The 114,575-nt window shown below is 60.4% G+C and carries 111 protein-coding genes and 1 tRNA gene (2 of these 112 only partly in view); 52 read left to right on the top strand and 60 right to left on the bottom strand.

Going from position 1 to position 114,575, the window contains the following annotated elements; translation table 11 throughout:
• The 5 genes from PUT78_RS02250 to queA all read right to left on the bottom strand — a co-directional run.
• Positions 1-275, bottom strand: partial view of a BaiN/RdsA family NAD(P)/FAD-dependent oxidoreductase gene (locus PUT78_RS02250; protein WP_274350427.1) — the beginning only. It extends 901 nt beyond the left edge of the window; only the first 275 of its 1,176 coding nucleotides appear in the window; it begins with the start codon at positions 273-275; its stop codon lies beyond the left edge, outside the window.
• 103 nt (positions 276-378) lie between these two features.
• On the bottom strand, positions 379-1,773 hold the full coding sequence (gene lpdA / locus PUT78_RS02245) for a dihydrolipoyl dehydrogenase (RefSeq protein ID WP_274350426.1): 1,395 nt from the start codon (positions 1,771-1,773) through the stop codon (positions 379-381).
• A 112-nt stretch (positions 1,774-1,885) separates the two neighbouring features.
• Positions 1,886-2,464 (bottom strand): DUF924 family protein, encoded by a 579-nt coding sequence (locus tag PUT78_RS02240; RefSeq protein WP_274350425.1) that lies wholly within the window; start codon positions 2,462-2,464, stop codon positions 1,886-1,888.
• A gap of 125 nt (positions 2,465-2,589) precedes the next feature.
• Complete coding sequence (locus PUT78_RS02235; protein WP_274350479.1) at positions 2,590-3,852, bottom strand: MFS transporter; 1,263 nt, start codon at positions 3,850-3,852, stop codon at positions 2,590-2,592.
• 115 nt (positions 3,853-3,967) lie between these two features.
• A complete protein-coding gene (queA, locus tag PUT78_RS02230) occupies positions 3,968-5,020 on the bottom strand; it encodes a tRNA preQ1(34) S-adenosylmethionine ribosyltransferase-isomerase QueA (protein ID WP_274350424.1) in 1,053 nt (350 codons plus the stop codon).
• A gap of 90 nt (positions 5,021-5,110) precedes the next feature.
• Here queA and bcp point away from each other — a divergent pair, with 90 nt between their 5' ends.
• The 4 genes from bcp to PUT78_RS02210 all read left to right on the top strand — a co-directional run bounded on the left by bcp (position 5,111) and on the right by PUT78_RS02210 (position 8,599).
• Positions 5,111-5,572 (top strand): thioredoxin-dependent thiol peroxidase, encoded by a 462-nt coding sequence (gene bcp, locus PUT78_RS02225; RefSeq protein ID WP_274350422.1) that lies wholly within the window; start codon positions 5,111-5,113, stop codon positions 5,570-5,572.
• On the top strand, positions 5,569-6,387 hold the full coding sequence (locus PUT78_RS02220; RefSeq protein WP_274350420.1) for a ferritin-like domain-containing protein: 819 nt from the start codon (positions 5,569-5,571) through the stop codon (positions 6,385-6,387). Before bcp ends, PUT78_RS02220 begins: the two co-directional genes overlap by 4 nt.
• A 294-nt stretch (positions 6,388-6,681) precedes the next feature.
• A complete protein-coding gene (locus tag PUT78_RS02215) occupies positions 6,682-8,022 on the top strand; it encodes a DUF5930 domain-containing protein (protein WP_274350418.1) in 1,341 nt (446 codons plus the stop codon).
• Positions 8,012-8,599 (top strand): bactofilin family protein, encoded by a 588-nt coding sequence (locus PUT78_RS02210; RefSeq protein ID WP_274350417.1) that lies wholly within the window; start codon positions 8,012-8,014, stop codon positions 8,597-8,599. Before PUT78_RS02215 ends, PUT78_RS02210 begins: the two co-directional genes overlap by 11 nt.
• A gap of 143 nt (positions 8,600-8,742) precedes the next feature.
• Here the strand turns inward: PUT78_RS02210 and PUT78_RS02205 are convergent.
• Positions 8,743-8,826, bottom strand: a tRNA-Leu gene (locus PUT78_RS02205).
• A 227-nt stretch (positions 8,827-9,053) separates the two neighbouring features.
• On the opposite strand from PUT78_RS02205, the gene PUT78_RS02200 reads away from it, so the two are divergent.
• Positions 9,054-10,490, top strand: coding sequence for a DEAD/DEAH box helicase (locus PUT78_RS02200; protein ID WP_274350416.1), 1,437 nt, complete (start codon positions 9,054-9,056; stop codon positions 10,488-10,490).
• A 75-nt stretch (positions 10,491-10,565) separates the two neighbouring features.
• On the opposite strand, the gene PUT78_RS02195 is transcribed toward PUT78_RS02200, so the two are convergent.
• From PUT78_RS02195 to PUT78_RS02175, 5 genes are all read right to left on the bottom strand, one after another.
• Positions 10,566-11,657 (bottom strand): ABC transporter ATP-binding protein, encoded by a 1,092-nt coding sequence (locus PUT78_RS02195; RefSeq protein WP_274350415.1) that lies wholly within the window; start codon positions 11,655-11,657, stop codon positions 10,566-10,568.
• Positions 11,658-11,678: 21 nt separating this feature from the next.
• Positions 11,679-13,331: an alpha-amylase family glycosyl hydrolase gene (locus PUT78_RS02190; protein ID WP_274350414.1), complete on the bottom strand. Its 1,653-nt coding sequence runs from the start codon at positions 13,329-13,331 to the stop codon at positions 11,679-11,681.
• 14 nt (positions 13,332-13,345) lie between these two features.
• A complete protein-coding gene (locus PUT78_RS02185; protein WP_274350413.1) occupies positions 13,346-14,497 on the bottom strand; it encodes a carbohydrate ABC transporter permease in 1,152 nt (383 codons plus the stop codon).
• 19 nt (positions 14,498-14,516) lie between these two features.
• Entirely contained in the window at positions 14,517-15,494 is a 978-nt protein-coding gene (locus tag PUT78_RS02180) for a carbohydrate ABC transporter permease (protein WP_274350412.1), read from the bottom strand.
• A gap of 133 nt (positions 15,495-15,627) precedes the next feature.
• A complete protein-coding gene (locus PUT78_RS02175) occupies positions 15,628-16,980 on the bottom strand; it encodes an ABC transporter substrate-binding protein (protein WP_274350411.1) in 1,353 nt (450 codons plus the stop codon).
• A 270-nt stretch (positions 16,981-17,250) separates the two neighbouring features.
• On the opposite strand from PUT78_RS02175, the gene PUT78_RS02170 reads away from it, so the two are divergent.
• Entirely contained in the window at positions 17,251-18,309 is a 1,059-nt protein-coding gene (locus tag PUT78_RS02170; protein WP_274350410.1) for a LacI family DNA-binding transcriptional regulator, read from the top strand.
• 200 nt (positions 18,310-18,509) lie between these two features.
• Complete coding sequence (locus tag PUT78_RS02165) at positions 18,510-19,478, top strand: glucokinase (RefSeq protein WP_274350409.1); 969 nt, start codon at positions 18,510-18,512, stop codon at positions 19,476-19,478.
• On the opposite strand, the gene PUT78_RS02160 is transcribed toward PUT78_RS02165, so the two are convergent.
• Entirely contained in the window at positions 19,475-20,080 is a 606-nt protein-coding gene (locus PUT78_RS02160) for a Pr6Pr family membrane protein (protein WP_274350407.1), read from the bottom strand. The two genes, PUT78_RS02165 and PUT78_RS02160, sit on opposite strands and share 4 nt — an antisense overlap.
• Positions 20,081-20,186: 106 nt before the next feature.
• Between PUT78_RS02160 and recO the strand changes: the two genes are divergently transcribed.
• Complete coding sequence (gene recO, locus PUT78_RS02155; RefSeq protein ID WP_274350478.1) at positions 20,187-20,900, top strand: DNA repair protein RecO; 714 nt, start codon at positions 20,187-20,189, stop codon at positions 20,898-20,900.
• Positions 20,901-21,140: 240 nt separating this feature from the next.
• On the opposite strand, the gene PUT78_RS02150 is transcribed toward recO, so the two are convergent.
• The 8 genes from PUT78_RS02150 to folK form a co-directional block, all read right to left on the bottom strand.
• Complete coding sequence (locus tag PUT78_RS02150) at positions 21,141-22,847, bottom strand: SulP family inorganic anion transporter (RefSeq protein ID WP_274350406.1); 1,707 nt, start codon at positions 22,845-22,847, stop codon at positions 21,141-21,143.
• A gap of 78 nt (positions 22,848-22,925) precedes the next feature.
• Positions 22,926-23,177: a helix-turn-helix domain-containing protein gene (locus tag PUT78_RS02145; RefSeq protein ID WP_274350404.1), complete on the bottom strand. Its 252-nt coding sequence runs from the start codon at positions 23,175-23,177 to the stop codon at positions 22,926-22,928.
• A 71-nt stretch (positions 23,178-23,248) separates the two neighbouring features.
• A complete protein-coding gene (gene acpS / locus PUT78_RS02140; protein WP_274350403.1) occupies positions 23,249-23,650 on the bottom strand; it encodes a holo-ACP synthase in 402 nt (133 codons plus the stop codon).
• 7 nt (positions 23,651-23,657) lie between these two features.
• Positions 23,658-24,413, bottom strand: a complete 756-nt coding sequence (locus PUT78_RS02135) for a pyridoxine 5'-phosphate synthase (protein ID WP_274350402.1) — start codon at positions 24,411-24,413, stop codon at positions 23,658-23,660.
• An 87-nt stretch (positions 24,414-24,500) separates the two neighbouring features.
• Positions 24,501-25,085: a DUF2062 domain-containing protein gene (locus PUT78_RS02130; protein WP_274350401.1), complete on the bottom strand. Its 585-nt coding sequence runs from the start codon at positions 25,083-25,085 to the stop codon at positions 24,501-24,503.
• Between the two features lie 85 nt (positions 25,086-25,170).
• Positions 25,171-27,288, bottom strand: coding sequence for a RelA/SpoT family protein (locus PUT78_RS02125; RefSeq protein WP_274350400.1), 2,118 nt, complete (start codon positions 27,286-27,288; stop codon positions 25,171-25,173).
• A gap of 74 nt (positions 27,289-27,362) precedes the next feature.
• Positions 27,363-27,722, bottom strand: coding sequence for a DNA-directed RNA polymerase subunit omega (rpoZ, locus tag PUT78_RS02120; protein WP_274350399.1), 360 nt, complete (start codon positions 27,720-27,722; stop codon positions 27,363-27,365).
• A 99-nt stretch (positions 27,723-27,821) separates the two neighbouring features.
• Positions 27,822-28,412: a 2-amino-4-hydroxy-6-hydroxymethyldihydropteridine diphosphokinase gene (gene folK / locus PUT78_RS02115; protein WP_274350398.1), complete on the bottom strand. Its 591-nt coding sequence runs from the start codon at positions 28,410-28,412 to the stop codon at positions 27,822-27,824.
• Positions 28,413-28,513: 101 nt separating this feature from the next.
• Between folK and PUT78_RS02110 the strand changes: the two genes are divergently transcribed.
• On the top strand, positions 28,514-29,086 hold the full coding sequence (locus tag PUT78_RS02110) for a LabA-like NYN domain-containing protein (RefSeq protein ID WP_274350397.1): 573 nt from the start codon (positions 28,514-28,516) through the stop codon (positions 29,084-29,086).
• 104 nt (positions 29,087-29,190) lie between these two features.
• On the opposite strand, the gene PUT78_RS02105 is transcribed toward PUT78_RS02110, so the two are convergent.
• From PUT78_RS02105 to PUT78_RS02080, 6 genes are read right to left on the bottom strand one after another with little or no spacing between them, the layout of a single operon-like run.
• Positions 29,191-29,460 carry an HPr family phosphocarrier protein gene (locus PUT78_RS02105; protein WP_274350395.1) on the bottom strand — a complete coding sequence of 90 codons (270 nt, stop codon included), beginning with the start codon at positions 29,458-29,460 and terminating at the stop codon, positions 29,191-29,193.
• 37 nt (positions 29,461-29,497) lie between these two features.
• Positions 29,498-29,896, bottom strand: a complete 399-nt coding sequence (locus tag PUT78_RS02100) for a PTS sugar transporter subunit IIA (RefSeq protein WP_274350394.1) — start codon at positions 29,894-29,896, stop codon at positions 29,498-29,500.
• Positions 29,897-29,905: 9 nt separating this feature from the next.
• Positions 29,906-30,838, bottom strand: a complete 933-nt coding sequence (rapZ, locus tag PUT78_RS02095) for an RNase adapter RapZ (RefSeq protein ID WP_274350393.1) — start codon at positions 30,836-30,838, stop codon at positions 29,906-29,908.
• A complete protein-coding gene (locus PUT78_RS02090) occupies positions 30,835-31,254 on the bottom strand; it encodes an HPr kinase/phosphorylase (protein WP_274350392.1) in 420 nt (139 codons plus the stop codon). The genes rapZ and PUT78_RS02090 overlap by 4 nt, the downstream gene beginning before the upstream one ends.
• Before the next feature lie 35 nt (positions 31,255-31,289).
• Complete coding sequence (locus PUT78_RS02085; protein WP_274350391.1) at positions 31,290-32,951, bottom strand: sensor histidine kinase; 1,662 nt, start codon at positions 32,949-32,951, stop codon at positions 31,290-31,292.
• A 41-nt stretch (positions 32,952-32,992) separates the two neighbouring features.
• A complete protein-coding gene (locus PUT78_RS02080) occupies positions 32,993-33,691 on the bottom strand; it encodes a response regulator transcription factor (protein ID WP_274350390.1) in 699 nt (232 codons plus the stop codon).
• A 347-nt stretch (positions 33,692-34,038) separates the two neighbouring features.
• Between PUT78_RS02080 and PUT78_RS02075 the strand changes: the two genes are divergently transcribed.
• Positions 34,039-35,637, top strand: coding sequence for a phosphoenolpyruvate carboxykinase (locus PUT78_RS02075; RefSeq protein WP_274350389.1), 1,599 nt, complete (start codon positions 34,039-34,041; stop codon positions 35,635-35,637).
• Positions 35,638-35,760: 123 nt separating this feature from the next.
• Here the strand turns inward: PUT78_RS02075 and PUT78_RS02070 are convergent, their stop codons facing one another.
• On the bottom strand, positions 35,761-36,990 hold the full coding sequence (locus tag PUT78_RS02070; protein ID WP_274350388.1) for a urate hydroxylase PuuD: 1,230 nt from the start codon (positions 36,988-36,990) through the stop codon (positions 35,761-35,763).
• A 106-nt stretch (positions 36,991-37,096) separates the two neighbouring features.
• Between PUT78_RS02070 and PUT78_RS02065 the strand changes: the two genes are divergently transcribed.
• Positions 37,097-38,020, top strand: coding sequence for a LysR family transcriptional regulator (locus tag PUT78_RS02065; protein ID WP_274350387.1), 924 nt, complete (start codon positions 37,097-37,099; stop codon positions 38,018-38,020).
• 40 nt (positions 38,021-38,060) lie between these two features.
• Here PUT78_RS02065 and folD read toward each other — a convergent pair whose 3' ends face one another.
• The 4 genes from folD to PUT78_RS02045 form a co-directional block, all read right to left on the bottom strand.
• Complete coding sequence (gene folD, locus PUT78_RS02060; protein WP_274350386.1) at positions 38,061-38,951, bottom strand: bifunctional methylenetetrahydrofolate dehydrogenase/methenyltetrahydrofolate cyclohydrolase FolD; 891 nt, start codon at positions 38,949-38,951, stop codon at positions 38,061-38,063.
• A 15-nt stretch (positions 38,952-38,966) separates the two neighbouring features.
• The gene (locus PUT78_RS02055; RefSeq protein ID WP_274350385.1) at positions 38,967-39,263 is read right to left on the bottom strand and encodes a chorismate mutase; all 297 of its coding nucleotides are present in this window, start codon (positions 39,261-39,263) and stop codon (positions 38,967-38,969) included.
• A 136-nt stretch (positions 39,264-39,399) separates the two neighbouring features.
• Positions 39,400-41,076 carry a formate--tetrahydrofolate ligase gene (locus PUT78_RS02050; protein WP_274350384.1) on the bottom strand — a complete coding sequence of 559 codons (1,677 nt, stop codon included), beginning with the start codon at positions 41,074-41,076 and terminating at the stop codon, positions 39,400-39,402.
• A gap of 208 nt (positions 41,077-41,284) precedes the next feature.
• Positions 41,285-42,307, bottom strand: a complete 1,023-nt coding sequence (locus tag PUT78_RS02045) for an aspartate-semialdehyde dehydrogenase (protein ID WP_274350383.1) — start codon at positions 42,305-42,307, stop codon at positions 41,285-41,287.
• Positions 42,308-42,599: 292 nt separating this feature from the next.
• On the opposite strand from PUT78_RS02045, the gene PUT78_RS02040 reads away from it, so the two are divergent.
• The 14 genes from PUT78_RS02040 to PUT78_RS01975 all read left to right on the top strand — a co-directional run bounded on the left by PUT78_RS02040 (position 42,600) and on the right by PUT78_RS01975 (position 55,075).
• Entirely contained in the window at positions 42,600-43,409 is an 810-nt protein-coding gene (locus tag PUT78_RS02040) for an urease accessory protein UreD (protein WP_420793440.1), read from the top strand.
• Positions 43,410-43,419: 10 nt separating this feature from the next.
• A complete protein-coding gene (locus PUT78_RS02035; RefSeq protein ID WP_274350381.1) occupies positions 43,420-43,737 on the top strand; it encodes an urease subunit gamma in 318 nt (105 codons plus the stop codon).
• Entirely contained in the window at positions 43,734-44,039 is a 306-nt protein-coding gene (locus tag PUT78_RS02030; RefSeq protein WP_274350379.1) for an urease subunit beta, read from the top strand. The genes PUT78_RS02035 and PUT78_RS02030 overlap by 4 nt, the downstream gene beginning before the upstream one ends.
• The gene (gene ureC, locus PUT78_RS02025; protein ID WP_274350377.1) at positions 44,040-45,758 is read left to right on the top strand and encodes an urease subunit alpha; all 1,719 of its coding nucleotides are present in this window, start codon (positions 44,040-44,042) and stop codon (positions 45,756-45,758) included.
• A gap of 155 nt (positions 45,759-45,913) precedes the next feature.
• Complete coding sequence (locus PUT78_RS02020) at positions 45,914-46,147, top strand: hypothetical protein (RefSeq protein WP_274350376.1); 234 nt, start codon at positions 45,914-45,916, stop codon at positions 46,145-46,147.
• The gene (locus PUT78_RS02015) at positions 46,144-46,653 is read left to right on the top strand and encodes an urease accessory protein UreE (protein WP_274350375.1); all 510 of its coding nucleotides are present in this window, start codon (positions 46,144-46,146) and stop codon (positions 46,651-46,653) included. The genes PUT78_RS02020 and PUT78_RS02015 overlap by 4 nt, the downstream gene beginning before the upstream one ends.
• Positions 46,654-46,659: 6 nt before the next feature.
• A complete protein-coding gene (locus tag PUT78_RS02010) occupies positions 46,660-47,295 on the top strand; it encodes an urease accessory protein UreF (protein ID WP_274350476.1) in 636 nt (211 codons plus the stop codon).
• Positions 47,292-47,954 carry an urease accessory protein UreG gene (gene ureG / locus PUT78_RS02005; protein WP_274350374.1) on the top strand — a complete coding sequence of 221 codons (663 nt, stop codon included), beginning with the start codon at positions 47,292-47,294 and terminating at the stop codon, positions 47,952-47,954. Before PUT78_RS02010 ends, ureG begins: the two co-directional genes overlap by 4 nt.
• Positions 47,955-48,456: 502 nt before the next feature.
• Entirely contained in the window at positions 48,457-49,740 is a 1,284-nt protein-coding gene (urtA, locus tag PUT78_RS02000) for an urea ABC transporter substrate-binding protein (RefSeq protein WP_274350372.1), read from the top strand.
• 89 nt (positions 49,741-49,829) lie between these two features.
• Positions 49,830-51,809 carry an urea ABC transporter permease subunit UrtB gene (gene urtB / locus PUT78_RS01995; RefSeq protein ID WP_274350371.1) on the top strand — a complete coding sequence of 660 codons (1,980 nt, stop codon included), beginning with the start codon at positions 49,830-49,832 and terminating at the stop codon, positions 51,807-51,809.
• A 4-nt stretch (positions 51,810-51,813) separates the two neighbouring features.
• The gene (gene urtC, locus PUT78_RS01990) at positions 51,814-53,016 is read left to right on the top strand and encodes an urea ABC transporter permease subunit UrtC (RefSeq protein WP_274350370.1); all 1,203 of its coding nucleotides are present in this window, start codon (positions 51,814-51,816) and stop codon (positions 53,014-53,016) included.
• Positions 53,013-53,753 carry an urea ABC transporter ATP-binding protein UrtD gene (gene urtD / locus PUT78_RS01985; RefSeq protein WP_274350368.1) on the top strand — a complete coding sequence of 247 codons (741 nt, stop codon included), beginning with the start codon at positions 53,013-53,015 and terminating at the stop codon, positions 53,751-53,753. Before urtC ends, urtD begins: the two co-directional genes overlap by 4 nt.
• Positions 53,754-53,756: 3 nt before the next feature.
• A complete protein-coding gene (gene urtE / locus PUT78_RS01980) occupies positions 53,757-54,452 on the top strand; it encodes an urea ABC transporter ATP-binding subunit UrtE (RefSeq protein WP_274350367.1) in 696 nt (231 codons plus the stop codon).
• 185 nt (positions 54,453-54,637) lie between these two features.
• Positions 54,638-55,075: a c-type cytochrome gene (locus tag PUT78_RS01975; protein ID WP_274350366.1), complete on the top strand. Its 438-nt coding sequence runs from the start codon at positions 54,638-54,640 to the stop codon at positions 55,073-55,075.
• A 359-nt stretch (positions 55,076-55,434) separates the two neighbouring features.
• Here PUT78_RS01975 and PUT78_RS01970 read toward each other — a convergent pair whose 3' ends face one another.
• From PUT78_RS01970 to PUT78_RS01960, 3 genes are read right to left on the bottom strand one after another with little or no spacing between them, the layout of a single operon-like run.
• Positions 55,435-56,706 (bottom strand): bifunctional folylpolyglutamate synthase/dihydrofolate synthase, encoded by a 1,272-nt coding sequence (locus PUT78_RS01970; RefSeq protein WP_274350365.1) that lies wholly within the window; start codon positions 56,704-56,706, stop codon positions 55,435-55,437.
• The gene (gene accD, locus PUT78_RS01965) at positions 56,703-57,638 is read right to left on the bottom strand and encodes an acetyl-CoA carboxylase, carboxyltransferase subunit beta (protein WP_274350364.1); all 936 of its coding nucleotides are present in this window, start codon (positions 57,636-57,638) and stop codon (positions 56,703-56,705) included. The genes PUT78_RS01970 and accD overlap by 4 nt, the downstream gene beginning before the upstream one ends.
• A gap of 56 nt (positions 57,639-57,694) precedes the next feature.
• Positions 57,695-58,585, bottom strand: coding sequence for a CPBP family intramembrane glutamic endopeptidase (locus PUT78_RS01960; protein WP_274350363.1), 891 nt, complete (start codon positions 58,583-58,585; stop codon positions 57,695-57,697).
• Positions 58,586-58,723: 138 nt separating this feature from the next.
• Between PUT78_RS01960 and cls the strand changes: the two genes are divergently transcribed.
• The 9 genes from cls to PUT78_RS01915 all read left to right on the top strand — a co-directional run bounded on the left by cls (position 58,724) and on the right by PUT78_RS01915 (position 70,996).
• Positions 58,724-60,160: a cardiolipin synthase gene (gene cls / locus PUT78_RS01955; protein ID WP_274350362.1), complete on the top strand. Its 1,437-nt coding sequence runs from the start codon at positions 58,724-58,726 to the stop codon at positions 60,158-60,160.
• Between the two features lie 133 nt (positions 60,161-60,293).
• Positions 60,294-61,094: a S49 family peptidase gene (locus PUT78_RS01950; RefSeq protein WP_274350361.1), complete on the top strand. Its 801-nt coding sequence runs from the start codon at positions 60,294-60,296 to the stop codon at positions 61,092-61,094.
• A gap of 4 nt (positions 61,095-61,098) precedes the next feature.
• A complete protein-coding gene (locus PUT78_RS01945) occupies positions 61,099-61,287 on the top strand; it encodes a hypothetical protein (RefSeq protein WP_274350360.1) in 189 nt (62 codons plus the stop codon).
• A 22-nt stretch (positions 61,288-61,309) separates the two neighbouring features.
• On the top strand, positions 61,310-62,251 hold the full coding sequence (locus tag PUT78_RS01940; protein ID WP_274350359.1) for a calcium/sodium antiporter: 942 nt from the start codon (positions 61,310-61,312) through the stop codon (positions 62,249-62,251).
• Positions 62,252-62,255: 4 nt separating this feature from the next.
• Entirely contained in the window at positions 62,256-63,038 is a 783-nt protein-coding gene (locus tag PUT78_RS01935; protein WP_274350358.1) for an SDR family oxidoreductase, read from the top strand.
• Positions 63,039-63,337: 299 nt separating this feature from the next.
• Positions 63,338-65,218: an excinuclease ABC subunit UvrC gene (gene uvrC / locus PUT78_RS01930; RefSeq protein WP_274350356.1), complete on the top strand. Its 1,881-nt coding sequence runs from the start codon at positions 63,338-63,340 to the stop codon at positions 65,216-65,218.
• Between the two features lie 5 nt (positions 65,219-65,223).
• Entirely contained in the window at positions 65,224-65,937 is a 714-nt protein-coding gene (locus tag PUT78_RS01925; RefSeq protein WP_274350354.1) for an NAD-dependent deacylase, read from the top strand.
• 395 nt (positions 65,938-66,332) lie between these two features.
• Entirely contained in the window at positions 66,333-67,553 is a 1,221-nt protein-coding gene (locus PUT78_RS01920) for a metallophosphoesterase family protein (RefSeq protein WP_274350352.1), read from the top strand.
• Positions 67,553-70,996 carry an AAA family ATPase gene (locus PUT78_RS01915; protein WP_274350351.1) on the top strand — a complete coding sequence of 1,148 codons (3,444 nt, stop codon included), beginning with the start codon at positions 67,553-67,555 and terminating at the stop codon, positions 70,994-70,996. The genes PUT78_RS01920 and PUT78_RS01915 overlap by 1 nt, the downstream gene beginning before the upstream one ends.
• A gap of 89 nt (positions 70,997-71,085) precedes the next feature.
• Here PUT78_RS01915 and PUT78_RS01910 read toward each other — a convergent pair whose 3' ends face one another.
• From PUT78_RS01910 to PUT78_RS01890, 5 genes are read right to left on the bottom strand one after another with little or no spacing between them, the layout of a single operon-like run.
• Entirely contained in the window at positions 71,086-72,126 is a 1,041-nt protein-coding gene (locus PUT78_RS01910) for a TonB family protein (RefSeq protein ID WP_274350350.1), read from the bottom strand.
• Complete coding sequence (locus PUT78_RS01905; RefSeq protein WP_274350349.1) at positions 72,123-72,509, bottom strand: ExbD/TolR family protein; 387 nt, start codon at positions 72,507-72,509, stop codon at positions 72,123-72,125. The genes PUT78_RS01910 and PUT78_RS01905 overlap by 4 nt, the downstream gene beginning before the upstream one ends.
• Complete coding sequence (locus PUT78_RS01900) at positions 72,506-72,895, bottom strand: ExbD/TolR family protein (protein ID WP_274350348.1); 390 nt, start codon at positions 72,893-72,895, stop codon at positions 72,506-72,508. Before PUT78_RS01900 ends, PUT78_RS01905 begins: the two co-directional genes overlap by 4 nt.
• Positions 72,888-73,607: a MotA/TolQ/ExbB proton channel family protein gene (locus tag PUT78_RS01895; RefSeq protein WP_274350347.1), complete on the bottom strand. Its 720-nt coding sequence runs from the start codon at positions 73,605-73,607 to the stop codon at positions 72,888-72,890. The genes PUT78_RS01900 and PUT78_RS01895 overlap by 8 nt, the downstream gene beginning before the upstream one ends.
• The gene (locus PUT78_RS01890; RefSeq protein ID WP_274350345.1) at positions 73,604-74,017 is read right to left on the bottom strand and encodes a hypothetical protein; all 414 of its coding nucleotides are present in this window, start codon (positions 74,015-74,017) and stop codon (positions 73,604-73,606) included. The genes PUT78_RS01895 and PUT78_RS01890 overlap by 4 nt, the downstream gene beginning before the upstream one ends.
• Before the next feature lie 200 nt (positions 74,018-74,217).
• Here PUT78_RS01890 and PUT78_RS01885 point away from each other — a divergent pair, with 200 nt between their 5' ends.
• The 6 genes from PUT78_RS01885 (at position 74,218) to PUT78_RS01860 (ending at position 80,767) form a co-directional block, all read left to right on the top strand.
• Positions 74,218-75,258 (top strand): hemin-degrading factor, encoded by a 1,041-nt coding sequence (locus PUT78_RS01885; protein ID WP_274350344.1) that lies wholly within the window; start codon positions 74,218-74,220, stop codon positions 75,256-75,258.
• Complete coding sequence (locus PUT78_RS01880; protein ID WP_274350343.1) at positions 75,255-76,097, top strand: heme/hemin ABC transporter substrate-binding protein; 843 nt, start codon at positions 75,255-75,257, stop codon at positions 76,095-76,097. Before PUT78_RS01885 ends, PUT78_RS01880 begins: the two co-directional genes overlap by 4 nt.
• Before the next feature lie 4 nt (positions 76,098-76,101).
• The gene (locus PUT78_RS01875; RefSeq protein WP_274350342.1) at positions 76,102-77,187 is read left to right on the top strand and encodes a FecCD family ABC transporter permease; all 1,086 of its coding nucleotides are present in this window, start codon (positions 76,102-76,104) and stop codon (positions 77,185-77,187) included.
• 5 nt (positions 77,188-77,192) lie between these two features.
• The gene (locus tag PUT78_RS01870; RefSeq protein ID WP_274350341.1) at positions 77,193-77,981 is read left to right on the top strand and encodes a heme ABC transporter ATP-binding protein; all 789 of its coding nucleotides are present in this window, start codon (positions 77,193-77,195) and stop codon (positions 77,979-77,981) included.
• An 88-nt stretch (positions 77,982-78,069) separates the two neighbouring features.
• Positions 78,070-80,157 (top strand): TonB-dependent receptor domain-containing protein, encoded by a 2,088-nt coding sequence (locus PUT78_RS01865; protein ID WP_274350340.1) that lies wholly within the window; start codon positions 78,070-78,072, stop codon positions 80,155-80,157.
• A 172-nt stretch (positions 80,158-80,329) separates the two neighbouring features.
• Entirely contained in the window at positions 80,330-80,767 is a 438-nt protein-coding gene (locus PUT78_RS01860; RefSeq protein ID WP_274350339.1) for an NUDIX hydrolase, read from the top strand.
• Positions 80,768-81,029: 262 nt separating this feature from the next.
• Here the strand turns inward: PUT78_RS01860 and tpiA are convergent, their stop codons facing one another.
• The 5 genes from tpiA to hslU form a co-directional block, all read right to left on the bottom strand.
• Positions 81,030-81,764, bottom strand: a complete 735-nt coding sequence (tpiA, locus tag PUT78_RS01855) for a triose-phosphate isomerase (RefSeq protein WP_274350337.1) — start codon at positions 81,762-81,764, stop codon at positions 81,030-81,032.
• A 55-nt stretch (positions 81,765-81,819) separates the two neighbouring features.
• Positions 81,820-82,209 (bottom strand): HesB/IscA family protein, encoded by a 390-nt coding sequence (locus tag PUT78_RS01850; RefSeq protein ID WP_274350336.1) that lies wholly within the window; start codon positions 82,207-82,209, stop codon positions 81,820-81,822.
• Positions 82,210-82,215: 6 nt separating this feature from the next.
• Positions 82,216-82,785: a sugar O-acetyltransferase gene (locus PUT78_RS01845; RefSeq protein ID WP_274350334.1), complete on the bottom strand. Its 570-nt coding sequence runs from the start codon at positions 82,783-82,785 to the stop codon at positions 82,216-82,218.
• Entirely contained in the window at positions 82,785-83,141 is a 357-nt protein-coding gene (locus PUT78_RS01840) for an SUF system Fe-S cluster assembly protein (protein WP_274350333.1), read from the bottom strand. Before PUT78_RS01840 ends, PUT78_RS01845 begins: the two co-directional genes overlap by 1 nt.
• A 94-nt stretch (positions 83,142-83,235) precedes the next feature.
• Entirely contained in the window at positions 83,236-84,540 is a 1,305-nt protein-coding gene (gene hslU, locus PUT78_RS01835; protein ID WP_274350331.1) for an ATP-dependent protease ATPase subunit HslU, read from the bottom strand.
• Between the two features lie 150 nt (positions 84,541-84,690).
• Here hslU and PUT78_RS01830 point away from each other — a divergent pair, with 150 nt between their 5' ends.
• Positions 84,691-84,972 carry a BrnA antitoxin family protein gene (locus tag PUT78_RS01830; protein WP_274350330.1) on the top strand — a complete coding sequence of 94 codons (282 nt, stop codon included), beginning with the start codon at positions 84,691-84,693 and terminating at the stop codon, positions 84,970-84,972.
• On the opposite strand, the gene hslV is transcribed toward PUT78_RS01830, so the two are convergent.
• The 7 genes from hslV to PUT78_RS01795 all read right to left on the bottom strand — a co-directional run bounded on the left by hslV (position 84,962) and on the right by PUT78_RS01795 (position 94,938).
• Positions 84,962-85,513: an ATP-dependent protease subunit HslV gene (gene hslV, locus PUT78_RS01825; protein WP_274350329.1), complete on the bottom strand. Its 552-nt coding sequence runs from the start codon at positions 85,511-85,513 to the stop codon at positions 84,962-84,964. The genes PUT78_RS01830 and hslV overlap by 11 nt on opposite strands.
• A gap of 89 nt (positions 85,514-85,602) precedes the next feature.
• Entirely contained in the window at positions 85,603-85,923 is a 321-nt protein-coding gene (trxA, locus tag PUT78_RS01820) for a thioredoxin (protein WP_274350328.1), read from the bottom strand.
• Positions 85,924-85,959: 36 nt separating this feature from the next.
• A complete protein-coding gene (gene addA / locus PUT78_RS01815; protein WP_274350327.1) occupies positions 85,960-89,322 on the bottom strand; it encodes a double-strand break repair helicase AddA in 3,363 nt (1,120 codons plus the stop codon).
• Positions 89,319-92,279 carry a PD-(D/E)XK nuclease family protein gene (locus tag PUT78_RS01810; protein WP_274350326.1) on the bottom strand — a complete coding sequence of 987 codons (2,961 nt, stop codon included), beginning with the start codon at positions 92,277-92,279 and terminating at the stop codon, positions 89,319-89,321. Before PUT78_RS01810 ends, addA begins: the two co-directional genes overlap by 4 nt.
• A complete protein-coding gene (gene tsaE / locus PUT78_RS01805) occupies positions 92,276-92,773 on the bottom strand; it encodes a tRNA (adenosine(37)-N6)-threonylcarbamoyltransferase complex ATPase subunit type 1 TsaE (protein WP_274350325.1) in 498 nt (165 codons plus the stop codon). Before tsaE ends, PUT78_RS01810 begins: the two co-directional genes overlap by 4 nt.
• 41 nt (positions 92,774-92,814) lie before the next feature.
• Positions 92,815-94,527, bottom strand: coding sequence for a PAS domain-containing protein (locus tag PUT78_RS01800; RefSeq protein ID WP_274350323.1), 1,713 nt, complete (start codon positions 94,525-94,527; stop codon positions 92,815-92,817).
• A gap of 87 nt (positions 94,528-94,614) precedes the next feature.
• Positions 94,615-94,938: a 2Fe-2S iron-sulfur cluster-binding protein gene (locus PUT78_RS01795; protein ID WP_274350322.1), complete on the bottom strand. Its 324-nt coding sequence runs from the start codon at positions 94,936-94,938 to the stop codon at positions 94,615-94,617.
• A 149-nt stretch (positions 94,939-95,087) separates the two neighbouring features.
• On the opposite strand from PUT78_RS01795, the gene PUT78_RS01790 reads away from it, so the two are divergent.
• Positions 95,088-95,558 carry a peptidoglycan-binding domain-containing protein gene (locus PUT78_RS01790; RefSeq protein WP_274350321.1) on the top strand — a complete coding sequence of 157 codons (471 nt, stop codon included), beginning with the start codon at positions 95,088-95,090 and terminating at the stop codon, positions 95,556-95,558.
• Between the two features lie 201 nt (positions 95,559-95,759).
• Here the strand turns inward: PUT78_RS01790 and PUT78_RS01785 are convergent, their stop codons facing one another.
• The 7 genes from PUT78_RS01785 to PUT78_RS01755 form a co-directional block, all read right to left on the bottom strand.
• Complete coding sequence (locus PUT78_RS01785; RefSeq protein WP_420793436.1) at positions 95,760-97,241, bottom strand: Do family serine endopeptidase; 1,482 nt, start codon at positions 97,239-97,241, stop codon at positions 95,760-95,762.
• A gap of 174 nt (positions 97,242-97,415) precedes the next feature.
• Positions 97,416-97,616 carry a DUF2065 domain-containing protein gene (locus PUT78_RS01780; protein WP_274350320.1) on the bottom strand — a complete coding sequence of 67 codons (201 nt, stop codon included), beginning with the start codon at positions 97,614-97,616 and terminating at the stop codon, positions 97,416-97,418.
• Positions 97,617-97,628: 12 nt separating this feature from the next.
• The gene (hflC, locus tag PUT78_RS01775; protein WP_274350319.1) at positions 97,629-98,633 is read right to left on the bottom strand and encodes a protease modulator HflC; all 1,005 of its coding nucleotides are present in this window, start codon (positions 98,631-98,633) and stop codon (positions 97,629-97,631) included.
• The gene (gene hflK, locus PUT78_RS01770) at positions 98,633-99,757 is read right to left on the bottom strand and encodes an FtsH protease activity modulator HflK (protein WP_274350318.1); all 1,125 of its coding nucleotides are present in this window, start codon (positions 99,755-99,757) and stop codon (positions 98,633-98,635) included. Before hflK ends, hflC begins: the two co-directional genes overlap by 1 nt.
• Before the next feature lie 146 nt (positions 99,758-99,903).
• Entirely contained in the window at positions 99,904-101,289 is a 1,386-nt protein-coding gene (gene gorA / locus PUT78_RS01765) for a glutathione-disulfide reductase (protein ID WP_274350316.1), read from the bottom strand.
• Positions 101,290-101,298: 9 nt separating this feature from the next.
• On the bottom strand, positions 101,299-102,087 hold the full coding sequence (rpiA, locus tag PUT78_RS01760) for a ribose-5-phosphate isomerase RpiA (RefSeq protein ID WP_274350315.1): 789 nt from the start codon (positions 102,085-102,087) through the stop codon (positions 101,299-101,301).
• A gap of 79 nt (positions 102,088-102,166) precedes the next feature.
• On the bottom strand, positions 102,167-102,562 hold the full coding sequence (locus PUT78_RS01755) for a c-type cytochrome (protein WP_274350313.1): 396 nt from the start codon (positions 102,560-102,562) through the stop codon (positions 102,167-102,169).
• Between the two features lie 169 nt (positions 102,563-102,731).
• On the opposite strand from PUT78_RS01755, the gene PUT78_RS01750 reads away from it, so the two are divergent.
• The 10 genes from PUT78_RS01750 (at position 102,732) to PUT78_RS01705 (ending at position 113,007) form a co-directional block, all read left to right on the top strand.
• Positions 102,732-104,102 carry an L-serine ammonia-lyase gene (locus tag PUT78_RS01750; RefSeq protein WP_274350312.1) on the top strand — a complete coding sequence of 457 codons (1,371 nt, stop codon included), beginning with the start codon at positions 102,732-102,734 and terminating at the stop codon, positions 104,100-104,102.
• A 111-nt stretch (positions 104,103-104,213) separates the two neighbouring features.
• Positions 104,214-105,191: a hypothetical protein gene (locus PUT78_RS01745; protein WP_274350311.1), complete on the top strand. Its 978-nt coding sequence runs from the start codon at positions 104,214-104,216 to the stop codon at positions 105,189-105,191.
• A gap of 87 nt (positions 105,192-105,278) precedes the next feature.
• Positions 105,279-106,220, top strand: a complete 942-nt coding sequence (gene hslO, locus PUT78_RS01740; RefSeq protein WP_274350309.1) for an Hsp33 family molecular chaperone HslO — start codon at positions 105,279-105,281, stop codon at positions 106,218-106,220.
• Positions 106,210-106,821, top strand: a complete 612-nt coding sequence (locus PUT78_RS01735) for a CoA pyrophosphatase (RefSeq protein WP_274350308.1) — start codon at positions 106,210-106,212, stop codon at positions 106,819-106,821. The genes hslO and PUT78_RS01735 overlap by 11 nt, the downstream gene beginning before the upstream one ends.
• A complete protein-coding gene (locus tag PUT78_RS01730) occupies positions 106,809-107,954 on the top strand; it encodes a CCA tRNA nucleotidyltransferase (RefSeq protein WP_274350307.1) in 1,146 nt (381 codons plus the stop codon). Before PUT78_RS01735 ends, PUT78_RS01730 begins: the two co-directional genes overlap by 13 nt.
• Positions 107,955-108,039: 85 nt before the next feature.
• Entirely contained in the window at positions 108,040-109,890 is a 1,851-nt protein-coding gene (locus PUT78_RS01725) for an ABC transporter ATP-binding protein (RefSeq protein ID WP_420793439.1), read from the top strand.
• A gap of 5 nt (positions 109,891-109,895) precedes the next feature.
• On the top strand, positions 109,896-110,309 hold the full coding sequence (locus tag PUT78_RS01720) for a VOC family protein (protein ID WP_274350472.1): 414 nt from the start codon (positions 109,896-109,898) through the stop codon (positions 110,307-110,309).
• Complete coding sequence (locus tag PUT78_RS01715) at positions 110,303-111,514, top strand: class I SAM-dependent RNA methyltransferase (protein WP_274350471.1); 1,212 nt, start codon at positions 110,303-110,305, stop codon at positions 111,512-111,514. The genes PUT78_RS01720 and PUT78_RS01715 overlap by 7 nt, the downstream gene beginning before the upstream one ends.
• Positions 111,515-111,551: 37 nt before the next feature.
• A complete protein-coding gene (locus tag PUT78_RS01710; RefSeq protein ID WP_274350470.1) occupies positions 111,552-112,331 on the top strand; it encodes an ion transporter in 780 nt (259 codons plus the stop codon).
• A gap of 94 nt (positions 112,332-112,425) precedes the next feature.
• Positions 112,426-113,007: a L,D-transpeptidase family protein gene (locus PUT78_RS01705; RefSeq protein ID WP_337994652.1), complete on the top strand. Its 582-nt coding sequence runs from the start codon at positions 112,426-112,428 to the stop codon at positions 113,005-113,007.
• A 395-nt stretch (positions 113,008-113,402) separates the two neighbouring features.
• On the opposite strand, the gene PUT78_RS01700 is transcribed toward PUT78_RS01705, so the two are convergent.
• The gene (locus PUT78_RS01700; protein ID WP_274350306.1) at positions 113,403-114,206 is read right to left on the bottom strand and encodes an ABC transporter permease subunit; all 804 of its coding nucleotides are present in this window, start codon (positions 114,204-114,206) and stop codon (positions 113,403-113,405) included.
• On the bottom strand, positions 114,203-114,575 hold the 3' portion of the coding sequence (locus PUT78_RS01695; protein ID WP_274350469.1) for an ABC transporter permease subunit. The gene runs 518 nt beyond the window's last position; only the last 373 of its 891 coding nucleotides appear in the window; its start codon lies beyond the right edge, outside the window — the gene reads right to left on this strand; it ends in the stop codon at positions 114,203-114,205. The genes PUT78_RS01700 and PUT78_RS01695 overlap by 4 nt, the downstream gene beginning before the upstream one ends.

The raw sequence follows: 114,575 nt of genomic DNA, 5'->3' as shown, positions 1-114,575 counted from the left end.
GCGATCCCTGCGCGCCGCACCCGCTCAATGAAATCCTGCTGAGTGTAGCGGCGCAATGCCGACAAGGCAAAGCGCTGGTTCTGCGACAGGAATTTCTCTGGTCCGATATGCAGATTGGTGAAATTGCACCGCCCGCCACCCGAAATGCGAATCTTCTCACCCGGGGCGCGGGCATGGTCGATCAGAGCAACCTTCCTTCCGCGCCGTCCTGCCTCGATCGCGCAGAACATTCCCGCAGCCCCTGCCCCCAGGATGATGACGTCAAAACGCTGCATCCTTCCCCTTCATCGTGTCATAAATACTCAGAAAACAGGAACGCCCTGCCGCAGGCAGGGCGTGACATGCAGACTTGCGGCGCAGCCGCACATTTTAGCAAGATCAGAAATGCAGTGCACGACCATAGGCGTCAAGCACGGATTCATGCATCATCTCGCTTAGGGTCGGATGCGGGAAGACCGTGTTCATCAGGTCTTCTTCGGTGGTTTCCAGCGCGCGCCCGACCACATAGCCCTGTATCAGTTCGGTCACTTCCGCACCGATCATATGCGCGCCCAGCAACTCGCCGGTTTTTGCGTCGAATATGGTCTTGATCATGCCCTCGGATTCGCCCAGCGCAATCGCCTTGCCATTGCCGATGAACGGGAAACGCCCGACCTTGATCGCATAGCCTTGTTCTTTTGCCTTGGCTTCGGTCAACCCGACAGAGGCCACTTGCGGATGGCAATAGGTGCAGCCGGCAATGCTGCTTGGGTCAACTGCATGCGGGTGTTTGCCCGCGATCAGTTCAGCGACCATGACGCCTTCATGACTGGCCTTGTGCGCCAGCCAAGGGCCATTGGTCGCATCGCCAATGACAAACAGGCCCTCAACCCCGGTGCGGCAATATTCATCTGTTACAACGAAAGACCGGTCAATCTTCGCACCAAGTTTTTCCAGCCCCAGCCCTTCGGTATTGGCAACAATTCCCACTGCGGAAATAACTGTGTCGAAATCCTGCGTCTCGGTCTTGCCGCCACGTTCGATATGGGCCGTGACCTTGCCTTTGGCGCGGTCCAGTTTCTTGACCATGGCTTTGGCCATGATGGTCATGCCCTGCTTTTCGAACTGCTTTTGTGCGAAGGCGCTGATTTCGGCATCCTCGACCGGAAGAATGCGGTCCATCACTTCAACCACAGTCACATCCGCCCCGAGTGTGTTGAAGAAGCTGGCAAATTCGATCCCGATCGCCCCCGACCCGATAACCAGAAGTTTCTTCGGCATGCGTTTGGGCTGCAATGCGTGCTTGTAGGTCCATACCAGATCACCATCTGCTTCCAGACCGGGCAGTTCGCGCGCCCGCGCGCCCGTGGCCAGAATGATGTTGGGCGCGCTGAGGTCTTCGGTGCCTTTGTCCGTCTTGACGCTGACCTTGCCTTTCGCGGGCAGGGTCGCATCGCCCATGATGACAGTGATCTTGTTCTTCTTCATCAGATGACCGATGCCACCGGACAATTGCCCTGCCACCTTGCGCGAGCGTTTGACCACGGCGTCAAGGTCAAACCCGATCTTCTCGGCGGTCAGTCCGAATTCCGCGGCGCGGTGCATCAGGTGAAATACTTCGGCAGAACGCAGCAATGCCTTGGTCGGGATACAGCCCCAGTTCAGGCAGATACCACCCAGATGCGCGCGTTCGACGATCGCCACGGATTTGCCAAGCTGCGCTGCGCGAATAGCCGCGACATAGCCCCCCGGCCCCGCCCCGATTACGACAACATCAAACGATCTGGCGGCCATATGAGTCCCTCCTCCTGCGCGCACATCCGGAATTAGTTTGGTGTTAAACTATTTCCTGTCTTGTCGCAACGCGCAAGGTGAAATCCCGCCATGCGCCCTAGTCATGGCTAGATCAGGCCGCTTCCTTCAACCCATTCAGGGCATCCATATATCCGCCACGTTTCAGAAAGGCGCGTTCCTGTGCCGTGCTCGCCCGCCCCAGCGCGTCATTGCGATAGGGAAAGCGGCCAAATTCGCGGATCACCGCCCGGTGCGCGCGCGCATGCAGCAAGTTATCCGCCCCGGATTCCGGCATACGCAACAGGAACATGCGCACACAACGGTCCTGATCCATCTGGCTTTCGGAATGCATCAGCGGCAGATAGAAGAACTGGCGCGCGGGTTCAGCGATCTGACAATCGAAACCAAGATGGCAGGCACGCGCCGCCACGCGCCGCGCCAGTTCATCTGTCGCGAAAGCACGGGCATCATTGCGGAACATGTTGCGCGGAAACTGGTCGGTGACGATCAGGAAAGCAAGCGCGCCACGCGGGCAGGACGCCCAGTTCATCAAACGCCCGTTCCGCGCCTTTTCCCAAAGCGGCAGATACCGGTCGCGGATCTGCGAATCCAGGGCGTCGCTTTGCGCGTACCATCGTTCCGGACCGACTTCTTCCAACCAGAACGAAATGACATCATCAACGCTGGACATGGTTTTGATTTCCTTATGTTGCCTGCATCAGAATCGTGCCAGCCCCCCGGCTGTCAGGCAAGTCATTTACCCGTTATGCATAAATATTCAGCAGTATCTTGCTGTTTTACAACAGGTTCACCCCGTCAGGGCGCATCGCCCTGCTCCGGGTTTCCGGCGTTTTCAGTCATTTCGGTATAGACAGCTTCGACAGTGGCGGCGGATACGACAGGCGACACCGGCGCAAACGGGCCTGTCTGATCCACCGGCATCGCCGGGCGCTGCGTCATGCGCCACATGGCATAGATGGCCAGTGCCAGTGTCAGCAGGATGATAAACAGGAAAAAGCCCGGCGGTCCGATCACCCCCATCAACCAGCCGATGCACAGCGGACCAAGGATCGCGCCCACACCATTGACGAACAAAAGCCCCCCGGATGCGGCGGCCATCTGGTCAGTGTCCAGATAGTCATTCGTATAGGCCACCAACAACGAATAAAGCGGGTTGGAGATCCCCCCGATAATCAGCGCGACACCCACCAGCCAGATGAAGCTCAGGTCAAATATGACAGCCATCGCACCGCCCAAGGTGCCGACAAGCGCGACATAGACGACCAGTTTGCGCCGGTCCATCCGGTCCGACAGCCACCCCAGCGGGAACTGGAACACCAGCCCACCGAAATAGATGGCCCCCGTGAAGATGGAAATTTCCAGAACACTCAGCCCCGCCTGTGTGCCCCATACGGCGGTCATGCCGAACATTGCGGCAAATACCCCCCCCATCAGGAAAATGCCCACCACACCCAGCGGGGACACATCATAAAGCTGGCGAATGCTCATGGATTTTGTGGTGCCGAAGGTGGGCGCGGGGCTGACCGACAGCAAAATAGGCGCAAAGGCCAGCGATACCAGCACCGAGGGAATCACAAACAGCAAAAACCCGGCAGGATCGGCGAAGTTGATCAGCGCCTGCGCACTGATAATCCCCACCATCTGCACGATCATGTAAAGTGACAGCGTCTGCCCACGATTTTCATTTGTGGATGCGTTGTTCAGCCAGCTTTCGGCGGTGACATAGACACCCGAAAAACAAAACCCGATCAGCACACGCAGCAGCGCCCAGACAATCCAGTCCGGAATTGCGGCATACAGCACCAGCACCGCGGAAATCAGTGATCCCAACGCGGCAAACACCCGCACATGGCCAACCCGGCGGATAAGTTCAGGTGCCGCGCGCGACCCGAACAGGAACCCAAGGAAATAGGCGGACATGACAATCGACATCTGAAAGGTTGAAAAACCTTCAATTGCACCGCGAATCCCCAACAGCGTACCCTGCACCCCATTGCCGACCATCAGCAACAGCATGCCCAGCAAAAGCGCCCAGGATGCAGTAAATACATGCAACATCGTCATACCTGCCTGTTCATGTCCTGACGACAGCCTACAGGCTGCCCGCCACCAACGAAACCTCTGGTTCAGAGTGTAGCGGAAATATAGTCATAGCGCCTCCGTTGGTGCGCTTTCAGTCGGGTAACAGCAAGGACGAATCGCCATAAGAAAAGAAGCGGTAGCGCGCCGCAATTGCATGGGCATAGATTGCGCGGATGCGCGCCTGCCCCATAAGTGCTGAAACCAGCATCATCAGCGTCGATTTCGGCAAGTGAAAGTTCGTCATCAGCCCGTCAGCAATTCGGAAGTGGAAACCGGGGGTGATGAAGATGTCGGTCTTGCCACTCCATGGGGCAATCCGGCCCGGCGCAGTGGCTGCAGTTTCCAGCAACCGCAATGCAGTCGTGCCGACGGGAATGACCCGCCCGCCTGCGGCCTTGGTGTCCATGATCGCTTTTACAGCAGGCGCGGTAATCCGGCCCCATTCGGCATGCATCTTGTGGTCGCGGATGTCATCTGCCTTGACCGGCAGGAACGTGCCCGCCCCCACATGCAGAGTCACTTCGGCAAATTGCACCCCATGGGCGCGCAAGGCATCCATCAACCCCACATCAAAATGCAATGACGCGGTTGGCGCGGCCACCGCCCCCTTGTCGCGCGCAAAGACAGTCTGGTAGTCATCGCGGTCCTGCGCGTCAGCGGCGCGGCGTCCGGCGATATAGGGCGGCAGGGGCATCTGCCCGGCCACATCCAGCGCCAGATCGAAATCATCACCTTCCAGATTGAACCGCAACACGACATCCTCAGCGGTCTTTGCGACCACATGCGCGTTCAGGGTGTCGGTGAAAACAATCGCATCGCCCGGGGCCAGTTTGCGCAATGGCTTGGCCAACGCTCGCCAGCTGCCATCAGGGTGGGGTTCGGTCAATGTGACTTCCACCTTCGCGCTGACCGGCCCTTGTGCGCTGTTGCGCGGGCGCTGCCCTGTCAGGCGCGCTGGAATGACCCGCGTGGTGTTGATGACCAGCAAATCACCGGCCCGCAGAATGGCGGGCAAGTCCTGCACATGACGGTCCGAAAACCTGTCCCCTTCGGCCAGCAACATGCGTGCGGCAGGGCGCGGGCGCACCGGGCGCGTGGCAATCAGGTCTTCGGGCAGGTCAAAATCGAAATCGGACAGTTTCATGGACGCACCGCTATTGGTCTGGCTGGCCCCTTTAACTTGCCTCAAAGACCGCTACAACAACACATGCACATCCATGGAAAGGAAACCCATATGCCAGAGCAAGGCGACACCGCCCCCGATTTCACGCTGCCCCGCGATGGTGGCGACAAACTGACACTATCGGCACTGAAACCCGCCAAGGTGGTGCTGTACTTCTATCCGCGCGACGACACGCCCGGTTGCACCACCGAAGCGCTGGAATTCACCGCCCTTGCCGCCGAATTCGCAACTGCTGGCGCGCAGGTTGTGGGTGTGTCCAAGGATACTGTCGCCAAACATGACAAGTTCATCACGAAACATGATCTTGGGGTCGCGCTGGTATCAGATGCGGACAGCGATGTCTGCGAGCGCTATGGCGTCTGGGTTGAAAAAAACATGTATGGCAAAATCTCTATGGGGATTGAACGCGCGACATTCCTTATTGACGGTGACGGGCGCATTGCGCAGCTCTGGCGCAAGGTGAAAGCCAAGGGCCATGCCGAAGAGGTGCTGAAGGCTGTGCGCGACCTATGACGATGTCACTGCGACAGATGGCGGTGGATGTCCTGAGCACCGCAGACGGGCGCGAAAAATGCGCCCGGTCCCGCCGCCATGCAGCCGACTGGTTTGCCGCGCGCAAGGCAGGCACGCCGATTCCCCTTGGCCACGCCACACCACCCCTTGCCCCAGCACGGCCGGACCGGCCAGAACTGCTGGACCCGCGCGATGTGCCGCGCCGCCGCCCCGGTAGCGCACAGGGCCGGATTGCTATTCTGCATGCCATTGCACATATCGAACTGAACGCAGTTGACCTGCATTGGGATCTTATTGCGCGGTTTCCCGAAATCGATATGCCGCTGGGGTTCTATGACGACTGGGTCAAGGCCGCGGACGAGGAATCCAAGCATTTCGGGCTGGTCTGCGATTGTCTGGAAACGCTGGGCAGCCATTATGGTGCCCTGCCTGCACATACCGGAATGTGGCGCGCCGCCGAAGACACGGCCAGCGACATTCTGGGCCGTCTGGCTGTCGTACCGATGGTGCTGGAAGCGCGCGGGCTGGATGTGACGCCCGGCATGATCGAGATATTCACCCGCGCTGGTATGGATGATGCAGTCGCAGCGCTGAATGTGATCTATGCCGAAGAAGTCGGGCACGTGGCCTATGGGTCGAAATGGTTTAATTTCCTGTGCGGTCGCGAAGGCAAGGATCCGCAGCCAGTGTTTCTGGAACTTGTGCGCCGCTACTTTCACGGCCCGCTCCGCCCCCCATTCAACGAAGAAAAACGCGCGCAGGCCGGCATTCCACCAGATTTCTACTGGCCATTGACGGCACCAGACCTAGGTTGAGGGTTGCATATCTTCAGCCACCGCCAGCCCGATACAACCAGGGATTGAACCAATCAACCCAGAGGTGCATTATTGCCGCAAAAGTGGCTTATCCGGGCATCTGAACCCGCCAAATCGGCGAGTTTTCGCTGATTTACATGTTCACCAGTGATGTGGCGCTGCAACAGTCCGGAAAAATCTTGCGGCGCTGACGAAGCTTGCGTAATCACGCGGGGGGCTGTGAATGTGTGTTCGTGTGGTTTCTGCAAGGTTTTGTGACATGCCCGGTTCAGGTGATGAAATGGGAACTCTGCTTTGAAACAACTGCTTGCGCAACTGAATCACCGGCTGGAGCGCCATCTTCCCGAACAACGGCTTTTCCTTCGATCAGATACGACAACGCGCTTTGTACGCCTGCGCCCCATAACGCAGGCTGTGGCGCTGGCATCTGTCGGTAGTTTCTTCGCATGGGGCGTCATTGCAACATCCATCCTGCTGATGGACGCAATCGGGTCCGGAAACCTACGTGACCATGCCGTACGTGATCAGGCAAATTACGAACAGCGTCTGAACGAACTGGCTGCCGAACGCGACCAGCGCGCAGTGGAAACCGAAGCCGCCCAAGCCCGCTTTGCCGAAGCGATGACCCGCATTTCCGACATGCAGCTACAGCTTCTTGCATCCGAAGAACGGCGGCTGGAACTGGAAACCGGCATTGACAATATTCAGCACACCATTCGCCGCGTGGTGCGCGAACGTGATGAAGCCCGCACGCGCCTGGCCGAGGTCACCAACACATTGCAGGCCGAAACCGGCACCACCCAGACCACTGCGGACCGGTCGCGCGAAATGGAAGACATGCTGGACTATCTGCTGGTCGCCATGGACCGGATGGCAGGATCAACGCAGGAACTGGCGCTGGATGCGGAACAATCTGTCAATCAGGCGCGGCATCTGGCACTGGAAAACGAGTTGCTGCGCGACCGCAATCACATGATCTTTTCACAGTTGGAAGAAGCACTGGAAGTGGTTGTCGAACCGCTGGAGCGCGTGTTCCGCGCCGCCGGTGTCACGCCGGACCAGATTCGGCGTCTGGTACGTCAGGGAGCCAATTCGCAGACGGCCTCGCTGCGTCCGATTTCCGTCTCAACCTCCGGGGTTATGTCGCAGGATCAGGACATCTCGCGCGCGAATGCGCTGCTGCAGCGTCTGGCCGATATTCACGCTTACCGCCTGGGCATCAACCGTTTGCCTGTGGCGCGCCCGGTTTCGGCCAGTGTGCGCGAAACCTCCGGCTTTGGCATGCGTCGCCATCCGTTGACGGGACGCAGCACCATGCATAACGGGCTGGACTGGGCCGGATCGCGTGGCACGGCCATTCATGCCACCGCCGACGGCGTGGTCAAATCTGCGGGACGTCAGGGCGGGTATGGCAATCTGGTCATCATCCAGCATGAGTTCGGGATCGAAACTTATTACGCTCATTTGAACTCCATGGACGTGCGCGCGGGACAAAGGGTATCGCGCGGGCAGCGGATTGGTGGTATGGGCACCACTGGCGCGTCAACCGGTGTGCATCTGCACTATGAAGTGCGAATCAACGGTCGACCAGTAAACCCGAAAACCTACATAAGGGCTGGACAGCATGTTTTCTAAAAGCCGCATCAATGAAACCGGAAACAAACCCTCGAACGAGGCGACACCGGCGACCCCTCCTGCGGAAACCCCATCCTTTCTGCGTCAGAACAATGCAGACACAGCCTCGACACAGGTAACGAAATCGAAGCCTGCTGCGTCGGTTCTTGCAGCTGACCTTACGGTGACGGGTAACCTTAAAACCACGGGCGATGTTCTTATCGAAGGGAATGTCGATGGCGACATTCGTGCGCATCTGCTGACCGTTGGCGAAACCGCCACGATCCGCGGCGAAATCGTTGCCGATGACATTGTCATCAATGGTCGCGTGATCGGCCGGGTGCGTGGGCTGAAAGTGCGTCTGACATCGGCTGCGCAAGTCGAAGGCGACATCATCCACAAGACAATCGCAATCGAATCCGGCGCGCATTTCGAAGGTTCGGTGCAGCGTCAGGACGACCCGCTTCAGACCAATCGCGGCGCAGCAGCCGCACCGGCAGCTGCGACCCCGGCACCCCAGCCTGCCCCTGCCCCTGCGGCCATGTCCGAAGCCGTGAAGAAAGCGACCGAGCAGAAGAAAAACGCCGGCAATTCCTGAACCCGGTCAGTAAGTTGACACAGGGCCACGATTGACAGCGCGTCAATCGTGGCCTTGTTTGTTCGGGTAAAGCGCAGAATCCGGCCAATGGCGTTGTCCACCACCGGCGACATGTATCCTATAACTCCTGAAAGTAAGATAGCTGGTGCGGGTGGGGAGACTCGAACTCCCACGCCTTGCGGCGGAGGATTTTGAATCCTCTGCGTCTACCATTCCGCCACACCCGCGTGCCAGCATTGGGTGAATAGCGCGCCTTTCAGCAGCCTGCAACTGCGAAGATGCATCCCCCGCAAGTTATTTCGCGGCCTGTCCGGCCCTACCGGCGCTTCAGATTGACTCGGGGTCGCAATTGAACTAAGGAAACCGTGTTGCTACGGCAATTGATCCGATCGCGGGACGCGAAATGCATGCGTCCCATAACTGTTCCGGCCCGACGCCGAAACCATGGAAACGCATGACTACATTTTCTGAACTGAAGCTGGACCCCAAGGTCCTTAAAGCTATTGCTGAAGCGGGCTACACGGCCCCAACGCCCATTCAGGCGCAAGCCATTCCCTACGCGCTTGAAGGGCGCGACATTCTGGGCATCGCCCAGACGGGCACTGGCAAGACCGCGTCTTTCACGCTGCCATTGATCACGCGCCTTGGACGTGGCCGCGCACGCGCGCGCATGCCACGTTCACTGGTGCTGGCACCCACGCGGGAACTGGCCGCCCAGGTGGCCGAAAATTTTGATACCTATGCCAAGCATACCCGCCTGACCAAGGCATTGCTGATCGGTGGTGTCGCATTCGGTGAACAGGACAAACTGATCGACCGCGGCGTTGATGTCCTGATCGCGACACCGGGGCGGTTGCTGGACCATTTTGAACGCGGAAAACTGCTGCTGACCGGTGTTGAGGTCATGGTTGTGGATGAAGCCGACCGCATGCTGGATATGGGCTTCATCCCTGATATTGAACGCATTTTCGGCCTGACGCCGTTCACGCGGCAGACATTCTTCTATTCCGCTACGATGGCCCCGGAAATTGAACGTATCACCAACACGTTCCTGTCAAACCCTGCGCGTATCGAAATTGCGCGGCAAGCCACGGCATCGGAAACGATTACACAGGAACTGATCCAGATACAGGCCGCACGGCGCGACACCGCCGCGAAGCTGAAACGCGAAACCCTGCGCAGCCTGATCAATAACGAAGGCGACAAGCTGGAAAATGCAATCATCTTCTGCAATCGCAAGGTTGACGTCGATATCGTGTCAAAATCGCTGATCAGACATAAATTCGACGCGGCACCCATTCATGGCGACCTTGACCAATCCGTGCGCACACGCACACTGGAACGCTTTCGTGCAGGTGAATTGCGGCTTCTGATCGCTTCCGATGTGGCGGCGCGGGGCCTTGACGTGCCTTCGGTCAGCCATGTCTTCAACTTTGATCTGCCGTCACATCCCGAAGATTATGTACATCGGATCGGCCGCACCGGGCGTGCCGGACGTTCTGGCAAGGCGATCTCGATCATGGTGCCGTCTGATCAGAAATACCTTGATGCCATCGAAGCCCTGCTGCAGAAAACCTTGCCAAGGGCCGAAGCGCCAGAAGTTCAACCTGCCCCCACGCGGGTGCGGCACAAGGACCGGTCGGCCAAGACCGAAGCTGCGGAAGAAACAACCGCCGTCGCGCGCGCCCCTGCTGATGACGCTGCCCCGCAGCAACAGCCAGTTGCCGCGACGCCTGCACCGCGTCAGGAAACATCCCGCCGCGGCCAGCCACGCAACCCGGCCGGTCGTGACCACGCCCCACGTGAACGCAGATCGAACCGTGACGGCGCGATTGTCGGCATGGGCGATCATGTGCCCGACTTTCTGATGCGGGAATTTCGCAGCGCCTGAATGTTGGTACATGGAACCAATACATGAAAAAGCCGCGCTGATATCAGCGCGGCTTTTTCAGTGATGCTGTCATACTTAACGATATAGAAGCGACACTTTGTCATGGAACAGGTGCAGCTTTGCAGGATCGGCCTTCAGCTTCACGGTTTTCCCGCGCAAGTCCTTATGCGTTCCAGCAAGTTTGGCCAGCACGGGCGCGGCGCCCGGCGCATCTGGTTTGAAGTACAACACCGTCAGTTCACCCAATGCCTCGACCAGATCCACCTCTCCCTGATACAGGAAATCATCGCCATCCGTAGCGATCAGGTCTTCTGGGCGCACACCCAGATTGACGGACAGGCCCTTGTCGGCGTCGGTCGTGGGAATATCCGCGCGGGCACTGCCCCCACCCGCCAGCTTGACGCTGGTTTGCGCACCGGTTCCAACCACCTCGCCGGGCAACAGGTTCATCGCGGGTGATCCGATGAACTGCGCCACGAATTCGCCGTTGGGCCGCTCATACAGTTCCAGTGGCGAGCCGACCTGCGCAATCCCGCCACCTGCCAGCACCACAATACGGGATGCAAGGGTCATGGCCTCGACCTGATCATGGGTGACGTAAATCATTGTGGAATCGGGCATTGATTCCTTGAGTTTCGCAATCTCGATCCGGGTCGCTACGCGCAGGGCGGCGTCAAGGTTCGATAGTGGTTCATCGAAAAGATAGACTTTCGGGTCACGCACAATCGAACGACCGATGGCCACGCGCTGCCGCTGCCCCCCCGACAATGCCTTGGGCAGGCGGTCCAGATACGGGCCAAGTTGCAGGATATCTGCCGCGCGGTTCACCGCTGCATCAATTTCAGCTTTGCTTTTCTTGGCGATCTTCAACGCGAAGGCCATGTTGTCACGCACCGTCATATGCGGATAAAGCGCATAGGACTGAAACACCATGGCAATACCACGCTGCGCGGGCGGAATGTCGTTGACGACCATGTCGTCAATTTCCAGTGTGCCACCGGTTATCTTTTCAAGTCCGGCGATCATACGCAGCAACGTGGATTTACCGCAGCCCGACGGGCCGACAAAGACGACCAGCTCTCCTTTCCTGATGTCCAGATTTACATCGGACAGAACCTTGACTTCGCCATAGGCCTTTTCGACATCCGTCAGTTTCAGATCTGCCATCGTGTCCTCCCATTCATTACTTTATCGTTTTACGACAAGACAGGGCTGCCACGGCCCCAAATGTACCAACCCGTCTTCACCGGGGCCGGAACTGTTCAGTTCTTGTCCGACAGGCACCCAATGGCCATCCGGCAGGTATAATGTTGCCGGGTCATGGCTCAGGTTGAACGCGCAGAACATCACCTCGCCCGCCTCTTCGCGGATGAAGGACAGCGTATCCCCGGACACATGCAGGTCGCGCAGACTGCCATGGGTCAGTGCGCGATGCGCACGCCGGAACGCAATCACGCGGCGGTAGTGATGCAGCAATGCGTCAGGAGCGCGTTCCTGCATATCTACGGCCAGGCCCACATGTTCGCGCGCGACCGGCAACCATGGCAGCGCGGTGGAAAAGCCGCCATTCACCACAGCGCCTGTCCACACCATCGGTGTGCGGCATCCGTCACGACCCTTGAATTCGGGCCAGAACTGAATGCCATAAGGGTCTTGCAGGTCTTCGAAACACAATTCCGCTTCCGGCAGGCCCAGTTCCTCGCCCTGATACAGACAGACGGACCCGCGCAGGCACATCATCAATGTAGCATAGGCACGCGCCGCTGCAGGGCTAAGATCCCAGCGGGAAATATGGCGTGGGACATCATGGTTCGAAAATGCCCAGCAAGCCCAGCCATCCGGCGCGACATGATCCAGATGGTGCAGCACGGCCGAAATACGCGCGGCCGAGGGTGAATCGGCGGCCAGAAATTCGAACGCATAGCACATCTGGACCTTATCCCCGCCGGAGGTATATTCGCCAAGGATTTCAAGCCCCTTCTGGGCATCGCCCACTTCACCCACTGCGCAGGCACCATAGGTGTCCAGAACTGCGCGGAACCGACGCAGGAAGTCCAGATTCTCTGGCTGGTTCTTGTCGTAGATATGTTCCTGATAGTTATAGGGATTCACCGCAGGCGCGATGGTGGAATTGCGTTGTTCCGGCGGCAGAGGCGGGTTGTTGCGCAACTGGTAGTCATGAACATAGAAGTTGATCGTATCCAGCCGGAACCCGTTCACCCCCCTTTCCAGCCAGAAACGCGCGACGTTCAGCAGTTCTTCCTGCACCGCAGGTTCGTGAAAATTAAGGTCCGGCTGGGATGACAGGAAATTATGCAGGTAATACTGGCATCGTGTCGTATCCCATGCCCAGGCCGACCCGCCAAATATGGACAGCCAGTTATTGGGCGGCGTCCCGTCAGGTTTTGCATCTGACCACACGTACCAGTTTGCGCGCGCATTATCACGGCTGGCGCGGCTTTCCTTGAACCATGGGTGCTGGTCAGATGTGTGCGACAACACCAGATCGATCAGGACCTTGATGCCCAGCTTATGCGCCATGCCAACCAGCGCATCGAAATCCGACAAGGCGCCGAACATCGGATCGACATCGCAATAATCCGACACATCATAACCGAAATCCTTCATCGGCGACGTGAAGAACGGGCTGATCCAGATTGCATCCACCCCAAGGCTGGCAATATAGGGCAAGCGTTCTACGATACCGCGCAGATCGCCGATACCGTCGCCATTGCTGTCCTGATAGCTGCGCGGATAGATCTGATAGATCACCGCACCACGCCACCATTCGGGTGAAAGCTCCAGCCCGCGTTCAGGCTGCAACAGAGTTTGTACGGACACGAGGTTCTCTTTCCTTATTTGACAGAGCCGGCCAGCAGGCCACGCACCAGATAGCGTTGCATTGTGAAGAAGACGAGCAGCGGCACCGCGATGGACACAAACGCCGCCGTCGCCAGAATGCCCCAGTCCCCGCCACGAGAGCCAAGCAGGTCATCGGCAATCTTGACTGTCATGACCTGCGATTCCGCGCCCGATGGCAAGAAAACCTTGGCCACAAGCAGGTCATTCCATGTCCACAGGAACTGAAAGATGGCAAAAGACGCAAGTGCCGGAAAACTGAGCGGCAGGATGATCCGCACGAAAATCTGGAAATCCGTCGCGCCATCGACCTTGGCGGATTCGATAATGTCGCGCGGCAAGCCGACCATGTAATTTCGCAACAAATACACCGCAAGCGGCAGCCCGAACCCGGTATGCGCCAGCCATATTCCAAAGAAACTCTGGCCGATACCGACATCCGTATGCAGTTTCAGCAGCGGCACCAAGGCCAGTTGTAATGGCACCACCAGCAGGCCCACGACCGCCGCAATCAGCAACCCCCTGCCCGGGAAATCCATCCAGGCCAGTGCATAGGCGGCAAAGGCCGCAATCAGGATAGGAATGATTGTCGCAGGAATGGTCACTGTCAGGGTATTGATGAAGGCGCGGTCCATGCCATCGGCAAACAGCACCGTGCGGTAATTTGCCAACGTGAATTTCGGCGGGGTGCGCGCTTCAAAATAAAGCGTCGGACCACGGGATATCTCTTCGGGGCTTTCGACCCGGTAGCGCCCGTCGCGTTCGACGGTAATCGTGCCGCCACCGCGGAGTTCCGACACCTCGCCCGCAGTGAATTCATCCGGCGCAACTGCGCGCGTGCCATAGGCCGCGACAACGCCTTCGCCGTCGGGGAAATTCTGGACCAGTGCAGGGTCATCAAAGACATTGCCTTCCAGAATAAAAACACCCCCTTCTTCGCGCATGCCATCGGCGGCAACGCGCGCCCGGAAATTCAGGTCAACCGCGAAGGGCGCCTGCCACCAGCCAGAGTTTGAAATCTGGTCACGGTCGCGGAAGGATGACACGAACAGCCCGATTGTCGGCAACAGCCATAGCAGCACCAGAATGACCACGGTGATATTGACTGCCAGTCTGCCGCCCTGATTTTGTCCTGCGATATTGTCCATCGTCTTTTCCTCCCCCGCCTCAGCGCATTTCTTTCCGGGCCTGCCGGATATTCCAGACCATGACCGGCAGCACGAGGATCATGATGACAAAGGCCACTGCCGTTGCCCGCCCGTCATCGCGGAACATGTAGGTCATCATGTAACTGGGCAGGATATGCGTGCCAAAATTGCCCCCTGTCATGGTGTAGACAATGTCGAACACTTTCAGCACCAGAATGGTGATCGTGGTCCAGACGACAACAATCGTGCCCATGATCTGCGGCACCTTGATAGAAAAGAACACCTGAAACGGGTTCGCTCCGTCAATAATGGCGGCCTCGATGGTTTCTTCAGGGATACCGCGCAGTGCCGCAGACAGGATCACCATGGCAAAGCCTGTCTGAATCCACACCAGAATGAACATCAGGAAAAAATTGTTCCAGAATGGTATCTGGACCGGATCAACCGGGGCCATCCCGAAAAAATCGCGCATTGAGTTGAGAATGCCAATATCCGGGTTTGCAGAATAGACAAATTTCCAGATCAGCGACGCGCCCACGAAGGAAATCGCCATCGGCATGAAGATCAGGGATTTGGCGATGTTGCCCCAGGACAGCCGGTCCGTCAGTTGCGCGACCAGCAGCCCCAGAAATGTGGCCAGCGCGGGCACAAACAGAACCCAAAGCAGATTGTTGAACACCGCTGTGCGGAATGTCCCTTCACGCATCAGATCGAAATAATTCCCCAATCCGATGAAGCCCATGCCGGAACGGTCAAAAAGCGACCGATAGAAAGACCCGATCACCGGATACACCAGATACAGGCTTAGCGCGAAGATGGCGGGAAACAAAAACAGCCATGGGCGCACTTTGTTGGCGCGGTTGATATTGCGCCCTATATGCGCCCCACGCGCCGGAAAGATGACCTTGTCCAGTATCAGGTTCGACGCATAGAAATACCCGACACACCCACCGACCCCGATGATAATGGTCACGATCCCTTGCAAGATTGGTGACATCTTCCCCCCCCCTTCGCTGTCGCGCGTCCTGTCAGTTCCGAAGTCCTGAACACGCCACGCCAGCCGCGTTTTCCGTTAGAAAGCCACTTGAAAAACGCAGGGCCGCAGAATACGCGGCCCCGCGGAAACGGTCCTAGCGCATTGCGTCCCAGCGCGACTGGATCGCGTCTGCTGCGGCCTGCGCATCGCCTTGGGTCGTGTAATCAACCATGCCAGTCCAGAACGCACCCGCCCCGATTTCACCCGGCATTACGTCGGATGCATCAAAGCGGAACGTGGTCGCATTCAGCAGGATTTCATTCATCGCCCGCAGCGAGTCGTCGCCGAAGGTGTCAAGATTCACACCGGTATGCGGGGTCAGGAACCCTGATTGTGCCATCCAGATTTCATGGGCGATGGGCGCTTTCAGGAACTCGATCAGACCGCGCGTGGCAGGGCTGTCATTGGTGATGGCAAATTGCGTACCCGCACCAAGAACCGGTTCGCCAAGGTCACGTTCACTTGACGCCGGGAAGTAGAAGAAGTCGAAATCAATACCAAATTCGGCCCCTTCAGGAAAGAAGGATGGAATAAAAGACGCTTGTTTGTGCATGTAGCAGGCAGGCGGGATCTGGAACAAGCCAGCCGGGCTGTCGCGGAAATCGGTCGTAGCCGATGCTTCCGCCCCGCCCTGCGCCCAACCATCCGTGCGCACGAATTCGCCAAACGCCTCGATCGCTTCGACCACACGGGGGTCATTGAATGCCACCTCATTGGTGATCCAGCCGTCATAGACTTCCGGCTCATGCAGGCGCAGCATCATATCCTCAACCCAGTCGGTCGCGGGCCAGCCTGTTGCCGCACCGGACCCAAGGCCGATACACCAGGGCGTGCCCCCATCCTCGACGATCTGCGCCGAAAGCGCCTTCAGGTCTTCAAGTGTTTCGGGAATATCATAGCCCATTTCGTCAAACTGTTCCGGGCTGTACCAGACCAGCGACTTCACATCGACCTTGTAGAAAAACCCGAACATTTCCTGTTCGCCATCGGCATTGGCAAAACTGCCCAGATCCACCCAGGATTGACCAGCGGCGTAGTTTTCGACCATCCAGTCGGCAGTTTCCTGACCCAGCGGCGACAGCGCCCCGATGGCCGCCATGTCCGATGCCAGTCCAGGCTGCGGGAAAACAGCGATATTGGGCGCGGAATTGGCCTGAACCGCGATCACGATGTCCTGCTCAAAGCTGTCAGAACCGGAATAATTGACAGTCGCACCCGTGGCTTCTTCAAAATAGGCAAGCACGTTGCGCAGCATACCCGCATCCGGTTGCAGCCATGGACCAGTCACGGAAATCGTTTCGCCACTGAAATCATGCGCGGACGAAAATTCCTCATAGCTGTCCCAGTTGAACCCGTCGGTGCCCGGCGCGATGATCAGGTCCTGCGCAAACGCACCACCTGCAAACAGGGCAAGCGTCGCAACGCCTGCGTAAAACTTGGCTTTCATTGTCATCCTCCCAAGGTTGACGATCCATTGCGCACAATTTTATGGCTTGTGCTGATCAGTATCCCAGCAAATTGGAATCATTTTCCAAAACGCTTTGGATTTTGCATCATTCGCTTATCACTATTGCCAAGTCAATCGATTATGTTGCAATTACCCTGTTTTCATTGATCAATGCTGCGCATGCAGCATTCCGAATTTGCAAATACTGCTTTCGCCGGTGCGTTTTTTGCGCATACTGCATCAAACTTTCCAACACGGTTTGACTAAACAATGGGCGTCACCCTGAAAGAACTCGCAGCCTCTCTGAACCTGTCGCCCACGACAGTATCACGGGCGCTGAACGGCTATCCTGAAGTCAATGCGAAAACCCGCAAACGGGTCCGGGATGCGGCAGAACGCGCGAATTACCACCCCAATACCCGCGCAAGAAGTCTGGCCACGGGGCGCACACATGCCATCGGCCATGTCATTGCACTGTCGGACAGCCATGAAATTGTGAACCCTGTCTTTGCCGATTTCATCGCGGGTGCCGGCGAAGCCTATTCCCGCGCGGGCTATGAGATGGTCCTGAGCATGGTCCCCGATTCGGACGAAGCCCAGGCCTATCGCGACATGATCGCGCGCGGCGCCGTCGATGGCATGATCGTCCATGGCCCGAAGCTGAATGACCCGCGCATTGCCCTGCTGACACAATTGGGGGTACCTTTTGTGGTGCATGGCCGCTCCAGCGGCGTGGATGCGCCCTATTCTTGGCTGGACATCAACAATAACCGGTCCTTCCGGCGGGCAACCGAATTCCTGCTGCAACTTGGCCATCGCAGAATCGCGCTGGTCAATGGCCTGGAGAACATGGATTTCGCCATGCGCCGCCGCAACGGCTATCTTCAGGCATTGCACGAAGCGGGCCTCACCCCTGACCCAGCGCTGATGCGTCAGGCCGAAATGACCGAAGTTTTCGGCCATAGCGCAGCAACCGAATTAATGCGCCTGCCCGATCCGCCCACGGCGTTCCTGTCGTCGTCCATGCTGGTGGCATATGGTTTGCGGCGCGCACTGGTCGATCAGGGGTGTCGCATGGGACGGGATGTGTCAGTGATTACCCATGATGATGATCTGTCCTATTTGCCCAATGGGCGCGATGTACCCCTGTTCACCGCGACACGATCTTCCGTGCGCGACGCTGGCCGCAAAGCTGCGGAAATGGTGCTGTCTTTGATTTCCGCGCCCGGTCAGGGTCCATTGACCTGCCTGATGGAAACAACATTGATTGTTGGCGAAAGCACAGGCCCCGCACCCGGAAGCCGCCCGCGTGACACCGCGCGCCAGTAGCCACGCGCGTGGCGCGCGCCCCGCACCTGATGCGCGGTGCCTTCTGGTGCATCACTGGGCGATCCTGTAAAGGAATTGGTCATGAAATATCGCACATGCTGCGCAGTTCCGGTTTTAAATGCTTGCAGCACCTGCAAGAAGCGTCTTATCACGCGCGGGAAACACGTTAGCGCAACCATGAACTGACAAGGGCTGGCCCCATGACCGCACAGCACAGCACAACTTCCGCTCCGCTTGTTCTGGTCGCGGATATTGGTGGCACGAATACACGCATGGCCTTTGCGCGCGGGCATGGTCTGGTCGCAAGCAGCACCAAACGTTTCCGGAATGCGGAATTCGCGGGCCTTGGGGACATTGTTGCGCGCTTCCTGTCGCAGCACGCGGAGAAGCCGGAAAAAGCCGCCTTTGCACTGGCTGGCTTGGTTCACGGCGATGATGCGGATATGACCAATCTGGGATGGAAAGCCAACGCACGGGACATCGCGCGCGATAATGGCATTGCAAAAGTGCATTTCCTGAATGACCTGCAGGCTCAGGGTCATGCTGTGGCGGGGTTACCCGAAAGCCATCTTCGCACCATCAGGCCGGGACAGCCCGAAGGGGCCACGCGTCTGGTGATCGGGCTGGGAACCGGTGTCAATGCCGCGCCGGTATTCCCCACAAGCACTGGTCAGACCATCGTTCCCGCGTCCGAATCCGGGCATATCCACCTGCCCTTGCACGGGCAGGATGACTATGATCTGGCCGACTGGCTGATTGCGCGGCGCGGGATCGCCTCGGTCGAGGATGTTCTGGCCGGGGCAGGACTGGAACGTTTATACAGTTTCCATGCCGAACAGGCCGGTTTGGCCGGTGGCAAGGATGCGGCAGCGATTCTTGCAGCAATGGAGACAGGCTGCACCTTGGCCCAAAGCACGGGCCGCCATTATGTGCGCCTTCTGGGACAGACGGCGGCCAGTCTGGCACTTGTCACCCTGCCCTATGCCGGGATTTACCTGATCGGCGGGGTAGCGCGCGCTTTTGCCCCATGGCTGGACCAATTCGGGTTCGAATCGGCCTTTACCGATATGGGGCGCATGTCGCCACTGGTGCAGCGTATTCCGGTTTCCCTGGTCGAAGATGACTATGCCGCACTTGCGGGCTGCGCCGCCTATATCGCGTCGCGCTAATCGCGCAGCGGCATCCGCTGGCCAATATAGTTCATCCCATAGGCCAGAATCACGAAGACCAGTGCAACCCCCGCAAGATTGGGCAGCACCCCATCCCAGCCCAGCCGCGCCACATTCAGAAAAGGATAGGGATACCAGCCCGTAAGCGCCCCGCGCAAAAGCGCATAGACGCCGTAACAGACAGGCCAGATGGCCCATAACAACGGGCGGGCGCCTGTGCGCGGTTCATGGCGTGTCACCTCCATCAGCCAGAACCACAGTACTGCGGCAGGTAAAACCGTGTGGAATGCCTGATCAATCCACCAGTGCAACCCTCGCGGGTTGAACAGATGCGACAGCAGGACGTGATAAACCAGCCCGACCATGATCATCGACAGGGTCAGCATGCTCATCCAGCCGAAAGACAGCCGCCGCCCCCTGATGGCGATGGCAAGGAATGTGCCCGCTGTCAGCGCGGTTGTCAGGATGGTAAAATACCCACCCGACCGCCACAGCGCTGCAAACACGCCCCCGCTGCCCATACGCAACAGCAAATGCGCAACCAGCGCGGTCAGGGCAAGCGTACCGATCATGCCCGCGACAACGCGGTATTTCGGATCCATTGGCAAAACCGGAAACTCCTGCAACTACTATGCCCGGGATGGGAATTCCTGGACGCGGTCATGCAATAACACTTGCCGAAATCCATCCTCCGGGGCAAGGCTTTGCATCATGGACTGGCGTGATCAAGGTATATTGCTCAGCGTTCGCAAACATGGCGAAGCGACCGCCCTGACAGAGGTGTTCACCGCCCTGCATGGTCGCCATGCAGGCGCTGTGCGCGGCGGCGCGTCACGCAGGATGGCCCCTGTTCTGCAACCAGGGGCGCAGCTGGATCTGCACTGGCGCGCGCGGCTTGAAGACCAGATGGGCAATTTCACCGTCGAATTGCTGCAGCCCCGTGCCGCGCATATTCTGGGGGATCGTCTGGCATTACTGGCGCTGGGGTCAATCTGCGCATTGTGCCGCTTCGCCCTGCCCGAGCGCGCGCCTTATCCGGGCCTGTACGCCGCGACAACTGAACTACTGGATACACTGGGTCAGCCGGGCTGGCTGCAGTCCTACGCACTTTGGGAACTGACATTGCTGGAAGAAACCGGCTTCGGGCTGGACCTGGACCGTTGCGCTGTGACGGGCGCGCAGCAGGGGCTGGCTTATGTCAGCCCGCGCACGGGCCGCGCAGTCACCATCGAAGGAGCGGGCGAATATTCGGCGCGGCTTCTGCCCCTGCCCGCAGCGCTGGTCAGTGGTGCGCCACTGGACACGACAGATCTGGCACAATCGCTGGCGCTCAGCGGGCATTTCCTGCAGCACTGGCTGGCGCATTCCATGGAAAAGCGCCTGCCCGAAGCGCGCGCGCGGTTGATTGCGGCATTGGTGTAATGGCCCCTGCCGGGGCATGATCATATCAGTTGGAAAAACCACCGCTGGTGGAAGATTGTGGGCTGAAGCGGGCGTTTGAGGCATTCACAAAGCCCGCGCCGTAGGTGGGCCGGGGACTGCCGATCTCACGTTATAGGGGTTCACTTTATGCAGGCAGCATACCCCGACATCAAAGGCTTGGCGTATTATCTTCGTATGTCGAAAAGCCCGAAGCCGGAAACCACGTTCCGGCGACATACTCTACTGCGCTGACATACCGTCAAGCCCGGACAGCACGGCGTCAACGCTTGGGGCATAGCGCACCAGCGGCTTGCGCAACCCATGCGTCAGGAACACGCGCCGCACGTCCCGGCTGGCCCCGGTCAGCCAAAGCGTTGCACCGCGTTTCTGCGCCTTATGCGCAAGTTCCTCGATCATGTTCGCGCCGGTTGAATCCAGAAACGGCACCGACGAAAAATCCACGATCAGGGATTTGTGATTGTCCTGTATCCGGTCCAGCACCGACCCGATACTTGCCGCCGCGCCGAAAAACAACGCCCCGGAAATCCGGTAGACCACCACATCGGGATTCGCCGCCAGGCCATCGCCATAGGCCGCACGCGGGCGTGCCATGTCGGCCTCGTCACGGGCAACAAACGGGGTCTGCGCATCTATGGCAGTGGCGCGGCCCATCCGGTGAATGAACAGGATTGACCCGATCGCGACCCCCACCACAATTGCTTCGGTAAGGTCACGGAAGATGGTCAGGAAAAAGGTCACGCCCAGCACGGTGGCTTCACCCCAGCCGGACCGCAGCAGGATGGAAATGGCGGTTTTCTCGATCATGTTCCATGCCACCACCGCCAGCACCCCGGCCAATGCCGCTAACGGAATATACCCCGCCAGCGGCGCAGCAAGCAGCATGAACAGCAGCAAAAACACTGCATGCAACATTCCCGCAACGGGGCCATAGGCACCCGCGCGCACATTCGTTGCGGTCCGCGCGATGGTGCCGGTCACGCAGAAACCACCAAAAAGCGATGTGCCGATATTGGCCGCGCCCTGCGCGACCAGTTCGCAATTCGACCGGTGTCGTCGCCCGGTCATGCCATCTGCGACAACCGCAGACAGCAATGATTCAATCGCCCCCAGAAGCGTAAAGGACAGTGCCGCCGGCAGCACAGCAACGACCTTGGCCCATGTCACCGCAGGCAGGCCTGGTGCTGGCAGTGTGGACGGAATGCCCCCGAACTGCGTCCCAATCGTCTGAACCGGCAGGTTCCACAACGCCGCCACCACCGACGCCAGACCGACCGCAATCAGCATACCCGGCCAGTTTGGCCGCCAGCGCCGTACCGCCACAATCAGTGCGATGGTCGCCAATGAGAGTACAAGTGCTGCGGGCGTCAGACTATCACGCGCCAGCCAGAGTGCCGGAAGCTTTTCCAGCAACCCGCCCGGTTCCCGCGTCAGTGTCAGACCGAATAATTCCTTGATCTGGCTGGCAAAGATGATGACAGCAATACCCGCCGTAAACCCGACCGTTACGGGAAACGGCACGAACTTGACAAAGGTTCCCAACCGCAGGAAGCCCGCTGCGGCCAGCATGAACCCCGACAGAAATGTTGCCAGAATCAACCCGTCCATTCCATGCAGCGCAACCGTTGTCGCCACCAACACGATGAACGCGCCCGCAGGGCCCCCGATCTGGAAGCGTGACCCGCCCAGCAAGGACACGATGAACCCGCCTACAATCGCTGTGTAAAGCCCCTGTGCAGGCGTTGCGCCTGACGCAATTGCGATCGCCATGGACAACGGCAAGGCGACAATAGCGACGGTCAACCCGGCAACTGCGTCCGCGCGAAGCTGCGTCACCCCATAGCCTTCGCGCAGCACCGTCAATAATTTCGGTGCGAATTGTTCAGCGAAGCTCGGGCGTGGGTGTTGGTCAAGTTTCGATCTGGTCATCCCGAGGCTGCACCTTGTGTACTGTTCTGCGCTGATGGAGAGGCCGCAGTCGCGGCATTTATTCCGCTGGGATGGCCTTCAGGATGGCGGTTTCAAACGCACACCACGCCCCCCGGTCTGGCTGACACTGCCTTCGCCGATCAGTTCGATACCGGCGTTCTCCAGCGCGGTGACAACGCGGATCAGGCTGTCGACGACACCGCGCACATCGCCATCGCTGGATTCCATACGCTGGATTGTCGGCACTGACAGGCCCGCCAGTTCGGCAAGGGTTTTCTGATCAATGCGAAGCAGGGCGCGCGCGGCGCGCATCTGGGCGGCGGTCATCATTGGGAATATTCTGAACCAAAGAAATGATAGTTTATCTATGCACTATCATATGTCAGATATCAATAGGCCGATCAACGTAGAATCCGCGCCTCGATCACAACAAATGCCTGCGCCCATGGAAAATCATCTGTCAGGCTGACATGAATCACGGCCTCATGTCCCGGCGGTGTCATGTCTGCAAGACGGGCGGCCGCCCATCCGGATACATGCATGACCGGCTGCCCCCCCTTCAGGTTTGTCACCCACATGTCCCGCCATGATATTCCCATGGCAAGACCAGTGCCCAGCGCCTTGGAACAGGCTTCTTTCGCAGCCCAGCGCTTGGCATAGGTCGCGACATCATCGCCCCGCCTGCGCGCTCGCGCCAGTTCTTCTTCGGTGAAGACGCGGTTGCGGAACCGGTCACCAAACCGCGCCAATGTGCCCGCGATCCGGTCGATATTCGCCAGATCGGTGCCCACCCCCAATATCATTTCCCGATCACATCCGCGCCTGGGTCATTTGCCTGCGCATTTCACGGATCGCAGCGTCCAGCCCGATGAACACGGCCTCGCCCACAAGGAAATGCCCGATATTCAGTTCCACCAATTCGGGAATTGCCGCGATCGGACCGACATTGCTGAAATTCAACCCATGCCCTGCGTGCACTTCCAGCCCCAGTTCATGGGCCAGCGCAGACGCGGTGAACAAGCGACGCAGCTCGGCATCACACGCTGCGTCATCCCCGTCTGCGCAATACTCGCAATAGGCGCCGACATGCAGTTCCACAACCTGCGCCCCAACGCGCGCCGCCGCTTCCACCTGGGCCTCATCCGGTGCGATGAACAGCGAAACCCTGCTGCCAGCGGCACGCAGGGGTGCGATGAAATCGTGCAACCGGTCCACATCTGCGGCCACGTCCAGCCCGCCTTCGGTGGTGCGTTCTTCGCGCCGTTCGGGGACAATGCACACGGCATGCGGCTTATGCGCCAGCGCGATGGCTTGCATTTCGGCCGTGGCGGCCATCTCCAGGTTGATGGGCAATGTCACCGCCGCCATCACAGCGGGCACATCCGCGTCCACAATATGGCGGCGATCTTCGCGCAGATGCAGGGTAATGCCGTCGGCGCCGGCCTGCTGCGCCAGTCTGGCCGCGCGGGCCGGGTCAGGGTCGCGTCCGCCACGTGCATTGCGCAAGGTGGCCACATGGTCAATATTCACCCCAAGGCGCAAAGGCCGGTCTGTTCGTCCATTCATGCTGATCCCCGCATTCACAATGCCTTACCTGTCATCGCGTCACACCATAGCGGGTGACGCGCCAAACTCAATGACTGCGCAGATTATTCACCGTGCCTGATCATTCTTCCGTGCCTGTTCAAACCGTTCCTGCACCTTCTTGATCCGGCGTTTGCGATAGGCGCGGATCAGGGGTAATGACAGAAAATAGGCTGGTACACCACAGATCACACCGATGATCGTTCCGCCCAGCATATAGGGCGCAAACACATCCCACCCGAAATGCGCCATATTCTGCCAACTGACCGGTTCTGACGTAAACATCGATACACTGTTGTGCCACAATTCCGCCCATACAGCCCCGAAGGCGCGGATCGCGTGCTTGCCCTGCAACGTGTTATCAATGCCCAGAATGAAGCTGCCTAATTCCAGCGCCGAAAGCGCGATGATCGGAAAGGTGAAAGGGTTGCCGAAGAATGTCGCCAGCAGGGATGCAAGTATATTGCCGCGCAACAGCCATGCCACGATCCCCGATACCACGAAATGCAATCCGAACAGTGGCGTGCAACTGACAGCAACGCCTGCCGCAATGCCGCGCGCGATTCGTTCAGGGCTGTCAGGCAATCGGCGCAACCGATGCATGACATAACTGGCGGACCGCCCCCATCCCCCGCCCGGAACGAAGAGATTCACCAGTCTCTGGCGAAAATTCCTTGGATTTCGTCGTTTGAACACCACGGGCGGCAGACCTTCATTCAACCTGACCCGGCCAGGCCAGTCATGGGCGCAGGGACGGATCGCGTGTCCGCAGAATACGCGCAACGGACGTTTCGGCTTCAAGCGCGGTCATCACTTCGTGCAAATGTGACACGCCGCGCATTTCCACCTCAACCATAAGACGGTAAAAATCCGGTTTGCGATCCATAAAGCGCAAATCCGAGATATTCGCCTTATGCTCGCCGATCAAGCTGCAGACGCGCCCCAATACGCCGGCATCATTCGAAATCGTCAGGTCCAAGGTCACACCATATACTGCGGGATGTGTACCGTCCTGCCAGCGCAGGTCAATCCAGCGGTCGGGCTGGTCCTCGAATTCTGCCAGGGCGTCGCAATCCATCGCATGGGCCACCACCCCTTTGCCACGGTAGGTAATCCCGACAATACGTTCCCCCGGCAACGGCTGACAGCAGGCGGCGCGGCGAAAGGACTGATCAGCATTCAGACCCAGGACAGGGCGCGAGGCATCGACCTGCGGGGTCTCGGACACGCCATCCGGATACAGCGCCGCCACAACCCGCCGTGCGCTGATTTCAGCCGCGCCAACGCGCGCGCGCAATTCCGCTGCATCAGAAATGCCCATGATCTTGGCAGCTGTCGCCAGCGCCTTATTACTCATGTCGCGGCCTGCATTCTCAAACGCGGCACGCAGCAATTCGCCGCCCAGACGCATGAAGCGCGCGCGGTCCTCATCGCGCAGTGACCGGCGGATGGCAGCTTTCGCGCGCCCTGTGGCAACGATGTCTATCCAGCTTGCCTGTGGCCGTTGCCCCTCGGCGGTAATGATTTCGACCGACTGACCATTGCGCAGGCGCGTCCATAGCGGCACGCGCAGCCCGTCCACCTTTGCGGACACACAGCTATTGCCGATGCGCGTATGGATCGCATAGGCGAAATCAAGCGGCGTCGCCCCGCGCGGCAACTGAATCACGTCCCCCTTGGGCGTGAAGCAAAACGCCTGATCAGAATACATTTCCAGTTTGACATGTTCCAGAAATGCGTCGTGATCCTCTTCGGAACCCAGGCCTTCGGTCAGGGTGGCGATCCATTTGGCGGGGTCAACCGCAAACGGGTTCACGCTGCGTTCACCGTCGCGATACGCCCAATGCGCAGCAACACCCGCTTCCGCCACTTCGTGCATTTCGCGGGTTCGTATCTGGATTTCAACGCGCTTGCCATCGCGTCCCGACACTGTGGTATGAATGGACCGGTAACCGTTCGATTTCGGCTGGCTGATATAATCCTTGAAACGCCCCGGCACAGCACGCCAGCGGCCATGCATCAGCCCCAGAACAGTATAGCATTCATCAACCGAATTGGTGATGATGCGAAACCCGTAAATGTCGGACAGCCGCGAAAAGGCAAGTTCCTTTTCCTGCATCTTGCGCCAGATGGAATACGGTTTCTTCGCGCGCCCGAACACAACAGCGTCGATTTCGGCACGTTCCAGTTCGGTGCGGATATCACCGCTGATCCGGTGCAGCACGTCCCCCGCCTCGCGCTGAAGCGTGATAAACCGGCGCAGGATGGAATTGCGCGCTTCCGGGTTCAGCACCCGGAACGCCAGATCCTCCAGTTCCTCGCGCATCCATTGCATGCCCATGCGCCCTGCCAAAGGCGCATAGATATCCATGGTTTCACGGGCTTTCTGGGCCTGCTTGGCGGGTTTCATGGACCTGATGGTGCGCATATTGTGCAAGCGGTCCGCCAGCTTCACCAGAATGACACGCAAATCGCGCGACATGGCAATCAGCAGTTTGCGGATATTCTCTGCTTGTTTCGCCTCGGATGACGAAATCTGCAGGTTTGTCAGCTTGGTAACACCGTCGACAAGTTCGGCAATTTCTTCGCCAAACATCTGCGCGACCTCGGAATAGGTCGATTTGGTGTCTTCGATCGTATCGTGCAAAAGCGCCGTGACAAGCGTGGAGTCATCCAGACGCATTTCTGTCAGCAACGCGGCAACGGCGACCGGATGCGTGAAATAAGGCTCTCCCGAATGCCGGAACTGGCCTTCATGCATCGCTTCGCCGTAAACCCAGGCGCGACGAATAAGGTCTTCATCCGTTTTCGGGTTATAGTTGCGCACCAAAGCGATCAGATCAGCAAGTGTGATCACGCGCGAATAACCTTCCCCGAAAATATTCCTGTCAGGTCACGGGCTGGCGGTGTTATGCCCGCCAGCGCGACACTTCAGCCTGCCTGCCCCTGCGCCTCCATCAGCGCGCGCAGCATCTGCTCTTCGCTCATGCTGTCTTCTTCGGGCTTGTCCTGTTCGGCGCGGCCCATCAACAACGCCATGTTGTCATCTTCGGGCAGGTCAACCTCGATCTGGGTTTGCAGGCTTTCGATCAGACGCTCGCGCAACTCATCGGCTGATTGCGTTTCATCCGCGATTTCGCGCAAGGAAACGACCGGGTTCTTATCATTGTCGCGGTCAACAGTGATGGGTGCACCAGCAGCGATTTCACGCGCACGATGTGCCGCCAAAGCGACCAGTTCGAAGCGGTTGGGAACCTTGTCAACGCAATCTTCTACCGTTACGCGGGCCATGGGCAGACTCCAATTTCAGAACAGATGTGGGCCAGAAGTTGCTGCATACTGCGCGAATCACCTTTGTGCAAGCGTCCGCAAGTCACAATTCCATGCGCATCAGTGTGAAATCGGGGTAATTTGCGCCAATTCCGCCGGATCAAGCGCGGCATGCATCGCCCGCACCGTTTGGCCACTAACCGGATGCACCCAATCCGGGGCAACATCCATCAGCGGCACCAGAACAAAGCCACGGTCCTGAATGCGGGGGTGCGGCAAGATCAGCTCTGGCGGGGCTTGTTTCATTTGCTGCCCGGGTTCCAGTTCCGCCCATTGCCGGTAGGTCGGCATATCAGGCAGAACCTGCCCCCCCATCGCCAGCAGATCAAGGTCCAGAACACGCGCCTGCCAGCGGGCAGACCGATGCCGCCCTGCTGCATCTTCAATACTATGCAAAGCATCCAGAACGGCACGCGGACCAAGATCACATTCACACACGATCACGGCATTCACGAAATCAGGCCCGGCACCTGCGGGAAAGCACGGCGTGCGAAAACACCGGCTTCTGGCTATAATTTTAAAGGATTTTTTTGACATTTCGTCAATCGCGCCGCGCAGTTGGGCAATCGGACTATCCGAATGCCCCGCCAGGTTTGACCCGAGTGCAACAAGGATCGGATTGAACTCGGACCGGTTTGCGATATCTAGCATGTATGAATCTGTCCTTGATGGACTTTGGATATCAGGCATAGCCATCATACGTATTCGAGAAAGTCGTGGTGTGATAGGTTAAAAAACACAAAGGTAAAACTATGTTTTACAAAGATGAGCGCCTGGCGCTTTTCATCGACGGATCGAACCTTTACGCCGCCGGAAAAGCACTTGGTTTCGACATTGACTATAAACTTCTGCGACAGGAATTCATGCGCCGTGGCAAATTGCTGCGTGCATTCTACTACACCGCATTGCTGGAAAACGACGAATATTCCCCCATCCGCCCGTTGGTCGATTGGTTACACTATAATGGTTACAGCATGGTGACAAAGGCCGCGAAGGAATACACTGATTCCATGGGGCGCCGGAAGGTCAAGGGCAACATGGATATCGAGCTGGCCGTGGATGCGATGGAACTTGCGCCGCGACTGGACCATGCAGTGCTGTTTTCCGGTGACGGGGATTTTCGCCCTCTGGTCGAAAGCCTGCAACGTCAGGGTGTGCGCGTATCGGTGGTTTCAACGATTCGCAGCCAGCCGCCCATGATTGCGGATGAATTGCGCCGCCAGGCCGACAATTTCATCGAGCTGGATGAATTGCGTGACGTGATTGGTCGCCCCCCGCGTGAGCCACGCTTTGACCAACCGCAGGAACAGGAATCCGTGGAGTAAGGCGAACACGATCTGCCTTGCTACCTATTTCTGAAACACAATAAAAGCCGGGGCTTGAACAAAGCCCCGGCTTTTGACTGGCCGCATCATGATGGGATTCGTGATTACATCCGCTCTCCGAAACGGTCACTGACCAGATGGCGCAGGGCATCCGCCAGATCCTGTGCCTGTTCCCCGCGAATGCTGACATTGATGGATGTGCCGCGCGATGCGGCCAGCATCAACAGGCCCATGATGGAATCCCCCGGCACGCTCATGCCGTCCTTACTGACTTCTGCGGTGGCGTCATGGCGTTCCACCACTTCGACAAACTTGGCAGAGGCCCGCGCATGCAGACCCTTTTCATTTATGATTTCCAACACCAGTTCGACCATCGTGAATTGTATTCCTTCAGCAGCGTCAGGCAGTTATTCATACACCCTGACCGCCGATTTCAAGTGAATTAATGTATTTGCGGCCGGCATCCAGTGCGGCAGTGGTTGCGTCCTGCATCGGCAGATCGCGCGATTTCGCAAGCTTTATCAGCATGGGCAAATTCGCTCCGTATAGAATGCGCCGGTTCGGCGATGCGCAGGCAGGCAGCGACAGGTTCGACGGAGAGCCACCGAACATGTCCGTGACAACGATCACACCTTGTCCGGTATCAACCGCATCAACTGCGTCCAGAATTTCCAGCTTCTTGGCATCGCGGTCGTGATCATATTCGATCGCGATCGCCCGGATACCATTCTGTTTGCCGATCACATGTTCAATTGCCGCGAGATATTCCCGCGCCAGCCCCCCATGTGCGACGATCACGATTCCGATCACGCCCAGACCTTACTCATCTTTGCCAACCTTCGGCAGCAATGCCGAAACGCGTTCCAGTTCCCTATGGCGTTTAGACACGCGCCACTTGGTCTGTGCAAGGGATTCGACCAGTTTTTCTGCAGTTGCAACCGATCTGTGACGTCCGCCAGTGCATCCGAAAGCGATTGTCAGATGCGATTTCCCCTCATGCGCGAATTCTGGAAGCAAGCTCTCAACCATACCGAGTACGCGCTCAAAGAAAGGACCAAACCGCGGATCACTGGCGACGAAAGCCGCCACTTTCGGGTCGCGCCCGTCAAAGGCGCGCAGATCTGGGTTCCAATGCGGGTTTTGCAGGAAACGGCAGTCAAAAACCATGTCAACCGCAGCAGGCAATCCGCGCTTGAACGAAAATGACTGAATCTGCACATGCATCCCGCCCTGCCCGTCCCTGTCAAACAACTTATGGATTTCGGCACGCAGGTCATGCGGTGTCATGGCATTGGTGTCGATCAGCACATCAGCGCGCTGACGCATTGGTGCAAGCAGGTTCAGTTCCAGTTCGACACCATCCCTGACCGGCGCATCGGGGCGCAGCGGATGGCGCCTGCGCGTTTCCGAAAACCGCCGGATCAGCGTTCCGGGGGCGCAGTCCAGATACACCAGTTCAAAATCAAGGCCTGGCAGCCCCGCCAGCATTTCCACCAGTGTCAGAACGGAATTTACCGAAAAATCACGGTTGCGCGTATCAATACCCAGGGCCAGCGGGCGCGGCAAAGGCGATCTGACAAGTCGCGGCACCAGCGATGACGGCATATTGTCAATCGCTTCAAACCCCACATCTTCCAACGCTTTCAGCGCTGTGCTGCGCCCCGATCCCGCCGGGCCGGTTATCAGGATCAGGCGTTCAGCATCCTGCGGAAAGCCATCGTCCTGCGATGTATTGTCAGAAGCCTTGCTCATCCCGGTTCGTCCCGATCAAGCCACGATTGCGTAAGCACATATTGCCGCAAAGCAGCAGGGAAAGCCCTGCTCCCGACTTTGTATAATGTTGGCACATCAACCCCCAGTACAGATGTCTGGTGATATTCCGGCAGGCGGGCCGTTTCCGTCACGTCCAGATTAACCATCAGTGACAACCGCACCATCGACAGGGGTGCCGCACGTATCAGGCCCATACCGCGCATTTCGATCATGCCCCGGATAGGCGCAGGCGCGTCGGCTAACAGCAAGGCCCCATCGCGAATAATGCGGGTCTGATCATCGGCAACCAGCCGCGCCCCAGACGCCATCAGTTCAAGCGCGAGTTCGGATTTCCCGGCCCCGGAACGCCCGTTCAGGGCAATTGCGTGCCATCCATCGGCTGTTTCGAAAGCCACTGTGCTTGCATGCAGCAGGGTTTCGGCTTGCGCCCTCACACCGGCAGGCCCACAACGAACCGTGCGCCAAGTGGCGGACTGCCCGGTGGCGCATCCTGCAAGCGGATATTCTCTGCCCAGATCACGCCCTGATGGGCCTCTACAATCTGTTTTGATATGGCAAGCCCAAGTCCGGAATGGTTCCCGAACTGCTTGACCGGACGTTCGGAATAGAACCTTTTGAACACCTTTTGCAGCGCATTGTCGGGAATGCCGGGACCGGTATCTTCAACGACAATCAGCAGACGTTCATTGCGCTTGCGCGCCCAGATACGCACGGCATCACCATCTTCGCAAAAGGAAATCGCATTGGTGATCAGGTTGACGAATACCTGCGCAAGCCGCCCTTCCAGCCCGGTCACCAGAATCGGCCCCTGGGGCAACAACTTGATGAATTCGACCCCCTTGCTTACAGCTTCCTGACTCAGGTGTTCGCACAGGTTGTCCAGAAGTTTTATCAGATCGAATTCTTCTTCTTCTTCCTTGACCAGTTCCGCATCCAGACGGGATGCATTCGACGTGTCGGAAACCAGCCGGTCCAGCCTGCGCACATCATGCTCGATCACATCCAGAAGCCGCTGTATCTGATCTTCGCGCTTGGCCATCCGCAGCGACCCGACCGCCGAACGCAAGGATGCAAGCGGGTTCTTGATTTCATGGGCCACATCGGCTGCGAATTGTTCGTTCGCTTCAACCCGGTCATAGAGTGCGCTGACCATCCCGCGCATCGCGCGCGACAGATCGCCAATTTCATCCGGCCGCCCCGTCAGGTCCGGAATACGCACGCGCCCCGCATGGGTGCGCCGCCCGTCGCGCCGCTTGCCCAGTTCCGCCGCCATCGCCAGATCAGCCAGCGGGTTCGCGATTGTCGAGGCCAGAACGAAGCTAAGTCCGATAGATACAAGCAGCGCGATCAGAAAGAACTGCAGGACCTGTTCACGGTCGTGGCGCATCAGGGTTGCAGTATCGCGCGCATCACGCCGCAGAATAACGGCGCCACCGAACACGTCATTGTTCAACACCGGCGCGCTAGCGGCAATCCACATATCATCATTCGGGCCGCGATGGGTGTAGCTGTCCCTGTGGCCCTGCTGGTTGCGCGCAAAAAGGGCCTGGGCAACTTCGGAAAATTCCGCTGGGCGCTGTTCGACCAGCCGCGCCCCAGTCACATAGGTCATGCCCGACCATATCCGCGTCAACAAATCACTGATGAACGTTCTTTTCTCGGTTACCGGTTCAGAACCGGGACGTTCGCTGCCGTGCAAATGGGCCGCAACCGTGCCATCGGTCGCGACAAGAACAATCTCGAACCGCTGATCCAGTGTCAGACGGCGGGCCAGAACATCCTTTGATGCCTCTATCCCGCCAGCAGCGCCGACGATATCAGCCACAATCTGGGCGGTTTGGCCCAGCGTTTGTTCCTGCTGGCGCAGCAGACTGTCGCGAAACGGGTTGGTAAACAGGACGCTGACCACCAAAATGACCAACGCAACCAGGTTGAACAACACGATCTTGCGCGCAAGTGGCGAACTGGAAATACTCAGAAACCCGCGCTTGGCACGGGTGGCGCGCACCTCGGATTCCACCGCGTCGCCAGGTCCAACCCAGTCATCACCAAGAACAACGTCGGTTCTGGACGCTGCAACTTCTGTTTTCACACCAACACCTGCTGCCACCCCAAAGGGCCACCCCTCGTATATCAGGCTTCGTTATACTTGTAGCCGATCCCGTAAAGGGTTTCGATCGAAGAGAATTCTTCGTCAACGCTGCGCATCTTCTTGCGCAGGCGCTTGATGTGGCTGTCAATCGTCCGGTCATCGACATAGACCTGATCGTCATAGGCGACATCCATCAGCTGATCGCGGGATTTCACCACGCCCGGACGTTGCGCCAAAGCCTGAAGCAGCAGGAATTCCGTCACGGTCAGCGTGACATCCTTACCCTTCCATTTCACCGAATGGCGCAGTGGGTCCATTTCCAGATTGCCGCGAACAATAGTCTTTGCTTCCTCGCCACCGTCATCGCCGCTTTCAAGGGCCTGCTTGCGCCGCAGAAGGGCGCGAATGCGTTCCACCAGAAGTCGTTGTGAAAAGGGCTTTTTCACATAATCATCGGCCCCCATGCGCAGGCCCAGAACCTCGTCAATCTCATCATCCTTGGAGGTCAGAAAGATGATCGGCATCTGGGTTTTCTGGCGCAGGCGCTGCAGCAATTCCATTCCGTCCATGCGGGGCATCTTCATATCGAGAACCGCCATATCCGGCAGTTTGCGATTGAATGCTTCCAATGCGGATTGCCCGTCATTATAGGTTTCGACTTCAAAACCTTCTGCTTCCAGGCAAATCGAAACGGAAGTCAGAATGTTCCTGTCATCATCGACAAGTGCGATCCTCGACATATGCCTGTCCTTTTCACTGCTGCTGTAACCGGCCTGACTGCCTTATTTTTGCCACATATTCACTCATGCACAGGTGAGACGCAATAAAATACTTGTCAGGTTAGTTGGCAAGGCTGCGATTCGTCCCGGATCGTGCGAATTCGCAACACATTTATTTCCTGCCGGTATTAATATTGCGCTAACGTGCATTTGGTTGCGCTAACTGCGGGAAACACGCCTATCAATCGCCATATTGCAGGTGCTATAGCGTTGGGTATGGCAGCGTCGGGCCACTGACGCTGTTGTATTCTTGTCGGCCATGACCGGCCCTGACCCAAATTGTTCTAGCGCCAGACGGAGCAGGCATAATGAAAAAATTCCGCGTCAACCCAAATAAACGCTTGGAAGATCAAGGCATTACAGGCGCGTCGGCGGTATATTACAACCTGCTGGAGCCTGCACTAGTTGAAGCCGCGGTCAAGCGCGGTGAAGGGCAGATCGGACTGGGCGGCGCATTTTTGGCCTCAACCGGCACGCATACCGGCCGCTCGCCCAAGGACAAGTTCGTGGTGCGCTCCGACACGGTTGAAAACACAATCTGGTGGGAAAACAACGCCCCTATGACGCCGGATGCCTTCGACCGGCTGTATGAAGACATGCTCGCGCATGTCAAAGGCCGCGAATTATTCGTTCAGGATCTGTATGGCGGGGCCGACCCTGCGCATCGGCTGGATGTGCGTGTGGTCACGGAACTGGCATGGCACGGGTTGTTCATCCGGCACATGCTGCGCAGGCCGGACGCATCGGAACTGGAAAGCTTCGCGCCCGAATTCACCATCATTAACTGCCCCAGCTTCAAGGCCGACCCGGCACGCCATGGCTGCCGGTCCGAAACCGTGATTGCGCTGAATTTCGACCGCAAGCTGATCCTTATCGCCAACACCGCCTATGCTGGCGAGAACAAGAAATCCGTCTTTACCTTGCTGAACTACCTGCTGCCCGCGAAGGGCATCATGCCGATGCATTGTTCCGCCAACCACGCGCTTGACAACCCCGAGGATGCAGCCGTGTTCTTCGGGCTTTCGGGCACTGGCAAAACCACACTGTCCGCGGACCCTTCGCGCATATTGATCGGCGATGACGAACATGGCTGGTCAGACAAGGGCATCTTCAATTTCGAGGGTGGCTGCTATGCCAAGACCATCAATCTGGACGCCGAAGCAGAACCCGAAATCTATGCAACCACGCATCGCTTTGCCAGTGTTGTGGAAAACATGGTATTCGACCCTGACACGCTGGAACTGGATTTCACCGATGACAGCCTGACCGCAAACACGCGCGTCGCCTATCCGCTGGATGCTATTTCGAACGCGTCTGACACGTCACTGGGGGGTGTTCCCAGGAACATCATCATGCTGACCTGCGATGCCTTTGGCGTGCTGCCCCCGATCGCACGGTTGACCCCCGCGCAGGCGATGTATCATTTCCTGTCCGGGTTCACGTCCAAAGTGGCGGGCACCGAACAAGGCGTGACCGAACCGCAACCCACCTTCTCGACCTGTTTCGGCGCACCGTTCATGCCGCGCAGACCCGAAGTTTACGGGAAGTTGCTGCAACAGAAGATCGCAAAATTCGGTGCCGAATGCTGGCTGGTGAATACCGGCTGGACAGGCGGGGCCTATGGCAGTGGATCGCGCATGCCGATCAAGGCAACCCGCGCATTGCTGAGTGCGGCACTGGACGGATCACTGAAAACAGCGGAATTCCGGCGCGACCCGAATTTCGGCTTCGATGTGCCGGTTTCGGTTCCCGGCGTGGCAGATGTGCTTCTGGACCCGCGCAGAACATGGGAAGATCCCAAAGCCTATGATGTGCAGGCGGCAAAGCTTGTCGCCATGTTTGCCGAGAATTTCGCCCAATACGTCCCCTTCATCGATGATGAGGTCAGGCAAGCCGCGATCGGCTGAACCTGACCTGACCTACATGAAGAAGCCCCGCCCAACCTTCGGCGGGGCTTTTTTCTGCTCATACCAAGTGACTTTGCCCCCCCGGCCTGCGGCGTCCCCGAAGGTGATCAGCGCAAGATGCGCTTATGACCCGCTGACGCGCCGATACCAGTCCGCAATCTGCGCGCGGGCAGTATTGTCCATAAGTACAGTGCTTCCCGGCGGCATGGCGTGGCTGACACCCGATTGCAGATAGATCACCTGCGCGGCGCGCGCCACCTGCGCTTCGGTTTCCAGAATTATGCCCTTGGGCGCCCAGTGCAGACCCGGCCAGACGGGATCCTGCGCATGACACATGGAGCAGTGCCCCACCACTGTCCAATAGACATCTTCGAAATGCGGATCTTCGACAAAACGTGCCGCAGTGGGGGACAGACTGGCAAGCGCGTCGTCTTCATCGCGTGGCTGGCCAAGCGTCGAAAGCCAGATGATGGCGATGAACAGCACCGTGGTTGCAGCCCAGGTCCACCATTTATAGCCGCCACCCATATGCATGGTGTTAAAGAAATGCCGGATCGTTACCCCCATCAGGAAAACCAGCCCCGCGATCAGCCAGTTGTAATCAGACGCGAAGGCCAGCGGATAGTGGTTGGACAGCATCAGGAAAATGACCGGTAGCGTCAGATAGTTGTTATGGGTGGACCGCTGTTTGGCGATGCGACCATATTTCGCATCCGGGGTCCGGCCCGCACGCAGATCGGCCACCACAATTTTCTGGTTGGGAATGATGATCATGAAGACATTCGCACTCATGATCGTCGCGGTAAACGCACCCAGATGCAGCAACGCCGCGCGGCCGGTAAAAACCTGCGTATAGCCCCAGGCCATGATGACCAGCAGCACGAACAGAAGTACCATCAGGCGGTTATTGTCGTCACCGAAACGGGATTTGCACAGGGCGTCATAAATGACCCACCCCAACCCGAGCGAGGCAATCGAAATCGCAATGGCCTGCCACACCGCCAGATCAAGCATATCTGCATCGATCAGGTAGAATTCCGCGCCGACATAATAGATCAGCGCCATCAGCGCGAAACCCGACAGCCATGTCGCGTAGCTTTCCCATTTGAACCAGATCAGATGTTCGGGCAGGTGGGCAGGCGCGACCAGGTATTTCTGGACATGATAGAATCCGCCACCATGGACCTGCCATTCCTCGCCATATGCACCCGGTGGCAGGTCGGGGGATTTGCGCAGGCCAAGATCAAGCGCGATGAAATAGAAGCTGGACCCAATCCAGGCAATCGCCGTGATCACATGCAGCCAGCGCAGGGCGAATTCTGCCCAGGCACCAATAACAGCCAGTTCCAGCATGGGGTTTCCTCCATTTTGACGTATGACACGCAGGCTATACCGCAGCGTGGCTTTCTGATAATCCAGTAAAACCCCGAACACTTTCAAATGCAGCCTGAAAATACAGATGGCCTATATCAACAATATCCGGATGTTCGTGCGTGTCTATGAATTGGGCAGCATGTCGGCAGCCGCACGCGATCAGCGCACATCGCCGGCTGTGGCATCAGCGCGCGTGGGCGAATTGGAAAAGCATCTGGGCGTGCGGTTGTTCAACCGGACCACGCGCAGCCTGAAACCAACATCGAACGGGGTGTTGTTCTACGATGGCGCGTTGAAAATCCTTGATGCCATCACCGAGGCAGAAGCCATCCTGACCCATGCCACCGCCCAGCCGCGTGGCACGCTGTTCGTCGCGGCCCCCCTTGGCATCGGCAGACGGCTGATTGCGCCGCACGTGCCCGCCTTCAAGGATGAAAACCCCGGCATCGAATTGCGTCTGCGCCTGTCCGACCGCAGTATTGATGTCGCCGCCGAAGGGTTGGATCTGGCGTTTCACCTTGGCCCGCTGGAAGATTCCGCTCTGAAAATGCGTGTCATCGCGCAATGCCCGCGCATCCTGTGTGCCGCCCCTGCTTATATTGAACGGCGCGGAATGCCGCAGGATGGCGCAGCCCTGGTGGTGCAGGGGCATGACTGCCTGAATCTGCGCTTTCCCGGTGCGCGTGAATTTCAATGGACCTTGCAGACGCAATCAGGCCCGCAGCGGTTCAAGATAAGCGGGCCATTCGAATCCGATGACGGCGATGTTCTGACCGGCTGGGCGCTGGACGGACATGGCATTGTCATGAAACCGATATTCGAGGTCGCGGATCACCTGCGCTCAGGCGCGCTGGTACCTGTGGCGGAATCCACGCCTCCCCAGCCCGTCACCCTGGCCGCGCTGACACCACACAGACGCTTGCGCGACCTGAAAGTGACGCTTTTCACGGATTTCATTGCCGCACGCATCAGGGCCGCGCTTGCTGAACCCGGGGCATCCGTCCCGTAGCACCTGTCGCGTCCCCCCCCCGCGGGGGCGCACCATGTGCCTAGGCCGTCAGCCCTTCAGGTTCCGCCAGTTTATTGGCGCGGCAGGCCGCAGTTACTGTATTGGCCAGCAAACAGGCAATAGTCATGGGACCAACCCCGCCCGGCACCGGGGTAATTGCGCCCGCCACCTGAACGGCACTGTCAAAATGCACATCGCCCACCAGCGTGTTGCGGCCCTCGCGTTCCACCCGGTTGATACCCACATCAATGACCGTCGCCCCCGGTTTCACCCAATCCCCCGGAATCATCTCCGCACGGCCAACCGCCGCAACCAGAATATCGGCGCTGCGGCACATATCCGGCAGATCCCTGGTGCGGGAATGCGCAATCGTAACAGTGCAACTGTCACCCAGCAGAAGCTGCGCCATGGGTTTGCCGACAATATTCGACCGGCCCACGACCACTGCATTCATCCCCGACAGGTCGCCATGATATTCGCGCAACATCATCAGACAGCCCAGCGGGGTGCAGGGCACCATGCTTTTCTGTCCGGTTCCCAAAAGCCCTACATTGGAAATATGAAAGCCATCCACATCCTTGGCCGGATCAATCCTGTTGATCACCAGATCTGAATCCAGATGTGCTGGAAGCGGCAATTGAACAAGAATCCCATGCACTTCCGGGTCACGGTTCAGACGATCGATCAGATCAAGCAACTCTTTTTCAGATGTATCATCAGGCAGCTTATGTTCGAAAGATGCCATTCCGACCTCAAGGGTCTGCTTACCCTTTGACCGTACATAGACCTGGCTGGCAGGATCTTCGCCCACCAGCACCACAGCCAGCCCAGGCGTCAGACCGTGATCCGCCTTCAATCTTGCGACATTCTCCGCAACCCTGGCCCGGACCCGCGCTGCGAATTCCTTACCGTCAATAATAGCTGCGCTCATATGTCGATCCTCTTTTCAGCGGGGTCCCAGCACACGCTCTTCGCGCGCGATTGACCAGTCAATGATCTGCTGCCACAGACAGTGCGCCAATCTGGGGTCCAACCCGGCACGCGTGGCATTTTGGCGAATATTTTCCAGAACCTGCGCCACACGGTCATCTATGCGGGCGGGCAATCCTTCGGCGGGCTTCAACTGGGCCGCGCGATCGATATATCCTGAACGTTCCGCCAGCAAGGCAATCAGGGCGCAATCAATCCGGTCAATCTCGGCGCGTAATTCCTTCATGCTCTGGCATTCTGCGGGGTTGGGCATAGAGGCTTTCCATTCTTCATGAACCTGCCGCCTCCTAGCCTGTTCACCGCATCAGTTCAATGCGCCCACAGGGGATGGTGGGCGGGGCGATGCGCCCGCAAGGGCGCGAGCGTCCGTCCACCATCCCCCGCCGCGATCAGAACAGCCCTTCAATCAGTCCTTCCTCATTGAACCGGATCGATTGTGCCGCCGGTTTGCGCGGCAGACCCGGCATGGTCATGATCTCCCCGCAGATAACCACAATGAACCCGGCCCCTGCCGCAAGGCGCACTTCACGCACCGGCACCGAATGGTTGACGGGCGCGCCGCGGCGGTTCGGGTCGGTGGTAAAGGAATACTGCGTCTTTGCCATGCAGATCGGCAAATGGCCATATCCCGCCGTTTCCCATTCTTTCAGCTGGCTGCGGATTTTGCCATCTGCCAGCACTTCATCTGCCCGGTAAATCCGCCGTGCAACTGTTTCGATTTTCTCGAACAGCGGCATGTCATCGCCGTAAAGGGGCGCAAACTGTGCCCGGTCACCATCGGCAATTTCCGCTACGCGTGTGGCCAGTTCGGCAATCCCCGCAGACCCTTGCGCCCAATGGCGACACAGAATCGCTTCCGCACCAAGCGAGGCGACATATTCTTTCACGGCGTCAACTTCCGCGTCCGTGTCGGAATGGAAATGGTTGATCGCCACAACCACCGGCACCCCGAAGGATTTCACATTCTCGACATGGCGCCCCAGGTTCGGGCAGCCTTTCTGCACCGCCTCTACATTTTCCGCACCAAGATCCGCCTTCGCGACACCACCATTCATTTTCATCGCGCGCACAGTGGCCACGATCACCGCGACCGATGGCGTCAATCCTGCTTTCCGGCATTTGATGTTGAAGAACTTCTCAGCCCCCAGATCGGCGCCGAAGCCTGCTTCGGTGACGACATAATCGGCCAGGCCCAGCGCGGTTTGCGTGGCAACAACCGAATTGCAGCCATGCGCGATATTGGCAAAAGGGCCGCCATGCACAAAGGCGGGGTTGTTTTCCAGCGTCTGCACCAGATTGGGCTGCATCGCGTCTTTCAGCAGAACCGTCATCGCGCCTTCTGCCCCGATATCGCGGCAATAGATCGGTGTCTTGTCGCGGCGATAGGCAATCACGATATCGCCCAGACGGTTTTGCAGATCTTCCAGATCAGCAGCAAGGCACAGGATCGCCATCACTTCGGACGCAACAGTAATGTCAAAACCGGTCTGGCGGGCAAAACCGTTCGACACACCGCCAAGGCTGACGACCATATCGCGCAATGCGCGGTCATTCATATCCATGACACGGCGCCATGTGATGCGGCGCTCGTCAATTTCCAGCTCATTCCCCCAGTAGATATGATTGTCGATCATCGCCGACAGCAGATTATGCGCAGAGGTGATGGCGTGGAAATCACCAGTGAAATGCAGGTTCATGTCTTCCATGGGGACAACCTGCGCGTAGCCGCCACCGGCCGCGCCACCCTTCATGCCGAAATTCGGCCCAAGGCTGGCTTCACGAATGCAGATCGCGGCGTTCTTACCAATGGCATTCAGCCCATCGCCCAACCCAACGGTTGTCGTGGTTTTGCCTTCGCCCGCAGGGGTCGGGTTGATCGCGGTCACAAGGATCAGCTTGCCGCGCTTGCGTCCGCGCGCATCGGCCACAAATTCCTGACTGACCTTGGCCTTGTCATGCCCGAAGGGCAACAGATGCTCTGACGGAATGCCCAGTTTCGCGCCGATTTCCTGAATGGGCCGTTTTTTGGCCTCGCGCGCGATTTCGATATCGGTCTTGAAGGTCATGTCTCTCTTCCCTGCGGTAAGTTGTCGCTGTTGGCACAGCTATAACGGGGCAAGACAGAACGCACAGCCGCGATTCCGACATTTTCGACACCGGAAACGCCTTTCACATTTCCGATTGGAAACCAAAGGGTCACAGCGGGAAACCTGCGCACCATATAAAAAGGCACGGGTGCGAACCCGTGCCTTGGCAAAATGGTGAAAGGGATGCTCAGCCCTTTTTCAGGCAGCGGTTCCCCAGAACTTCGGCAATCTGCACCGCATTCAACGCGGCACCCTTGCGCAGGTTGTCACTGACGCACCACAGGTTCAGGCCATTGTCGATGGTCGAATCCTGACGAATGCGGCTGATATAGGTCGCATAGTCACCCACGCATTCAACCGGAGTGATGTAGCCACCGTTTTCGCGCTTGTCGATCACCAGAATACCCGGCGCTTCACGCAGAATGTCGCGCGCCTCATCTTCATCCAGAAAATCCTCGAATTCGATATTGATGGATTCCGAATGCCCCACAAAAACCGGCACGCGCACGCAGGTTGCCGTGACCTTGATCTTCGGGTCAATGATCTTCTTGGTCTCGACGACCATCTTCCATTCTTCCTTGGTCGACCCGTCTTCCATGAAGACATCGATATGCGGAATCACATTGAACGCGATCTGCTTTGGATAGACGCTTGGCGCCACTTCCTGACCGGGGACATAAACGCCTTTGGTCTGGTTCCACAGCTCATCGATGGCTTCCTTGCCGGACCCCGACACCGATTGATAGGTGCTGACCACCACGCGCTTGATGCGCGCGCGGTCATGCAGGGGTTTCAGCGCGACAACCATCTGCGCGGTCGAGCAGTTGGGGTTGGCAATGATGTTTTTCTTTGTGTAGCCATCCACCGCTTCGGCGTTCACTTCCGGCACCACCAGCGGCACATCAGGGTCGTAGCGATACAGCGACGAATTATCGATCACCACACAGCCCGCCTTGGCGGCAATGGGCGCGTATTTCTGGGTTGCATCGGACCCGATGGCAAACAATGCCATGTCCCAGCCCGTGAAATCGAACTGTTCCAGATCCTGACATTTCAAAGTTCGGTCGCCAAAGCTGACTTCGGTTCCCTGAGAGCGGCGCGACGCCAGCGCGGCAATCTCATCAACCGGAAACTCGCGTTCGGCGAGGATATTCAGCATTTCGCGGCCCACATTACCTGTGGCACCCACGACGACGACTCTGTAGCCCATATTGGCCTCCTTGAAACAAGTGGTCGGGCCATAACGCATCTGCAGCGAAAGGTGAAGGGGCACTGTTATTTCATTGGCAGATGGCACCGGTTTGCCCCTGCTACCCGCTGCCGCCCACCCGACCACCAAAGGGCGATTCAAAACAGACTATAAATTAATCGTTTCGCACATGAATTAATCACCGCATATCGGGCCGGCCCGCATGGCCCCGCTTTCCTGCGGGCACTGGTGCGGCGGGGCTGGATTGGTTCCCCGGCCCCTTGATAGCGACACATCAGATATCGAGGTGTTCATGATCCCGCTGAAACTGTCCGAAACCCACCAGCGCAGCAAGGGCATTGCCCGCGCGGATTTTTTTGCGCGGGGCGGGCGGGCGGTTCTGGGGGAATTATATCAGCAAGGGTCCGCGAAGCTGATCTTGCTGCCGGGGCCGGAACTGGTGTTTCTGAACACTTCCGGCGGGTTGACGGGGGGCGACAGGCTGGCGCTGAACATAACCCTGGGCGCAGGGTGCCGGTTGACCGCCACCACCCAAACGGCTGAGCGCGCCTATCGCAGCACATCGGGTGCCGCGCATGTCGATATCGGCATGCATGTCGGCGATGGCGCGCATCTGGACTGGCTGCCGCAGGAAACCATCCTGTTTGACGCCGCGCAATTGCGGCGGCGCACCATCATCACCCTTGGCAAGGGCGCAAGCTGCCTGATGGCCGAAACCGTGGTTCTGGGGCGCGCCGCAATGGGCGAGCAGGTCAACACGCTGGATTTTCACGACTGGCGACTGATCCGGCAGGGCGACACGCCTTGCCACGCCGAAGCACTTGCGCTGGACGCCCCACGCCTGAACAGCCGCGCTGCGGGCTTAGCGGGCATGCGGGCTTTCGCAACGCTTGTGCTGGTCGCAGAAGGCGCGCAGGACAAGCTGGCGCTGGCGCGCGCGGCCCTGCACCCCGACCCCGATGTGAATGCCGCCGCATCCGCCATGCCGGGGCGGCTGGTCGTGCGCCTGATGGCGCGCGACAACTGGCCCTTGCGACAACAGATGGTGCGCCTGTTGCAGGCGCTGCGCCCAACCGCCCTTCCCCGTGTCTGGCAAATGTGAGTAGACCTTCATGAACCTGAACCCCCGTGAAAAAGACAAGCTTCTGGTGGCCTTGGCCGCCATGGTGGCGCGCAACCGGCTGGCGCGCGGCGTGAAACTGAACCACCCCGAAGCGATTGCCCTGATCACCGATTACGTGGTCGAAGGCGCGCGCGACGGGCGCACCGTGGCGGACCTGATGCAGGCAGGCGCACATGTCATCACCGCGGACCAATGCATGCCCGGCATCCCTGACATGATCCATTCCGTGCAGGTTGAAGCCACCTTTCCCGATGGCACCAAGCTGGTCACGGTTCATCACCCCATCCGCGAAAGGGCAAGCGCATGATCCCCGGTCAGATTTTCACCCCCGATGGCGAAATCGAGGTAAATGCAGGCCAGCCGGTCACAACGCTGATGGTCGCCAATACCGGCGACCGCCCCATTCAGGTGGGCAGCCATTTCCATTTTGCCGAGGCCAACGCGGGCCTGGACTTCGACCGCACCGCCGCGCGCGGGTTGCGGCTGGACATTCCGGCAGGAACCGCCGTGCGGTTTGAACCGGGCCAGCGGCGTGAAGTGGCACTTGTGCCCTATGGCGGGGCGCGCATGGTTTACGGGTTCAATGCCAAGGTTATGGGGGCGCTGTAAATGTCATACAAGATCACACGCGAAGCCTATGCCGACATGTATGGCCCGACTGTGGGCGACAAGGTGCGTCTGGGCGACACCGACCTGATTATCGAAGTGGAACGCGACCTGATCGCGGAACGCGGCGGTTATGGTGAAGAAGTCAAATTCGGCGGCGGCAAGGTTATCCGCGACGGGATGGGCCAGTCGCAACTGACGCGCGCGGCAGGAGCCATGGATACGGTCATCACCAACGCGCTTATCGTGGATTATACCGGCATCATCAAGGCTGATGTGGGCCTGCGTGACGGGCGTATTGCCAAGATCGGCAAGGCAGGAAACCCCGATACCCAGCCCGGTGTGGACGTCATCATCGGACCAGGAACCGAAATTATCGCCGGCGAAGGCAAAATTCTGACCGCAGGCGGGTTTGACGCGCATATCCATTTCATCTGCCCGCAGCAGATTGACGATGCGCTGCATTCCGGCCTGACCACAATGCTGGGCGGGGGCACCGGCCCCGCGCATGGCACGCTGGCCACCACCTGCACCCCCGGCCCCTGGCATCTGGGGCGGATGATGCAGGCCGCTGATGCATTCCCGATGAACCTGGCGTTTGCGGGCAAGGGCAATGCCAGCCTGCCCGATGCGCTGCATGAACAGGTGCGCGCAGGCGCGGCAGCCCTGAAACTGCACGAAGACTGGGGCACCACACCCGCCGCCATCGATTGCTGCCTGAACGTGGCCGAACAGACCGATATTCAGGTCATGATCCACACCGATACGCTGAATGAATCGGGCTTTGTGGAAAACACGCTGGCCGCCATCAAGGGCCGCACCATTCACGCCTTCCATACCGAAGGGGCGGGCGGCGGCCACGCGCCTGACATCATCAAGGTGGTCAGCAGCCAGAATATTCTGCCAAGCTCCACCAACCCGACCATGCCCTATACGGTCAACACCATCGAAGAACATCTCGATATGCTGATGGTGTGCCATCATCTGGACCGCAAAGTGCCCGAGGATGTGGCCTTCGCCGAATCCCGCATCCGGCGCGAAACCATTGCCGCCGAAGACATCCTGCATGACATGGGCGCATTTTCCGTCATCTCCTCGGACAGCCAGGCCATGGGCCGCGTGGGCGAGGTGATTACCCGCACATGGCAGACTGCCCATAAGATGAAAGCGCAGCGCGGGCGGCTGGCGGAAGAGACCGGCAATAACGACAATTTCCGCGTGCGCCGCTATATTGCGAAATACACCATAAACCCCGCCATCGTACATGGCATGTCACGCCATATCGGCAGCGTGGAAGAAGGCAAACGCGCCGATCTGGTGCTGTGGTCGCCCGCGTTTTTCGGCGCGAAGCCCGAAATGGTGCTGATGGGCGGATCCATCGTCGTGGCGCAGATGGGCGATCCCAATGCCTCGATCCCGGTGCAGCCTATGCATTCGCGCCCTATGTTCGGGGCATTCGGGCGCGCGGTCGAACGCTCTGCCGTGGTGTTCGTGTCGCAAGCGGGGCAATCCGCGGGCATTGGCGCGGAACTGGGGCTGGCAAAAACCACGCTGGCGGTGGAAAACTGCCGCGGCATCGGCAAATCCGACATGCGCCTGAACAGCGCCACCCCCGCCATAGACGTGGACCCCGAAACCTATGAGGTGCGCGCCGATGGGGTGTTGCTGACCTGTGAACCGGCAACCGAACTGCCGCTGGCGCAGCGCTATTTCCTGTTCTGATGCCTATGTTTTGCGCAGCTTTGACGCAAGGATGCAACAGTCACCCCGGAATTGCCGCATCGCAGCACAGCGCACGCGCAGTTGAGAAGAAATTTACGCCCTGCTGTGATACTGCCAGTCCGTGGGAGGAGTGTTTCTACCTGACGGAGGGTGAAATGCGACAACGACCAGCAAATTCCAACCTTAGCCCGCAGCAATCGCGGCAGATTGACTGCTTTCTGGCCAATACCGGCTTCGGCTGCAACCCATCCCATGGCCGCATGTCGAGAGAGGCCGAATTCGCGCGCCTTGACCGCCTGCCGGACAGGGCACTCGCCGCGATGGGCCTGTCGCGGCGCGGGTTGGCAGCCCATGTTTACCGCGATCTTTTCCACACAGGTGCAAAATGACTGATCTTCCTCCCCTGAACCGGCTGTTGAAAACCCGCCCCGACCGCTGTGACGGGGCCGTTATTCTGGATTATGACGGCCGCATGATACGACGCAAACGCCTGACCACCGCCGAAGGGCGCGGCTTCATGGTCAATTTGCCGGAAGTCACCAATCTGGACGCTTATTGGGGGTTCGAACTGACGGACGGCACCACGCTTGAAATTGTCGCCGCCGATGAACCCCTGATTGAGGTGACAGGCGACCTGCCCCGTCTTGCCTGGCATATCGGCAACCGCCACACCCCTTGCCGGATCGAGGGAACACGCCTGCTGGTGCGCCGTGATCATGTAATAGAAGCGATGTTGCAGCAACTGGGCGCCAGCCTGCGCCATATCAGCGCCCCTTTCACCCCCGAAGGGGGGGCCTATGGGCATGGCCGCACGATGGGCCATTCACACGGCCCTTCGCATGACCACGGGCATGCGCATGGTCATCACCACCATCACCACCATACGCACGCCTGATTCATGCTGTCCCCCGCTGCGCTGACCCTTGTTCAATGGTTGTCCCCGGCATTTCCGACCGGGGCCTTCGCCTATAGTCATGGGCTGGAACAGGTCATTGCCGATGGCTGCGTGCATGATGCCGCCAGCCTGCACGACTGGCTGGCCGATGTGGTGCAGTTCGGAACCGGCTGGCAAGATGCGGTTCTTATGACCCATGCGTTAAAAGACGGGGCCGATCCGGATGCGCTGGACGCGCTTTGCGTGGCCCTGCAACCCTGCGCCGAACGGTTGCAGGAAGCACGCGAACAGGGTGCTGCCTTCGCACGCACCCTGGGCACCATGACCGGCCAGCATATCCCCGCCCGCACCCTGCCGCTGACTGTTGCCTGCGCCGCGCGCCCGCTGGACCTGCCCGCAAAAGATGTGATCGCCCTTTATCTTCAGGCATTCGTCAGCAATCTGGTCACCATGGGGGTCAAGCATATTCCACTGGGCCAAAGCGCAGGCCAGAAGGTGCTGGCCGATCTGCTGCCGCTGATTGTGACCATCGCCACAAACGCAGAAACCGCAGAGATTGACGCATTCGCAAATTCCTGCCTTGCTGCCGATCTGGCCGCAATGCACCATGAAATCAAGGAAACAAGGCTGTACCGGACATGAGCACACTGTCTTCCAACCTGCACGGCCCCTTGCGCGTGGGCATTGGTGGCCCCGTCGGTGCGGGCAAAACCACGCTGACCGAACATCTGGCCCGCGCATTGGCGCAACGCTGTTCCATGGCGGTCATCACCAATGACATCTACACCCGCGAAGATGCCGACGCGCTGGTGCGCGCGCAGGTGCTGCCAGCCGCACGCATTCGCGGGGTGGAAACCGGCGGCTGCCCGCATACCGCCATCCGCGAAGATGCCAGCATCAACCTTGCGGCCATTGCGGAACTGAACCACGCTTTCCCCGATCTGGACCTGATCCTGATTGAATCGGGCGGCGACAACCTTGCCGCAACCTTTTCGCCCGAACTGGCGGATATCACCATCTATGTGATCGACACTGCCGCAGGGCAGGACATTCCGCGCAAACGCGGGCCGGGGGTTACGAAATCCGGCATGCTGGTCGTCAACAAGATCGATCTGGCCCCGCATGTGGGCGTTGATCCTGTCCTTCTGGAACAGGACACACAAAGGGCGCGTGGCAGCTTACCCTATGTTCTGGCCAGTCTGAAACATGGCATTGGGCTGGATCAGGTGGTGGCATTCCTAGAACGCGAAGGCGGCCTTGCCCTGCACCCCGAACCGGTTCCGGACATTCAAAGCGCCTGATTTCCCGCCAGAAACGCGGCGGAGAGTCACACGACGGGCTTTCGCAACCCCGTCATACATCTTCACCTTGCCAAGAATACGCGAAATGTCCCTGTTGGCCAGAACCGTGATCCCGGAAAACGCCGAATCCTGAACATGTTGCCTGTTTTACAGGCGTTACGATGCAGGCACTTCCCCCCGCGTTTCAAACCGGATGGCCGCAATGCAGCACTATTATCAGGCATCGCCGCGCCAATTTGCCCAATAATTGGGCATACGCCCATGCCCTGCCCTGATGTCGCGGGATCGTACTGCCCCGAAATTGCATCCGACGAAAGGACGATACACAACATTATTGCTGGTTCGTGGATCAGCATCAAACATGTCCAACGGCCTGATCCTGGCAGATGCCGACCGCTGGACATGGCAACAAGAATGCTGCTCTGACGGATATGGGGTCTTGAATAACATAAAGCAAGCCAGACCGTCAGTCGCATAAGATCATCAAAGGAGAATGCGTCTTATGACAACCAAAACCCTGCTCGCTTCGGCTGCGGCCTCTGCGCTTCTGATCGCGTCCGGCCCGGCATTTGCAGATTGCCCGATCAAGGTGGGTGTGCTGCATTCACTTTCCGGCAGTATGGCGATTTCTGAAACCACACTTCGCGATGTGATGCTGATGCTGGTCGAACAGCAAAATGCCAATGGCGGCCTGCTGGGCTGTGACATCGAAGCCGTTGTCGTTGACCCCGCATCGGACTGGCCGCTTTTTGCAGAACGTGCGCGCGAATTGCTGACTGTCAACGAAGTGGACGTCATTTTCGGGGCCTGGACATCAGTCAGCCGCAAGGCGGTGCTGCCGGTTCTGGAAGAACTGAACGGTCTGATGTTCTATCCGGTCCAGTATGAAGGGCAGGAAAGTTCACGCAACGTGTTCTATACCGGCGCGGCCCCCAACCAGCAGGCCATTCCGGCCGTGGATTATTTCCTTGAAGAACTGGGCGTTGAAAGCTTCGCTTTGCTGGGCACCGACTATGTCTATCCCCGCACCACCAATGCCATTCTGGAAGCCTATCTGCTGTCCAAGGGCATTGCCGCAGAAGACATCTTTGTGAACTACACGCCCTTTGGTCATTCCGACTGGTCCACCATCGTATCCGATGTTGTGGCACTTGGTGCGGGCGGCAAGCAGGTCGGCGTGATTTCCACCATCAATGGTGACGCCAATATCGGCTTTTACACGGAACTCTCCGCGCAGGGCGTCAGCGCCGATGACATTCCCGTAGTTGCTTTCTCTGTGGGTGAGGAAGAACTCTCGGGCCTCGACACATCGCGGCTTGTCGGCCATCTGGCCGCGTGGAACTACTTCATGTCGGCAGACACCCCGGAAAACGAAGCTTTCATCGCTGCATGGCATGACTTCATCGGCGACACGAACCGTGTGACCAATGACCCGATGGAAGCGCATTACATCGGCTTCAACATGTGGGTAAACGCGGTCGAAGCTGCTGGCACAACGGATGTGGACGCCGTGCGCGAAGCGATGTGGGGACAGGAATTCACCAACCTGACCGGTGGCACCGCCATCATGCTGCCCAACCACCATCTGGCAAAACCCGTGCTGATCGGTGAAATCCGCGCAGACGGGCAATTCGACATCATCAGCCAGACTGAAGAAGTCGAAGGCGCTGCATGGACGCCCTATCTGGACGAAAGCGCAACGCTGGTTAGCGACTGGCAGGAACTGGGTTGCGGCATGTTCGACACCGCGACTGAAACCTGCGTTCAGCTGACCTCGAACTACTAAGGCGCAGCAGGGATGCAGGCCAGTCGCCTGCATCCCCCCTCTCCGACATCTCCCGCATGTCCTGCCCGAAGATATGAAGGCCCCATCCCATGTTGCGATTGCCCCGCCTCGCGTGTTTATGCGCGTGCCTGATTTCCCTTACCGTGGTCCTGCACCCTGTTGCTGGCCGCGCCCAAAGCACCAGCGACACGCCCTTGCAGGATGTGCTGCAATCCGTGCAGGCGCAGGTGGCAAGCCCGTCACGCGGCACGGTGCCTGACGTCCTGTCGGCCCTGCTGGAACGCGATGCGCCGGGAACCGTGGAATTCCTGCGCGCATGGCAGGACCGCGGCGTTATTGAACGCCCCGAAGATGGGTTGTTCTTCTTCGCCAATGAAACCGGCGGTATGGCTGAACTGACCGATATCGACAGCGGCGAAATCGTCGCGCAGGTCAGCACCCGCGATGTGAACCAGATACGGCCCAATGCGGGCGTCCGGCGCGAAATCAACGCAGCACTTGTGCAGTTCGAACTGATGAACCCCGATCCCGCCCGCCGTATCGCAGCACTGGAATCCGCGACCAGAAGCCCCGATCCCGAACAGATACCCGCGCTGGAACTGGCGCTTGCGTCTGAAACCGATGCCCGGATCGCTGCGCGCATGGAACGGCTGCTGGACCTGCTGAATGCGCGGTTTACAACCGACACGGCAACCCGCGTCGATGCCATTGACGGGCTGCGCGGCGATATTTCCACCGAAGCGCGGCGCGTTCTGAACCAGCTTCTGCAGACCCGCAGCGATTTCGCCCAAACCCTGCCCGAGGACGCCAATATCGCACGCATCCGCATACCGGGCGAGGATATGGACCTGCACGCCGCCTATGCGGTCTTGTCGGATGCAGATTTGTTCCCGCCCCGCCCCGGCCGCAATGCCATCCGCGATGTGCTGCGCGCCAATGTGGTGAATGGCAGCGTGGGCGGTGTGCCGGTTCACCAGCTGAACACGGATGACAACCGCGTAGCAGCCTATCGCGCCTTGCAGGATGCGGGCACCGTGCCGCCATTGGTGACACAGGCCGATATGGAAGCCGCAGTCGCGCAATATGTCTTTTTCGATGCCTATCTTGAACCGGATGCTGCAGTGACCGATGCGGCGCGCGACGCCCTTGACAGCACGCGCACCCGCATAGGGGCGTTTCAGGCCCTGAGTCTGTCGCTGGATGCGTTGTCGTTGGCATCCATCTTCTTTCTGGCCGCAATCGGGCTGGCCATCACCTTCGGGGTGATGCGCGTGATCAACATGGCGCATGGCGAATTCATCATGATGGGGGCCTATACCGGCTATGTTGTCCAGACGATGATCCCCGACTACACCGTGTCGCTGGTGGTGGCGCTGCCGCTGGCCTTTGGCGTGACTTTTGCCGCAGGCGTGGCAATGGAACGGCTGGTCATCCGCCATCTGTATACCCGCCCACTGGAAACGCTGCTGGCGACATTCGGCATTTCCATCGCGCTGCAACAACTGGCCAAGAATATCTTTGGCACGCAGGCCCGCCCCCTGACCGCGCCGGACTGGCTGGCCGGGTCGCTGGCGCTGAATGACCTTGTCAGTATCAGCACGTTGCGCGTGGGCATCTTCTTCATGGCGCTGATGTTCCTGGTCCTGCTGCTGTTCATCCTGAACCGCACAAGGCTGGGTCTGGAAGTGCGCGCAGTCACCCAGAACCCCGGCATGGCGGCCAGCATGGGTATCAACCCTGACCGCATCAACATGCTGACCTTCGGGCTGGGGTCGGGCATTGCCGGTGTCGCGGGCGTGGCGATTGGCATGTATGCGCAGGTCACATCGGAAATGGGCGCGAATTACATCGTGCAAAGTTTCATGACCGTGGTTGTGGGCGGTGTCGGATCGGTCTTTGGCACGCTTGCAGGCGCGGGTCTGATCGGCGCACTGCAAAAGGGGATCGAATGGTTCAATCCCACCAACACGCTGGCGGCACAGACCTATATGGTGCTGTTCATCATTCTGTTCATTCAATTCCGGCCAAAGGGCATTGTCGCCCTGAAGGGCCGTGCGGCGGGGGATTAAGGCCATGGTTTCCACAACACCAACCGATCAGCCCCGCCCCGCACGCCGCGGCCTGCTGCACACCAACCCGTCTGTTCTGTGGTTCATGGGGCTACTGGGCCTGTTCACGCTGGGTGTCAGCATTCTGTCCGAAGGGATGGGGATTGGCGTTTTGTCCACCTCGATGGTCAAGATCCTTGGCATGACGCTGTGCCTGTGCCTGATTGCGGTCTGCATGGATGTGGTCTGGGGCTACTGCGGCATCCTCAGCCTTGGGCATTTCGCCTTTTTCGGGCTTGGGGGCTATGCCATAGGTATGTGGCTGATGTATGCGCGCACCGAAATCGTCATTCGCGACAGCCTGTCAGGCGCGACCATCCCACCGACCGAGGTGGAGATAACAGATGCCGTCACCGCCCAGATTTTCGGCGTCGTGGGCAGTTCCGAATTGCCCCTGATCTGGAGTTTTGCAGGATCGCTGCCGCTGCAACTGGCCATGGTGGTGCTGGTGCCGGGGCTGCTGGCGCTGGTCTTTGGCTGGCTGGCCTTCCGGTCGCGGGTGACCGGGGTGTACCTGTCCATCCTGACACAGGCCATGACGCTGGCGCTGTCGCTGTACCTGTTCCAGAATGACACGGGCCTGCGCGGCAATAACGGGCTGTCGGGGTTGCAGAACATTCCCGGCGCGCTGCATGTGCCGCAATCAGTGCTGTCGATGTGGTTCTTCTGGGCGTCTGCCTTTGCGCTGGGCGCGGGGTATCTGCTGTTTGCATGGGTCGTATCGGGCAAGTTCGGGTCCGTGATCAAGGCCATCCGCGACAATGAAGCGCGGGTGCGGTTCCTTGGCTATAATGTTGAAGGATACAAGCTATTCGTTTTTGCCCTGACGGCTGTGGTGTCGGGCATTGCGGGCGCGCTGTATTACCCGCAGGCAGGCATCATCAACCCCGCGGAAATTGCGCCCATCGCGTCGATCTATCTGGCGGTCTGGGTGGCGATCGGGGGGCGTGGGCGGCTTTATGGTGCCGTGATAGGCGCCGCAACCGTGTCGCTGATGTCCAGCTGGCTGACAGGGGGCGGTGCGCCGAATATCAGCTTTGGCAATTACCGTTTCTTGTGGACGGATTGGTGGCTGGTTGTTCTGGGTCTTGGGTTCGTCGCTGTGACGCTGTTCTTTCCCAAGGGTATCGGCGGGTTGTTTGACTATCTGGTAAGGAAAAAGCCATGACAACACTTCTGGAAGTGTCGGGCGTGTCGGTCACTTTTGACGGGTTCCGCGCCATCAACAACCTGTCGATTGCCATCAGCGAACCGGAACTGCGCGCCGTGATCGGCCCCAATGGTGCAGGCAAGACGACATTCATGGATATTGTCACTGGGAAAACCCGCCCCGATGAAGGGTCCGTGCGCTGGGGCGAACGGCAGGTGGATCTGCTGAAACTGTCCGAAAGCCAGATCGCCAAGGCAGGAATCGGGCGCAAGTTTCAGAAACCCACGGTGTTTGAAGAACAAAGCGTGCGCGACAACCTGGCCATGGCGCTGCGCAACAAGCGCGGCCCGTTTTCCGTGCTGATGTGGCATATGACCCGCGAGGATGCCGGGCGCATCGTTGAACTGGCAACCGAAATCGGGTTGCAGGACCGCCTTGATGACCGCGCCGGTGACCTGAGCCATGGGCAGAAACAATGGCTGGAAATCGGCATGTTGCTGGCGCAGGATCCGCGCCTGCTGCTGGTCGATGAACCCGCCGCCGGCATGACCCCGGCAGAACGCGAACACACAACCGACCTGCTGAAACGCGCGGCGCAGACCCGTGCGGTCATGGTGATTGAACATGACATGGAATTCATCCGCAGGCTGGAATGCCGCGTGACCGTGCTGCATGAAGGATCGGTTCTGGCCGAAGGCAGCCTGGACCATGTGACGAAAAACCAGCAGGTGATTGATGTTTATCTGGGGCGATAACACATGTTGAAAGTCGAAAATCTGACCCTGCATTACGGGGCTTCACAAATCCTGTATGGTATTTCGATGCAGGCGCGCGCGGGCGCGGTTACTGCCGTGATGGGCACCAATGGCGTGGGCAAGACCAGTCTGTTGCGTGCAATCGCGGGCCGCCACCCATATTCCGGGGGCACAATTGAACTGGACGGGCTGGTGCTGGACCACCCGAGCGCCGCACAGGCTGCGCGCGCAGGCATAGCCTATGTACCGCAGGGCCGTGAAATTTTCCCGCTGATGAGTGTGACCGAAAACCTGCAGACCGGATTTGCCTGCCTGCCCCGGTCAGAGCATCGCATTCCCGAACGGATTTATGACCTGTTCCCGGTGCTAGAGCAGATGAAAGACCGGCGCGGCGGCGACCTGTCAGGGGGCCAGCAACAACAGCTTGCCATTGCGCGTGCGCTGATTGCGCAGCCGAAGGTGTTGCTGCTGGATGAACCGACCGAAGGCATTCAGCCCAATATCATCAAGCAGATCGGCAAGGTCATCGAATTGCTGCGCAGCGAGGGTGAAATCGCCATTGTGCTGGTCGAACAGTACTTCGATTTCGCCTATGGGCTGGCGAATGAATTCTGCGTTCTGAACCGGGGCGAAGTCGTCCTGTCCCGCCCGGCAAGTCAGGTCACGAAACCGGAAATCCTTGAACGGGTGTCTATTTAGGACCGGCACACGCGCGCACTCAGAGGTAGGTTAAATCGTCGCAGGGGGGTAAAAGGTCAGGGAACCTGCACCTATGTATACTTGCGTAGATGTATTGTCCCGCTAGACTGCCCATCAACCCCGAGTCGTCGGGTGTCGCGTTACTGTTAGGCAGCGGGTTCCCCCCGCACTGAGAGGAGAGACTGATGTTCAAGGTCAAGACCGCAGCGCTGGCTGTGCTGTTCGCCCTTCCGTTCGCCGCACAGGCAGAACCCACCGGCGATGCCGCAGCGGGTGAACAGAACTTCCGCCAATGTGCCAGCTGTCATGGTATTGTGTCCCCTGATGGCGATGTCATCCAGCGATTGGCCCCGACAGGCCCCAATCTGTGGGGCGTGGCAGGCCGTCAGGCAGGCACCTATGAAGGGTATGAGCGTTTTTCCAGTGCAATGCAGGCCGCAGGGGCTGAACATGACGTGATCTGGGATGAAGAAAACTTCGTTGCCTATGTCACCGATCCCGTCGGTTTCCTACGCGAGGTGACGGGAGATGCGCGCGCGCGCGGCAACATGAACCACCGTCTGCGCGGCTCGGCTGAAGATCTGTATGCCTATCTGGCACAATACAGCGCGGAAGAAGAATAAGTCACGCGCTGCAATTGTAGATATCCAAATAGGGGCCAGACCATGGCCCCTTTTCTTTTGCGGCATCACGGGGCGCGGGGTCACGTCTGGCCGCGCCGCAAAGCCGGGTGTTTTCTGGCCTGAATGGACCATAGGATATGCACAAAGCCCGCGCTGGCGGTGGGCCGGGGACTGCCGGTCCTGCGTGGGAGGAGTTCAGTTTATGCTTGCGTCACAACTCCGACGTCCAAGGCCGGGCATGACGCTGGCGAAACCGGCAGGCCGCGGGACGGCCAGACCTGTGGCGTGGGCCAGCCCGCAGCCTTTGCTTCGCGCCAGAGGGAAACTACTGCGCCGTTTCGCCCTGACCCGACCGCATATCAGCCGTTTTCGCGCAATATCTGCCCGGCCAGATACAGTGACCCGCAGATCAGAACCTTGGCCTGCGCGTCCTGCCCCGCGATATCAGCCAGCGCGCTGGCCACGCTTTCGGCTTGTCGCGCATCTATTCCGGCGGATTGTGCGGCTTTGGCGGTGTCTTCTGCGCTTAGCGTCGCGGCCTCTCCGGGGATGGACACAGCATACAGGCGCGCGGTCACATCGGCCAGCGGGCGCATGAAACCCGCCACGTCCTTGGTGTTCAGCATACCGCAGATCAGCCACAGCCTGCCCAGCTTCAATTGCGCCAGCGTGTCGGCAATCGCCTGTCCTGCCGCCGGGTTATGCCCGCCATCCAGCCACAGCCGCCCCTGTGGCAGGGCATCAACCAGCGGCCCATGGCGCAAACGCTGCATACGCGCGGGCCAGTACGCGCGGCTCACCGCCGCCTCTGCCCCCGCGCCATGGCCAAGCGCGCGAAGCGCTGCAAGGGCCGTTCCCGCATTCTGTACCTGATGCGGCCCCGCCAGATTGGGCAAAGGCAGATCCAGCAGGCCGGTTTCGTCCTGATAGATCAGCCGCCCGCCTTCGGCCGTGACATGCCAATGCTGCCCCTGCACCAGCAAGGGCGCGCCCAGACGTGCCGCGCGCGCTTCAATCACGTCCAGCGCGGCATCTTCCTGCGCGGCCACCACACAGGGCACCCCACGCTTGATGATCCCTGCCTTTTCGCCCGCGATTTCGGTCAGTGTTTCGCCCAGATATTGCTGATGGTCCAGACTGACAGGGGTGATGATGCTCAGCGCGGGGCGGTCCACAACATTGGTGGCGTCCAGCCGCCCCCCAAGCCCCACTTCCAGCAATGTGTAATCCGCAGGCGTGCGGGCGAATGCCAGCAATGCCGCGCAAGTGGTGATTTCAAAATAGGTGATCGCGTCGTCACCGTTGGCGCGCAGGCATTCGTCCAGCAGGGCCGACAGGGCCGGTTCCGAAATCAGATCCCCGGCAAGCCGGATACGTTCATGAAACCGCGCCAGATGCGGGCTGGTATAGGCATGCGCGCTGCATCCCGCCCCTTCCAGGCCGGCACGGATCATGGCCTGGGTGCTGCCCTTGCCATTGGTGCCCGCAATGTGAATGACGGGTGGCAGGCTGCGTTCGGGATGGTCCAGTGCGGCCAGAAGACGCCAGACACGGTCCAGCGTCAGGTCAATGATTTTCGGGTGGAACGCCATCATGCGCGCCAGAAGCGCGTCAGAGCCTGCGCCTGTCACCGTTCAGCGCCCGGTTCAGGCAAGGCTTCGGTCCCGGCCTCGGCGGCCTGTTCCGGTGCAGGCAGATCGCCATATACAACCGCAGGTTGCCCAGTCAGCATGCGCAGCACTGTCGCGATTTCAGTGCGCAATTCCTTGCGCGGCGTCACGCGGTCCAGCATGCCGTGATCCAGCAGATATTCGGCGCGCTGGAACCCTTCAGGCAGTGTTTCGCGGATTGTCTGTTCAATAACGCGCGGGCCGGCAAAACAGATCAGCGCGTTGGGTTCGGCAATCTGTACATCGCCCAGCATGGCGTAACTGGCCGTCACCCCGCCGGTGGTGGGATGGGTCAGTACCACAATATAGGGCAGGCCCGCTTCGCGCAGCATATCCACAGCGACAGTGGTGCGCGGCATCTGCATCAGCGACAGGATACCTTCCTGCATGCGCGCGCCACCGGCTGCCGAAAACAACACAAGCGGCAGTTTGCGGGCAATCGCATGTTCGGCACCGGCAATGATGGCATTGCCCACATACATGCCCATGGACCCGCCCATGAAGCTGAAATCCTGCGCGACCGCAACAAGGCGGGTGCGCAGCACCTGGCCTTCGGCGACAAGCATGGCTTCCTTTTCACCAGTGCCTTTCTGCGCGGCTTTCATCCGGTCAGGATATTTTTTCTGGTCGCGGAAATGCAGCGGGTCCGCAATTGGCTGGGGCACCGCGATTTCCGTAAACATCCCCGCATCGAAGAAATTCGCGAATCGTTCCCGGGGTGAGATCGGCATATGGTGGTTGCACGACGTGCAGACCTGCTGGTTCTGGGTCAGTTCCCGGTGAAACAGCATTGTGCCGCATTCCGGGCATTTGACCCATAAATTCTCAGGCATCTCCCGCCGGGAAAAAAGCGAGTTGATGGTGGGGCGAACGTAATTGGTTATCCAGTTCATCGAAACATCCTGCAGGGCATCTGGCCTGAGATAATCGGCATGCGCACGAAATGCAATCAGCGAGCGCGCAGCCACCACCGGCATATGCCCCAGACCAGCACCATGCCCGCCATGTCCATTCCCAGCATGAAAGTCATGATCTCAGTATCTTTCGGCCCGAAGGGCAAGCGGTACAGCGCCAGCCCGTCCAGTGCCTCGCCCGTGGTGAACAGAAAGATGGCCAGCAGGTTATTGGCAAAATGCAGCCCCCACGCCATGCCAAGACTGCCACTGCGCGCGGTCAGATCAGCCAGCAACAACCCGAAAAACCCTGTCACGAACACCACCATCCAGACAGCATCGCCCATTTCTTCCGGCGCATAATGCACCAGCCCGAACAGCACGGAAGGCAGCACCATCCACACCCAGCGTGACAGGAAACGTGCGGCCAGTTGCTGTTGCAGATAGCCGCGAAAGACCACTTCTTCCGCGCCGGTCTGAATAAGCAAGCCGACAACTGCGACCGGCAGCCATGCCAGCCAGACAGTCCAGACCACCCCGCCAGACAGATCGACGAATAGCAGGAAATACAGCACCCCCGGCACGGAAACCGCCATGAAGATACCCATTCCGGCCATGAAATCACGCCAGAGAACCGCCCATGGACCAAAAAGGGATGCGATACTGCGATGATGAATCAACCGTACCGCCGCGAATGTGCCCAGTGCCATGCCCGCGAAGGTAAACAGCAATCCCACCAGCGCTGCGGGCGTTCCGCCAATACTCATGCCAGCAATGCCGCCGTCAAAACTGCGCCACCCTCTCAGCGCCACAAAGCCCGCGCCCATCAGGGCCATCCAGCCCAGATAAATCACGATCATCACCCCCAGCCCCAGCAACAGGCGCCATAGCTGCGGGCGCAGGCGAGCGGGGGCGACAAAGGCGTCAAAAACCAGTGGCTGCAACATGATGAATCAAACCCCCGAAGGAAAATATCTGCGGTGTATCGGCTGGTATAAGCCCTCTGCTTGAAGCAGATCAGGCGCGGCGTGACAATGGCGCGATGACATGACAATGTGACACCTTATCGTGTTAAGGAACAGGTCATGGCTCCCGCAACGGTTGTTCTGGTTGTCATTTTGCAAGTGGGCTTCATCATCCGGGCGTTGCTGCGCGCGGGGCTGTCACCGTCTGCACGGCTGGCCTGGGTGACGATCATTTCAGCGCTGCCCGGCGTTGGGATTGCGGCTTATTTCCTGTTCGGCGAAATCCGGCTGGCGCGCGCGGGCCGCGAACGCATGCGCGAGGTCCGCCATAAACTGCTGGCCGCCCAGCGCGCCAGCCCGCAAAGCATGATCCTGCATACCGGCGCGGCACGCCCGGCTTTTGCTGCGGGTCAGGCAACAAGCCAGTTTCCCCCGGTACGCGGCAATCGTCTGACCCTGCTTGTCGAAGGCGATGAGATGATGCAGGACGTTTTCGACGCCATCGCTGCAGCGCGCGATCATGTCCATGTGTTGTTCTATATCTGGCTGCCGGATGACACGGGAACCCGTATGGCGCAGGGACTGATGGATGCGGCGCGGCGCGGGGTGACCTGCCGGGTTCTGGTTGACGATCATGGCGCGCGCCGTCTGATCCGGTCGAACCTGTGGCAGTTGATGGGAGCCGCTGGTGTTGCGCTGGAACGCGCCGCCCCTGTCGGCAACCCCTTCATCAGCATGCTGTTTCAGCGCATCGACCTGCGCAATCACCGCAAGATCATCGTGGTCGACAACCGCCTCAGCTGGATCGGCAGCCGCAACTGCGCGGATGCGGCTTTTGCCATCAAACCACGGTTCGCGCCCTGGGTGGACATTCTGGTGCGGCTGGAAGGGCCGGTCGTACAGCAACAGCAGGCCGTTTTTCTGCATGACTGGATGACACATCACGCAGAAGATCTTAGCCATATGCTGCGCACCCCCATACCGCCCGCGCCGCAAGACCCGCAAGGCAAGGTCACGGCGCAGGTCATCGCCTCTGGGCCGGACGACATTTACACCACGCCCTCGGATGCGCTGCGCGCGATAATCTATGCGGCCACCGAAGGGCTGATGCTGACCACGCCCTATTACGTGCCAGACCCCGCGCTGCACACGGCCATTTGTTCGGCGGCGGAACGCGGGGTGCAGGTCGACCTTATTGTGCCCGCGCGGAATGACAGTGCAATTGTGGGGGCGGCCAGTGAAAGCCTGTATCCGGACCTGCTGCGCGCGGGTGTGCGCATCCATCTGTTCGAACCGGGGCTGATTCATTCCAAGATTGCCACAGTTGACGGGCAGTTCGGCATGATCGGCACCGCCAATCTGGACCACCGCAGTTTCGATCTGAATTATGAAAATTCGCTGCTGTTCCAATGCCCCGATTTCACCGCCTGCCTTGATGCGCGGCAGCGCAGCTATATTGCCCGCGCGACAACCATCGACCGCGCCGATGTCGCTGGTTGGTCCATCATCCGCAGGCTGCGCAACAACATTCTGGCACTGGCCAGTCCGCTGCTGTGACACGGCCCTTCCGGCAGGGATTTGCCGCTGATACCGGCTGTGACAGGCGCGGGCACAGGAAATCGCAGGCAATGTTGCAATCTTCGGCGATGCAGCCTTGTTGCCCCTGCCCCAGCACCCTACATGCAGGCCTATGTTCATGAATTTACCTTTCCTTCCAAAAAAAACGACCGTCGCCGTCATCCGGTTGCAAGGCATGATTGCCGCAAGCGCCAGTCCAGGGCGGTTGAATGATGCCAGCCTCGCGCCGTTGATTGAGGCTGCGTTCCGCCGTGGCAAACCCGCCGCTGTGGCGCTGGTCATCAATTCGCCCGGCGGCAGCCCGGTGCAAAGTGCGCTGATCGCGGCGCGCATCCGTCGTATGGCGGAGGAGGTGAAGATACCCGTTCACGCCTTTGTCGAGGATCTGGCCGCATCGGGCGGGTATTGGCTGGCAACTGCGGGCGATGACATCCATGTTGACGCCAATTCGATTGTCGGCTCCATCGGTGTCATCTCGGCCGGGTTCGGCTTGCAGGATCTGATTGCGCGCCACGGCATTGAACGGCGGGTCTACACGTCGGGCACGTCCAAGTCGCAGCTGGACCCGTTCCGCCCCGAAAACCCCGAAGATGTAGCCCGCCTGCGCCAGTTGCAGGATCAGGTCCATCAGAATTTCATCGCGCAGGTCAAGGACCGGCGCGGCGCGAAACTGGCGCAGGATGACAGTCTGTTCACCGGCGAATTCTGGGTGGGCACGCGCGCGGTTGACCTGGGCCTGGCCGACGGGCTGGGCCATCTGGTGCCGATGATGAAGGCCCGCTATGGCGAAAAGGTCCGTTTCCGGCAGTACGGCATTCGGCGCCCGTTTCTGTCGCGGCTAGGGCTGGGTGTCATGACCGATGCACTGGAATTGTCGCAGGAACGCGTGCTTTACGCGCATTACGGGATGTAGGCCAATGATCATAAAAATCGTGGCCGCGTTTCTGGTGTTCATGGTTGTGATGGGCGCGATCAAGAAATTCCTGAACCCGGCACATAAGACGCCCCTTGACCGGTTGCGTCAGGCAAAATTGCCCCGCCCGCGCAAATGCAAGACCTGTGGTAAATTCCTGCTGAACGACGATAATTGTCGCTGCAAGGGCTGATCTTCTTCTGAAAGGGTTGTGAATGCTGATTGACCTTGCGCAAGTCGCAGTGGGCCTTGTGGTCTTGTTGCTGGCGGGGGATTTGCTGGTGCGCGGCGCGGTCAATCTGGCGCTGCGGCTGTGCATTCCCGCGCTGATGGTCGGCATGACGATCGTGGCATTCGGCACATCCGCGCCTGAATTGCTGGTATCGGTCAAGGCCATATTGCAGGATGCGGGCGGGCTGGCACTGGGCAATGTCGTGGGGTCCAATATCGCCAATATCCTGTTGGTGCTGGGCCTGCCCGCGCTGGTATCCGCACTTGCGGTCAACCGAGAGGTACTGCGCGATTATCTGATGATGCTGGCAGTGTCGGTCCTGTTCACAGCACTGGCGCTGACGGGCGTGATCGGCGGGTGGCAGGGACTGGTTCTGCTGGCGGCATTCGCGCTGTTCATGGCCGACAGCATCCGGCGGGGCCGCGAGAGCCGCACGCAACCTGATGCGCTGGAAGGCGCGGACCCGTCCATGCCCGGCGCGCGGATCGCACTTTATACCGTGATTGGCATTATTGGCCTGCCACTGGGCGCGAATCTGCTGGTCAGCGGTGCGGTCGATATTGCCGAAACGCTGGGCGTGTCCGACCTGATGATCGGGTTGACCATTGTTGCTGTCGGCACGTCGCTGCCGGAACTGGCCACAACCCTGATGGCCGCCATCCGCCGCGAAGGGGGCGTTGCGCTGGGCAATATCATCGGGTCGAACCTGTTCAATCTGGCACTGATCCTGGGGGTAGCGGGGCAGGTCGGGGACATGGTGATTCCAGCGCAGATGGTGCAGCTTGATCTGTGGGTCATGCTGGGCGCATCACTTGTTCTGGCCCCGTTCATCTGGACCGAAAAGCCGATCACCCGGATATGGGGGGGGGTGTTGCTTCTGGGATATGCGGGCTACATCTGGGCATTGATGCAAATCGGAGTGTGACCGCATGCCCAATGCCCTTGTAACCGGTGCAGCCCACAGGCTCGGGCGCGAAATGGCCCTGTATCTGGCGCGGCGGGAGTATGATATCGCCATTCATTACGCCAGTTCCGACGCGGCCGCGCACAGCCTGCAGGCCGAAATCACCGCAATGGGGCGCAAGGCAGTCTGCGTTCAGGCGGATTTGCTGGATGAGGATGCGCTGGACCGGGTTGTGCCCGACGCCGTGCAGGCCCTTGGCACCGGCCCACTGAGCATGCTGGTCAACAACGCCTCAATATTCAAGGAAGACAGCATTGCCAGCGCCACCCGCGCAAGCTGGGACATGCATATGATGACAAATTTGCGCGCGCCCTTCGTGTTGACTCAGGCCTTTGCGGCGCAATGCCCCCCGGCAACGCGCGACGCTGTGGGCGAAGCTGTGGCAGGCGGGCTGGTCGTCAACATGATTGACCAGAAAGTGCGCAGGTTGACCCCACAGCATATGACCTATTCCATCGCCAAGATGGGGCTGTGGGCCTTCACCCGCATGGCCGCGCAGGAACTGGGACCGCATGTCAGGGTCAATGCCATCGGCCCCGGCCCGACATTGCAAGCTGCGGATCAAACCGAAGGAGCCTATCTGCACAGCCGCCGCTCTACAATTCTGGCGCGCGGGGCCAACCTGTCCGACATTACCGCAGCACTGGGTTTTTTCATGGATTCATCAGCGGTTACAGGCCAGATTTTATGTGTGGATGGCGGCCAGCATCTGGGATGGCACTCCCCTGAAGGGGCGGGCATACAATAGTCCTGCATCGCAATATCTGCCAAGTTGTACACCGTTCACGGTCCGGTCACAAAACCGTAACCATTTATTAAGAAATTTCAGTGCCTTGGCCGGACAGAATTAAATTATAATTAAAAACAATGACTTGCGATATTGCCTATTTTTTAGGCAGGCCTTGAAACCGACAGGGATTCAAGGGAAAATCGTTCAGTTCCCGTTTTCGCCCACAGACTTATCCACAGATTCAGTGGACAGGATTCAGGTTGCAGGACCAGTCTGGACATTGCAGACAAGGACAGAATCAGCAAGGACTTCGCGCGATGACGGACAGCACCCCGACAACGGATATGACAAACCCGGAACTGCGCGGTCATGCCTGCATTCAGTCCTATCTGAAATCGCTGGACAATTCGCCAGGCGTCTACCGCATGCTGAACGAAAAGTCCGAAGTGCTGTATGTCGGCAAGGCGCGCAGCCTGCGCATGCGGGTGTCGAACTATGCGCGCCCTTCGGGGCATTCGGCGCGCATCGCGCGGATGATTTCGGAAACCACCAGCATGATGTTCCTGACCACGCGCACGGAAACCGAAGCGCTGCTGCTGGAACAGAACCTGATCAAGCAGTTGAAACCGCGCTACAACGTGCTGCTGCGCGATGACAAAAGCTTTCCCTATATCCTGCTGCCCAAGGATCACGCATTCCCGCAATTGCGCAAGCATCGCGGGCGGCGGTCGGTGAAAGGCAGCTATTTCGGCCCCTTCGCCAGCGCGGGTGCCGTGAACCGCACGCTGAACCAGTTGCAGCGGGTGTTCCTGCTGCGCAATTGCACCGATTCCGTGTTCCACAGCCGCACCCGCCCCTGTTTGCTGTATCAGATCAAGCGGTGCAGCGCGCCTTGCGTGGGCTATGTGTCCGAAGATGAATATGCGGGGCTGGTGGCCGATGCCGAACGCTTCCTGTCGGGCAAAAGCACGCGGATTCAGGCGCAACTGGCAAAAGATATGCAGGCCGCATCTGACGGGATGGAATTTGAACGCGCCGCCGCGCTGCGCGACCGTATCCGCGCGCTGACCAATGTGCAGCAATCCCAGGGCATCAACCCGCGCGGCGTGACCGAAGCGGATGTGATTGCCGTGCATCTGGAAAAGGGGCAAGCCTGCGTGCAGGTGTTTTTCATCCGCGCCAATCAAAGCTGGGGCAACCGCGATTTTTATCCCGCAACCGGTGCGGGGGCGGAAGAACCCGAAATTCTGGAAGCCTTCCTGACACAGTTCTATGATGGCAAGGAACCACCGCGATTGCTGCTGCTGTCGCATGATCTGGAAAATGCCGATCTGGTCGCCACCGCGTTGGGGGAACGCGCAGGCCGCAAGGTGGACCTGACCGTGCCCCGGCGCGGTGAAAAGGCGGAACTGGTCGAAAACGCGCTGCGCAATGCACGCGAAAGTCTGGCGATGCGCATGGCCTCCACCGCCGCGCAGGGGCGTTTGCTGGACGGGCTTGCCGAAGCCTTCGGGCTGGACGGGCCGCCCGAACGTGTTGAGGTTTATGACAACAGCCATATTCAGGGCACGGATGCCGTGGGCGCCATGATTGTTGCAGGGCGGGACGGGTTCATCAAAAGCCAGTATCGCAAGTTCAACATCCGTGGTGACAGCCTGACACCGGGCGATGATTTCGGCATGATGAAAGAAGTTCTGACCCGCCGCTTCCAGCGCCTGCTGAAGGAAGACCCTGACCGCCAGGGCGACACATGGCCCGACCTGTTGCTGATTGACGGCGGCGCGGGTCAGGTCAGTGTCGTGGCCGAAATCATGGGCGATCTGGGGGTTGATGACATTCCGGTCGTGGGCGTGGCCAAGGGTATTGACCGCGATGCAGGCAAGGAAGAATTCCACCGCCCCGGTGCGCGCCCCTTTGCGCTGCGCCACAATGACCCCATCCTGTATTTCGTCCAGCGCCTGCGCGATGAGGCCCACCGCTTTGCCATCGGCACCCACCGCGCGAAACGGGCCAAGGCGGTCAGCGCCTCGCCGCTGGATGATATTCCGGGCGTGGGTGCGGGGCGCAAACGTGCGCTTCTGGCGCATTTCGGGTCAGCCAAGGCCGTGGCCCGCGCAGGGCTTTCGGATTTGCAGGCAGTGGGCGGCATTTCGGAAACACTGGCGCAGGTCATTCATGACCATCTGAACGCAAGGTGACAGGCATGGAGCGGATTGTCATTCTGACCGGCGCGGGATTATCAGCAGAAAGCGGGCTGGGCACCTTCCGCGACAAGGACGGGCTGTGGACCAGATACGACCTGAACGATGTGGCCACCCCCGAAGGGTTTGCGCGCAATCCCGCGCTGGTGCATGAATTTTACAACGCGCGACGTGCCAATTGTCTGGCGGCCAGCCCCAACCCCGCCCATCATGCACTGGCACGTCTGCAGCGCGCGGCCCCCGACAGCGTGTGTCTGGTGACACAGAATGTCGATGACCTGCTGGAACGCGCAGGCGCGGCGGATGTGGTGCATATGCACGGGCAGTTGACACGCGCGCTGTGTGCAGATTGCGGCCACAGATGGGACGCGCCACAGGTCATGGACCCATCCGCCCCCTGCCCCGCCTGCGCCCGTCCTGCAACGCGTCCGGATATCGTATGGTTCGGCGAATACCCCTATTACATGGACCGGATCGAACATGCCCTGATACAGGCGGATATGTTCGTGGCCATCGGCACGTCGGGCAATGTCTATCCGGCGGCGGGGTTCGTGCAACAGGCCGCAGCGGCAGGGGCCGCCACGCTGGAGTTGAACCTTGAAGCCTCTACCACGGCGGGGCTGTTCGAGGACAGGCGCCTTGGCCCGGCAAGCCAGATCGTGCCCGCTTGGGTGGATGAGGTTCTGGCAGGCAAACACGGTCGCCAGGGAAAGTGACCCCTGCAAGGCTGGCCTGAAGGGGACATTCGCACTCGGATATAGCCCGCGCCATCGGTGGGCCGGGGTCTGCCGGTCCCACATTGGATTAGTTCACTTTATGCAGGCGGCGCAATCCTGCATTCAAAGGCTTGGCGTGACATCAGCGAAATCGGCAGGCCGCGGGACGGCCCGCCGATGGCGCGTTTTCCGGGCTTTCGCCGCGCCACTGGCGCGACGGTCCCTTCAAACCCTGCGGCCTTTGCTCCGCACCTTTGGGAATGCGCCTCAACGTCCCCTTCAGGTCAGTTTCGTCCGCGAACGGCCCGAAACACCCTGCCCTGATCCTGCCCCGCCCCCCTATGCTCCGGGTTCCCGCCCTTGCGCACCTGCGCGAAGCAAGGCAGTGTCACGCCATGGGTTTTCGCTTCATTCACACTGCTGATCTGCATCTGGACAGTCCGCTGCGCTCTCTCGCGTTGCGCGACCCGGATCTGGCCGGGTTGATTGCGGGGGCCACGCGCACTGCCCTGCGAAATATCATTGATCTGTGCCTGTCCGAACAGGTCGATGCGCTGCTGATTTCGGGCGATCTGTATGACGGGTCGCAGACCAGCATGAAGACCGCGCGCTTTCTGTCTGCCGAACTTGCGCGGCTGAATGATGCGGGCATCCGCGCTTTCATCATACGCGGCAACCATGACGCCGAAAGCCGCATCACCCGCGAACTGACCCTGCCGCCCTGCGTGCATCTGTTTGAAGGGCGCCCAGGAGTCGAGATGATCGACAAGGGACCATTGCGCATTGCCCTGCACGGGCTGAGTTTCCGTGAACCCAAAGCCCCCGAAAGCCTGCTGCCGAAATACCGCCCGCCTGTCGCGGATGCCATCAATATCGGCCTGATGCACACATCGCTGAACGGTGCGCCGGGGCATGACCCCTATGCCCCCTGCGCCCTGTCCGATCTGCAGGCAAGTGGGTTCGCCTATTGGGCGCTGGGCCATATCCACAAGCGCATGGTCCATGAGGGCGCGGCCTGTGTCGTGATGCCGGGCATTCCGCAAGGCCGCGATATTGGCGAGGCGGATGGCGGGACCGTCACGCTGGTCACGGTGGATGATGACGGCACCCTGCATCTGGCGGAGCGCTGCGTTGCGCTGGCGTCCTTCTGTCCGGTCCGCGTGGATGTGACGGGCCTTGATCAATGGCACGACCTGCTGGGCGCCATCCGCACCGGGCTGGAACAAACACAGCGCCGCGCGCCGCATCTGGTGGCACGTCTGCGCCTGACCGGGGCCACCCCCCTTGCGCAGCGCCTGCTGCGCGACCGCGACCTTGCCCTGGCAGAGGCACAGGAACTTGCCCGCGGGCTGGGCCAGACATGGGTGGAAAAGCTGGTCCTCGATCTGGGGAACAAGACATCCGTTTCGGGTGAACTTGCGCAACTTGCCGCCCTGATCGACGATGAATTCCGCCAATCCGACAGCTTCCTCGCCGCTCTGGACGACATGCGCGCCACCCTGCAGGCTGCCCTGCCCCCCGAACCTGCCCTGCGCGCTGGCTTTGACCAGCTTGACCCCGCAGTGATCGATGAAGGACTCGCACAGGTTCTGGCCCGGTTGGGGGACACGCGCTGATGCGTCTGGACAGCCTGAACCTGACTGCTTATGGCCATTTCACCGACGCAACATTGACCCTGCCTGCGCCCGCGCAGGGCACGCCTGATCTGCATATTGTTTTCGGCCCGAATGAAGCGGGAAAATCCACGCTTCTGGCGGCTTGGCTGGATTTTTTGTTCGGGTTCCCGAACCAGACACAGTATGACTTCCTGCACGAAAAACGCGCGCTGCGGGTGCGGGCCCGGCTGCGCGACGCGCATGGCACCCCCCATGCGCTGGCGCGGATCAAGGGGAATGTGAACACATTGCTGGATGCCGCAACCAACCAGCCAGTGGCCGAATCCACGCTTGGCGCACTTCTGGGCGGGCTGGAGCGCGGCAGCTACACCACGATGTTTTCCCTTGATGAAGCCACATTGGTCAGGGGCGGCGACAGCATTCTGGCCAGCGAGGGCGATCTGGGGCAGCTGTTGTTTCAGGCCACGGCGGGGCTGGCCGAACTGGGCGACAGATTGCGGGATTTGCGCACACAGAATGACGAATGGTTCCGGCCCCGCGCCCGCAAAACACAGCTTCACGCCCATAAGGACCGCCTGAAACAGCTTGTCGATGCGCGGAAGGCAGTTGATCTTCAGGTCAGCGGGTGGCGCAGACTATGCGACGACGTGCAATCCGCAGAAGACGCTTATCAGCACGCGCTGAATGCACGCGCACAGACACAGACCCTGCATGATGCCCATGCCCGCGATCTGGCGGCCCTGCCCGTTCTGGAACGGTTTCAGGACGAAAAGTCCCTGCTGGCCGGTCTGCCCGCCCCCGTGCCCCTGCCACCGGAATGGGTGGCCGGTCTGCCCGGCTGGGTGCAGGAAAACACCCGGCTGGCCGCGCTGATACCACAGGCGCAGGCCGCACTTGACGACGCAACACAGCAGCTTGACGGGTTGGACCCCGACCAGACCGCACTGCGCCATGTGCCGGATCTGGACGGCCTGCAAGCGCGTTTCGGCGCGATCGCCAAGGAACAGGATGATCTGCCCAGACGGCTGTCACAACGCGACATTGTGCAGGCGCAGATAACGCAGGTGCTGGATGAACTGGGGCCGGGTGCAGCAACCCAGGACGCCGCGCAGCTGGCCCCGCCGGTTATCGACGCCCTGTCAGCGCTGATCACGCAGGACGCTGAACTGTCACACCGCGCCTGGGACGCCGCGCAGGAACTGGAAAAGGCCAACGAAACCCTTGCAGACCTGACAGGCAACGACAGCACCCCCCCACCGTCTGAAGACCGGATCCAGGCGCAGGCCCGGCTACAGGCCCTGCTACCCGATCTGCGCGCCAATGACCCTTCGCGCGCCGCCAACGAAGCGCAGACCGCATGGGAAAGCGCACGCGTGGCCCGCGATCATGCCATCGCAGACCTGTTGCCATGGCGGGGCGTGCCGGACGATCTGCACGCGATCGACCTGCCCGCCCCCGACACACTGCGCGCGCTGCAAGCGCGCATGACCGACACCGAAAGCACCCTGCGCGATGCCGATGCCGAAATCCGGCGGCTGGACGCACTTCTGGCCCGCGCGCAGGCCGGTATCGGCCCGGACCAGCCGCCCGAAGCGCAGGACATGACCGCGGCACGCGACACACGCGACCGGCTTTGGGCCGCCCATTGTCAACAGATGGACGCGCATTCAGCAGCCGCATTCGCAGCCGCCATGGCCACCCATGACAGGCTGGCCGCGCAGATGATCGCAGCGGCACGCATGGCCGAACGGCTGGAACAGTTGCGCAGCCATCAGGCCGATCTGGCGCTGGCAACGGGCCACCGCAAACAGGTGGCTGCGGCGCTGGCCGGTCTGCATGAACAGGTCGCGGCACTTTGGGCACGGATTGCACCACCGGACGGCGCGACGCGCAGCCTTGCCGACCTTCTGGACTGGCAGGCGCGGCGCAGCAAAGCCTTGCAGGATTGCGCGCAGGAAAAGCACGCCCGGGCGATACTGGACACATGTAGAGGCCAGTTATGCAAAGCGCAGCAAATGCTGGCCCGCGCGATTCAGGCAATGGGGCACACCCCCGATGAAAGCGCGGATTACGCCCTTCTGCTCGCACAAGCCGAAGCGCTGAACGCCAATGCCGCACGGCTGGCCGAACGCCACGCTGCGCTGACCCGCGCGCAGGGGGATGTCACGCGCAGGCAAAACGCGGCGGACCAGATCCAGACTGCACGCACCGACTGGCAGACGCGCTGGACGGGCACACTGGCGCAGACATGGATCGCGCCCACATCATCCGTGCCGCAGGTGCGCGCCATACTGAAGGCACTGGAAACGCTTGCGCCCCTGCGCAACACATTGCACGAGCTGACGCACCGGATTGACAGCATCCGCAAGGATGAACGCGCGTTCTGCGACCAACTGGCGGCGCTGGCGAATGAGCTTGGCATGCCATCCAATTCTGACCTGCGGATGCTATGGCCGCAATTGCGCGACAGGCTGCGCGCCGCACAGGATATGGAAGCCCGGCGCAAACGCCTGTCCGACGCGCGCGACAAGGCGCGCGCAGATCTGAACGGGCTGATGGGTCGCAGACAGGCGCTTGATCAGGCAACCGCAGCCCTGCGCGCGAAGTTCGATACGCAGTCGCTGGACCGGATCGCCGCGCAGATCGCCACCATCACCCGCGCGAATGACGCCAGCACTCGGCTGAAGGCAACCCAGGCCGAACTGGCACGCCACCTGCATTGCGACGATATTCAGGCCGAAATCACGCGCCTTCAGGCATTGGACCCGCAGGCCACTGCTGTGGAACGCGACACGCTTGCCGCCACGCTGAAAGCACAGGAGCAGGCGCAACGCGAAGCCTATGCCCGACTGGCCGCCGCGCAGAAGGAACGGGACAGCGCCGGACTGGATGACGCCGCCGCCCAACTGGAAGAAGAACGCCAGACCCTGATCTTGCAGATCAAGGACGAAGCGCACGACTATCTGGCACGGCAAGCCGGTATTCTGGCCGTGGAACAGGCATTGCGACGCTACCGCGACACGCATCGTTCCAGCATGATGGAACGCGCGGGCCGTGCATTTGCGGCGCTGACCTGCGGGCGCTACAGCGGCCTGACCACCCGCCCGGACGGTACGCGCGAATTGCTGATTGCGCAGGAAGCGCGTGGTGCGGCCAAACCAGTGGACACCTTGTCCAAGGGCACTGGTTTCCAGCTTTATCTGGCGCTGCGGATCGCCGGGTATCTGGAACTTGCAGGCAATCGCCCGATGGTGCCTTTCATCGCTGATGACATCATGGAAAGTTTTGACGACGCGCGGGCTGCGGCGGCCTTCGGGTTGCTGGGGGATATGGCGCGCAAGGGGCAGGTGATCTACCTGACCCACCATGCCCATCTATGCGACATTGCGCAGCGGGCCTGCCCTGATGCGCATATCCATAACCTGCACAACCTTTTGGCCTGATTGCGCGGCCCGTTTATGGGTGGTGCCCGGTTTGAATCGAATATTGGCAATGCCCAAGGCGCGGGAAAGGACAGCACTTTCCCGGATGATCACCGCCCCACGAATTCAAAATTGAACTGTTGCTGTGCCCCCGCAGGCGGTGCGGGAAAGGGAGCCGCGCGGCGGATATGGTCCAGCGCCGCCTGATCCAGCCCCGCGTTGCCCGATGTGCGCGCAATACTGGCTGATGCCAGCCCCCCATCCGCCGCGATGCCAAAGGCAACGACCACCTGCCCGCGCGCAGGGCTGCGCACCTGCCGCACCCGCTGGATGCGGCGCATGACCTCGCCCGGATAGCTGGACACAGCCGCATTGCCCGCCTGCGTTGCAGCAGGGCGCGCAGTGGCCGTGTTTGCGGCCTGCCCGTCAGTTCCTTGTTGCGCGCCGCGCTGCGCGTTTTGCCTTGCATTTCCGCGCGGGGCGGCAGGGGCGGCCGCAACCTGCTGCGGCGCAGGGGATGGCGGCGTTGTCAGTTCGGGCGGGCGCGCAGGCGGGCGGGGGCTGGTATCGGGGCTTGTGGTCGCACGCACCTGTTCTACCGGCGCAACAGGGGCGGGGCGATGGGTTTCCATAGTGTCGGCGCGTTGGGCGGGCGCGCTTTCAGACAGCGACGGCGGCACGATTTCAGGTATTACGGCAGGGTCCACCACCTGCGGCAACACCGCGTCTTCAGGCGTCTGCGCGGTCAAAACCGGCTGCATGATCTGGTCTGGCACGCGCGCCGCGGGCACATGCGGCATGCTTTGAGCCGGCATTACGGGGGCGGTTTGCTGCGGGGGCGTGGTGGGTTGCGCCGCATCCGGGAGCTGCGCCTCGGTCATGGGCGCGGGTTCACTGCTGCCGATGGCGAAATCCTCGAAACTGGTGCCAAGGGCTGCCGGGGCCGCTTCGCCCCCGCCTTCGGTCATGACAACAGCCCCCTGCGGCCCAAATGCCGCCACGGCCCCCAGATGCAACCCCATGGATACAAGCAGCGCCAGCGCGATGGTGCGCGCCTTCGGGCGCAGGTCCAGCGCGCGCAAATGGCGGGTCGTGACAAAGGGGCAGCCATTCACCTTTGGGCAGGCCCGGAACACGGCGGCAGCGGTCATTTCACCCCCTCTTGCGTGACAATCACCAGTTTTTGTGCCCCGCCCGCACGCAACGCCTGCGCGGTTTCAATCAACCTGGCCGCAGGGGCCGCCCGGTCGGGCAACAGGCGCACATGTTGTTCCCCGGCGAAATGGGCCACAGCATCGGCCAGGGCGACATCCAGCCCGTTCAGCCGCAGCCCCCCATCCGGCAGCAGCAAAAGTGCATCGCGCGGGGGTTCGGTGGCAATGTCCGACAGGCTTATCAGGGTTATGTCAGGGTCCGGGCGTGGTGCCAGACTGCCCGCAATCAGGAAAAACACCAGCATCAGGAAAACAATGTTGATCAGCGCAATCGTGGGTTCAGGTCGCGCGCGCGGCACAAGGGAAAGCGCACACCTCATGACCCGCGCGCCCCGATAACGCCAATCCGCCAGCCGTTCCGGCGCTGGATCAGATGCAGGATATCTGCCAGCCGCTGGGCATCAACCCCGTCTGCCATGGCAATCAGCACCAACCCGCCATCCGCATCGTCAAGGGCGGCGTGCAGGTCGTCCGTCGTGGTCGCAACACTGTTCAGGCGCAACGCATCGGGCAGCAGTTGCAAAAACAGCGGCGGGGTTGCAGGGGGGGTGTCAGCCCCCGCCATCGCCAGATCAAGCGGCAATTCCCCCTGTCGCGCGAAAGTCGAACTGAGCATGAAAAACAGCAACAACAGAAAGATCACGTCAATCAGCGATGTCATCGACAACCGCCTGCGGCGCATCGCAATATCCAACCGGTCAGGCATTCTGCACCACTCTGGTGCTGTCAGTGACTGCGCCCGCCGCTGGCCTGCCCAGCGGGCAGTCCTGCGCGGACAACCCTGCACAAAGCGCCACGTCAATGATCTGCATCGCCAGTTGCGCTTCGCGCATGACGCGCGATTCAAACCATGTCAGCACCAACGCCGTGGGCATGGCAACACCCAGCCCGACCGCCGTTGTCAGCAACGCCACCCAGATCCCCCCCGCCAGCGCGGACGGGTCAACTGCGGCACCCGCGTCCTGCAAGGACTGAAACGCTGTAATCATGCCCAGAACCGTGCCGAACAACCCCAGAAGGGGGGCCACCTGCGCAATGCTGTCCAATGCCCGAAACCCGGATTGCAGGCGCGTTGTCGCCGCTTCGGCCAGTCCCGTCAGGCGTGCGCGCAGCGCTTCAGGCGCGGCATCGCGCGTTGTGACGGCCGTCAGCGCCAGCACTGTCAGCGGTGCAAGATGATTGCGCCCTTGCGCTGCGCGTTTCATGGCGTGCTGTGCCGCGCCCTTGTCCATCAGGTCAAGTGCGGCGATGATATCGCCATGATGACCGACACCTGCACGCTGAAATTGCCAGAGCTTCAGCAATATCAGCGCCAGCGCGACCAGCGACATTGCCAGCAACAGGGCAACCACCGGGCCGCCCAGCGCCAGAAAATCCAGAATGCTGTCCACCAGATCTGCCGTAGGGAAGAATGTCATTTCACCACCTCGATCGCAGTTTCACTTCCAACTTGCAGCGCTGCAGCGCATTCCGCTGCGCCCTGCGGCGCGCAGGGTCCAACCGCGTTGAACAGCACCCGCCCGATCTGGTCACAGGCCAGCCCCGCGAAGTTGAAACTGCGCACGCGCAAGCCGTTTTCGGGCAATGACTGGAAATCCAGCAGACTCAGGCGCAGGACACGGTTTTCCGCGCTTAGCAGCACGGTTTCGGCCTGCAGGCTGTCAATGCCAGTCCCCATGCGGTTTTCCAGCACAAAGACCATCTGGCAGTCATTCTGCAACGGGGTCGCCTGATCCAGCCGGATATGCAGGGCGGGATCTGCGGCCTGCACCGGCAGCGCCAGCCCCAAAGATACGGAAAACGCATGGAAAACAGGCAGAACGCGCATGTCGCGGCCTTTCATGACACAGGTGTTACGGGAAAGGGCTGGCGCATTGGCTGGCGGCGCGGAATTTGCGCTTGAACTGCGCCTAACATTATCTTAGTGAAACTGTCAAGAATGAGGCGGCACTGCCGTTTCGCGCCATCCAGCTTGCTGCCAGACACGCGCCTGACCCAAACAACACGCGCACTGACAGGAGCAATTCCATGACGCTTGACCTTGTGTCCACCCCCACGCCCGCTGATCTGCGGCAGGCACGACTGGACCACCCCAAAACCCGCGCCCGCGATCTGGCCGACAGTTTCGGTGTGACCGAAGCCGCACTTGTTGCCGCCCATGTTGATGGCACGCATGTCGTGCGCATTGACCCCGCACTGAACCGGCTGATGCCCGCCATCCAGCGCCTGGGCGATGTCATGGCGCTGACGCGCAACCAGTCTGTCGTGCATGAACGCAAAGGCACATATGAGGATTACCACGCAGGCGCGCATGCTTCCATGGTGCTGGGTGCAGAGATTGACCTGCGCATGTTCCCGCGCCACTGGGTCCATGGTTTTGCGCAGCTCGACGGGCCGCGCCCGTCCGTGCAGGTTTTTGATGCGGCGGGCGATGCGGTGCATAAGGTGTTCCTGACCGATGGGTCGGATCGCGCGGCATTTGATACATTGGTGGCAGATTTGCGCCTGCCTGATCAGTCCGACAGCGTAACGCTGACCCCGCGTGCCCCCGTTGAAGGGGCAAAATCACGCCCTGAAAAGCTGGAAGAACTGCGCCACGAATGGGCGGCCATGACCGACACGCACCAGTTCCTGCGCCTTGCGTCCAGGCTGAAGATGAACCGCCTTGGTGCCTACCGCATTGTGGGGACGCAATGGGCGCAGGCGCTTGAACCGGGTGCCGTGACCGAATTGCTGCATCTGGCGGCCACGAATGCTGTGCCATTGATGATTTTTGTGGGCAATCAGGGCTGCATCCAGATCCATGGTGGCAAAATAGAACAGGTCAAACCGATGGGACCATGGATCAATGTCATGGACCCGCGCTTCAACCTGCATCTGCGCACCGATCACGTGGCAGAGGTCTGGCTGGTGTCCAAACCCACGCGCCACGGTATGGCCTGGTCAGTCGAGGCATTTGACGCGGAAGGCGGGCTGATCACGCAGATCTTCGGCAAACGCGACCCTGACACGGTGGCGTTTCAGGGCTTGTTGGAAAAACTGCCGCGCGCCCAAAGGGGTGCAGCATGATCCGCGCTGGCCTGATAACGCTGTTGCTGGTCAGCCCCGCCGCCGCACAGGACCGCGTGGTGGTCGTGGGCGGGGGCCTTGCCGAAATTGTCTATGCGCTGGGGCAGGAACACCGCCTTGTGGGCCGGGACACCACCGCCAGTTTCCCGCCCGCTGTCAATGATCTGCCGGATGTGGGTTATATGCGCGCGCTGTCCCCCGAAGGACTGCTGCAACTGGACCCCGACCTGATCCTTGCCTCTGAAGGGTCGGGACCGCTGGAAACGATCCAGATCATGCAATCCGCCGATGTGCCCTTTGTCCAGATAACCGAAGCACCAAGCATGGAGGGGGTGCTGGAACGTGTGGAACTTGTCGCGCAACATCTGCACGCGCAGGACGAAGGCGCTGCGCTGATAACTGATTTGCGCGCAGATTTCGCGGCACTGGCGGATCAGACCGCACAGGTCAACGCCCCCCGGCGCGTTATGTTCGTTCTGTCCGCGCAAGGCGGGCGCATCAATGCCGCAGGCCGCGACACCGGCGCCGGGGCCATGATTCACCTTGCCGGGGCCGTCAATGCCTTTGACGATTTCGCGGGCTACCGGCTGCTGAGCGACGAAGCGATTGCCGCCGCCGCCCCCGATGTCATCCTGATGATGGACCGCGACGGTGACCACGCCCTGAACGATGATCAGATAACCGGCCATCCCGCGCTTGGCCTGACGCCCGCAGCAGAAAACGGGCAGATCATTCGCATGGACGGGATTTACCTGCTGGGTTTTGGCCCACGCACGGCACAAGCGGCGCGCGATCTGCATGACGCGATCTATCCTGCGCAGGCACATAAGGGGGGCTAGGGGGATGGTCGCACTTCCGTTCACCAACCGCCGCATCCCTGCAATGGCCGTCGCGGGGGACCGGGCCTTACGCGCACGCGCCACAATGGCCGCGCTGGCGGTGTTTGTTCTGGCCGTGTCGGTCCTGTCGTTGGGGGTGGGGGCTGCGGGCGTGTCCTTGCCCGATGTGCTGGGCAAAATGGCATCGGGTGAAGCGCTGAGCCTGCGTGAACGGGTGGTGCTGTTCGATATTCGCCTGCCGCGGCTGTTGACGGGCCTTCTGGTCGGGGCATCGCTGGCAGTGTCCGGCGCGGTCATGCAAGGGTTGTTCCGCAACCCGCTGGCAGATCCCGGCATTGTGGGTGTGGGTGCGGGGGCGGGTCTGGGCGCGGTGCTGGCGATTGTGCTGGGCGGGTTACTGCCCCCCGCGGCTTTGGCCTTTACGGGTATGCACTTGATACCGCTGGCGGCGTTCTTCGGGGGCTGGGCATCAACGCTGATCCTGTACCGGGTGTCCACGCGGCGCGGGCGCACATCGGTTGCAACCATGCTGCTTGCAGGCATAGCGCTTGGCGCGCTGGCAGGCGCATTGACGGGCATTCTGGTCTATATCGCCGATGACCAGCAATTGCGCGACCTGACCTTCTGGGGGCTGGGGTCACTAGCGGGCGCGAGCTGGGCCAAGCTGACCGCCGCCGCGCCCATCATGGTGCTGGCGCTGATTGCAGCGCCGGTTCTGGCGCGCGCACTGAACGGACTGGCCCTGGGCGAGGCCGCGGCATCGCATATGGGCATCCCGGTACAACGCATGAAGAACCTGGCCATCCTGACCGTTGCCGGTGCGACCGGGGCCGCCGTCGCTGTGTCCGGCGGGATTGGGTTTATCGGAATCGTGGTGCCGCATCTGCTGAGGTTGGCGATGGGACCAGACCACCGGTATCTGCTGCCCGCCGCCGCATTGCTGGGGGCCGGGCTGTTGCTGATGGCTGACATGATCGCACGGCTTGTCATCGCCCCTGCCGAACTGCCGATCGGCATTGTCACGGCCGTTCTGGGCGGGCCGGTTTTCCTGTGGATACTGCTGCGCCGCCGCGGCATTGTGGATATGTGAACGCCATGCTGGATGCAAAAGATATTGATGTGGAACTTGGCGGCAAAGCCATTCTGCGGGGCGCAAGCCTGCAGGCGCAGGCAGGCAGGCTGACGGTTATTGTTGGTCCCAACGGGTCCGGCAAAACCACGCTTCTGCGCGCCATCACCGGCGATCTGCCGCATAGCGGTTCGGTCTGCCTGAACGGGCAGAACACGCGCAGGATACCGGCATGGGCACTGGCCGAATATCGCGCGGTGCTGCCACAGGCCAGCCAGCTTGCCTTTCCCTTTACCGTGCATGAAGTCGTGCGGCTGGGGCTGGTGGGGGCAACGGCCCTGCGCGCGGATGCCACCCATTTGCCGACCCGCGCGCTGGAACGGGTGGGGCTGGCGGGGTATGGCGGGCGGTATTTTCAGGAACTGTCCGGCGGGGAACAGGCGCGCGCGCAACTGGCCCGCGTGTTGTTGCAGGTCTGGCAACCGGTCGTCGCGGGGGTGCCGCGCTGGCTGTTTCTGGACGAACCGGTTGCCGCGCTGGACATTGGCCATCAATTGCAGGTCATGACAATGGCACGGGATTTCGCGCGCGCAGGTGGCGGTGTGGTCGCGGTGATGCATGATCTGAACCTGACAGCGATGTTCGCCGATGACATCACGCTGATGCTGGACGGGCAGGTTCTGGCACATGGCGGCGTGCGCGATGTGATGACAGATACCAACCTGTCGCACGCCTATGGCTGCGCGCTTCGCGTATCCAGCCTGCCCCGCGCGGGCGAGGCATTTATTCTGCCACAAGCTGCGGAAATTGCCTGAAAAATCTTGACTCTTTTACTAGGCATTAGTAACGAAGCCGTCAGAACGCCAGCGGTATCGCCAGCCATAAAACACCAAGGGGATACCAATGGACAAGACAACAAGGCGCTACGGGCGCCTGTTAAGCGTTATTGCCATACCGGCATTTATGGGCGTGTCATTGCCCGCACATGCGCAGACCAGTCAGGAACCGGCAGCCGCGCCCGGATCGTTTCTGGGGCGTATCATTCTGGGTTTTGGCCGCGCGCGCACGGCGATTGACACGCCGCAAGCTGTCAGCACGCTGGAACAGGAAGATATCGACCGCGAACAGGCCGCCACACCGGGCGATCTGCTGCGCACCGTGCCCGGTGCGACCGTGCAGGGCGGCGACCGGATGACGGGGCAGCACTTTAATATTCGCGGGATCGGCGGCGACGCATCTGACCAGAACCGGATCATTGTCACAGTGGATGGGGTCGAAAAATACGGCGAGTTGTATCGGGTGGGCCAGTTCTTTGGTGAACCCGAACTGTACAAGCGCGTCGAAATCCTGCGCGGGCCGGCGTCATCAGCGCTGTATGGGTCCGGCGCGCTGGGGGGTGTTGTCGCATTTGAAACCAAGGACGCCGCAGATTTTCTGCAAATGGGTGAAACCACAGCCCTGCGCGTGAAAGCAGGTGCCAACACCAATGGCGGCGGCGCGCTTGGGTCCGTCATTCTGGCGCAACGTTTTGGCGAGAGCTTTGAAATGCTGGCCGCGCTGAACCACCGCCGCGCAGGGGACCACAAATCCGGCGACGGCACAAAGGTCACCGGTTCAGGCATGGCGGGCACATCCGGGTTGCTGAAGGGGACATACCGCTTCGGGGATAACAATGAACAGACCCTGAGCCTGTCATGGTCACGCTGGCTAAGCGACGAGGATGGCGCGAATTATTCCGCCACCTCGCTTGCTGACGCCTTCGGGACTGTGGACCGCAAGGCACAGGACGACACCGCCACCCTTTTGTGGACCAACCCCGCAAGCGGTAACCCAATGTTGGACAGCCGCGTGCAGCTATCCTATTCGCGCACACTGATCGATCAGGAAAATGCTGTTCCCGGCATGCCCGCGCTGATCGGAAACCCGCTGTTCGAGGATTCCTTCTATCAATACCGCACGCTGGCTTTGCGCGCTGAAAATCGTTTCACCCTTGGTGGTGAAGGCTGGGAAAACTACCTGACTCTCGGGGTTACAGCGTCGGAGCAACGGCGCACGGCACGGCGCGAATCCGGCGCGATTTCCTTTCACCCCGAAGGGACGGACCGCCGCTATGGACTGTTTTTGCAGAACGAGTTCATCTGGGATGACCGTCTGACGGCAGTGCTGGGCCTGCGTGCGGACCGCGTGACGCTGACGCCTTCAGCCGATGTCGTCAACGGGGAAAAGCGCAGCCATACCGCGCGGGTCGCATCGTTGGCCCTGCATTACAAACTGAATGACGACTGGGCGGTGTTCGGGTCGGTGTCGCAGACAGAGCGCGCGCCATCCATTGACGAAATGTTTGATGTTGCCAGTGCTGCGGGCAAGACCACCTCGCTTGATCTGCGGCCGGAACGCGCGCGCACGCTGGAGGCAGGCTTCTCCTATGGCGGGCGTGATCTGTTCGCCGAGGGCGACAGTCTGGATTTCAAACTGACCGTGTTCAGCAACCGCGTTACTGACAAGATTGAACGCCCCGGAAATGCCGTTCCGGGGCCGACCTATGCCAATATCGCGCGCGCCCATATCCGCGGGATAGAGATAGAGGGCGGGTATGATGCGGACACGGTTTTCACCAAATTCGCCTATTCGCGTATGCTGGGTACGGATCAGACCACCGGCGCACGGCTGAATTCTACACCGCAGGATGAACTGGTGCTGGAACTGGGCGCGCGCGCTTTTGATCAGACGCTGGAATATGGCTGGCGCGGCACATTCGCGCGCCGGGCAACACGCGCCGATGGCGACAGGTTCCCCGGCTATGGTGTGAATGACCTTTATGCGACATGGCGGCCGGATCAGGGCGCACTGGCCGGGCTGGAGATGCAACTGGCTGTCAATAATGTGCTGAACAAGCAATACCACAATATCCTTGATGGCATGATGTCCGGCAATGAACCCCGGCGCGGTCGTGATATCCGCCTGACGGTGGCACGCAATTTCACCTGGTAGGTTGCGCACTGCCACAACAACACCGCGCCAGCGCACAGGCACCTGCCCGCGCTGGCGTTTTATTATGCGGGTAGCATACGAAATCAGTTCCCGGCGCCGCAATGGTGAAAGCAGCGGGCGAATGCGCCACGCGACATTGCCGATCCGATATGCGATCTGCTAGACATAGACCATGCTGCCCCATTCACCCGCCCCCATCCGTCCGATCGTTGCCGTGCTGGCTGTCGTCATTCGTGACGCGCAAGTGCTGCTGATTCAGCGCGCCAACCCGCCCGATGCGGGGCTTTGGGGTTTTCCCGGTGGCAAGATAGAATTCGGCGAGGCGCTGTTGGCCGCAACCGAACGCGAGCTTCTGGAAGAAACCGGCATCACTGGCCGCGCGCAATCAGTCCTGAATGCGCTGGATGCCTATGACTGGTCCGAAGACGGCAGTCTGCGCCAGCATTTCGTGCTGGTTGCCGTGCGCTGCACCTGGCTGTCGGGCGATCCGGTTGCCGCCGATGACGCCCTTGATGCACGCTGGGTGGCGCTGGACAGCATGGAAACCGACCTGCGCCTGAGTCTGGATGTGGCAAAAACCGCCCGACTGGCCGCAGCTGGCCAGATATAAAGCCGACAGGGCTGGGTAAACCTGGCTTGAAGAAGGTGTTGATGAATGGATATAGCCCGCGCCAGCGGTGGGCCGGGGTCTGCCGGTTCGACGTGGGAGGAGTTCACTTTATGCAGGCAGCATAACTCCGACATTCAACGCTTGGCGTGATGCTGGCGTAACCGGCAGGCCGCCGGACGGCCCACCGGTGGCGTGGGCCACCTGCGGCCTTGACTCCGCGCCTTGGAAACACCTTCAGCCCTGAACCACCCGCCAAGGGGGTTCAGGCGGCGTCCAGCGCCGCCACGATCGCACCAAAATCGCTTGCCTTCAATGATGCGCCGCCCACCAGCGCGCCATCAACATTGGCGATGGCAAATATTTCAGCCGCATTCGCGGGCTTGACCGACCCGCCATAAAGAAGCGAAATGCCAGCATCCGGCAGATGCGCGCGCAAGGCATCATGCACTTCGGCAATCTGGTCCAGTGTGGGGGTGCGCCCGGTGCCAATGGCCCAGACCGGTTCATAGGCCACAATGGTATTTGCCTTGTCTGCGCCATCCGGCACGGATGTCTTCAACTGCTCCAGCACCACATCAAGGGTCTGGCCCGCATCGCGCTGCGCTTCGGTTTCACCAACGCAGATGATTGCCGTAAGCCCGGCAGCATGTGCCGCACTGGCCTTGGCCGCCACCAGGGTTGATGTTTCACCATGATCCGCGCGCCGTTCGGAATGGCCAAGGATCACATGATATGCACCTGCATCGGCCAGCATCGCAGCAGATATGTCGCCGGTATGCGCGCCATTGACATTCTGGTGGCAATCCTGCCCGCCCACACGCACCGCGCTTCCCACAAGTGCCGCAGCCATGGCCCCGACCAGTGTTGCCGGGGGGCACAGCAGAATATCGACCGACGCGGCGGGAAATGCAGCTGCCAGATTGCGCGCTTCCTGCAAATCGGCGCGAAGCCCGTTCATTTTCCAGTTGCCAGCGGCGATTTTGCGTGGGGTATTCATGAGCATCCCTTTCGATTTCGTACCAAGGGATAGCCGCTACCGGCACATGATGCAATCAGCCGCTGCGCGCGGAATTCAGGCGTTCGGTCAAGGTATCGACATCATCAAACTTGATCGATTCACCGCATCCGCAGGCTTCGGTGACATTGGGGTTGCGAAACCGGAAGGTGCTTTCGATCAGGCTGGTTTCATAGTCGATTTCAGTACCGAACAGGAACATCTGCGCCATGGGCGCAATGATGACGCAGGCACCGTCCTGTTCAACCAGTTCTTCATTGGCCTGCACATCCTGCGCGGCTTCCATGGTGTATTCCATGCCCGCACAACCGCCCTTCTTGACGCCCACGCGCAGGCCCTTGGCCCCTTCGCGGTCCATCAGGCGGCGGATCTGGCGCACAGCAGCGGGCGTCAGTGTCACAGGGGTTTTTCCGGGAATTGCGAACATCAGTTCCTATCCTTGCATTTCAGGGCGTTTCACGGTGCGGGCCGGGTTCCCGACGACTGTCGCACCCGCCGCAACATCGCGTGTGACCACAGCGCCAGCGCCAATAACCGCGCCGTCACCAATTGTCACACCGGGCAGAATGATTGCGCCGCCGCCGATCCAGACATCCGCACCAACGGTTATCGGCCTGCCCCATTCATCACCACGGGCACGGGTGGCTGCATCGCGCGGGTGGTCTGCGGTCAGGATTTGCACATTCGGCCCGATCTGGGTGCGCGCGCCGATGCGCACTTCGCAGACATCCAGAATGACGCAGTTGAAATTCATAAAACATCCGGGCCCGAAATGGATATGCGCGCCATAATCGACATAAAAGGGCGGGCGGATTACGGCACCGTTCCATGTGCCCAGAAGCGCAGTCATCAGCCCTTCGCGGGTATCATCACCCACAATGGTCTGGTTGTAATCGCGCATCAACGATTGCGCCCGCTGGCGGATTGCCTTCAGTTCGGGGCAGCCAGGGTCATAGGGTGCCCCCGACAGCATCTTGTCACGTTCGGACAAGGCAGCATCCATTACATGAACCCCAGTTCCAGACGCGCCTCGTCCGACATCATGTCCATGCCCCATTGCGGATCAAAGGTCATTTCCACATTGACACTCTGCACCCCCGGCACGGCGCTGATGGCATCCTGAACCCAGCCAGGCATTTCACCCGCAACCGGGCAACCGGGCGCTGTCAGTGTCATGATGACATCCACTTCGCCGGCATCGGAAATGGCGATGGTATAGATCAGCCCAAGGTCAAAGATATTGACCGGGATTTCAGGATCATAGACCGTTTTGCACGCTTCCACAGCCGGTTCGTACAGCGCGTGGTCCGTGCTGGAGGGTTTGATCAGCAGATCACCTTCGTTCTGTTCCATGCTCATGCCCGGTACCTTCCTGAGTGGCGGGGTATTCCCGCAATACCTGACAAGATATATAAGATAACTTGCCAATCCGTCCAGTGGCCACGCGCACCGGTCATAAAACGTAGCGGCTCAGGTCCGCAGAACGCGACAGATCACCGATATTGGTTTCCACAAAGGCGGCATCAACTGTCACAACATGCCCTGCCCTGTCAGGCGCGTGGAAGGACAGTTCCTCGAACACGCGCTCCATCACGGTATAAAGTCTGCGCGCGCCGATATTCTCAACCGAATGGTTCACATCGGCGGCAATCTTGGCCAGCGCGGCGATCCCGTCTTCGGTAAAGGACACCGCGACCGCTTCAGTCGCCATCAGGGCAGTATACTGGCGGGTCAGGGCATTGTCGGTTTCCGTCAGGATACGCACGAAGTCATCTTCAGTCAGGGCGCGCAGCTCTACCCGGATGGGCAGACGCCCCTGCAGTTCCGGCAGCAGATCCGACGGTTTGGCAATATGGAACGCCCCGGATGCAATGAACAGGATATGATCTGTCTTGACCGGCCCGTGTTTGGTGGACACGGTTGTCCCTTCGATCAGCGGCAGCAAATCGCGCTGCACCCCTTCGCGGCTGACATCAGCGCCGCGCATATCAGCACGCGCGCAGACCTTGTCGATTTCATCCAGAAAGACAATCCCGTTCTGTTCCACTGCTTCCAGTGCGGCGCGCGTCACGGCTTCGTCATCCAGCAGCTTGTCGGCTTCTTCGGAAATCAGCAGGTCGTGGCTTTCAGATACCGTCATCTTCTTGCGGGTTTTCCGCCCGCCCATCGCCTTGCCGAATAAATCACCCAGATTCATCATCTGCGCGCCGGGCTGGCCGGGAATGTCGAACATTGCCCCCATCGGATTAGCGGTATCGGCCAGTTCCACCTCGATCTCGGTGTCGTCCAGCTCGCCCGCAAGCAGCTTGCGGCGGAACATTTCGCGCGTGGCCTCGCGGGCGTCCTTGCCAGTGATCGCCTCGATCACGCGGTCCTCGGCGGCCTGATGGGCACGGGCCTTGACGGCCTCGCGCATGTGCTCGCGGGTCATGGCAATCGCTGCATCCACCAGATCGCGGATGATCTGTTCAACATCACGGCCCACATAGCCGACTTCGGTGAATTTCGTGGCTTCCACCTTGATGAAAGGCGCGCGCGCCAGCTTCGCCAGACGGCGGCTGATTTCCGTCTTGCCCACCCCGGTAGGGCCAATCATCAGAATGTTTTTCGGATACACTTCTTCACGCAGGTCAGCGGCCAGTTGCTTGCGCCGCCAACGGTTGCGCAGCGCCACGGCAACCGCGCGCTTGGCATCCTTCTGGCCGATGATGAAACGGTCAAGTTCTGACACAATCTCGCGCGGGGTCAGGTCGGTCATGGGGCATCCTTCTTGTATCTGCAGCACAGATATAGGCTCGGGGGGCGAAATTGAAGGGGTTGCGATTTGTATGGGCGATGTGTATATACATCACATTCTTACACAGCAAGGATGTCATTCGCATCATCACTGCCTGAAAGGCCCACAAAGATGAGCGAGAGCAATATCAAGACCTACACGCTCGAGGAAATCCGCCAGATGAAATCCCGCACTGACTGGGACAAGCTGCGCGCACAGGGCGATTATCAAGGCGAACAGGAATTCCCTGTGGACTGGACCCGCGCTAGACTGGTTACGCCCGAACCCAAGAAAATGATCTCCCTGCGGGTTGATCCCGATGTGCTGGAATTCTTCAAATCCCAGGGGTCGGGTTATCAGACCCGAATGAATGCGGTTCTTCGCGCCTGGATGGAGGCGCAGATCAAGCGCTGATCTTCTCCACCGTCAGGTTACCGTTGGTATAGACGCAGATATCGGCGGCAATCGCCATTGCGCGCCGCGCCACATCTTCGGCGGGCAGGTCGGTGTCCATCAGCCCGCGCGCGGCAGCCAGCGCGAAATTCCCGCCAGACCCGATGGCGGCCACGTCATGTTCGGGTTCCAGCACATCACCCGCGCCGGTAATCACGAACAGGTCGCGCCCGTCGGTGACAATCAGCATCGCTTCCAGTTTTTGCAGATACTTGTCGGTGCGCCAGTCCTTGGCCAGTTCAACGGACGCGCGCGCCAGTTGTCCCGGCGTGGCTTCCAGCTTCACTTCCAGCCGTTCCAGCAGCGTGAACGCATCTGCCGTGGACCCGGCAAATCCCGCAACAACCGGATAGCCCCCCGGCGTCAACCGCCGCACCTTGCGCGCGCTGCCCTTGATGACAGTCTGCCCCAGCGACACCTGACCATCACCTGCAACGACCACTTCACCGCCACGGCGCACCGCAATGATGGTGGTCCCGTGCCATCCGGGAAAATCGCTCATCGCGTCCTCTTCATCTTGTCAAAATACTTTCGCCGAAGGCCCTGCCATCCGGCGAAAGGGGCGCAGATCCCGCGCCCCTTGCTGCATTCTCAAACTTCGCCGCTAATCCAGCTTTGCAGGGCGGATTTCGGTGCCGCGCCTACCTTGTTGGACACGACCTGACCTTCCTTGAACAGGAACAGCGCCGGAATGCCGCGGATCCCCATCTGCGCGGCGGTGCCGGGGTTTTCGTCAACATTGACCTTAACGATTTTTACGCGGCCCGCGTATTCGACAGACAGTTCTTCCAGTGCCGGGCCAATCTGTTTGCACGGGCCGCACCATTCGGCCCAGAAATCAACGACAACGGGAATATCGGACTCGCGCACTTCGGCATCAAAAGTGGCGTCGGTTACGGCAACTGTGGGCATCGGCCCCTCCAGGATTTGGTTTCGGTTGCGTCCTAGTTATGCCCCTGCGCGCGGGGTTTCAAGCGCTGCCCTGTCCAGTGCGGCCATAACAATGTCGGTGGGCAGCCACATCAGTTGCGCGCTGGCCGTCCAAAGCAGCCCGGTGCGGATGCGTCGACCCGGAAAAACCTGTTGCAGCGCATGGGCATAAGCCCCCATCTGCCGCAGCAGCCCTTCGGGCACGTCGGCAGGGGATTGCGGGACAACGGCGTTGGATTTGAAATCCACCGCCTGCACAATTTCTTCGGTGACGATCAGCCGGTCAATCTGGCCGTTCAGGGGGCGGCCGAATAACATCGCGGTAATCTCCACTTCCGCCAGACTGCCCGGGGCGAACAGGGGCGCCAGTTCCGGCGCGGACAGAACCCCGCGCGCTTCGGCCAGCAGCGCATCCGGATCATGCGGGATGCCTGCATCACTGCTGGCCAACAGGTCAACGGCACGCATGGGCCAGTCCGCTTCGGCCCAAAGTGGCAGATGTTCAAGCAGCAGATGCAATTGCTGGCCGCGCGCCAACGCCGCGTCTTCGTCCAGTCCGGCATCGCCGCGCAGGGCCTTGGCCCCGCCAAGCGCGGATGGCGAAAGGTCGGGGGGGGCATCGGGCAGCGCCGCAACCGGCATCCACATGAAATCCGGCACCGGCGGCGCATCGGGGGGCGGCGGCGCACCGCCATCCGTGCCGGTTTCGGGCCAGTCCTGATGCTGATGGCGCAGCCCCTGCCCTGTCGGCATCGGACACGGCACCGCACCGGTATGCGCCAGACCTTGTGCAACCAGATTATGCCAGCAGCTTTCGCGCTTGGTGGTGCCCGCCCCTGCCACGATCAGCCAGCTTTCAGCCCGCGTCATGGCAACATACAGCAGGCGCGCATCTTCCTGCGCGCGGGCATCGGCGGCGGCATCCACAGCGGTCTGCACACCGGGTGGGGTTTCATCTTTCGACCCGCGCCACGCAACCGTGTCGGCCACGGGAAATATCTGCCTGCGTTCTGTCGGGGCATAATCGGCCGTGTCAGGCAGGATCACGACAGGGGCTTCCAGCCCCTTGGCACCATGCACGGTCATCACCCGCAGCCGCGCGCCTGCGCTGTCCAGTTCGCGCTTGATCTGCACATCGCCATGTTCCAGCCAGGACAGGAACCCCGTCAGGCTGGGCGTTTCCAGTTGTTCATAGGCCAATGCCTGCGACAGAAACGCATCGATTCCATCCTCCGCTTCCGGGCCAAGGCGGGCCAGCAACCGGCGGCGCCCGTCATGGCGCGTCAGCATGCGTTCAACCAGATCGAAGGGGCGCAGGAAATCCGTCTGTCTGCGCAGATCGTTCAGTACATCCAGTGTTGCGCCCTGCCGCTGTTCGCGCAGGCATGCCCACAGAAATGCCCCGTCGCGCCCATGCGCCAGCCGGAACAGTGCATCTTCCGACCAGCCGAACAAGGGCGATCGCAGACAAGCGGCAAGCGACAGGTCATCTTCCGGCGTGGCCAGAAAAGACAGAAGCGCGGTCAGGTCACGCACTGCCATTTCCCCGCCAAGGCGCAACCGGTCCGCGCCCGCAATTTCCAGCCCTTCCGCCTTGCAGGCGCTGATGATTTCATGAAACAGCGCAGCGCGGCGGCGCACCAGTATCAGCACATCGCCTTCATTCATCGGGCGCAATACGCCTTTGTGCCAGATAGGCACCTGCGCATCGATCATGCCCCGCAATTCAGCCGCGATCTGGCGGGCCAGTCGACGGGTATGGTGTTCCTCTGCCATCAGGTCCACCGGGTCAAACCAGTCCGGGTCGCCCTGCTTTTCGGGCTTTTCGATGACCGGCCATAAATCCACGCGCCCCGGCAGATTGTCGAAAAAGGCAATATGGTCCGGCACACCGCCAAGGCCCTGATCGTGGGGCGGGCGGAAGGTCTGATCGACACTGCGCAACACCGCATCCGAAGACCGGAAGGAATGCGCCAGAAGTGCTTCGTTCAGGCGCACGCCGACAGCGGCCAGTTTGTCGCGGAACTGGGCCTGCATGCGGTCAAACACCTGCAAATCCGCGCCCTGAAAGGAATAGATCGACTGTTTCTTGTCGCCCACGACAAACAGGGTGCGGCTTGCGTCGCGCGCGCCGATCCCGGCCGTGAATTCCTGCGCCAGATTCTCGATCACGCGCCACTGGCCGGGGCTGGTATCCTGCGCTTCATCGACCAGAATATGGTCCACCCCGCCATCAAGTTTAAACAACACCCATTGCGCCACGGACGGGTCGGTCAGCAACTGGCCGGTGCGGGTGATCAGATCATCGAAATCCAGCCAGCCGCGCGCGGATTTAGCCTGTGCATAGGCAGGCAGAAACGCCCGCGCAAAACGGTGCAGCGCAAGGCTGCGGGTCAGGCAGGCCAGCGCAATGCGGCGCGCCCGCGCGGTTTCAATGCGACCCATCAAGTCGTTCAACGGATCCAGCAGCGCGCCAAGCCTTGCCTGCGTGCCCTTGGTGGGGAAACTGCCGATTTTCGCAGCAAAGGGTTCCTTCGCAGTGGGGCCGGACAGGAATATCCCTTCAAGCGCGGGCAGAAGGGCAATATCAGCCCCTGTGAAGCCAATATCGCGCAGTTTGGCGGCGGATTTCTGGTCTGTCACGGTGCCGCCATCCAGAAACGGCAACAGCGCTGCGAACAGATCCGCCTCGCTGCCCAGAAACACGTCATCGCGCAGGGTGTCAGCGTCATATCCTTCGGGCAGCCCGAAAGCCGCGCGCAGATCCGCATCGGGAACAGGACCGCCAAAGGCATCGGCATTGGCGCATATCTCAACCAGCAGCGCGTCGATTTCGGCCCCGGTGAACACGGACGCCAGATCCGCCAGCGCACCCTGATGGCGCGGGGTTTCCGCCAGCCGGTCCAGCACATCCGCGCGCAGCGCATGCGCCGAACGGTCATCCATTTCCCGAAAGGCCGGTGACAGGCCCGCTTCCAGCGGAAAGCGGCGCAGCAGGGACGCGCAGAAGGAATGGATGGTCTGTATCTTCAGCCCGCCCGGTGCCTCTATCGCGCGGGCAAACAAGCGCCGCGCGTCAGGCAGGCTGTCAAGGCTTGCGGCCTGTTCGCCGATCATGTGCAATTCATCACGCAGGGTCTGGTCGGGCAACATGGCCCAGCGGCCCAGCAACCGGAACAGGCGGTTCTGCATCTCGCTTGCGGCGGCCTTGGTATAGGTCAGGCACAGGATGCGCTGTGGCGATACACCGCGCAGCAGCAACCGCGCCACCCGGTCGGTCAGAACCTTGGTCTTGCCCGACCCCGCATTGGCCGACAACCATGTCGAGGCTGCGGGGTCCGATGCGCGGTTCTGCGCCAGTGTGGCGTCATCAAAACTCATGCGTTGCCCTGCCCCGGCACGGGTTGGCCCACATGCACGACAACCGGCGCATCCTGCAATGTCCATTCCCCATAGCGCGACAGATGGTCATAGTCCGACTGTTCGCGTTCCATGAACAGCATCCGGCGCGCAGCAAAGCCCTGATCCGGTGCCAGATAGGCCCTGATCAGGGTTTCGAACTGGTCGCGGGTGGTGATGTTCAGATCCTCGGTCACGTCCATTTCTTCGCGTTTCGGTGTTGTGCCAAGCCCCAGATAGGTGATGCGCGCCACAGGCAACGGGCCTTGCGGCGCGAATGCGCCCGCTTCAACCATCACCGCCTGAAGCAGCAATTGCTTGTCAAACAGCGCCTGCTGTTTGCGGGTGGGCGGCGTGCCGGTCTTGTAGTCGATTACATGCGCGCGCCCGTCAGGCCACAGGTCAATCCTGTCGGGCTTCGCCGTCAGGGTGAATCCCAACCCGTCAAATTTCATCGCGCCCTTGGTTTCGCGCAGGATAATCTGACCGGGCTGCGCCAGGTGGAACGCCAGAAACGCCCGTGCCGCGCGCGCCATCCTTGCGCGCCACAGCGCCCGCGCCGCGGGCCATGGCACGTCGCTGGCCAGAACCTCATCGGTCATACGCAACAGTTGCGCAAGCAGGTCACCTTCCGGCGGGGCCTTGGTGAATTTCTCCAGAACCTTATGCAGAACCGTGCCGCGCAACAGCGCGTCCGCATCCGGGTGCAGCGGGTTCAGCTTGTGCAGTTTCAGGACATATTTCGCGTATATTTCAAACGGGTCGCGGATCAGTCGGCTGATGGCCGTAACCGGCAATTCGCGCGGGCGGGCCGCAACCGGCGGGGCGGGCGCGGGGCGCGGCGCGGGCGGATCAGTGGGAATATGGCGGAAATCCCGGTCAAAGGCGCTGGCCATGTCCAGCCAGAACGCACCGCGTGTCTGCATTTCCTGCCATGCCTGCGTGCCGCCCTGCTGCGGCAACCCCCTTATCAGATTACTGAGCCGGTTCAGCCAACGCGATGGCACGGTCTGTGCCTCCGCATCGCGGATGGCGCGGCTCAGCACCACTTCGGGGGCGGCGATGGCCTGCTGGAAATCATGCGCCGACAGCCCGATCTGGCGTTCAGGCAGCAACAGGCCCGCATCCGCACGCATGCGCCGGTTCAGCCATGGGTCGGGGTCCGGTGCCTTTGGCCAGACACCTTCGTTCAACCCCGCCAGAATGACCAGTTCCGCGCCTTGCACGCGCGCTTCCAATGTGCCCCATATCATCACGCGCGGATCGGCATTGACGGGTTCGCGCACTTCCTGCTGTTGCAGATAGGCGGTCACGAAATCCTGATAGTCCTGCGGCGTCATCGATCCGCCATTGGGGGCCTCGCGGCCCAGTGCGGCCATGGCGGCGAATGCCTGTTTACCCGCCGCCTGCAACCACAATTCCCCGGTGCCGGGATGCAGGCCGGCGGCCAGCCCTTCGGCAAGGGCCAGATGCGCGGCCACCAGTTCTGCCAGCGGGCGCGGCGTACTGTCAGCATGGACGGGCAAAACCTGCGCCAGCCAGTCCGCCCAGTCAGTACATTCCGCCGTCCCCCCCCATCCGCGCAGGAAATCCCCGTCGGGAAAGGCCACGGCCCGGCGCCGGACATGCAGTTCCAGATTGCGGGTGTTCAGCAAATGCGGGCCGCGATCGCCCGCGCTGTGGCAAAGCGGGTGTTTCAGCACCGTCAGCAGCGCCTGCGCATCCAGCCGTTGTGTCATCAGGGCCGCACAATGGCGCAGGAACCGCCCCGGCGCAGACAGGGCCAGCGGGCGGCCCGCGCTGTCATCGGGGATAATGCGCCACCGGTCCAGCGCCACAGTGACCATCCGCGTCAGGTTCCGGTCCGGCGTGACAAGCGCGGCCGATTTCCCTTCGTCTATGGCACTGCGCAGGCGCGCGGCGATGGCCTGAGCCTCCATCCGGGGGGACGGGGCCTCGATCAGGGTCATGCCCGCAGTTGCGGCACCCAGATCCTGCAACTTGCGCCCCTCGCTCATCCATTGGTCCGTCACCGGCGCGGGCCGCAGCGCCAGCGACACCAGCCGGTTGCGCGCCGGCGCGGGCGCGGGCAAGGCGGTCCATGGGGTAATCTGATCGGGGGCCAGATCAAGCTGGCCCATCAGGCGCCTGAACCTGAATTGCGGGTGATCCTCGCTGGTGAAACCATCGCCAAGCCCGTCCCAGACTACGCGCGGCATGTCGAAATCATATCCGGGCAGGATGACGGCACCTTGCGGCAGCCGCGCAACCGCCTGCATCAGCAGCGCAGTTGTGCCACGCGACCCGGTGGACCCGGCAATCAGCACCGGATCGGACGGAGGGGTCAGGTGCCACTGCGCGATCAGCGCTTCGGTCTGGGCGCGCAGCCGCCCTTCGGGGTCAGGCGTGTCAGTGGTGATGACGGTCTGCACCAGCCGGATGAAATTCAGCGCCCGCGCCCAATGGCCGGAATGGGTGCTGACATCCAGATTGTCCAGCGCGTCAAATGCCACGCCTTCGGCCTGCATTTCCGAAAACAGGCGTGCCAGACTGTCGGACAGGTCATAAAGCGCGGAACGCGGGGCCAGTCCGGGATCAGCACGCAGCAATCCGTCCACCAGTTGCGCGATTTCCAGACGCCTGCGCAATGGCGGCACGGGCGGTGGCATGCCCGCAGCCCCCCCCAGCGTCAGCGGGTCACTCACCAGACGGATGCGCGGCAGAATAGCCGGGCGCTGGTCGGACAGGCTAGCGCGCAACCTGCGCTGCATCCGCCCGGAATTGACCAGAACCGTCACCCGCGCACGGGCTTCGGGGGGAAATGCGGCCAGTCTTTCCAACAATCCCTGCGCCAGCAGATGCGGAAAATCCGCACCGGGCGGCAGGGCAAATACGCGCGCGCAGGTCTGGGGCGCAAACATCCGTGCCTGCCCGGTCATGACAGAATTTCCCCGGACATATCCGCCAGCAGCCGGTGCCAACGACCGCTGGCCGCAGAAAAGGCAAGCTGGCGTGCCTCCGGCGTATCACCCGCCGTGATATGCAGCGACAATGCCCCTTCCGGGGCCAGCTTGCCCAGTTTTTCAGGCCATTCGATCAGGCAGATCGCATTTTCAAACGCCTGATCCAGCCCCAGTTCCAGACATTCATGCGCACCGCTCAGACGATATAAATCCGCATGCCATATTTCCACGTCTTCCAGTTCATAGCTCTGGACAAGGGTATAGGTGGGTGATGGCACGTCTTCATACCGCCCGATATCGGCCAGCCGCGCCTGAATCAGGGCACGGGCGAAATGGCTTTTGCCAGCGCCAACCGGCCCATGCAGCAAAATTGCGTCGCCCGCAGTCAGACGCCGCCCCAATCTGGCGGCCAGTGCTGCAGTCATTTCAGGGTCGGTAACCGTCAGTGTCAGGATCGGGGTATCGTGCATGGCGCGACATTGCCATGCAGCGAAGATGTACGCCAGCCCCGTCAGACACGAATGCGGCTGCCCTTGTGTTTGACCGAGCGCAGCTTCACGGGCGCATCTTCTGACCCGGCGATGGCGGGACGTCCGGTGTCAGCCGCGACCGGAAGCAGGGCAGCCTGATCAACGCTGCGCACCCGTTCTGCATGATGGGAAAAGCCGGGATGGCCAAGAATATTTTCCTGCACCAACCGCCGGAAGGTCACGACAACGCCCCCCCCGACCAGCCGCTGCGCGCGCAATGCGATGGCTGTGCCCGATTTCAGCGTGCCGGTCCCGGTCAGTTCCGTATCGGTGTCCGGATCCGCGACAAAACCCACCAGTCGCGTCCAGAAAGAAGTCTTTTCACAAAGCGTAGCCCAATCCTGAATGGCATGTTCAATGCCGGAATCGGCGATATCGGCGCAGGGGTCACGCCCCCAAAGCTGGACATAACCGGCATTCGCAAAGACGGCCTGTCCCGCCATGTTAAACGCGACAACAGCGTCGGGCATCAGGTCCAGAATATGCTGGGCGGTTTCGATTTCGGCCCTGTATCCGCGCAGCAGGGTTGCTTCGGATGTGGTGTCCTGAACAAAAAACGCAAGCGCGCCATTGGGCTGCGGGGTTGCCGTGACATGGTAAATGCGCCCGGTTTCTAGATGCCAGTCCTCGCTGTAGCTGCCCGACGCCGCCGCTTCTTCCATCTTGACGATTTCATCATGCCAGGTGCTGAAATCTTTTGGTTCCGGCAGCATGCGCAACTCCCGCAATGTGTACAGCATTTGTCCAAGATCAGGGCGCGCCGCCAGAAAGAACGGGTCCAGTCCGGTCAGATCAACCAGCGCGGGGTTAAACACCTGCAACCGGCGATCGGCGTCGAACAAGGCAAGGCCGACAGGCAGGGTTGCAAAGGTGCGCGTCAGCATCTGCATCATTTCCCGCCGCGCAAATTCGGATTGCACCGCAGCGTCAATCGGCGTCGCAAAATGCAGCACCATGCAACCAGCCGTCACAGAATGATACGAATACCATCGCGGCATATCGTTGAAAGTCAGGCCCAACCGCCCCCCCGACATGTCCTGTTCTGCAAAAAGCGGCGGCAACGGCCAGGTCAGGGGTTGCTGGCTGGTCTGCCCGCTGTCATGCAGCGCAGCAATATAGGCGGAATTTGCCCAGAGAATCTGCCCCTTTTCATCGCTTTGCCAGATCAATAGCGGGGCCGCGCGTGTGACATCGCGCAGATTGCGCAATTCTTCATGCAACGCGTTGTAGCTTAGCCGGTCCATGGCCACCAGCGCCCCTTCGGCATTGGTGTCAGCAAGGCGCAACTGCGCCAGCCCGCTACGCCACCGGGCCGTCAGTGAAAGCCCGCTTTCGTCAGTCGCATCAAGCTGCAATGCACCCTGTTCAGCAAGCTGCGCAAGCTGTTGGTGAATATCGGGGAAATGCGGGGCGAGATAGGCCAGAAGATTATCAAGGTCACCAGCGTGCGCGCCACTTTCGCCATCGACCGCATTCTCATCGCTGATAGCTGACAAAAGCCGCCGCCCACGATCCGAACAATCGACAAGCACATGGTCACGGAAAATGAAAACCGCATCCTGATCTTCGATATCGGGCGAGAAAACCGGCGGCGTCCGGCGCCGGGACACGCCGGCAAAAACCATAAGCGCGCCCAGAACCGTCAGAGCGGACCCGACAGAAATTGTCATCCCAAGAAGCAGCGCATCCGCCATCGGCAATATCCTTCTGGAAAACCATTGTGCGTTCCGGAAAGATTGCCAAAATTTGGTTAAACATACGTTAAGTCAGGGATGGCTGTGTCAGATCTGCTTTTCGGGCATGAAAACTTTCAAGCCATCCAGTTCGTCAGTCACCTTGACCTGACAGGTCAGGCGCGACCGCTGGGGGTCCGGCTGATAAGCAAAATCCAGCATATCTTCTTCCATCGGGTCTTTGGGGGGCAGCTTTTCCACCCATTCCGGCGCGATATAGACATGGCATGTCGAACAGGCGCAGGCGCCGCCGCAATCTGCTTCGATGCCGGGAATGCCATTGTCGCGCGCGCCTTCCATCACGGTCAGGCCGGGTGCGACGTCCACCACATGTTCGGTTCCGCTGAATTCGACATAAGTGATTCTTGCCATGTTACCCTCTGTAAAAGAACGTTTTACGGGACATAAAATAGCACCACCGCTTTGACCAGCCATGAATTCGGCGGCAGATTTGATGGTTCTGGTCGCTATCACGTCAATTTTTTGCCCGAATCGGTTGGTATTGTTGCATTATGGGAAACATGACACATCCGCAGCACAACCTCAGCGCGATCCAGGTCCGGCCACAGACTGCCGTTTTCGTCAGCATATGCTCGGCGATGTTTCTGGCATTGGCGGGGCCTGCGCTGTCAAATCCGGTTGAGGCCACCCGCGCGCGGGTGGCACCGTCGCATATGGCGCTGCCACAAGCCAGCGCCCGGCTGTGCTGGGCGCGCTACGCGACCAGAGCCGCGCAAAACAGTGATATCATCGAAGAAGTCGCGTTCCGCGTGCCTTGTCCTGAACAGATGACAACCGATTTCATTGCCACATTGCAACGCGCCCTGAATGCGCGCGGGCATTATGACGGGCCGATCAACGGGCGCACCGACGGGCAGACCCGCGCGGCCGTGCAAAAATTCCAGCGCGCGCAAGGGTTCGACAGCCCCATTCTGACACTGGACACGGCACAACACCTTGGGCTTTTGCCTGTTGAGCTGGGCGGTTACTGACGCGCGTTCCTGCTATTGGGCGGATCGCAGGTCATAAAAGCGCGCCTGGGTTCTGTCCCATTCACGCGCCCCGCCCTGACATATTGTTTCGCTGGTTCGGGAAGCGGAACACCGGTGCCACCGCTGTCTTGCAACATGCGTCCCGGCCACAAAAAAACGCGCGCCATAACGGCGCGCGTTATCTTTCACATATGCCGCGGATCAGTCGTCCAGCGCAAGTGCTAGAAAGCGCGGGTCGCCGCCACGGCGCAGCAGCACCAACAGTGACCGCCGCCCTGCATCGCGGGCATCTTCGGCGCGCGCGCGCAGGTCTTCGGGGCTGGTCACCGGTTGCTGGTTGGCTTCGGTAATCACGTCGCCGGGCTGAACCCCTTTTGCGGCAGCGTCGCTGTCGGGGTCAACTGCGCGCACAACCAGCCCTTGCGCTGATGACGGCAAATCCAGTTCCGCGCGCAGGCTGTCGGTCATGCCCTGCAATTCCATCCCCAGAACGCTGGAGGGTGCCATTTCTGATGGCGCGGCGGGATCGGGGCTGCCCGGTGCGGTGGTACCTTCGGCCAGTTCGCGCTGACCCAGCGTTACAGTCAGAGTGACTTCTTCACTGCCGCGAAACACCACAACTTCGACATCGCGCCCGACAGAGGTTTCCCCGACACGGCGCACCAGCATTCTGGTATCCGCGACACGGCCCCCGTCGAACCGGACAATCACGTCACCGGCCTGCATTCCGGCATCCAGTGACGGGCCGGGCATGACTTCGGTGACCATGGCACCTTCGGCACGTTCCAGTCCGATCGCTTCGGCCATTTCGGCATTCAGATCCTGAATGCGTACCCCCAGCCAGCCGCGGCGGGTGCTGCCGAATTCTCGCAATTGGTCCACCACATTCACCACAACATCCGATGACATGGCAAACCCGATCCCGATGGAACCGCCGGTCGGTGACAGGATGGCCGTGTTCACACCGATCACTTCGCCATCCATATTGAACAGCGGTCCACCGGAATTCCCGCGGTTTATCGCGGCGTCGGTCTGGATATAGTCGTCATAATTGCCCTGCAACGCACGGCCCCGCGCGGAAATGATACCTGCACTGACGGAAAACCCCTGTCCCAACGGGTTACCCACAGCGATCACCCAATCCCCCACGCGGGATTGTTCGGCCATACCCCATGGCACAAACGGCAATGCTTCATCGTGATCGACCTTCAGCAGCGCGATATCCGTTGCCGGATCGGTGCCGATAAGTTCGGCCTGCAATTCAAGACCGGAGAAGAACTCTATCCGGATTTCATCGGCGCCATCGATGACGTGGTTATTGGTGACAAGATACCCGTCTTCGGAAATGACAAACCCTGACCCCAGCGCCTGGCTTTGGCGGGAACGGTTCCGGTTCGGCCCTTCCGGCGCGTCAAAGAAGTCGCGGAAAAAATCCTCGAACGGGGACCCTTCCGGCAGGCGCGGCATGCCTTCGTCAAGGCGCGCGGCGACTGTCGTGGTGGTGGTGATATTGACAACGGCCGGACTGACACGTTCAGCCAGATCCGCAAAACTTTCGGGACGGTCCTGCGCGGCAAGCATGGCCATTTGCGCCATCAGCAGAACAAACGCCAGGGTAAGAAGTTTCAGACCATACAGGCGGGATGGCCAGGGCAACGCATTTTGCGCGGCGCGTGAGATCATTTTATTCACTCCCTCTGGGGTACGGATTCCGGGACTGGTCATCAATGACGACCATCTTCCCGGAATAGATAAAGTCAAAGTGTGCAAACGCAAATCATGTGTTGGTATCTCAATCATATGTGAAAATCCGTCAGCAGGGCGATATGTGGCATCGCCATGTATCAGTTGCATGGATCAGGCCCCCATCCACAGTGCAACCGTAATCAGCATGCCCCCCAGCACCAATGCAAGAAGGCCAATCAGGCGCCGGATATCAACAGGCAGATCCGCGAAAACGCGCAACAGATCTTCAATGCGCCGAGGGGCCAGCACAAAGGCCAGCCCCTCCACGATCAGCACCAGCCCAAGGGCCAGAACCAGTGTCCATACGCTCACGCAGGGCGCCCCTTAATTACCAATGATGGCTTCCAGTTCGCGCACGGCGTCAGGTTCTTCCGCATCCGGTTCCGGGGCACGCTGGCGCACCGAATCAGGGTCACGGGCGATTTCTGCCGCGGCCGCATCGGCAGTGTCCAGAATAGCCTGTGTCATCCCGTCCCCGCGCAGGAATGTGAAGAATTCGCTGTCGGGACGCAGAACCATGGTGGAATTATCCCCGCGCAGCGAACGTTCATAGCTTTGCATGGACCGTGTGAAGGCAAAGAATTCAGGGTCCAGACTGAACGCATCGGCATAGACACGGTTACGTTCCGCATCCGCTTCACCGCGCACAATCTCTGCTTCGCGGCGGGCGGATGAAACAAGCTCGACCACTGTCCGGTCAGCCAGTGCCCGCACACGCTGCGCCGCTTCGTTCCCGCGCGCCCGTTCATCGGCGGCTTCACGTTCGCGTTCGGCACGCATCCGCGCGAATGTCGCTTCAAGGTTTTCCTGTGGCAGGTCAGTGCGGGTCAGGCGCACATCGATCACGTCAATGCCCAACGACAGTGCTTCGCGCCGTGCCAGATCCCGGATGCGGTTCATCAATGATGTCCGGTCTTCGGACAGAACCGTATTCGATGGCACAGACCCCAACACTTCGCGGATGGCGGCATTCATGATCCGGTCCATACGGCCTTGTGCGGCGCGTACACCGTCCACACCCACAGCTTCGCGGAAGCGACTGACATCTTCCAGACGCCAGCGCAGGAACGCATCAACCACCAGTCGGCGGTCATCCAGCGGGGTGACCTCCAGCGGCTGGGTCTGCAGACCCAGAATCCGCGCATCATAGCGCACAACTTCCTGAATGAACGGAATCTTGAACCCAAGGCCGGGTTCGCTGATTTCCTGCTTCACCTGACCAAATTGCAGCACCAGAACATTCTCGCGTTCATCCACGATGAACAATGCCGAAAAGACAGTGACAATGGCCACGACCAGAACCGGCAGTAAGATACCTGCTTTTTTCATCAGTTGGTGCTCCTCTGGCGGGACAGTTCGTTCAGCGGCAGGTAAGGCAACACGCCGCTGCCACCAGCTTCGCCGCCCGTCACATTGTCCAGAATCGTCAGGTTCATGTCACCCAGGACACGTTCCATGGTTTCCAGATACATACGTTTGCGGGTGACTTCAGGCGCATTCACATATTCGGAATAGACAGAGACAAAGCGCGCCGCCTCACCCTGTGCGTTGTTGACCACTTCTGCGCGGTACCCTTCAGCTTCTTCCTGAACCTGCGCGGCCTGACCACGCGCCTGTGCCAGAACACGGTTGGCATAGGCATCAGCTTCGCGTTCCAGACGGTCACGTTCCTGACGTGCAGTCTGCACATCGCGAAACGCACTGATCACCTGTTCAGGCGGGTCAGCCTTGTCAAAATTCACACGAATGACCGAAATCCCAGATTCGTAGCTGTCCAGCAATCCCTGAACGGCCGAACGCAGATCCGCAGCAATGGAACCACGATCACGGTTCAGAATGGGGGACAGTTCGGACCGGGCGATAATGTCGCGCATCGCAGATTCCGACGCGGCCCGCACGGTTTCGCGCGGATCGGCCAGATTGAACAGGAAACGCGCCGGGTCGGTCACATTCCAGACCACCTGAAATTCGATGTCGACCACAGCTTCGTCACGGGTCAGCATCAGGCCGGTGTCCAATGCACTGCGCCCGGTGCCAACTTCGGTCACGCGTTCGGTCGTCACCTGTACGACTTCATGCGACACGACGGGCCATGGTGCGAAGTTCAGACCGGGACCGCCGGTCTTGTAATACTGACCGAACATCAGTTCGACAGACCGCTCTTCCGGGCGGACGGTATAGAATGATGCGACAGCCCACATCACCACCAGCGCCACAAGGCCCAGCAGCACGCCGCGCTTTGAGAAACCGGGGCCACCTGTGCCGCGCCCACCGCCTTTGCCGCCGCGCCCGCCGCCCATCAGCACGCGCAACTGTTCCTGGCCTTTCTTCACAATTTCTTCGATTTCAGGCATTTGTGGCTGATCGCCCGGGCCACGCCCCCCGTCACCACCGCGATTACCGCTGCCGCGATTGCCGCCGCCTCCCCAAGGTCCACCGTTGTTTCCAGACATCTGGACTCCATTTTGTTGCTTACGATTATTTATACCATCAAGTGGGCTTGCCCACCACTAATTCAAGACTTGGAACATGTCACCTTCACGCGCTGCGCGCCAACCTCTTGATAACGCAGCTTCGGGGACACGAAAACCGCTTCCCGCTATTTATGCGACATGCCCTGATCACCCCAAGAGCGCGTGATCGTGCGCATCGTTACCAATTCTTCCGCCATGGTCGGATGCACCGCAAGGGTGCGGTCAAAATCGGCCTTAGTTGCCCCCATGGCAATGGCAACCCCTGCCAACTGGATCATTTCACCGGAATGATCAGCGACGATGTGACACCCCAGCACCTTGTCACTTTGCGCACAGACGATCAGTTTCATCAGCGCGCGCGACTGTCGGCCGGCGAACAGGCTGTGCATCGGGCGGAAGGCCGCTGAAAACACTTTCACCGGCCCCTGATCACGCGCATCTTCTTCCGACAGGCCGACTGTGCCGAATTCCGGCTGGGTGAACACGGCGGTCGGAATAAGCGCATGGTCAAAATATGTGGGCTTGCCCCCGAACACCGTATCCGCAAAAGCGTGCCCTTCGCGGATGGCAACCGGCGTCAGGTTGGCGCGGTCTGTTACATCGCCCACCGCATAGATCGACGGGATAGTGGTCTGGCTGAACTTGTCCACCGGAATTTCCCCGCCCTTTCCCAGCTTCAGGCCCAGAGCATCCAGCCCCAGCCCGTCGGAATTGGGTTTGCGCCCGGTTGCGAACATCACCGCATCATAGGTTGCGTCATGCCCGGTCGTAGACTTGACCCATGTTTTGCCACCCTCGCGGGGTTCCATTTCCAGAATGTCGGTGCCCAGACGCAGATCAACGCCATTGGCGCACATCTCATCCGAGATATGACCGCGCGCTTCCTCGTCAAAGCCGCGCAGGATTTGCGCGCCGCGGTAAAACTGCGTTGTTTTGACGCCCAGTCCGTTGAATATACCGGCAAATTCGCTGGCAATATAGCCCCCACCCACAATCAGGATGGATTCGGGCAACCGGTCCATCAGGAATACATCGTTTGAGGTTATACCCCCCATATCGCGCCATTTTTCCGGCACAACCGGTGTGCCGCCCGTAGCGATCAGGATATGGCGTGCAGTGACCTTGCTGCCATCGGCTAGCTGCACGGTATGCGCGTCGGCCAATGTGGCGCGGCTGTCGAACACGGTCACGCCTGCGCGGTCCAGTCCGGCGCGGTAAAGCCCTTCCAGCCGGGTCAGTTCGGCGTCCAGCTGGCTGCGGAATGCCTGCCAGTCGAAGGTGCCAATATGTGCATCCCAGCCATAGGCCTGCGCATCCGCCACCGCACTCGGAAAACCCGATGCAAACACCATCAGCTTCTTGGGCACACAACCGCGAATGACACAGGTGCCACCCATGCGGTATTCTTCGGCAAGCGCGACTTTGGCCCCGTATTCGGACGCGGAAATGCGTGCGGCACGCACGCCGCCCGACCCGCCACCGATTACAAAAAGATCATAGTCAAAGCTCATGCCAGCCCCTTACAGATCGCTGAATATATTGTGCGTGTCAGCCAGATCGACCTGCGACATCTTCACTTCCGCCACACCGCTGGACAAATCGCGCGTTTCGCATTTGCCATCCGCGTGGCCAATGACAACCTGATCAGCGATATCGACGAATAACCCGTTTTCTACAACCCCCGGCACCTGATTCAGCACCATCGCCAGTTGCCGCGGGTTGCCGATGCGCCCCAGCGCCAGATCCAGAATGTAATTCCCTTCATCGGTCATATAGGGCCGGTCACCATTCATCCGCAGACTGGATTGCCGCCCCATCACATCCACGGATGCAAGGATTTCCTCTACCAGTGCCTTGGATGCCTGCCAACCAAAGGGAATCACCTCCACAGGCAAGGGGAAGGCTCCAAGCGTGGCCACTTCCTTCGCAGCATCGGTGATCACGATCATCTGGTCAGATGCAGTTGCCACGATCTTTTCCTGCAACAGCGCACCGCCGCCGCCCTTGATCAGCGTCAGTTCCGCGTCGAATTCGTCGGCCCCGTCAATGGTCAGGTCCAGCCAGCGCGCTTCGTCCAGCGACACAACATTAATGCCGACTTCACGCGCCAGCTGCGATGTGCGCGTTGACGTCGGCACCGCAATAATGCGCAACCCTTCCTGCCGCACCCGTTGGCCCAGCCGACGCACAAGCCAGGCTGCGGTCGACCCGGTTCCAAGCCCCACACGCATGCCGTCCTGCACAAAATCAGCAGCACAATGGGCGGCCGCGAATTTTGCGCGGTCAACAGGGGTAAGCTGGTCGGTCATGGCAAGCCCTCATCACTTCTTTCACGGCCTTATAGGCGGTTTGTGACCGGGTTTTAAGGGCAAATCGCCCGCCAGAAACCTATTGCTGGATCGACCGCAAATAAGCATCCAGCGCGACAATGCGTTCCGGCAAGGGGCGTGTCAGGCCCCGCCCCGTCCGCACCCGCGTCAGCCGTCCGGTCAGCAGATGCCCGAATTCCGGCATTTCCGCCCCGGCATAGGCGTTCTGGCCCCGCGCATACCCGTCCAGCTTGTCCAGAACCATGGCTTGCGGGTAATCGCCGCCATGGCGCCGCGCCAGCGCGGTCAGGTCCGGCACCTGCGCGCCGCCGCGCGCATCCGCGCCATGACAGGCGGCGCAGTTCTGCCCGTATAGCGCGCGCCCGGCTTGCGGGGTTGTAAACGGTGTGCAGCCCGCAATGATAAAAAGCCCCGTCAGGGCAGCAAGGACCGGTGATTTGAAATGATATGTCATGATCGCATTCTGCCAGAAATCGCAGGTACAGCAATGATTCAGGTCAAACGCGCGCGCGATGCGGCGCGCATGTCCCAAAACATGCCTGGAATGTCGCTTCCCGCACGTCCCATCGCCAGTGCAATGCATAGCTGTCATACTATGCCCGCACCCAACCGAAAGGCCGCGCATGTTTCTGTCCGTGTTTGACATGTTCAAGGTGGGGATTGGCCCATCCTCTTCCCACACAATGGGGCCGATGGTGGCCGCCGCGCGTTTTCTGGACCATCTGCGCGCACTGCCTTTTTCCGTCGCAGGATTACGCGCCAGCCTGCATGGGTCGCTTGCGTTCACCGGGGTGGGCCATGCGACCGACCGCGCGGTCATTCTGGGGCTGGCAGGGTTCACCCCGGACGCCTATGACGCCGGTCGCGCCGAAACCACCCTTGCGCGGATCCACGACACAGGGACAGTTGATGTCGCGGGACTAGGGCAGCTTCGCTTCGCGCCCGCACGCGACCTGATCTTCGACTATGGCCCACCGCTGCCCGGACATGCGAACGCAATGATTCTGATGGCCACCGACGCGCAGGGCGATGTAATCGCGCAGGAAACCTATTTTTCCATCGGGGGTGGGTTTGTCGTGACCGGCGATGAACTGAACGCCCCCCCGCCCGCGCCTGCTGCCGATTTCCCCTATCCGTTCAACACCGCCGCCCAGATGCTGAAGATGGCGCAGGAATCCGGCAAGAGCATTGCGGCGATGAAACGCGCCAATGAACTGAAACTACGCAGCCCGTCCGAACTGGATCAGGGAATCCGCCGGATATGGCAGGTCATGAATGATTGCATTGATCGCGGGCTGCAAGGGGACGGAATATTGCCCGGCGGGCTGCATGTACGCAGGCGCGCCGGTGGCATTCTGTCCGCCCTGCGCGCTGAACAGGGCATGAATCTGGCCGCGCCCCATATCATCAATGACTGGATCGGCGTTTATGCGATGGCCGTGAACGAAGAAAACGCCGCTGGCGGGCAGGTCGTGACAGCGCCCACCAATGGTGCGGCGGGGGTGGTGCCCGCCACCATCCGCTACTGGCTGGACCATGTACCGGGCGCCACGCCCGCACGGCTGGACGAATTCCTGCTGACCGCTGCGGCAATCGGTGGGCTGGTCAAGCATAATGCCTCCATTTCCGGGGCGGAATGCGGCTGTCAGGCGGAAGTCGGGTCCGCGGCGGCCATGGCCGCGGCGGGGCTGGCGGCAGTGCTGGGCGGCAGCCCCGCCCAGGTGGAAAACGCCGCCGAAATCGCGCTGGAACACCACCTTGGGATGACCTGCGACCCGGTGAAGGGGTTGGTGCAGGTCCCCTGCATCGAACGCAACGGACTGGGCGCGATCAAGGCAGTGTCAGCCGCCAGTCTGGCGCTGCGCGGCGACGGCACGCATTTCATGCCGCTGGACAATTGCATCGAGGCGATGCGCCAGACAGGGGCCGACATGTCGGAAAAATACAAGGAAACCGCGCTTGGCGGTCTGGCGGTCAATATTCCCAATTGCTGAAGCGGGGGCGTGGCCCCCTGCACCCCCAGAGTATTTGCAGCAAGATGAAAGGGCTTTCACCATCGTGCGTCGGGCGCTAGGGTTCCGGTAATTCCAGCAAGGCCCCTGCCCGTGACAGCCATTCGCAACATTCTGATCATCGCCCAGCACGGGCGGCTGCAATACGAAGCCTTGCTGTTTGCCGCATCGCTGCGCCATTTCCCGCAGAACAAGGGGTTGCAGCTGGTTGTGGCCGAACCCCAGCCCGGCCCGCTATGGGCAGATGACCCGCGCATCAGCCGCCCCGCGATCCGGCGTGAATTGCGCGCGCTTGGCGCTGATATCGTGCCCTTGCAAAACCGCATCTGGGGGCAGGCCTATCCGCATGGCAATAAAATCGAGGCCCTGCACCTGCTGCCCAAGGGCGAGCCGTTCATGTTCTTCGACACTGACACGCTGATCACCGGCCCGCTGGCAGGGCTGTCTTCCGCGCACCCCATGGCATCAATGCAGGTGGAACCCACATGGCCGCGCATATCCCTGTATGGGGCCGGGTATTCCGAAATATGGGGCGCGCTGTATGACCGGTTCGGGCTGGATATGGCACCTACACTGGATATGCGTTTCGCCCCTGACGACTGGCGGCGTTACATGTATTTCAATGCAGGCTGGTTCACTGGCCCCTGCCCGCATGAATTTGGCACGCTGTTTCAACGCTACGCACAGGACATCGCTGCCGACCCACCGCCGCAGATGGCGACGCAGGCGCTTTACCCGTGGCTGGACCAGATTGCCCTGCCGCTGGTCGTCGCCCGGCTTGGCGGCACCCGCCCGCCGGAAGGAACCGGGTTGGACGGGCCGCTGTCATGCCATTACCGCGCGCTTCCGGTCCTATATGCCAGCGCCAGCGACCATGCAGTCGATGTGCTGGAACAGGTGACAGGGGCCGCGCATCTATGGGATATTTTCAACCAGTATGTGTCCTTCCGGCGTATGGTGTTCAAGCATCGGGGGCAGGAATTGCGCGCGCGCATTGACCGCAACCTGTTGCCGCGAACCTATGGAAAATTGCAGACGATGATCCGCGAGGCGGGATACTGGGTGCGTTGACCCCTTGGCCATTGGGGAAAGGTTCCTATATGACGGGGCTGAATGCCGCGCCGGGCGCGCGGCGCGGAATATGCAAGGACAAATTCTATGAGTATCGGTAGCCAGATCGCCTGGGACGACACGGTTTTGCCGTTTCAACTGGATCGCAGCGACATTCGCGGGCGTGTGGCACGTCTGGACACGGCGCTGGAACGGGTATTGTCACGCCACGACTACCCTGCACTTGTTGAAACGCTGGTCGCAGAAGCCTGTTTGCTGACCGCGATGATTGGTCAGACCATCAAGCTGCGCTGGCGTTTGTCACTGCAGATTCGCGGGGACGGGCCAGTGCGCCTGATCGCAACCGATTATTTCGCCCCCACATCCGATGGTGCGCCTGCCCGCATCCGGGCCTATGCCAGTTTTGACCGCGACCGCCTGCAACAGGGCGTTGACCCCTTCGCCCAGATCGGACGGGGTTATTTCGCGATTGTCATCGATCAGGGCAAGGGGATGACCCCCTATCAGGGTATCACACCGCTGCGTGGCGCATCGCTGACCGACTGCGCGGAAGCCTATTTCGAACAATCCGAACAGTTGCCAACCCGTTTTGCGCTGTCTTTCGGACGGTCTGTCCTGCCCGGGCAGGATGAAAAATGGCGTGCAGGTGGCGTGATGTTGCAGCATATGCCGCAGGCATCGGGCGCAGCCCCCCGCGAACGCGAGGCACTGGCAGAAGACTGGGGCCGCGCGAACCTGTTGCTGGACACAGTCGAGGAACTGGAACTGATTGGCCCGAATGTGCAGCCGCCGGAATTGCTGCTGCGTCTGTTCCACGAAGAAACGCCGCGGGTTTTCGACCCGCAGGCGGTGCATTTCGGCTGTTCCTGTTCCGAAGAAAAAGTGCGCAATTCGCTGTCGATTTATTCCGCCAAAGATATCGCCACCATGACCACACCGGACGGCACAGTGACGGCAGATTGCCAGTTTTGTGGCGCGCATTACACACTGGACCCCGCCACCCTTGGGTTTGAAGGCAATGGCGGGTGACCCGATCCCGCATCTGCGCGCGGCACTGGCCGCGCGGGATGTGGGAGCGTCCAGTGATTTTGACCTGAACCCTGCGGTTGTCCTGCCTGAAAATCGCGTGTTGCGCCCTGCTGCTGTGCTGGTGGCCATTCAGCACGGCCCGGATGGTGCACAGGTCATTCTGACCAAGCGTGCATCGCATTTGCGCCATCATCCGGGGCAGATTGCCTTTCCTGGGGGGGGGCAGGACCCGCAGGACAAGGATTGCGTGGCCACTGCCCTGCGCGAAGCCCGCGAGGAAATCGGCCTGCCGGAAGGGTACGTTGACATTCTTGGCTGCCTGCCGCCGCATGAAACCGTCACCGGATTTCAGGTAACCCCGGTTCTGGCGCAGGTGACGGGTGATTTCACCCCGCGCGCCGAACCGGGCGAGGTGGCAGAGGTGTTCTGCGCGCCCCTGTCGCATGTAACCGACCCCACCCGTTTCCGCATAGAGCGGCGCATCTGGCAGGGAACCTGGCGGAACTTCTATATTGTGCCCTGGGGGCCGTATTACATCTGGGGCGCGACAGCGCGTATTCTGCGCGGGCTGGCCGACAGGATGGACCGATGCAGACCATAACCGGGGAGTGGTTAAGCAATCCGCGCACGCAAGCCGTGCTGGCGCTGTTGTCGGATGCGGGTCATCAGGCATTTGTCGTGGGGGGCTGCGTGCGCAACGCGTTGCTGGGTGTGGCGGTAACCGATGTGGATATAACCACCGATGCGCATCCCGAACGGGTTATCGAACTGGCGCAGGCCGCGGGCATTCGCGCGGTGCCCACGGGGCTGGACCACGGCACCATTACCCTTGTGCTGGACGGCGAAGGTTTTGAGGTTACGACCATGCGCCGCGATGTGGCAACCCATGGCCGCCATGCGACAGTGGCGTTTTCCAGTGACGTAACCGAGGATGCGGCGCGGCGCGATTTCACCATGAACGCGCTTTATGCCGATGCGCGCGGCCATGTCACCGACCCACTGGACGGAATGGCCGACCTGCGCGCACAGCGGGTGCGGTTCGTGGGTGATGCCCTTGCCCGCATCAATGAGGATTACCTGCGCATTCTGCGGTTTTTCCGCTTTCACGCCCAATATGGTGACCCCGCACAGGGGCTTGACGCCGACGCGCTGGACGCCTGCGCGCGCGGCGCAGGCGGTATGGGTCAGCTATCGGCGGAACGTATCGGGGCGGAAATGCGCAAACTTCTGGCCGCGCCGGACCCAGCGCCTGCGGTCGCGGCCATGGCACAATGTGGCGCGCTTGCGCAGGTGTTGCCGGGTGCAGATCCACAAGCGCTGCCGCGCCTTGTTCATCTGGAAGCGGGTATCCCGCCCCGGTGGCTGCGCCGTCTGCTGGTGCTTGGGGGGCCGGAAGGTGCGCCCGACCGGCTGCGGCTGACCCGCGCGGAAACGCGCCAGCTTGGGCAGATGCGCGGTGCCATTGCAACGCTGCAGGCTGCAGCTGAACTGGGCTACCGGCTTGGCCCCGAACCGGGTGCAGATGTCATTCTGGCGCGCGCAGCACTTCTGGAAAGCCCCCTGCCGCCTGACTGGCAGGCGGAATTGCAACGCGGCGGCGCGGCCAGTTTCCCGGTGCGCGCAGCGGATCTGCCACATCTGCAAGGCCCCGCATTGGGCGAGCAGCTGAAAGCGCTGGAGACGCGCTGGCTGGCCTCCGGGTTGACACTGACGCGCAAGGAATTGCTCGGCTGACTGGCCAACCCCGCCCCCTGCCCCTATATGTTCCCAAAAGCGAATGAGGGGCCTTGTGCTGCAACGAACTGACACAGAACCAACGCTGACGACCCCGCAGCGGGCACAGGGCACCCAATGGCTCGCGGGGTTGATCGACGCATTCGCCCCTGCCGACACGGCCCCGCCCCGTAGCCTGTGGCGGTTTATCCTGTGGTCGGCGCGCGGCGCCTGGCCGGTCCTGCTGCTGGCCGCGGCCATTTCCGCGCTGGTGGGCACAACCGAGGTTGTGTCAGCCATGCTGATGGGCTGGATCATTGATGCAGTTGTGGAAACCGGCCCAGAAGGCTTTTTTGGCCAACATCTGGGACTGATTGCCGGTTTTGTGCTGTTTTTCGTCATCCTGCGCCCGCTGGCCTTCGGGTTGTCATCAGCGGCGAATGCTATTGTGGTGCAGCCCAATGTCTATGTGCTGGTGCAATCGCGGCTGAACCGCTGGACATTGGGCCAGCCTGTCACCTTTTTTGACAATGATTTCGCAGGCCGGATTGCGCAAAAACAGGTTCAGACCGCGCGCGCACTGACCGAAGTGGCCAATGAAACCATAAACACTATGGCTTTTGCGCTGGCATCGATCATCGGGTCTGTGGTGCTGCTGCTGACGATTGACCTGCGCATCGCGTTTGCGCTGGCCGTGTGGCTGGTGGGGTATCTGGCGCTGATCCGGTATTTCCTGCCAAAGGTGCGCAAATCCGCAGGCGCAAGGGCGGGGGCACGCGCGCAGGTCAGTGGGCAGGTGGTGGACACCATCACCAATATCAAGACTGTCAAACTGTTCGCCCATGCCGAATTCGAGGACCGCGCCGCCCTGAACGCGATGGGCATTTTCCGCAACCGTGCCATTGAATTCGGCGAAGTGCAGGCACTTTTCCGGTTCTGGCTGATGGTGGTTGCTGGGGTGCTGCCGGTGCTGCTGATCGGGGGCACGATCTGGCTTTGGACCATCGGCGCGGCCACACCGGGCGGGATTGCCGCCGCCGGGGCCGTGGCCATTCGCATTGCGCAGATGACAGGTTGGGTCAGTTTCGTGCTGATGGCCATTTACGGCAATCTGGGCGAGATCGAGGATGGCATGAAAACCCTGACCCCGGCCCCTGACCTGACCGATGCGCCTGATGCCACCGATCTGGGCCGCGTCAGCGGTGAAATTCGTTTTGACGGCGTGGATTTTGCCTATGGGCGGCGTACAGGCGGGGTCACGGATATGTCACTGCATGTGGCCGCGGGCGAAAAGATCGGGATTGTGGGCGCGTCCGGCGCGGGAAAATCCACCCTGGTTGCGTTGTTGCTGCGGCTTTATGATGTCGAAGGCGGGCGCATCACGCTGGACGGTCACGATATTCGCGCGCTGACGCAGGAAAGCCTGCGGCGCAATATCGCCATGGTCACGCAGGAAACTGCGATGTTCAACCGATCAGCCTTTGAGAATATCCGCTATGGCCGCGCAGATGCTACGCGCGAACAGGTCGAAGCGGCCGCCCGCGCCGCCGAGGCGCATGATTTCATTGTGGACCTGCAAGACCATGAAGGACGCAAAGGCTATGACGCGCATCTGGGCGAACGTGGCGTCCGCTTGTCGGGTGGGCAGCGCCAGCGCATTGCCCTTGCTCGCGCATTCCTGAAAAACGCCCCTGTTCTGGTGCTGGATGAAGCGACATCAGCGCTGGATTCCGAAGTGGAAGCGGCTGTGCAATCCGCGCTGGAGCCGCTGATGGAAGGCAAGACCGTACTGGCCATTGCCCACAGGCTTTCTACCATCGCACAGCTGGACCGGATTATCGTGCTTGACGATGGGCACATCATTGAGCAAGGCTCGCATGATGAATTGCTGGCCAAGGGTGGCACATATGCCCGGTTCTGGGAACGGCAATCCGGCGGATTTTTGGGAACCGAATGAACATTATGGATTTCGACACGGTCAAGCCTGAAGTATTAGGCCAGTCTCTGACCGGCATCGGCGTGAACCTGCTTTGCCGTGATGTGTTGGCAACGGTGGCGTTCTTGCAGGATGTGTTCGGGTTGCGCGCCTATCGCGCCGGCGCCGATTTTGCGATTGTGACCCATGGTCAGATGATCCTGCAATTGCATTCCGATGGCACCTATGGCGCGCATCCGCTGCTGGGCGTTTTGCCCGAAAATCCACCACGCGGCGCAGGGGTGCAGATTTACCTGTTCGGGCTTGACCCTGACGCGGCGGTCGCCCGTGCTGCGCCCAATCAGGTGCTGGAACCACCCGCCGACAAACCCCATGGGCTGCGCGAGGCGACGATCCTGTCGCCAGATGGCTACGCATTTTCCCCCGCCCGTCCATTATGATCACCATCACCCGACTGGGCCATCATGGCGATGGCATTGCCGAAGGTCCCGTCTTCGTGCCCCGCACCCTGCCGGGCGAAGTGGTCGAAGGCGATGTCGTTCAGGGGCGCATCGCCACGCCGCGCATTCTCACCCCATCCGATCAGCGGATCAGACCGCCCTGCCCGCATTACCGCGCCTGCGGTGGCTGCGCCTTGCAACATGCGCGCGAAGAATTTGTCACCGGCTGGAAGCAGGACATCGTGCGCCACGCGCTGTCGGCCCAAGGGGTCGAGGCGCCGTTTCGCACGCCGCATATCTCGCCCTTGCACAGCCGCCGACGCGCAGGTTTTGCGGGACGCAGGCTGAAGAACGGGGCATTGGTGGGGTTTCATGCCCGCGCATCGGATGTGGTGACCGCCGTTCCCGAATGCCTGATCCTGCACCCTGCGCTGATTGCCGCCCTGCCGGTGCTGGAGGATCTGACCGCGCGCGAGGGGTCACGCAAAGGGGAACTGGCGCTGGCGCTGACCATATCGGACGCGGGGCTTGACCTGGCTGTGACGGATGGCAAGACACTGGACGACGCAATGCGCGCGCGGCTGGGGCAGTGGGCAGGCCAGGCAGGGCTGGCGCGCCTTGCATGGGATGGCGATGTGATCGCGCAGGCGCAGCCGCCCTTTCACACTATCGGGCGCGCGCATGTCACGCCGCCGCCCGGTGCGTTCCTGCAAGCGACCAAACCCGCCGAAGCCGCCTTGCAGGCCGCTGTCGCGGAGGCGGTCGGTACGGCCAGCCATGTGGCCGACCTTTTCGCTGGCTGCGGCACTTTCGCGCTGACACTGGCCGAAAGCAGCGAAATCCTTGCCATTGAAAGTGACGCGGCCATGCTGCACGCGCTTGATGCAGGATGGCGGCAGGCGCAGGGGCTGAAACGCATCACCACGCAAACCCGCGACCTGTTCCGCAACCCGGTCCTGCCGGAAGATCTGGCGCGCTTTGACGCAGTGGTCATTGACCCGCCCCGCGCAGGCGCAGACGCGCAGGCGCGGGCACTCGCCAACAGCCGCGTGCCTCGTATCGCAGCCGTGTCATGCAACCCCGTCAGTTTCGCGCGCGATGCGAAATTGCTGATACAGGGCGGCTACCGGCTGGATTGGGTGCAGGTCATCGATCAATTTCGCTTCAGCCCCCATGTGGAGCTTGCAGCCCGGTTCACGAAATAGCATATCGCAGCCAATGACAGTGACCTGGGGAAAGACGATGTTCAGCCGTGAAAAAACCGCCGCCTTTCTTGCACAGGCATGGGTGCGCAACGGGATTATCGGGGTCATCGTATTCAACGCCATTCTGCTGGGCATGGAAACATCCGACACCCTGATGGGGGCTGCGGGGCCGCTTATCCTGACACTCGACAAATTGTGCCTGTCAGTCTTTGTGCTGGAAATTGCGCTGAAGTTTCACGCGCAGCGGTTGTCATTTTTCCGGTCAGGCTGGAATGTGTTCGATTTCCTGATCGTGGGCATTTCGCTGATGCCTGGTGCCCAGACCTTCAGCGTGTTGCGCGCCCTGCGCATTCTGCGACTGTTGCGCGTGGTGTCAGTCAGCCCCAATCTGCGCCGTGTGGTCGAAGGGTTCATCAAGGCCCTGCCCGGCATGGGGTCGGTGTTTTTGCTGATGGGGATGCTGTTCTATATCGGCGCGGTGATGGCCACCAATCTGTTCAAGGACAGCTTTCCTGACTGGTTCGGGGATCTGGGCAATTCGGGTTACACATTGTTCCAGATCATGACGCTGGAATCATGGTCGATGGGCATTGTCCGCCCAGTTATGGAAACCTATCCCTATGCATGGGCATTCTTTGTGCCCTTCATCATGGTCACCACGTTCGCGGTGGTGAACCTGCTGGTCGGTCTGATCGTGAATTCAATGCAGGATGCGCATGCCGCCGAAAGCAATCAGGCGACCGAAGATTACCGCGATGAAGTGCTGCGTCGCCTTGCTGCCATCGAAAATCGTCTGAACGCGCAGGACAAGAACTGAAGCATGGCCGACACGGTTGCGTGATCGGAATTGCGAAATGACTTGGCAGAATCGTGAAATTCAGGCAAGGCTATAAGAAAAGCCAGAGGCAGTAATGCAGTTTTTTCGCCTGATCGCAGCTTTGACGGTGCTGGTCGCTGTTGCAGCCTGTTCCACAAAGCCCAGCAAATTCCGCACCTATAACGGTCCGGAGGTCACGCAGGTCATGGTCTACAAGGCCAGTCGGCGGATGGAATTATGGCATCATGACCGCTTGCTGCGCGTGTTCGAGGTGGATCTGGGCGGCAATCCTTATGGCCATAAGGAACGCGAAGGCGACCGCCGTACCCCCGAAGGCAACTACATCATCGACCGGCGCAACCCAAACAGCCGCTTCCATCTGTCCATCGGGCTTGATTATCCGAATGAAGCAGACAAAGAACATGCGCGTGAAAATGGCTGGCGACCGGGTGGTGATATCTTCATCCACGGACGTGGACCGCAATTCCAGAATGCACGCGGGAACTGGACCGATGGCTGCATCGCTGTCAGCGACCGCGAGATGGAAGATATCTATGCCATGGTCCGCAATGGCACCCCAATCCATATCAGCCCCGGCCCTGCGCCCATGCTGACCGCCAGCACCAAACCGGGAGGCGGCATAACACCGGCCCGACTCCGATTCTGGAACCGGTGACCGGCTGATGCGCAGGCAGGCCTAGGCTGCCCGCGTTTTCTTCTGGGGCGTGTTCCATCTGGGGCGTATCGCTGTCGATAAGCATCACTCCTTCCCTGTCTGGCTAGTTCTGATCTGAAGCAGGCGTTGGCGTGCGCACAAAGCCCGCGCTATCGGCGGGCCGGGGACTGCCGGTCCCACGTTGCAGAAGCTCACTTTATGCAGGCGGCATACTCCGGCACTCAAGGCTTGGCGTGTCGTGGGCGTAACCGGCAGGCCGTTGGACGGCCCGCCGATGGCGCGGCGGGCTTGCGCCCTCTGTTCTGCGCTTTTGGATGCGCCAACCTCTGCTACATGCCCGCGCGGCGAACAACCTTGCGGCTCCGCCTGATACCACAAGGCTGCAGCGCGGGGCCTTACAGCCCTTTCGACATCTGCTTGCGCATCAGCCAGCCCGCAGCCAGAACCGCGACAAAGACAAAGCCGATGATGATGGTCGCCAGCGCATTCACATCCGGGCTAACCCCCAGCCGCACCTTGGAGAAGATGACCATCGGCAAGGTTGATGCCCCCGGCCCCGTCACAAAACTGGCGATGACCAAATCATCCAGCGACAGCGTGAAGGCCAGCAGCCAGCCCGACACCAGCGCGGGCGTAATCACCGGCAAGGTCACGTCAAAGAACACCCGCACCGGCCCCGCACCCAGATCGCGCGCAGCTTCTTCCAGCGACTCGTCCATGCTGCGCAGCCGCGACTGGGCAATCACCGCGACAAACGCGGCGCAGAATGTCGTATGCGCAATGATCACGGTTGTCATGCCCCGCCCTGCGGGCCAGCCAAGGGAAAGTTCCATGGAAATGAACAACAACAACAGCGACAGGCCGGTGATCACTTCGGGCATGACCAGCGGTGCGGTAATCATGCCTGTCAGCAGCAGACGCCCGGTAAAGCGGCTGAAGCGCGTCAGGACAAACGCGCCCAGCGTGCCGATGATTGTAGCCAGTGTGGCGCTGAAAAATGCCACCTTCAGGCTGACCCATGCCGCGCCGATGATCTGGCGGTCATTCATCAACGCGCCATACCACCGGGTCGAAAACCCGCCCCACACAGTCACAAGGCGACTATCATTGAATGAAAACACCACCAGCGAAATGATTGGCGCATACAGAAAGATGAACCCCAGCAGAACCGCGACAGGCAGGAACCATCCACGCATCATTCTGTCCCCCGTCGGTTCTGCACCGATTGTAGCCACATGATCGGCGCAACCACCAGCACCAGCATGACAATCGCCACCGCAGATGCCACCGGCCAGTCACGACTGCCGAAGAATTCATCCCAAAGCACGCGCCCAATCATCAGCGTATCAGGCCCGCCCAGAAGCGCGGGGATCACATACTCCCCGATCGCGGGAATGAAGACCAGCATGGACCCGGCCACAATACCGGGCAGCGACAGCGGCAGGGTAACGGTGAAAAACGTCACCATGGGCGAAGCGCCAAGGTCACTCGCCGCTTCCAGTAGCGCGCCATCCAGTTTGGTCAGGTTCGCATAAAGTGGCAGGATCATGAAGGGCAGATAGGTATAG

Source organism: Roseinatronobacter alkalisoli (assembly GCF_028745735.1).
Taxonomy (GTDB): domain Bacteria; phylum Pseudomonadota; class Alphaproteobacteria; order Rhodobacterales; family Rhodobacteraceae; genus Roseinatronobacter; species Roseinatronobacter alkalisoli.
This window is presented reverse-complemented; position numbering and strand designations above follow the sequence as displayed.

Bases quoted from the DNA above. Each gene is read 5' to 3' on its own strand.
- urtB (WP_274350371.1), top strand. From the start codon at position 49,830: ATGTTGCGATTGCCCCGCCTCGCGTGTTTATGCGCGTGCCTGATTTCC.
- PUT78_RS02070 (WP_274350388.1), bottom strand. From the start codon at position 36,990: ATGCTGGAACTGGCTGTTATTGGTGCCTGGGCAGAATTCGCCCTGCGC.
- PUT78_RS02145 (WP_274350404.1), bottom strand. From the start codon at position 23,177: ATGATGACCGCCGCCCAGATGCGCGCCGCGCGCGCCCTGCTTCGCATT.
- PUT78_RS01830 (WP_274350330.1), top strand. From the start codon at position 84,691: ATGAGCGAGAGCAATATCAAGACCTACACGCTCGAGGAAATCCGCCAG.
- queA (WP_274350424.1), bottom strand. From the start codon at position 5,020: ATGAAACTGTCCGATTTCGATTTTGACCTGCCCGAAGACCTGATTGCC.
- PUT78_RS02110 (WP_274350397.1), top strand. From the start codon at position 28,514: ATGTTTTACAAAGATGAGCGCCTGGCGCTTTTCATCGACGGATCGAAC.
- PUT78_RS01840 (WP_274350333.1), bottom strand. From the start codon at position 83,141: ATGAGCATGGAACAGAACGAAGGTGATCTGCTGATCAAACCCTCCAGC.
- PUT78_RS02030 (WP_274350379.1), top strand. From the start codon at position 43,734: ATGATCCCCGGTCAGATTTTCACCCCCGATGGCGAAATCGAGGTAAAT.
- PUT78_RS02235 (WP_274350479.1), bottom strand. From the start codon at position 3,852: ATGTTGCATGTATTTACTGCATCCTGGGCGCTTTTGCTGGGCATGCTG.
- PUT78_RS01875 (WP_274350342.1), top strand. From the start codon at position 76,102: ATGGTCGCACTTCCGTTCACCAACCGCCGCATCCCTGCAATGGCCGTC.
- PUT78_RS01850 (WP_274350336.1), bottom strand. From the start codon at position 82,209: ATGTTCGCAATTCCCGGAAAAACCCCTGTGACACTGACGCCCGCTGCT.
- PUT78_RS02165 (WP_274350409.1), top strand. From the start codon at position 18,510: ATGACCGCACAGCACAGCACAACTTCCGCTCCGCTTGTTCTGGTCGCG.
- PUT78_RS01910 (WP_274350350.1), bottom strand. From the start codon at position 72,126: ATGACCGCTGCCGCCGTGTTCCGGGCCTGCCCAAAGGTGAATGGCTGC.
- urtE (WP_274350367.1), top strand. From the start codon at position 53,757: ATGTTGAAAGTCGAAAATCTGACCCTGCATTACGGGGCTTCACAAATC.
- PUT78_RS01865 (WP_274350340.1), top strand. From the start codon at position 78,070: ATGGACAAGACAACAAGGCGCTACGGGCGCCTGTTAAGCGTTATTGCC.
- addA (WP_274350327.1), bottom strand. From the start codon at position 89,322: ATGAGTTTTGATGACGCCACACTGGCGCAGAACCGCGCATCGGACCCC.
- PUT78_RS01895 (WP_274350347.1), bottom strand. From the start codon at position 73,607: ATGACATTCTTCCCTACGGCAGATCTGGTGGACAGCATTCTGGATTTT.
- gorA (WP_274350316.1), bottom strand. From the start codon at position 101,289: ATGAGCTTTGACTATGATCTTTTTGTAATCGGTGGCGGGTCGGGCGGC.
- PUT78_RS02195 (WP_274350415.1), bottom strand. From the start codon at position 11,657: ATGGCAGATCTGAAACTGACGGATGTCGAAAAGGCCTATGGCGAAGTC.
- bcp (WP_274350422.1), top strand. From the start codon at position 5,111: ATGCCAGAGCAAGGCGACACCGCCCCCGATTTCACGCTGCCCCGCGAT.
- PUT78_RS01755 (WP_274350313.1), bottom strand. From the start codon at position 102,562: ATGACATATCATTTCAAATCACCGGTCCTTGCTGCCCTGACGGGGCTT.
- PUT78_RS01845 (WP_274350334.1), bottom strand. From the start codon at position 82,785: ATGGATGCTGCCTTGTCCGAACGTGACAAGATGCTGTCGGGGGCACCC.
- PUT78_RS01915 (WP_274350351.1), top strand. From the start codon at position 67,553: ATGCGTCTGGACAGCCTGAACCTGACTGCTTATGGCCATTTCACCGAC.
- cls (WP_274350362.1), top strand. From the start codon at position 58,724: ATGGCTCCCGCAACGGTTGTTCTGGTTGTCATTTTGCAAGTGGGCTTC.
- PUT78_RS01950 (WP_274350361.1), top strand. From the start codon at position 60,294: ATGTTCATGAATTTACCTTTCCTTCCAAAAAAAACGACCGTCGCCGTC.
- PUT78_RS01795 (WP_274350322.1), bottom strand. From the start codon at position 94,938: ATGGCAAGAATCACTTATGTCGAATTCAGCGGAACCGAACATGTGGTG.
- urtC (WP_274350370.1), top strand. From the start codon at position 51,814: ATGGTTTCCACAACACCAACCGATCAGCCCCGCCCCGCACGCCGCGGC.
- PUT78_RS01800 (WP_274350323.1), bottom strand. From the start codon at position 94,527: ATGGCGGATGCGCTGCTTCTTGGGATGACAATTTCTGTCGGGTCCGCT.
- PUT78_RS01935 (WP_274350358.1), top strand. From the start codon at position 62,256: ATGCCCAATGCCCTTGTAACCGGTGCAGCCCACAGGCTCGGGCGCGAA.
- hslO (WP_274350309.1), top strand. From the start codon at position 105,279: ATGAGTATCGGTAGCCAGATCGCCTGGGACGACACGGTTTTGCCGTTT.
- PUT78_RS02105 (WP_274350395.1), bottom strand. From the start codon at position 29,460: ATGGTCGAACTGGTGTTGGAAATCATAAATGAAAAGGGTCTGCATGCG.
- trxA (WP_274350328.1), bottom strand. From the start codon at position 85,923: ATGCCCACAGTTGCCGTAACCGACGCCACTTTTGATGCCGAAGTGCGC.
- PUT78_RS02170 (WP_274350410.1), top strand. From the start codon at position 17,251: ATGGGCGTCACCCTGAAAGAACTCGCAGCCTCTCTGAACCTGTCGCCC.
- lpdA (WP_274350426.1), bottom strand. From the start codon at position 1,773: ATGGCCGCCAGATCGTTTGATGTTGTCGTAATCGGGGCGGGGCCGGGG.
- PUT78_RS01975 (WP_274350366.1), top strand. From the start codon at position 54,638: ATGTTCAAGGTCAAGACCGCAGCGCTGGCTGTGCTGTTCGCCCTTCCG.
- hslU (WP_274350331.1), bottom strand. From the start codon at position 84,540: ATGACCGACCTGACCCCGCGCGAGATTGTGTCAGAACTTGACCGTTTC.
- hflC (WP_274350319.1), bottom strand. From the start codon at position 98,633: ATGAAAAAAGCAGGTATCTTACTGCCGGTTCTGGTCGTGGCCATTGTC.
- tsaE (WP_274350325.1), bottom strand. From the start codon at position 92,773: ATGCACGATACCCCGATCCTGACACTGACGGTTACCGACCCTGAAATG.
- PUT78_RS02150 (WP_274350406.1), bottom strand. From the start codon at position 22,847: ATGACCAGATCGAAACTTGACCAACACCCACGCCCGAGCTTCGCTGAA.
- folD (WP_274350386.1), bottom strand. From the start codon at position 38,951: ATGAGCGCAGCTATTATTGACGGTAAGGAATTCGCAGCGCGGGTCCGG.
- PUT78_RS01735 (WP_274350308.1), top strand. From the start codon at position 106,210: ATGGCGGGTGACCCGATCCCGCATCTGCGCGCGGCACTGGCCGCGCGG.
- PUT78_RS01705 (WP_337994652.1), top strand. From the start codon at position 112,426: ATGCAGTTTTTTCGCCTGATCGCAGCTTTGACGGTGCTGGTCGCTGTT.
- PUT78_RS02040 (WP_420793440.1), top strand. From the start codon at position 42,600: ATGATCCCGCTGAAACTGTCCGAAACCCACCAGCGCAGCAAGGGCATT.
- PUT78_RS02160 (WP_274350407.1), bottom strand. From the start codon at position 20,080: ATGGATCCGAAATACCGCGTTGTCGCGGGCATGATCGGTACGCTTGCC.
- PUT78_RS01945 (WP_274350360.1), top strand. From the start codon at position 61,099: ATGATCATAAAAATCGTGGCCGCGTTTCTGGTGTTCATGGTTGTGATG.
- PUT78_RS01730 (WP_274350307.1), top strand. From the start codon at position 106,809: ATGCAGACCATAACCGGGGAGTGGTTAAGCAATCCGCGCACGCAAGCC.
- urtD (WP_274350368.1), top strand. From the start codon at position 53,013: ATGACAACACTTCTGGAAGTGTCGGGCGTGTCGGTCACTTTTGACGGG.
- ureG (WP_274350374.1), top strand. From the start codon at position 47,292: ATGAGCACACTGTCTTCCAACCTGCACGGCCCCTTGCGCGTGGGCATT.
- PUT78_RS02080 (WP_274350390.1), bottom strand. From the start codon at position 33,691: ATGTCGAGGATCGCACTTGTCGATGATGACAGGAACATTCTGACTTCC.
- rapZ (WP_274350393.1), bottom strand. From the start codon at position 30,838: ATGAGCAAGGCTTCTGACAATACATCGCAGGACGATGGCTTTCCGCAG.
- PUT78_RS01720 (WP_274350472.1), top strand. From the start codon at position 109,896: ATGGATTTCGACACGGTCAAGCCTGAAGTATTAGGCCAGTCTCTGACC.
- PUT78_RS02055 (WP_274350385.1), bottom strand. From the start codon at position 39,263: ATGCCCAACCCCGCAGAATGCCAGAGCATGAAGGAATTACGCGCCGAG.
- PUT78_RS02050 (WP_274350384.1), bottom strand. From the start codon at position 41,076: ATGACCTTCAAGACCGATATCGAAATCGCGCGCGAGGCCAAAAAACGG.
- PUT78_RS02180 (WP_274350412.1), bottom strand. From the start codon at position 15,494: ATGTCACCAATCTTGCAAGGGATCGTGACCATTATCATCGGGGTCGGT.
- PUT78_RS01905 (WP_274350349.1), bottom strand. From the start codon at position 72,509: ATGAGGTGTGCGCTTTCCCTTGTGCCGCGCGCGCGACCTGAACCCACG.
- PUT78_RS02135 (WP_274350402.1), bottom strand. From the start codon at position 24,413: ATGAATGGACGAACAGACCGGCCTTTGCGCCTTGGGGTGAATATTGAC.
- urtA (WP_274350372.1), top strand. From the start codon at position 48,457: ATGACAACCAAAACCCTGCTCGCTTCGGCTGCGGCCTCTGCGCTTCTG.
- PUT78_RS02035 (WP_274350381.1), top strand. From the start codon at position 43,420: ATGAACCTGAACCCCCGTGAAAAAGACAAGCTTCTGGTGGCCTTGGCC.
- PUT78_RS02075 (WP_274350389.1), top strand. From the start codon at position 34,039: ATGAAAAAATTCCGCGTCAACCCAAATAAACGCTTGGAAGATCAAGGC.
- hslV (WP_274350329.1), bottom strand. From the start codon at position 85,513: ATGAGCGATTTTCCCGGATGGCACGGGACCACCATCATTGCGGTGCGC.
- PUT78_RS01810 (WP_274350326.1), bottom strand. From the start codon at position 92,279: ATGACCGGGCAGGCACGGATGTTTGCGCCCCAGACCTGCGCGCGCGTA.
- ureC (WP_274350377.1), top strand. From the start codon at position 44,040: ATGTCATACAAGATCACACGCGAAGCCTATGCCGACATGTATGGCCCG.
- PUT78_RS02065 (WP_274350387.1), top strand. From the start codon at position 37,097: ATGGCCTATATCAACAATATCCGGATGTTCGTGCGTGTCTATGAATTG.
- PUT78_RS01925 (WP_274350354.1), top strand. From the start codon at position 65,224: ATGGAGCGGATTGTCATTCTGACCGGCGCGGGATTATCAGCAGAAAGC.
- PUT78_RS02220 (WP_274350420.1), top strand. From the start codon at position 5,569: ATGACGATGTCACTGCGACAGATGGCGGTGGATGTCCTGAGCACCGCA.
- PUT78_RS01860 (WP_274350339.1), top strand. From the start codon at position 80,330: ATGCTGCCCCATTCACCCGCCCCCATCCGTCCGATCGTTGCCGTGCTG.
- folK (WP_274350398.1), bottom strand. From the start codon at position 28,412: ATGCTAGATATCGCAAACCGGTCCGAGTTCAATCCGATCCTTGTTGCA.
- PUT78_RS02175 (WP_274350411.1), bottom strand. From the start codon at position 16,980: ATGAAAGCCAAGTTTTACGCAGGCGTTGCGACGCTTGCCCTGTTTGCA.
- PUT78_RS01870 (WP_274350341.1), top strand. From the start codon at position 77,193: ATGCTGGATGCAAAAGATATTGATGTGGAACTTGGCGGCAAAGCCATT.
- PUT78_RS01940 (WP_274350359.1), top strand. From the start codon at position 61,310: ATGCTGATTGACCTTGCGCAAGTCGCAGTGGGCCTTGTGGTCTTGTTG.
- PUT78_RS02045 (WP_274350383.1), bottom strand. From the start codon at position 42,307: ATGGGCTACAGAGTCGTCGTCGTGGGTGCCACAGGTAATGTGGGCCGC.
- PUT78_RS01960 (WP_274350363.1), bottom strand. From the start codon at position 58,585: ATGTTGCAGCCACTGGTTTTTGACGCCTTTGTCGCCCCCGCTCGCCTG.
- PUT78_RS02200 (WP_274350416.1), top strand. From the start codon at position 9,054: ATGACTACATTTTCTGAACTGAAGCTGGACCCCAAGGTCCTTAAAGCT.
- PUT78_RS02015 (WP_274350375.1), top strand. From the start codon at position 46,144: ATGACTGATCTTCCTCCCCTGAACCGGCTGTTGAAAACCCGCCCCGAC.
- PUT78_RS01900 (WP_274350348.1), bottom strand. From the start codon at position 72,895: ATGCCTGACCGGTTGGATATTGCGATGCGCCGCAGGCGGTTGTCGATG.
- accD (WP_274350364.1), bottom strand. From the start codon at position 57,638: ATGAACTGGATAACCAATTACGTTCGCCCCACCATCAACTCGCTTTTT.
- PUT78_RS02020 (WP_274350376.1), top strand. From the start codon at position 45,914: ATGCGACAACGACCAGCAAATTCCAACCTTAGCCCGCAGCAATCGCGG.
- PUT78_RS01750 (WP_274350312.1), top strand. From the start codon at position 102,732: ATGTTTCTGTCCGTGTTTGACATGTTCAAGGTGGGGATTGGCCCATCC.
- PUT78_RS01920 (WP_274350352.1), top strand. From the start codon at position 66,333: ATGGGTTTTCGCTTCATTCACACTGCTGATCTGCATCTGGACAGTCCG.
- PUT78_RS01785 (WP_420793436.1), bottom strand. From the start codon at position 97,241: ATGATCTCACGCGCCGCGCAAAATGCGTTGCCCTGGCCATCCCGCCTG.
- PUT78_RS01790 (WP_274350321.1), top strand. From the start codon at position 95,088: ATGACACATCCGCAGCACAACCTCAGCGCGATCCAGGTCCGGCCACAG.
- PUT78_RS01890 (WP_274350345.1), bottom strand. From the start codon at position 74,017: ATGCGCGTTCTGCCTGTTTTCCATGCGTTTTCCGTATCTTTGGGGCTG.
- rpoZ (WP_274350399.1), bottom strand. From the start codon at position 27,722: ATGGCCCGCGTAACGGTAGAAGATTGCGTTGACAAGGTTCCCAACCGC.
- PUT78_RS01885 (WP_274350344.1), top strand. From the start codon at position 74,218: ATGACGCTTGACCTTGTGTCCACCCCCACGCCCGCTGATCTGCGGCAG.
- PUT78_RS02240 (WP_274350425.1), bottom strand. From the start codon at position 2,464: ATGTCCAGCGTTGATGATGTCATTTCGTTCTGGTTGGAAGAAGTCGGT.
- PUT78_RS02185 (WP_274350413.1), bottom strand. From the start codon at position 14,497: ATGGACAATATCGCAGGACAAAATCAGGGCGGCAGACTGGCAGTCAAT.
- hflK (WP_274350318.1), bottom strand. From the start codon at position 99,757: ATGTCTGGAAACAACGGTGGACCTTGGGGAGGCGGCGGCAATCGCGGC.
- tpiA (WP_274350337.1), bottom strand. From the start codon at position 81,764: ATGAATACCCCACGCAAAATCGCCGCTGGCAACTGGAAAATGAACGGG.
- acpS (WP_274350403.1), bottom strand. From the start codon at position 23,650: ATGATATTGGGGGTGGGCACCGATCTGGCGAATATCGACCGGATCGCG.
- PUT78_RS01710 (WP_274350470.1), top strand. From the start codon at position 111,552: ATGTTCAGCCGTGAAAAAACCGCCGCCTTTCTTGCACAGGCATGGGTG.
- PUT78_RS01700 (WP_274350306.1), bottom strand. From the start codon at position 114,206: ATGATGCGTGGATGGTTCCTGCCTGTCGCGGTTCTGCTGGGGTTCATC.
- PUT78_RS02210 (WP_274350417.1), top strand. From the start codon at position 8,012: ATGTTTTCTAAAAGCCGCATCAATGAAACCGGAAACAAACCCTCGAAC.
- rpiA (WP_274350315.1), bottom strand. From the start codon at position 102,087: ATGACCGACCAGCTTACCCCTGTTGACCGCGCAAAATTCGCGGCCGCC.
- PUT78_RS01880 (WP_274350343.1), top strand. From the start codon at position 75,255: ATGATCCGCGCTGGCCTGATAACGCTGTTGCTGGTCAGCCCCGCCGCC.
- uvrC (WP_274350356.1), top strand. From the start codon at position 63,338: ATGACGGACAGCACCCCGACAACGGATATGACAAACCCGGAACTGCGC.